This window comes from Alteromonas sp. DYW1 (genome assembly GCF_059752595.1).
The window spans coordinates 749,729-865,071 of the sequence record NZ_CM186038.1 but is presented as its reverse complement, the minus strand read 5'-3'; the positions used below and the strand labels follow the sequence as shown (position 1 = coordinate 865,071).

Genomic DNA, 115,343 nt, shown 5'->3' with positions numbered 1-115,343 from the left:
CTTCCGTCAGCCAGCTTTTTGCAGTTAAGGTTGTGCCACGTGGGGCGCGAATTTCACGGGAAGGATCAAAACGGTTCATGTTTTCTCCACGGTAGGGGTTATTTTTGTTTGAAAATCTAAATGACCACCCAGGCGATAGCGTTTACCCGGGTGATACAGCAATGCATGACTAACCACGCCTTTGGCTGAATAGGTTCGCCGCGCGATCTTTAAGCAAGGCTCGGTCTCTTGGATATGCAACGCAGCAGCAATGTCTGCGTTTGGTAACATAGCTTCTACGCTGTGATCAGCTTGAGTCAGGGGAGCGACCTGATTAAGATAATAATTTGCGGTCTGCTTGGAAAAGTCGAGGGACAAATAATCTGGCGCCCAACGCGGATTGACCCAGCGCTCTTCATATTGCACCGGTAAGCCATTCTCAAGATGCACTATCACGCTATGAAAGGCAGTATGCCCGCGTGGAATATCGAGAACATTAGCAATTACGTCGTTTACGGATACTTCGCTAAGTACCTGGATTTCATTGCTATACTGATGACCCCGTTGTTCAATTTCATCACGTATACTCCGAATTTCGAGCATTGAGCTCATTGGCCGATGGTCCGCCACAAAGGTACCAAGGCCCTGCGACCGCATCAAAATACCTTCATCTACAAGTTCGCTGAGGGCCCGACGCGCAGTCATGCGACTGACTCCATGCTGTTGAGCTAATTGATTTTCTGAGGGAACCTGCTCACCTGAGGCCATTGTGCCTCGCTCGATGGCATCCACTAAAGAAGCTTTAATTGCAATATATCGGGGCTGCATGCTAGCGCAACTTTACAGTTAATGAGGTTGCTCATACTACTTGTATATACAAGTATAGACAAGTAGACTGCAAGAATATGGAACCCGCGCTTGACTCATGTGTTATGAATTACGATGCCATTATTATAAATGCTAGGATCGCGTCTATGACCGAGAGCGGTCTGCCTTATGGCGAGCTTCAAGCGTCAACACTCGCGATAAAAGATGGCTGTATCGCTGCACTCTGTTCTGCTGATACCCCAATCTCTGCCCCTGAAATTTTTGATGCCCAAGGACAATGGCTACTGCCGGGATTAATTGACTGTCATACCCACATTGTTTTTGGCGGTGATCGCGCGCAAGAGTTTGCTCAGCGCTTGCAAGGAGTGTCATATAAAACCATTGCTGAGCAAGGCGGTGGGATCATGCGCACCGTTAACGATACTCGCGCAGCAACTCCCGAGAGCCTGCTGGAAAGTGCCAAAAAACGCGCACGTCGATTATGTGAGGAAGGGGTAACCACCCTTGAAGTTAAATCTGGATATGGACTGGATGAAACCACAGAACTTAGAATGCTTAAGGTTGCTAACGCGCTTGCTGCTGAACTACCACTGTCCATCATAGCGACTTATCTTGGCGCACACGCCTTACCGCCTGAATATAAAGACCGTGCCGACGACTACATCACCTTTGTCTGCGACCACATGATCCCCAAGGTCGCTGCTGAGAATTTGGCTGATGCTGTGGATGTATTCTGTGAATCAATCGGGTTCTCAACGGCGCAAACTGAACAAGTATTTAAAGCAGCGCAACAACATGGACTTAAGATCAAAGCCCACGTTGAACAATTAAGCGATCAGAAAGGTGCAATATTGGCCGCGCGCTACCAAGCAATGTCGGTCGATCACATCGAATACTTAGCCACAACGGATATAGCAGCGTTGGCAGCAAGCGGCACTGTTGCCGTGTTGTTACCCGGTGCTTATTATTATCTCAACGAGACACGTAAGCCGCCAATTCAAGCTCTGCGGGAGCATGATGTACCGCTGGCAGTCGCGACGGATTTTAATCCTGGCAGTTCACCCGTCGCCTCGCTTTTAACGGCTCTCAACATGGCTTGTGTCTTATTTGGCCTGACTCCGGAAGAAGCCCTACAAGGGGCCACCATCAATGCTGCCCGTGCGCTTGGTTTATCAGACCGTGGCATCATTGCTGTTGGACAACGTGCTGACTTAACCCTGTGGGAGATCAACACCCCCGCTGAATTGGCCTATAGCATTAATGGTATTCGTCCATCCAATATTTGGTTTGGAGGCAAACGTGTTTAATTGGCAAGGTCGAGTTGACAGTGAAGATGGGGATTTAGGGCTACGTTGGCATCAAAAAGTACAAAAGCCTGCATCTAAATTCGCACAAAGTGCAGCATTGGTGGGTTTCTGTTGTGACCTTGGTGTTGCTGCCAACAAGGGCCGGATGGGCGCCGCTCGGGGACCCGATAGCCTAAGAAGCGCATTAGCCAACTTACCTTGGCACTGGGCAGCCAACCTGAATGATTATGGCAATACGCTAGCAGATGAACAGCTTGAACAAGCTCAACAGCGTTATGGCCAGCAAATCAAAACCGCGCTCGAGCAGCATGATTTTGTGATCGGACTAGGCGGCGGACATGAAATCGCATGGGGTAGCTATCAAGGCCTAACCGCGTCGCTCGCCTCATCAGCACAAAGCAAGATCGGGATCATCAACTTTGATGCCCATTTCGACTTACGCCGGCCGGCGCCGGCGACTAGCTCCGGTACTCCCTTTAGACAAATTGCAGAACATCAAGCCAAGAGCAATCAAGCATTTCATTATGCCTGTATCGGGGTTTCTCGAGCAGCAAACACGCCGGCCTTATTTGACTATGCCAAAGCCTCTGGTACACACTATCTGCTAGATAAAGACTGCTCAATAGATGCGGCCAAAAACTTCCTAACGCCGTTTTTGGCAGACATTGACCAACTCTACCTCACCATTTGCTTAGATGCCTTCCCTGCGGCCGATGCCCCTGGCGTTAGCGCGCCTAGTGCTTTAGGGATCGAGCCCCAAATGGTGATTGCAATCCTGCACTGGATCGCACAACAACGCGAGCATTTAGGTTTCACTTGGAAGCTGGCAGATATAGCAGAACTGAACCCTAATTTCGACATTGACAACCGCACCGCTAAACTAGCCGCGCGGTTGGCTTTTGAAATGTTTGATGCGGTATTATCAACAAATTAAATAGCAAGGCGCACATCAGCGTGCACCACAGGACCTAACTGCTCCCCTAACCCATAACGCAGACTTTACGAGTAGGACGTTGGAGCGAAATGTGAATGGACATTACTCATAATCTTCGTGTACGCCGCAAATAACCACGTTTGGCCCATGAAAACACTAAGACCATCCCTGTCACGGTAAAAAAGAGCGCAATCACTGCACTGATAATAAGCAGTGGATTATTAAAATCATCACGGGTTTCATAATCCATGATGTGGAGCATCCAAAAGATATCGAATAAGCGCCACAAATCGCTACGTACCTTTAACACTTCGGCGGTCATTGGATGCAAATAGAAAGTCGTATTCAACCAATCATCAAAGTCAGCACGATAAATCGGGTGAGCAATACCTGAAGCCTCACTGGGAATATCGGTAAGAAGAGCAATTTGTGCTAAATCTCCGTTGCCGGCATACCGCCGCTGGGCCTCTGCCGCGACGAGGGCTTCGCTGAGCGGAGGCAGTACCTGCCACTGTTGGTCATCTTTAAGGCTTAAGTAGGTTTCATTGCCACTAAAATCAACGGCTTTTACCACCGACTGGTCAAGACGCTTGACCCAGAGTAGTGACGAATATTGCGTTATATCCAATGGCTCGATAGGCCCAGCGTTCACCACATTCTTTTCGGCGTTGCTTGTCGTAACGATTGGCCCACTGGTATCGGAGTGAAGCAACGGCTTACCATGTACCCATTCCAAAGGCACTGCACTCATATACAAGCCCCCGGCAATCCAAAGTAGTACTTGAATACCAATGATGACTCCAATCCATTGGTGAAGCGCACGCCAACGCCGCATATCTAGATTCCTTGACTGGGTAACAGTTGGAATACGCCTTCTACCAATAACAAATTAATTTGGACTGGTAGAGATAGGTGAATTGCAACTATCGGAAATTGTTCTATAAACAAAGAGTACATTAGTGACAGTAGGTTGAAAACCTGCATTACTCGGAGTTCATTATGCAATTCACAACTTTGTCCATTCGCCTACAAATGTCGCTCTATTTCATCGGTATCGTGACCGGCCTGGGGATCCTCTATAGCCTGCTCGCTATCAACAGCTTGACGACGTTTTCACAACAACAAGTACGACTGAATGAAACCAAACTTAAAAGTTCGGTTGTTGAGTCCATGCAAGATGCGGGTCGCTTAGCCTCTAATAAAATTACCGAACTGATCACGGAGAGCTTTGTACCAGCCATTAGTCTTGCCGAAACCCTAGCCCAAACCGCCCATCCAAAGACTCCCTTAGCTCGAGAAACAGTCATGACCATGACCCGGGCTAGCCTTCAGTCAAGTGAGACGATCAGCGCTATGTACACTCAGTTTGAGCCTAATGGTTATGACAACAACGATCAACAGTGGCGCAATACGCCGAGCCACTCGACCCCAATAGGCACTTTAGAAATTTATTATGTAAAAGAAGATGGCCGCACTGTGCTTTATCCCGTGGACGACCCAAATGAAAAGTATCTTGATGAGATGGATGAAAACGGCATTCGCGAAGCAGAATGGTTTCTGTGTAGCCGTGATAGTCGCGCTAACTGTGCATTAGACCCTTATTTATATGAGATTGAGGAGGGCTACGAGGAGCTCATGACAACCCTATCAGCGCCAATAATCGTTAATGGTAGTTTTCGCGGGATCGTTGGCGTTGATATCAACTTACCTATCGTCCAGCAATGGGTCCAGGAGCAAAGTGCTGCACTGTTTGATGGGGAATCCAATATTACCCTTGTTAGTCAACGTAACTTATTGATTGCCTCAACGGAATATCAGTCATCCCTTGCAAAACCTTTACGCACGGTGAATGCAACCTTGCATGAACAACTGGCCCAAAACAAAGACTTCTTTCAAATCAATGAGCAATGGTTTGTACGGGTACCGGTTAACATTCGCCAAGCCGATACGACATGGACTGTACTGGTAAGCGTGCCCGAAAAAGTTGCCTTAGCGACAGTCAATGAAATGAAACAAAACGCGAGCGATAGCCTGTACGGGACGGTTGGGCAACTATTAATTTTTTCTCTATTATCACTAGGGGCTGCTTTTGCGATTGCCTTTCTGTTAACACGTTCGATCACCAACCCAATCCGCCGTGTCGCTGACTCAGTTGCCGAATTGGCCGACAAAGAAGGCGACCTGACGCAAACCGTAGACATCAAAAAGCATCGAGAGCTCATCAATCTTGCTGATGGCTTCAATCGATTTGTCAAGAAACTCGCCGAGATGATCAGTGTATCAAAGCAGAACGCAGGTGAATTGGCCCAGCAATTTGAAGGACTACAAACAATTTCAAACTTAGTTGAGCAAGATACCCAATCACAGCAACATCAACTGGATAATGTGGCGACCGCAGTTACTCAAATGGCAGCCGCCGCGACCGAAGTTGCGTCAATCGCTAAAAGTACTGCCAATGGCAGTGCCCGGGCAACTTCGCTCTTAGCAGAAACGCAGGAAATACTGCAAGAAAGTGTTGATAGCGTTGCTGCCTTGGCTCAGGCGATCAATCAATCCTCACAACAAGTTAGCCAGGTGGCAAGCAGAAGTGCCGAAATCACCAGTATTGTGGGCACAATCCAGGCCATTGCAGAACAAACTAATCTACTGGCCTTAAATGCCGCAATCGAAGCTGCTCGTGCTGGTGAGCAAGGCCGTGGGTTTGCGGTTGTCGCGGATGAAGTTAGAAATTTAGCAGCGCGAACACAAACATCGACCCAAGAAATTTCCTCTCTCATTGAAAATCTGCAAACAGATGTCGGCGCCGCCGTTAGTTTGCTTGAGAATACGCACGGGTCAGTGTCTGGAACCGTTGAGAAAACCCAAAGCAGCTTTACCCGACTAAATGAAACCTTAAGCAGTGTCAATGAGATCAGTCAAAGCGCAGAACAAGTATCCAGCGCAGCACAAGAACAAAGTGTTGTGTCTGAGGATATCAATAAACGTTTAGTACTAGTTTCGGATAGTAGTAAGCAGTTAGCAGACTTGGGGAACCAACTAAAAGATAAAAGCATTCAGTCTAAGGCATTGATCATCGCGGTCGAAGATCAACTGAATCGATTAAAAGTCTAAACGCCGATTAGAAGGTTTTAGCGATCAACAACACGACACCGGTGTCTGCTATGGCACAGTCGAAGAAATCCCTGCTGTGTAGCGCTAACGCAAACTTACCAGCCAGCTAACATCTGATGATTGCTGCAAGCCAAGGCCCATCGGCCTTGGCCTGAACCTTAAAGGACTATTTTTTGACCGCTGCCAGTCGCTTTCTGTACCACAGCATTAGCAACAGCGCGAAAAGTCCGCTGCTGGTTGTGGTACCACCACCACTATCACTATTAACTGGTGTCGGTTGCGGTAATGCCGAACGATTCGGATCTAATGGATAAGCATCGTTTGCATCAACGACACCATCATTATCATCATCATTGTCAGCGTTATTGCCAATGCCGTCACCATCGGTATCCACGGTCTCTGTAGGGTCAAGTGGGAAGGCATCTGCGCTATCATTTACCCCGTCATTATCGTCGTCTTCGTCGGCATTGTTACCAATTCCATCGGCATCAGTGTCGAGCGATTCTGCAGGATCTAATGGGAATGCATCGTCGTTATCATTGACCCCATCGTTATCGTCATCAGGATCGGCGTTATTACCAATGCCGTCGCCATCTGTGTCCAGTGTCTCTGTGGGATCAAGCGGGAATGCGTCTGCGTCATCGTTGACACCATCATTATCGTCGTCTTCATCCGCATTGTTGCCCACGCCATCACCGTCAGTATCGGTATCTTCCGTTGGATCAAACGGGAATGCATCGACATCGTTGGTGACGCCATCATTATCATGATCATTATCCAAATCATTTTCGATCCCATCATCATCCACATCGTTACCCCCATTCGCATCGGCACCCAGTAACATGAAGCCATTAAGCTCTTGTGTGGTTGTAAATTCATCATAACCATAGGTAATGCGCAACGAAGCAACTTCTTCACCGCGGAACATGGGGAGCTTGGCCCTCACACTCTGCAAGTCTGAGGCATCAACCTCGCTCGGTAATGTTACCCAGTCTTGCTCGCCCAGCTTTAACTCAATGTGCATAGTCTCAGCTAAATAGTCAGCGAGCCGCACTTCTACATAAGGGTTAAGTTTATTGACTGCTTGATTGAATACTGGCTTGTCGTTTTGCACTAAACGGATTAGATCGACACTCGTGATGTAAAAATCTTCACTGTCTTGCAAGTTATGCCGCATTGACGAGCGAAACACCTCTCCAAACAGGCTGTTATCAAATTCGACCACCAGTTGGGTCTCTGTACAATTGAGCTCAGGAACCGTCAGTGAACCATAATATGAGGCCTTTAAGCTTTCAGGTTCAGTGCTCTCATCATCACACCAATAATGCAGCGTTGTATTGGCAGAATTATCGTAGTTATTCAGCAACGTATCGCTGACAAAAGCACGGTCAAAGCTTGTGGTGCTCGAATACAAATACAACTCCCTGCTACTGGCTGATATATCTGCCGTGAAGAACGTACTGCCACGGGCAACCTCCGTTGTGCCATCACCCACTACCACTTCATGATCGGTGAACGGAATATATTTAACCATTTCTCCCGATGGTTTTGTGGTCAAGCGGTCGGTGGAGAACCAGGCTTCAACATCATTCTCATTAACGAAGCCACTAACCCCAAGCTCAACCATTCCGCCCTTAACCGTGTCGGACGTTTTATAGTAATTAAACGCCCGCGCAGTATAGACGCCCCCAGCGCCGAGACCGCTTCCATCTGGGTCATAGGCCATGCGATTGAAGCTAATCCCCTCAGGCACTAAAGATGGTTCAATGTTAATAGTAAAATGCTCATCATTGGCTAAATCCAAGGTAACCAATTCAGATTCCGATTGTTCGGCTTCTCCAGTGATGGATATGACATAAATATCCATTGCGTCAGGACCACCCGCAGCAGTATCTTCGGCACTAAAGGTGTAATAACTGGACGTGGAGGCGGTAAGCGTATTCACCGCTAGCACGGGGTGTGAAAACCCCAGCGCCCAGGTTCCCCAACTCGAATCATTCACATAAATACCAAGACTCGCACTCGAGCCGCTGCCACTGACAGCAATGGGCTCGCCATTCGCATCAACTATTGATTGATAACCAAAGAACTGGGTTAAATCTGTGCTTGAAAAAGATAGCTCAGTATCTTCAGTTACATCTAAGGAGGTTGCGATGTAGCCATTTAATTGTGCAGTCGCTGGTAAACCTGCCGCGTCGCGCAACGCCGGATCTTCAAAAAAACCAAATCCAGCCGTTACCGCCAGAGGAATTGCCGGAACCTTTATCGATTTGCTCTGCCCAGCAGGGATATCAATAAAGCGATAAAAGCCCTCGTCATTATTTACGAAGGATGCAAAAACGGCGTTATCCGTATCGTGGGATACCACAACTTCAAATGATTTTTCCAACGCCACTGGCACGCGCAGAGTGTGCTCACTGCTCGCTAGATGTAAATTATCGAACAACACCATTGCGCCGTTTTCAGGCACAGGCAACGCTGCAACGTCTGCGATTTCAATGGTAAATTCGAGAGTCTCCGTGCTATTGGCGGCCAATGTTAATTCTAACTGCTCTGTGGATAAGGTTACGCCCTCTGGCAGATTATCCGGCAGCGAAATACTGATATCAGTCGCTGCATCAGAAAGGTTTTCTACCGTCAGAGTCGCAGTGTTGCTCCACGCGGTCGCCGCATTATCAACCTTACCAAAACTCAATAAACCTTGCGGGGCGATTAACGTAGCCGCTATTGCTGCGGGGATATCCATACGGCCCGTGCCTTGTGCAAACGGATCGAGTTGCAAATCAACGGTCCCCGCCATTAGCTTACTCTTAATATCTTGCGCCGACATTTGCGGAAATGCTTGCTTTAACAGAGCGGCGGCTCCAGCCACATGCGGTGCAGCCATACTGGTGCCACTGAGACTGCCGGTGTCACCATTCGGTAGCGCAGATAAAATATCGCTGCCCGGCGCGGTAATTTCTGGCTTTAAAACCCCAGAACTCAGCATTTCACCTTTTGAGCTAAAATAAGAAAGTTCATCACTTTTCGTGCTGGAAGCCACCGTAATTGCCTTACGGGCACTGGCCGGTGAGGTACTTTCAACATCGCCGTAGCTACCACCATTACCGGCCGCTACAACCACTATCACGCCAGCATCCACGGCGGCGTCGGTGGCCTGACTTAATGGGTCAGTTGCATTACCGCCGCCCCCTAAGCTCATATTGATCACATCGACCCGATCATCAGTTTGCGGGTCACCATCGGGATCAACCGCACGCTCTATGGCAGCGATGATATTGACGTCTGAGCCGAACCCTTGGTCTGACAACGCTTTGTAAGCATGCAGTTTGGCTTGTGGTGCCACACCCTGCATGGTATCGCTATTCGCCGCGACGATACCTGCAACGTGGGTACCATGGCCATCAACATCCATCGGATCACTGTCGCCATAATGGAAATCATAGCCATCCGTAACTTTACACTCGGCGCCAAAACATCCGCCAAGCGCCGGATGGGTATAATCAATCCCAGTATCGATAATCGCGACGGTTATCCCCTCACCTTGCAAACTTTTAGCATTTCCATCGGTCATCGCCCAAACGTCTGGCGCTCCGACTAACGGCACACTCTCAGCCAGCGATTTATAATAATAGGACTCAGCAACTACGCGTTTGACTTGCGGCAGCGATTTTACTGCTGCAATGGTGTTGTCATTGGCAACAACCACCAACGCATTCGATACGCGTTGAAATGCTTTATCCAAGGCGACTTTGGGGGCTACTTGTTGCATAACCTGCCAAACATTGTCCTGCTCGGCTTTTAACTGATAAAAATAATCATTCACAGCGCGCTTAAACGCTGGCTTATGTTGCTCAGTGCCTTGGGGCAAATCCCCATCGCGCGGGGCTGCTTGCAACAACGTTTTTTGATACGCCAGTAGCGAAGGGTCTTGCAATTCAACAATGTAACGACGTTGTTCGTGCTCACCAAGTTGCACAAGAGGATATTGCTGACGTTCATTGTGAGTAATTGCCAGCGTCTGATTATTCGCGAGGTAGGCGGTACGCATACCATCCTTAACCACGATATCACGGGCTACTGGTGGTGTGGATTGGGCGGTCACAACTGCACTGGCAAGGCCAGCTAAAACAGCTAATGCTATCTTTGACTTCATAGTACGTCCTTGTGTTGATATTTAAGCGCTTTTCAATTTGTAGCAAAGAATAAACACAGCCCAATTTTCATGCAACCGGATTTAGTCGAAGATGCTTTACTGCGCGTACAAAAAAGGAGACACCTAGGTCTCCTTTTTGATTGAAACTCAGTAGCTACTCACCATCCCCGCGATACATATCCATACTTGGGCATGAGCAGATCAAGTTGCGATCACCGTATACGTCATCAATCCGGTTGACGCTTGGCCAGAATTTATTCTTAGCCACTGCTGGCACTGGATATGCCGCGAGCATTCGGTCGTAGCTGCGGGTCCAATTCGCATCGCAAATATCCGCCAAGGTATGCGGCGCATTGTGCAATGGGTTATCGGTGGCATCCCACTCACCACTTTCCACTTTGGCAATCTCCTCACGAATGTGGATCATCGCCTCGATGAAACGATCAAGCTCTACTTTGGCTTCTGACTCAGTAGGCTCAATCATCAGCGTGCCGGCGACAGGGAAACTCATCGTCGGTGCATGGAAACCATAGTCATTCAAACGCTTGGCGATATCCATCTCCGACACACCTGATGATTCCTTCAATGGGCGCAGATCGATAATACATTCGTGCGCGACGCGGCCATTACGCCCTTTATACAGCACCGGATAATGACCTTCTAACTTCTTCGCTACATAGTTAGCATTAAGGATCGCAACCTCTGTCGCCTTTTTCAGACCCTCACCGCCCATCATCTTAATGTACATGTAACTGATAGGTAGAATAGAAGCACTCCCCCAAGGCGCTGCCGACACCGCACCATTATCACTACCCGTGTTGTCGATGTTGATCACGGTATGGTTAGGTAAAAATGGCTCTAAATGGGCCTTCACACCAATCGGGCCCATACCTGGGCCACCACCGCCATGCGGAATACAGAACGTTTTATGCAGGTTCAAATGCGACACATCAGCGCCAATAAAGCCAGGAGACGTGATCCCTACTTGCGCATTCATATTCGCACCGTCCAGATACACCTGACCACCGTGCTCATGCACAATGTCACAAATTTCACGGACCGTTTCTTCATAAACACCATGAGTCGATGGGTAGGTGATCATGGCACATGAAAGATTATCAGCCACTTCCGCTGCCTTTTTGCGTAAATCGGCGAGGTCAACGTTACCGTCTTTGTCACAGTTAACCACTACGACTTTAAGACTGACCATTTGCGCCGAAGCGGGGTTGGTACCGTGGGCAGAGCTTGGGATCAAACACACATTACGATGCCCTTCACCGCGGCTTTGGTGATAGCGTTGGATCGCCAATAAACCTGCGTACTCACCCTGTGCACCGGAGTTGGGCTGCATGGATAAAGCATCGTATCCAGTGATATTGATCAACCAGTCACTGAGTTCAGCGATCATCTCTGCGTATCCTTGCGCTTGGTCGAGCGGCGCAAACGGGTGCAACTGACCAAACTCTGGCCAGGTGATCGGGATCATCTCAGCAGTCGCATTGAGTTTCATGGTACAAGAGCCCAACGAGATCATTGAGTGATTCAACGCCAAATCTTTATTTTCCAAACTCTTAATGTAACGCAGCATCTCGGTTTCAGAGTGATACTGATTAAACACTTCATGGGTTAGGATCGCAGTATGGCGATGCAAATCTGCAGGAATAGAGGTTGATCCTTGGGTGGTCACTTCGGCATCGAGTTGCTCGATATCTAAACCGTGACCTTCACCCAGTAAGACATCAAACAAAGCTGCAATATCATCGCGTGTGGTGGTCTCATCCATGGTAATACCAACAGCATTGTCTAAGTCTGCGCGCAAATTCATGCCCCGGGCACGAGCGCGTTCAAGCACAACTTGCTGGTCTTCAACCACTACACTGATAGTGTCAAACCAAGTACTGTGCAACAAACCAACTTCTTTCTGGCTTAATCCAGTCGCCAAGATATCCGCCATCCGGTGGATGCGGTGCGCAATGGTTTTAAGCCCTTGAGGACCGTGATATACCGCGTAAAACGACGCGATATTAGCCAGTAAAACCTGAGCAGTACAAATATTCGAATTGGCTTTTTCGCGGCGAATATGTTGTTCGCGAGTTTGCAGTGCCATGCGCAATGCAGGGTTACCTCGCGAGTCTTTACTTACGCCAATAATACGACCAGGCAAAGAACGCTTATATTCATCACGGGTTGCGAAGAATGCGGCATGCGGGCCACCATAACCCATAGGGACACCGAAGCGTTGTGCACTGCCGAATACAACATCAGCGCCCATTTCACCGGGCGATTTGAGCAATACCAAGCTCATGATATCCGCCGCCACTGCTACAATCCCTTTTTTGCTCTGCACGGCAGCAATCAGGTCGCTGATGTCAGTGACTTCACCCGTTGAACTCGGGTATTGCAACAGAGCACCAAACACATCATGCTCGGTCACGCTCTCAGGTGCACCCGTCACTACGTCAAAGCCAAACATTTCAGCGCGGGTCTTAACGACATCAATGGTTTGCGGGAAAACGTTATCAGCAACGAAGAACGTATTGCATTTTTTATTTTTGCTGACACGTTTTGCTAGCGCCATGGCTTCAGCCGCAGCGGTTGCCTCGTCAAGTAATGAGGCCGAGGCTAAGGGTAAGCCGGTTAAATCGATGGTGACCTGTTGGAAATTAAGGATCGCTTCTAAGCGACCTTGCGCAATCTCCGGTTGGTACGGCGTATACGCAGTATACCAACCTGGATTTTCCAACACATTGCGCAAAATTACATTGGGTGTGTGAGTGCCGGTATAGCCCATACCAATAAAGGAACGAAACACCTTATTCTTATTGGCAACCGCTTTTAACTGGGCGAGCGCATCAACTTCATTTTCTGCCACGCCCACATCTAGCGGCTCTGGCAAGCGGATCCCTGCGGGTACGGTCTGACTGATCAGATCGTCCAAGGATTCGGCACCGATGGTTTCTAACATTTGGGCAATTTCTTGCTGGCCAGGTCCAATATGGCGTCTTACAAAATCCTGAGGTTGCTCTAGCTGAGCCAAAGTCTGATTGGTATTTGACATAATCGAGTACTAGTTGTGTTGCGCAATGAATGTAAGTGCCGCGACACCGCGCGGCACATGAATTTTTAGTAGCGTTTCAACGCAGATTTAGTCTTCGTCGATGCTGGCTTCGTAGCCGTCGGCATCTAACAAAGCGTCAACTTCGCTGGCGTCATCGGCTTTGATTTTAAACATCCAGCCGTCGCCGAACGGATCTGAGTTAACCAGTTCTGGTGAGTCCTCGAGATCTTCATTGACTGCAATGATTTCACCACTAATAGGTGCATAAACATCAGATGCAGCTTTTACTGATTCGGCAACGACAATATCATCGCCCGTGCTAACTTGGTCACCGACATCCGGTAATTCAACAAATACCATGTCACCCAGCAGATCTTGGGCGTGTTCGGTAATACCCACAGTGAAAACATCATCACCTTCTGGACGGACCCACTCGTGAGTAGCGGTATAACGAAGCTCTTTTGGAATGTTGCTCATAATTGATCCTGCGATTGAATTTTAGTTATCTGTTAAAACACTTTTGCCATTGCGAACAAAACTGGGTTTCACCACTTTTACTGTAACCCACTTTTTGCGCATTTCCACTTCAACTGTGTCACCTACGTCTGCAGGTACCCGCGCCATCGCAATCGAATGCCCTAAGGTTGGGGAAAATGTGCCAGAGGTTATGACTCCGCTTCCGGCCTCACAACGAATGGCCTGACCACCGCGCAATACACCTTTCTCGTGCATGACTAAACCGACTAACTTGTCGGTACCTGCGGCTTTTTGTTGCTCAAGTGCTGCTCGCCCGACAAAGTTACGCTCTTGTGGTTCCCAGGTAATCGTCCAGCCCATATTAGCTGCAAGGGGGGATACGGTCTCATCCATATCCTGTCCGTACAAATTCATACCCGCTTCTAAACGTAACGTGTCACGCGCACCCAAGCCGCAAGGCTTCACTCCCGCGTCGAGCAATTGTTGCCACAACGCAGTGGCATCTGCTTTGTTCACGATGATTTCATAGCCCGCTTCACCGGTATAGCCGGTCGTCGCAATGAATAGATCTTCGGCTTGGACGCCAAAAAATGGCTTCATACCCTCAACCGCTTCTTTCTGCGCCGTGGAAAACACCTGGTGCGCTTTCTGTTTGGCATTCGGGCCTTGCACCGCAATCATGGCAAACTCGTCACGCGCCTGAATGTTGACCGAAAAACCTTCGGCCTGTTGATTCAGCCAGTTCATGTCTTTTTCACGCGTCGCTGAATTAACGACTACGCGATAATTCGTATCATCAAAATGATAGACAATTAGGTCGTCAATAACGCCACCGGCTTCATTCAACATGCCAGAATACAGCGCTTTACCTTTCACGGTTAACTTGGCAACATCATTCGCCAATAAATGACGGAGATAGGCTTTCGCTTCAGCGCCTTGCACATCAACAATCGTCATGTGCGATACATCAAACATGCCGGCGTCCTGTCGAACGGCATGATGCTCTTCAATTTGCGAGCCATAATTGATGGGCATATCCCAACCAAAAAAGTCGACCATTTTGGCACCAAGGTCGCAGTGCGCTTGATATAAAGCAGTTTGCTTTTGCATAGTGGTTATCGCCAAGTTGCTACTTAAAGTAAGCATTGAGTATAGAAAGCGGCTGCTCGACAAACAAATTTGAATTACTTATCATTACATAAGTATTTTAAATGTATAAACCCAATTACATTAGATAACCTAATCATGAAACAGCTTTCAATGGACGCTTTGCGGACGTTTGTCACGATTATCAACCAAGGCGGATTTGCCAAGGCTGGTGACATTTTAGGCCGTTCCCAACCCGCGATCAGCTTACAAATCAAGAAGCTCGAATCGCAGCTCAATAGTAAACTGTTTAGCAAAGTCGGGCAGCGCTACCAGCCAACGCCGCATGGCCAGTGGCTGTATCAGAAAGCGTCGCAAATATTGGCGTTGAATGATGAAGTTTTCCATTTTAGTGAGCAAGACCCGCTGCGCGGACGCATGCGACTGGGTATCCCGAGCGAGTTTGCCTCAATACTATTACCTTCGATCATTGGAGAGTTCTCTGCACAATATCCTGACGTTGCCTTAGAGGTCACGTCATCATTAAGTCGCGATTTATTAAATGAACAACAACGCGACGCCTTTGATGTGATCCTAGCGCTCACCGATGATCAAACCGCTGCACAGGCTGATTATCAAGTTCAGGATGAACTCGTCTGGATCAGTTCACGTGGTCAAACGACCGATCCGGGGCTTATTTCCTTAGTCCTTGCGCCCGAGGGGTGCGTCTATCGCAGCCGCGTCATTGAATGTTTAAAGCAACAAACGGTGCCTTGGCGCATAGCCTATACCAACGCGGATCTCAGCGGTCTTAGCGCCGCAATGAGTCAGGGAATGGGGATTACCGCGCTGGCCAAACGCAGTGTGCCCGATAATCTAGTGATCATTAACAAGCCAAATTTGCCAGACTTAGGCAAGGTGAATATTTGTTTATTTGACTTGGCAAAGCAACGCAGCCAACAAAATCAATCCACGATCAGCCGTACTCTGATGCAATTTATTGCGCGCCGCTTGCCACGTGCTTGAAAGACTTGAGAAATTTTAAATCTGGCGTAAGCTGAGTGTGTTGGAGTTGTAACTTGGCTATGGATCAGTCCCATCACTTAACAGGAATTACTATGACGTTTAAACACACACTTTCAAAAACTGCATGTTTAGCCGCGATTGTCGGCTTGGGTTTTGTTGGCAATGCTACGGCTGATGACCATGAAGAAACATACTCAACCGAAGCGTATTGCTTATTACAAAAAGAAAATGTCGATTCGCGCTATCTGCAAGCATATGCCGACAAGCTTGGTCTTGTGCCTTCGCGCAAAACCTGTCGTTCGTTCTTAGAGTTTGCAGAATCTGTAACACCAAAAGAGTGGAGCTATCCGCAAGGTCGCCCATACCCTGGTAGCGTCATACGCTTAACCAAAGACCAAATCGAGAAGATTAAAGCCGCTAAAAATAGCGACAAGTAATCATAATTTCCCCCTGGTTAACTAGGGGGAAAACTTTATAAAAATTGAGTTATTGGCCTTTTACCGTCCGACTGGCTGTGGTGCTTATGCCTTAGTTCAGGTCTGGCCGCTTCTGTATCGTGAGTTAGTCTTTTTCAGTGGATGTCGACATCTGCCGTAAATGTCGTAAAACAACTTGCTGCTTATACAACGTATTACCATTAACATCCAGCGCACGCATTGTGATCCGGGTGTTCTCAACCGGCTTCTGCCAGTCAATGTCTAACATGCCAAAATGTGACTGGCGATGCACGCTACTCACGCGAAACGAATTGAGTTCGTCTACTGGCTTATACGCATCTGTCATCCCACTCACGGTAAAATCCCATAGTGAATACGGTGGGTTATCACCGAGCTGCCCTTGATCAACTGACACTTCAGTGAGATGGCGGTCACCAGAAATGATCACAACGCCAGATGCCTTGGTGCGTTCGATCAATTGATACAGACGTGCGCGCTCATGGGGCATATTTCCCCAAGTTTCCCAGCCATGTTCATGCGCAACAACTTGGATACTGCTTACCAATAAACGTATTTCCGCAGGCTTTTGTAGCTGTTCTTCCAGCCATTGCCACTGCGCCTCACCAAGCAATGTGGACGATTGCTCAGCTGTTGGCATATAGGGCCCACGCCCAGCCATGCTGCCCTCGGTCTTGCGCACTAATGGATCACGATGAAAGCGCGTATCTAACATGATCACTTGCACACGTTCGCCAGGTTCACCAAAGAAGCGCGCATGGTAAATACCCGCTTGTGTGCGTATCGGGTCATCGTTGGCAAAGCCAAAAAAATCAAGAAATGCCTGCTGGCTTAAAGATTTTAATGGGTACTCTTTACCTCCGTCGTTCTTCCCGTAATCATGGTCGTCCCAAGTTGCCATGATTGGCACCTGACGGCGGAACTCTGCAAATTCGGGCTTAGCAGCTAGCGTTTGATAGGCCTCAGTAAAGCGCTTTGGATCGCGCACCGGATAAGCGATAAGCTGACCACGTTCATTGCTGTGAAGGTCAGCATACTGATTATCGCCGATAAACAAAAACAAATCGGGCGATAACTTGCCAATCGTTTCCCAAATGGGTTGCGCTTCGCGCTCCTTCGCGCATGAGCCGATGGCGACACTATTAAGTTTTGTCGGCCATTGCGGATTGGCTGCTACACTCGTTGCAACCAATAAAGCACTGCCAAACAAACTGAATTTCATACCGACTCCAACACAAACAACAGCATTATTGACTGAATTCTTCGAATGCTTGCATCGCGTCCGCAGCGTACATCAGTGAAGGACCACCCCCCATATAAATCGCCATGGCTAAGGTTTCTTCCACTTCTTCTTTGCTGGCGCCTAACTCAACCAATGCCTTAACATGAAAACCGATACATCCGTCACAACGGGTCGAAACGCCAATGGCCAAGGCAATCAATTCCTTGGTTTTCTTGTCTAATACTCCATCAGCGGTCGCCGCCTTCGCCATTGCAGAAAATCCCTGCATAGTTTCACTGATATCGGTACGCAGTCCCTTCATATTTTTCGAGATGCGTTGCGTAATTTCAAGGTATGACTTACTCATAGGGGATCCTTTCTTTGTCCTTAACAGGTGATTGAAGTAGCACTATTGCCCGCTGATCAACAGCATAGCGAATAAATTAGTTTGCGCAAATGCTTAGCCTCACTTATATTAGCTATTACTAATATTAAATCAAATAATTTAAGATGCTTTCAGCGCCTAATTTTGAAACCCTGCAATACAGCGTGATGCAAGCTGAACAACTGTTGAAGTTGCTGGCAAACCAACACCGATTGCAAATACTCTGTTGCCTATTGCAAGGTGAGAAATCAGTGGGTGAAATTGAGGAAAAACTGGCCTTGTCGCAGTCCGCAATATCCCAGCACCTCGCCAAACTGCGTAACTCTGGGATTGTTTCGACTCAGCGAAGAGGTCAAAAGATTTTCTATCAGTTGACCAACATTGAGGCGCACGCCATCTTAACAACACTGTACCTGGCCTACTGCAAAAATTAGCAAATTCTAATATAGGAGAAAGTTATGCAAATCCAAAATGTTACCGCACAGCAAGTTAAACAATGGTTAGATGACGGGCAAGCGGTCTTAATTGATGTGCGTGAACCCAACGAATTTGCCCAAGCGCACATTCCTAGCGCCACATTGCTACCATTAGGTAATATCTCCGCAACAGATCTACCTAAAGTTAAAGAGAATATCGTGATTTATTGCCAAAAAGGCGGTCGCGGGAACCAGGCTTGCGTTAAGGTAGCTAGCGAGAGCGATTTAACTGTATTTAATCTTGAAGGTGGTATTGAAGCTTGGTCTGCTGCAGGTTACCCCATCAATAGTTAGCGAGCTAAGGCCACAAGCCACTTTTTCGCCAGCGCCTAGCAATCGGTAATACGTAAAGCATAATTAGAATTGCCGATTGCTCGTCGGCGACTAACACAACGCAACGTTAATTAACTACGCAAATCGTGCAGTATTGCGTTCCTATGGTATGGTTATCTACTCATAAAACTATTAAGTTGATCCGACCATGAAAATCGCCGTTATCGCTTTTCTTGCCCTCTTTTCGTTCACTACATATGCTGCACCAGGCGCACCAGCACCTGCTCGGCAGGCCACCGAAGGTGATGGCCCTTACCCACAGTTAATTCTGCGTGGTGTCACTTTAATTACCGGTGAAGGAGCGCCTCCTCGAGGACCGGTGGACATCGTGGTCGAAAACGATCGTATTGTGAATATCGTAAGTGTTGGGCATCCAGGCGTTCCAATTGTTGCCCAGCGCCCTGAACTGGCCGAAGGAGGTCAAGAAATAGACTTGCAGGGTCATTACATTCTACCTGGGTTTGTCGATATGCACGGGCACATTGGTGGTTCCGCCGACGATATTCCAGCTGAATATGTATTTAAGTTATGGTTAGGTCATGGCATCACAACTGTGCGTGAGCCCGGCAGTTTCAATGGCCTTAAATGGGTTATGGATCATGTAAACCGGAGCGCAGAAAACACCATCGTTGCGCCAAGAATAATCCCTTATTTAGGCTTTGGAATGGGCGCAGAAAGACCAATCGCAACCCCAAAACAGGCCAGAGCATGGATAAAGCAGGCAGCTAAGCAAGGGGCTAAAGGCGTAAAGTTCTTTGGTGCAAGCCCAGAAATTATGCAAGCCGCACTGGATGAAGCGCAAAAACAGGAATTGGGCACCATGATGCATCATGCACAACTGAATGTGATGAGCATGAATGCCCTCGACTCTGCACGTTTAGGGCTAACCACCATGGAACACTGGTATGGTCTGCCAGAAGCATTATTTACAGAGCAAGTCATACAAGACTACCCCAGTCATTACAATTATAATGATGAACAACATCGCTTCGCTGAAGCCGGCAAATTATGGTTACAAGCCGCAAAACCTGGCACAGCCAAGTGGGATCAGGTACGGGATGAACTGATCGCGCTTGATTTTACCATTAACCCAACATTGACCATTTATGAAGCCAGTCGCGATTTAATGCGCGAACGATTTGCTCAGTGGCACGCGGATTATACACTCCCCACCTTGTGGGATTTTTTCACCCCTAGCCGATACGCCCACGGTTCCTATTGGTTTGATTGGACAACGCAAAATGAGATTGATTGGAAACACAACTTTCAACGTTGGATGACCTTTCTCAATGACTTCAAAAACCACGGTGGCCGTGTCACCACAGGTTCTGATGCTGGCTATATCTATAAAATCTATGGTTTTGCTTACGTCCGTGAATTGGAACTGCTCCAAGAAGCCGGATTTCACCCGCTAGAAGTGATCCAAGCCGCTACTTTGAATGGGGCACAAGCACTCGGCTTAGAAAGTGAAATTGGTTCTATAACGATTGGTAAAAAAGCCGATTTTGTGGTGGTGAAAGAGAATCCATTGCATAATTTCAAAGTATTGTATGGCACCGGCCATTACCAATTGAACAACGCCAATCAACCGATCCAAACGCAAGGCATTGTGTATACGGTGAAAGATGGAATCGTTTACGATGCGCGACAATTATTAGCCGATGTGCGTGCTATGGTTGAGCAGGCCAAGAAATAAAAAGGGGCCTTTGAGCCCCTCGTAACTTACTTGCAGGATGACTGTAACACACGTTGCAATTAACGCATCCGCGCGACTACAAAAAACAGTCCAAAAAGCATTAGTAACAGAATTGTCGGAGGTTCAGGAACCGTTGGGTTCTCTGCGTCCTGATTTGCTGTATTACTGCTGGCGATAAAATCTTGCAACAAGTCAGCTTGGTTGTTCGTTTGAGTGAACATTGACTGTGATGGAGGCATCTGACTGTCCGGATCGCTAATATCGGCCCCATCATTAGCAGCAGCGTTAGTTGTTTCCGAGCCGTTCATCGCAACTTTTTCTCCATCATCTCCTGACTGCGAGTTTGTCATCATCACAATCGTTGGTTGATGCGTTGAGTCGCAAAGTACCGCATAGCTATCACAGGCATCATTACTCAGGTTATTCTGCTGCGTGTTAACCCAAACGATTTTAGCGGTCTGTAACGCGGGCTTAGCGGATTTTAATATGCCCTGACTCGGCGTTTGTAGCGGTTGTTCAAATAATTTGTCAACACCTGATTTCGCTCCAGGAGTTAGTGGCGCCGCAATAGCGGGGCCTAAGGCATAAGCAGTGCGTTGTGAACTGCCATTCATGTTCGTACCCGTTAAATTGCGTGTCGCTAGCACACCGGCAGGTCCTGCTGTAGAAGCAGTCGATGAACCTTGGGGCTGACTAAACCCTGAACTCACTGAGCGATTTGACGCGCTAAAACTCACGCTGTGCATTCCGCTTTCGGCAGCGAATAAGCCGCGTAATGGACTCAAAAGGGGTGTATCTGATTGAGCTGAGCGCTCAGCCCCCTCGTCTTCCAATGGATTGCTTGATTGTGGATCATTCGATTCGCTGGGTCTTGGGATCAACAGGTCGGCAAATTCAGACCACAACGAATAGAGGGAAAGATCGGGAAACAATGCCAACGCATCTGACTTGGGCGCAGATTCATTCTCACCGTCGCGTGCACCTTGCGCTGCCGCTGGCATCGATGAGTCAATGAAAATAGCGTGTGCTGGCGGCATCAGTAGAAGCGCTAGAACGATAGTCAAATGTTTCACGTTGATATCCATAAATAAATTCCAAACGTAAGGATATCAATGCGAGATTGGCAAACATAGGTCATTTCCCGCCATTTTGGCGTGCCTACATCATGAACAAACTCATGACGATTTACTGTTCGCTACCCTTCCATCGCCTGCTGGATCAAAAACCGTTTTGCGAATGTCAGCTCGTTGGCAGCGGTCATCCCGATCCCTCGGATGAGTTTCTTAACCGGCTGTTCTCCTGCAAATCCGCGCTTGAATCCTTCCATGGTTGCAATCATTTTAATCGTCGCTGCCTTTCTCGCCCGTTCAAAGGCTCTAAGAGGTGTAATAGTTCCCAAATCATCGAGAGGCGTCGCCAGTATCGCCTCGGCTAAAGCGATACTGTCCTGAAATCCAAGATTCACACCCTGTCCGGCTAACGGATGAATAGTATGCGCAGCATCCCCAATAAGAACCGCTCGATCAGTGACCCACTGGCGCACATAACGCATAGCCAAAGGAATACAGTGGCGTGAATTGAGTAACTCGCATTGTCCTAACTGCATATCCAAGTGAGTGGCCAAACGCTGGCAAAACTCGTACTCAGATAATCCCATTAAGTGTTCTGCCTGCTGCGTATCTTGCGACCACACGATCGAACACTGCTCTGCTGCACTTAGTGGTAAAAAAGCCAACGGCCCTGTCTTAGTAAAGGCCTGCCGCGCAATTTGTTGGTGCGATAATTCGGTTTTCACGGTAGCGACAATTGCACTCTGGTCATAGTGCCAAAATGTCATGGGCACTTGTAGTAATCGGCGCACCGCCGAATTTGCACCATCTGCACCCACCACAAGACGGGCAGAAACCAGAGTTTGAGTGGCTGACATAAGCAATGCAGAAGATGCATTATATTCAATTTTGGCGAGTTCAAAGTTGTCGATCACTGTTATGTTGGCGTGCCTGCGCAGCGTCGCATACAGAGCATTGACGATATTCTGATTTTCAACAATACAGCCTAAAGTCGCATGTGATGTATGCGCTGCAGTAAAGTGAATACGCGCAAAACTGTCCTTTTCCCAAACCTGCATTCCGGTGTAGTCACCCACCCGCTCAGCTTGCACGTTAGACCAAGCCTGTACGCGCTTTAGTAACATCTGTGAGGTGATATTTAACGCGGAAACACGGCAATCTGCGATATCAGGCAGCGGTCGAGACACCGCCCCTTGGTTGAGCACTACCACCTGCATATCACTGTCTGCTAACTGGGCAGCCAACGCTAAACCGACCATGCCGGCGCCGACAATCGCAACATCACAATTAATCAAAACGGTACCCCATAGCTCTGCGCGCAAAGTGTTGTTTGAGTAATGAGCATTTATTCATCGTTAAAAGCCCCACGTTACGGCCAAACGTTAGCGGAAAAAAGCTATTTGAGAAACCGCGAACCAGACTGTCTGTACTCAGCATAATCAGTTGGCGATCATCTTTGCGCCGCTGTGCGTAGGCTTGTAGGTTGCCAAAACTGCCCACATTTTCAGGCACAGTCTCTTGCAGTACACCGACCAAATCCATCACATCACGCAACCCCAGATTAAACCCTTGCCCCGCTATAGGGTGCAGCGTTTGGGCTGCGTTACCGATAACAACGCTACGATGTTGCATGACTTGTGAGGTAAATTTCAAACTCAGAGGATAACTCTCGCGCGCACTGGTGCGTAGGCAACGCCCGATATGAGCGCCTAACAATGGGCTTAACTCTCGCATGAAAAAGTCGTCATCTTGCAATAAACGTTGCTTGTATTCAGGTACGTCTCGCGAGATTGTCCACACTAATGAATATAAGCCACTCGATTGCGCAGTATTCGCTAGCGGTAACCGCAGTGGCAGCAAAGCGATAGGACCATGTTCAGTAAAGCGTTCATAGGCCCAGTTCTGGTGCGCAGAGGTGACCTCAAGATTGGCAATTATTGCATCTTGTTCATAGTCTTTTACGTTTTCATCGTAGCCCAATTTTTGAGCGATACCGGACCCACCACCGTCGGCAACAACCAGTAATCGAGTGTTTAACGAAGTCCCTTCAGATAAGGTTAACTGCTGGTATGAAGGTTGGCTAATCACGTCGGTAATTTGACTGGGGCATCGAAATTGAAGTTTGCTGCCCGGCTTGGCCATTTCCATTTCTAATGCCTGATATAAGCTTGTTCCCATGGCCTGTAAGGGCGCAACCACGCCTAAAAACGGTTGCTTAAGCTCACTTGCGGAAAGAAAACATTTACCCACGTAGCCCTGATCAGACACTTGGATGTCATGGATCTCACACCCATGCAGTTCACCAAAATGATCCTTAACACCTTTGATTAGCTCGGCCAAGTAATCATAGGTAGACGCGCCAAGCGCTAGACAACGGCTATCGAAAGCTGGATGAACCTGCGCTTGCATGGCTTTCGCTTCAACCAAAGCGATAGTCAATGATGTGTGGCGAGCCAATGCGAGCGCTAAAGATAAACCCACTACACCAGCCCCGACGATGGTTACGTCAGCATCAATTGCCGTTTCAATACTATGCGTATTAGTGTCCGCGACCATGTTGGATCAGTGCCTCAATCTCAGTAATGGTTTTGGGTACACCTGCAGTCAAATTGCTAAAACCCGTTTCCGTAATAACAATGTTATCTTCGATCCTTACGCCAATGCCTTGATACTGTTCTGGCACATTCGTTGTCGGCCCAAAATACAAGCCGGGTTCAACCGTAAGCACCATACCTGGCAAAAGGGGGCGATCAGCGCCATCGATTTTGTAATCACCAACATCATGCACATCTAGGCCTAAAAAGTGCCCGAGTCCATGCATAAAAAAAGGCTGATAGGCTTTCTTACTAATCAATGTGGCACAATCACCCTGCAATATATTCAGTTTGATTAAGCCACTCACTAATACTTCTAAACATGCCTGCATAGCAGCTGACAACGTACTGCCTGGATATAGTTGTTCAAGTGCAGCTGACTGCGCATCGAGTACCAACTGATAAATTTCCGCTTGCGGCGGAGAAAATTTCCCATTGACTGGAAAAGTGCGAGTAATATCCGCAGCGTAACCTTGATACTCAGCACCCGCATCAATAAGGACTAAATCCCCATCATTTAACGCATCGCTATTCTCGGTGTAATGCAGAATACAGGCGTTTTCTCCGCTACCAACAATGGTATTGTAAGCCGCATGCCGTGCACCACGAATGGCAAACTCATGCAAAATAGACGCTTCTAATTGATACTCTCGATCCAGCTGCGTCACCTCACGCATGGCGCGACAGTGCGCCGCTACACTGATTGTCGCTGCTTGTTGCATTAATGCCAATTCATCCGGCTGTTTAATCAAGCGCATTTCATGCAACAATGGACGCACGTCAACAATCGCCTGCGGTGCTTGTTTGCTTTGCTTCGGTGCACCTCGGAGTTTCTCAAGGGCGGCAAACACTAACTCGTCGGCGGACGCTGATTGACCCATCGCAAAATACAAATGCGCGTGTCCATCGAGCAAATCGTGTAACGCCCAAGGCAGCTGTTCAACTGTGCAAGTGTCATCCACTAGAAAAGCGCTTAGTGCCGCATCCGGTCCTACTCTACGACCATGCCATATTTCGGCCTGTTGGTCCTTTTCCAAACAAGCGAGCAGGCTGTATTCTCCATCGTATTGATCGCTGTTAGACAGCAGCAACCACGCATCGGGCTCGTGAAACCCGGTTAAATACCAAAAGTCACTGTCTTGACGAAAGTGATATTCGGTATCCCGACTGCGGTTTTTTAATTGTGCCGCGGGAACGACAACTACGCTATTCGGTTGAAGTTTGGCGATTAGCGCACGGCGACGTGCTAAAAAAGCGTTGCGGTCCATACTCCCAAAATTCCTAATGCACTGTTGGCGGTGCTTGGCTATCGTCTAGTGGCGAATGACCGAGTTCGCTAAAACATAACATTGTTGAAACCCTTACATATTCTTGTACTTCAAACAGGGCTTTTTCGGATTCTTCGTCGTCAGTCATTGCCTCTTCCAATTTGACGATTTCGGCAAAATCTTCAAGTGCCTCCTTAACATCATCTGAACAATTGGATAAGTCATTTTGCTGCAAACCAAACCCGGTCATGAAGCCCTGAACATAGTTAATTAAGGCGCTGCCGCGTTCATTTATTGGTGCGGAATCATCGGGTAACAGTAAAGAAAGTGCGAACTCGCCATCGACCATCTGTTGACTGGTTTGCTCAAACAAACGCAGCAGCGCTTGCTCGACTTCTGGCGCAAGTGGCTCTCCGGCATTGAAGATATCGGCGATGGCAGGCATCCAGTTGCGATCGCTTAACGATAAGCCCCCAGCCATCATGCCGCACAACATGCCCTGTAATTCGGCAGCATCTGCGGTCACTTTATTGCGCATTAATAACGCTGATAACGTCTCGTATTGTAGTTCGCTCAAAAAACACTCTCAGGCAAAGAAATCACGTAACTATGCTACCAAATTTATTCTAAGACTGCGCGCTGGAAATATGATCTGCTTTCTACTTTCCCACGTTTGCGCTACCCTTACGCCAATAATAATTCAAACAATGCCTCCTGGGGTATTAGCCAGTTCATTCATGTCCCTGGCCGATGCTTTTTACCAAGGAAGTTGATTCCACTGCTTTTGTGCAAGCTCGACTCGTATCGAGACGCCTGCGGCAGTGATGAAACTTCCGCCCTGAACTTTCGGTTCACGGGCGCACATGAACAGCGGTACTTTGGGAGGCGCCTTTCAGTTAACAGGAAGACAATGGCTGTTATTAATTTTGGCTCAATTAACATTGACCATGTATATCAGGTCGAACATTTTGTTCAACCGGGTGAAACAATTGCTTCACATCATTATCAACAGTTGCTCGGTGGCAAAGGTGCTAATCAGTCGATTGCGTTGGCCAAAGCAGGTGCTGAAGTGCGCCATGTAGGACGCATCAACAATAACGATGCGCACATTAAGCAAACCCTTATAAAGCAGGGTATTGATTGCAAACACGTACAATGTACCGACACCCCTTCTGGTCACGCGATCATTCAAGTCACGCCCAGTGGGGAAAATGCAATCGTACTATTTGGCGGCGCCAATCAAGAGCTTGATAGTAAGACCGTGTTGGCGGCACTTGATAACGTTAAATCGACTGATTGGGTGTTAACGCAAAACGAGACATCGGCAATTGCAGATGCACTCAAACAAGCCAAAGATAAAGGTCTTAAAGTTGCTTTCAATCCGGCACCTATGACTGAGTCAGTCAAATCACTTCCGTTGGACTGCATTGATCTGCTGATCGTTAATGAGGTTGAGGCCGCAGAGTTTGCCGGCACGCAGGATATGGCCGCCATTGAAGCGTATTTCACTGCAAACTGGCAACATGGAGAGGTGATTATCACCTTAGGCAAACAAGGCGTCGTTATGCTGCGCAAAGGGCAAAAAATCGAAGTTCCAGCCTTTGTGGTTGATGCCATCGACACCACCGCCGCCGGCGATACTTTTATCGGTTATTTCCTTGCTGCTTACACCGATCATGCTGATCCTAAGCAAGCATTAATGCGCGGTTGCGCCGCTTCAGCATTGGCAGTCACCGTTGAAGGTGCCGCGCAATCTATTCCAGATGTTGATAAAGTTAATCGCTTTCTAGCAAAGCACAGCTAAACCTAATTATTGGACACACACATGGCAGAAAAAATTATTTTAGATACCGACCCGGGTATCGATGATGCAATGGCAATCTTTTTCGCGTTTCAGTCACCCGACATTGACGTTTTGGGCTTAACAACTGTTTACGGTAACGTACCTGTGACAATGGCCGCGCGCAATGCAGTCACACTGTGCGAGCTGGCCGGGCAGGATATTCCCGTCACGCAGGGCGTCGGCATGCCTTGGGTGGGTCCAGAGTCGACCTATGCCCACTTTGTACACGGTGACGATGGCTTCGGTAATATTGGGTTCCCGCTGTCCGACAAGCCATTGGACCCGCGTAGTTCAGCACAATTCATTGTTGATACCGTGCGCGCAAACCCGGGCGAGGTAACGCTGGTAGCGATTGGTCCTTTGGGTAACTTGGCATTAGCATTACGCCTCGATCCAGAACTTCCAAAATTAGTTAAAGGCGTCAAAATCATGGGTGGTGCTGCCTTCGTAAAAGGCAATGTAACTCCGGTTGCCGAAGCGAACATATGGAATGATGCCTATGCTGCGGACATCGTTTTTAGTGCTGATTGGGATATCACCATGTTTGGTCTGGATGTGACCAACAATGTTCCCTTTGACCCTAGCTTCGTCGATATACTTGCGAGCAAGAATGGAAAACTGGGAGGATTTGTGCAGCAATCTGCGCAGTTTTATATCGATTTCTACTCACAAAATCGTGACGACCGCGTGTGTTTCTTTCACGATGCGTTTCCACTAGCATACTTGATTGATGAAAGCTTATTTGAGCTAACAGAGGGCCATATTCGCGTCGCTACCGACCCATTAAATCGGGGGCAAACAGCGGTGGCGCCCGTGGGCACCACAGCAAGCCCGTTATGGTTAGAAGCCAAGAAAATTAAAGTGGCTACGGGTGTTGATCACGCCAGGCTGACCCAGCTGTTCATCGATACGTACGCCAACTAATTGTTGAACAAGGTAGATAAACCAGCGTTACGCCGCCACTTCAGGGCGGCCCGTAACGCTTTAACCGAGTCCCATCAAGCGCAAGCGGGGCAACGTTTGCTGGCTCAACTCAGCAAAATTAAGGCGTTTTCAGCCGCCAGGACCATTGCAGCTTACCTTGCCAATGATGGTGAGTTAGACCTGACTCCAACCATTCATGCATGCTGGCAACAGGGTATTAACACTACATTACCCCTATTAGATCCACGCCGTTCAGGGCATCTGCTATTTCATGATTATGCTGTGAACACGCCAATGAGTATCAACCGGTATGGCATTGCTGAACCGACGTTTAACGCTGCACATTGTCGCCCGCTAGCTCAGCTAGATGTATTACTTTTGCCCCTCGTTGCATTTGATCATCAAGGCAATCGTTTGGGCATGGGGGGCGGATTTTATGACCGCACCTTAGCTGACCTAGAGAGAAATAACCGACCGACCTTGATTGGTATCGCCCACGATTGCCAGCAGGCTGAGACCTTGCCGGTTGAGCCGTGGGACATTCCACTTGATTATATCGTGACACCTTCAGTGCAGTTAACAATAGCACCGTAGAAAAGCACGAAAAATAACGCCAGCCTGCTCTGATTTAAGACCAACTTAAGCTACACTTAGGTGCTCCACAGTAGATGTATTCCAACAGGGTTCACGATGACACAAGACGATAAAAAACGTGCTGCGGCAACTGCCGCCGTCGCATATGTGCAAGAAGACAGTATTATTGGCGTCGGTACCGGCTCCACCGTGAATCATTTCATTGATGCACTGGCACCGATCAAGCATAAGCTAAAAGGGGCGGTGTCGAGCTCTGATGCATCCACAGCTCGGCTAAAGGCCTTAGGCATTGAGGTTTTTGACCTCAATGGCGTGGATGACCTAGCGATATATGTGGATGGCGCTGACGAGATTACTGAGCACAAACACATGATCAAAGGTGGTGGGGCAGCACTGACTCGCGAGAAGATCGTAGCTGCAGTGGCCAAGCAGTTTATTTGTATTATCGACGATACTAAACAGGTACCAATCCTCGGCAAGTTTCCATTGCCGGTTGAAGTGATCCCTATGGCACGTTCGTATGTTGCGCGGGAAATCGTGAAGCTTGGTGGTGATCCGGTATACCGTCAGAACGTGATCACCGACAATGGTAACGTGATCCTGGATGTCCACAATTTAACTATTTTGAATCCTAGCGAACTCGAGTACCAACTGAACAATATCGTCGGCGTCGTGACCAATGGTCTGTTTGCCCAGCGCGGCGCTGACCTAGTTTTGGTCGGCGGCGAAAATGGTGTTGAAACTCTGAAATAGCATAATTAGTGCTTTTTATTTGCCGAGACATCTGGTATTTTCCATTCTCTTTTGGACGTCTAGATGTCTTAATTAACCTTCAATCCGAGAGCCATGCATCATGAGTAAAGTTTCGCTGCCTAAAGATAAAATCAAGATCCTCTTATTGGAGGGCTTGCACCCTAGTGCAATCGAAACGCTTGAGAGTAACGGATATCACAATATCGAAAGTTTAAAAACTTCGCTTCCTGAAGAAGAATTGATTGAGAAGATTAAAGATGTGCATTTTATTGGGATCCGCTCGCGCACCCAACTCACACAGCGCGTCATTGATGCTGCCAATAAATTAGTGGCCGTTGGTTGCTTCTGTATTGGTACCAATCAAGTTGACCTTGTAGCGACTCAAGCGCGGGGTATTCCGGTATTTAATGCACCGTTTTCAAACACCCGCTCAGTGGCTGAATTGGTGCTTGGGCAAATCATATTATTGTTGCGTGGCATTCCCGAAAAGAACGCCAAAGCGCATCGTGGTGAGTGGCTGAAGAGTGCCGTCGGGTCATTTGAAGCGCGCGGCAAAACACTGGGTATCATTGGCTATGGGCATATCGGTACACAGCTAAGCATTCTTGCAGAACATCTAGGGATGCGCGTGCAGTTTTTTGATATCGAAGATAAATTGGTATTAGGTAACTCAAGCCAAGTGAAAAGTCTGAAGAAGCTATTAAATACGTCTGATGTAGTCACCTTGCATGTGCCAGAAACCGCGCAAACGATGAACATGATTGGTAAGAAAGAGTTAGCGGAAATGAAGCCTGGGGCCATTCTAATCAATGCAGCCCGCGGCACAATTATTGACATCGACGCATTAGTGGACGCTCTGCAAAGTAAACACATCAGCGGTGCCGCAATTGATGTTTTCCCAGTTGAACCTAAGTCCAATGATGAAGAGTTTGAATCCCCTCTGCGCCAATTTGATAATGTCATTCTTACTCCGCATGTCGGTGGAAGTACCCAGGAAGCACAAGAAAACATTGGTATTGAGGTCGCGGGTAAACTGGCGAAGTACAGCGACAATGGGTCCACACTCTCGGCAGTTAATTTCCCTGAAGTGTCTTTGCCAGCGCATACCGATACTTCGCGACTATTGCATATTCATATCAACCGCCCAGGAGTCCTGACCCAAATTAACCAGGCGTTTGCTGACAAAGGGATTAATATTCTTGCCCAGTATTTGCAAACCAACGATAGCATCGGTTATGTCGTTATTGATGTTGAGGCAGACCGTGCAATGGATGCCTTTGCGGAAATGGAAAAGATTGAAGGTACAATCAAAGCCCGCGTATTGCACTAGAATACCTAGACGAAGACGGGCTGTCTTGTACAACAAAAAAAGGAGAGCAAAGGCTCTCCTTTTTTATACATAGAATTATCTGCCTAGGTACCAACTGAGTATCAGTCCCTACCTTTCACTATGATCTTAAAAGAAACTGTACACCAAGGTAACCGCAGTTTCTGTATCTAAATTATCAACACCGTCTGCTACGTCACTGTTGTGGTCAAGCTTTAACGAGAGTTTCATTGACAGTGCACCACTGATGGTTGCAGTCAATGCAGATTCTGCGCGAGACTTAGTATTATCGGAACCAATCTCAGTACTGAATGTTTGCGTAAACTTAGACGTTTCTGAGATTAGCCAGGTGTAATTAAACGCACCACGTAAAATGACACTATCTAGATCTTCGCCGGTTTGGCTCTCAGCAAATGAATAACCCGGACCGACACTATAATCAAAGCTACTGGTGTCATCTTCCCACACTTTTTGGTTCCAACCGGCCGCGACAGTCGCTTGGTATTTAAAGTTGCTAAACCGGTCATCTTCATAAGAAGCAAACGCAAAGATGCGATGATCTGGATTTTCTAATTTATAGTTACCTTGTGCCGACGCGAAAAACTTTTGTGCGGAGGTCTGCTCAACTTCTTCACCTAATGCATTAGTCACTGTATCTTGCTTGTATAAGCCTTCGAGCAGATATTCGTTGCTCCATTTTTCCAACTCTTGCTTCGCATTCAGACCTGCACTGGCAGAAGTTGTTTCGGTATTACCCGTGGTGAAAATGAAGCCAAACTCTCCATCCATGGTAAACGAAGAGTCTTCAGCCGCTGTCACATTGAACGCCGCTAATACTGTCGCAGCAATAACTAACTTTTTCATGTCTTTTCCTTTCATTGAATTTGTAACTCCCTCGTTCGCAACGGCACTGCGATTAACTTGGGTATACTTACTTTAACTGATTAAAAAAATTGATAAACCAAGGCCACAGATGTCTCTGTGTCCAAGCTTTTTGTCTGTGCATCATTCAGGCCACTATTATAATTCATAATAAACGACAGCTTCATGGCCAATGAATCCATTATTTTGGCTGAAATCGAGGTCTCAGATCGAGAGCGTGTTGTCGCATCGTTAGCTTCTGTGCTCAAAAACTGTCGTAGCTTAGCAACATCTGATAATTGTTGTTTGTACTCAATTGATGCTCGAATAATAAATCCATGTTTTTCTTCATCCACCGCGCCATCATGCTGTATCGCCACACCATAACCAGGACCAATACTGTAGCGAAATTGATAGGTCTCTTCGTTAATCGCTTTTTGAGCCCAACCGGCAGCTATAGCGGCCTGGTACTTGTAAGCACTAAATCGATTATTATCATATTCACCAAACACGAATAAACGATTATCCGGATCATCAAGCTTGTAATCCATTTGTGCCGTTGCATATATACGCTGAGCCGTCACATCAGTACGACGACCATTATCAGTGTCAACTTTAGCCTCTTTATACAACAACTCTACACGGTATTGATTGCTCCAGCTTACCGTTTCATGAGTCGCATCCAATGCACCTTTTATACTTGACGTATTCGTGTTGCCTGAAGCAGTAATAAATCCTAACTCACCATCCATTTCAAATAGCGGCTCTGCATCCAGCTCGTAATTTACATCAAAATCCAGATCATAAACCGACTTCATAATATTGGCACTGGCTACCGCGGTTCCATGCAGACACAAACAGCTACCCAATAACATGAGGTGTAATTTCATTCAGCTAAACCTTCAACTCAATAACGTGCTTGCAACACGGGCGGTATCACGATTCGTCATTTCGGTTATTGCGGCAATATCTTCATCACTTAAATTTAAGGACGGTTGCGTATCATCAGCCCACAATGCAAGGGAACGATATTTTTCTTTTTGGCTCTGGGACTCAGTCAATTGTGCGGCAAAGGTCATAATAGCCACGTCCTGATCCTGTGCAACGCGGGCTGTATTGTGCATTTGCGCTATCGGGTAATAGATTGGCAAGGGCAGTTTCCAACGTTCCAAAATAGCCCCGCTGCATTGGGCAAACACAAAACCGAGCACTTTACGTTGCTTTTGCCACGGCACACCGTTCTCATTTTCATCGATAATTTGGCGGTATTGCGCGGGCGCATTTTTGGCAATTACGAGCTCCGCTAAACCTTGTAAAATCCCCATTGCAAAAAAACGATCCGTCGCCCGTTTTTTCAATACGCCGGCAGTATTTTTAGCCGCCATTCCGCAATACACTGAATTATGCCAATGGCGATCCATATCAACCAAGTCATTGTCGAAATGCTGAAACGCCAAGGATGCCGTTTCAGCCATCACAATATTGTACAAGGCTTCACCGCCAATCACGGTAATCGCCTTGGTGACAGATTCAATTTGGCTTGGAAATCTAAACAATGCGCTATTAGCTAGGCGTAACACCTTCGCACTTAAGTTTGCATCCACTGCAATCATACGCGCAATATCGTCCAAATCGTGCTTACCGTCATCCAGCATACCGCGCAGTTTTATGCAAACTTGCGGCAGTGTAAATGACTCTGATGCAGAGTCTGCAAAAGCTTCAATTGGCATGTATTACCCCAATACTTAAGATGCCTAAAGTATAGCGATAAAAGCCTTGTGAATTAAGGGTTTTTTGCGCCTTAATTGGATTATTACGGGTAGTTTTGGGTCAACATGATCCGTTATCTCTGGCAAACAGATCAGATTGCTGAGGTTCATCCTGCTGGTCAACTTGAGTTCGCTTTACGGCAGCGTTCGCTCTACGCTTACAGTTTTGCAAGATAATCCGCTTTGCTGCCTCAGAGATTTGTGTCCAATACAGTCGTTCTTCGCGACTACGAAAGCAACCTTTACAAAATCCGCGTTGATTAACCTCACAAACACCGATGCATGGACTCGGCACCGAGAACATTTCGATTTGTTGAAGCTGAGGATTGGGATTTTGTGAACTCATAAAATCAATGTTGCTGCTTCATTATAACTACTATAACGCATAACTTTTGCTGAACGTTAGTTGATTCATACCCCCTGCACTATTACTCAATGTTGCTTGAGACTCATGTCAAGTTTTGATTAATTTATGTCAAATATACTTGACTCAACACTATTGCAAAGCTAGCATTACAAAAAGTAAAGTTTATTTGACTCAACATAGTAAAGGCAAAGCATATGATAAATACAGAATCAAAACCCCTGGAAGAACGGATGCGCGAGTCGAATCGCAGTCTATTTATTTGGACCAGTGCTTGGGTATTAAGTCTCGCAGTGGTTGCGTTCGCGCCCAAATTTATCTGGGACTATGCGCCGACCTATAGTGTTATCGCTATTGGGGTCAATCTGTTTATGGGCTATCGCATGATCATTGCGAATAAGCGCCACTTTGATGGCTTAGATGAGTTACAGCGTCGTATCCACTTCAATGCGATGGCAATATCGCTCGGTGTCAGCATGGTTTTTGGGGCCATTTATGGATTGCTTGAAGCCATCCGGTTAATCTCGTTTAGTCCGAATCCATCCAATATTTTGTTCGTAATGGGGATCAGCTATATTGTTAGTGTCTTCATTGGTTTTAGGAAATACCAATGAAAAATCGACTAAAAGTCCTGCGCGCTGAGCGCGACTGGACTCAAGCAGACCTTGCCAAAGCGCTAGACGTTAGTCGTCAAACCGTAAACGCCATCGAGACAGGTAAGTTTGATCCCAGTTTACCGCTGGCATTCAAAGCGGCACGTATTTTCGAGTGCAGTATTGAGGATATCTTCCAAGATCAATGCAGCTAAGCTTGAGGCAATAAAAAAGCCAGCATGTGCTGGCTTTTTTATTGGAGTAAACGAATTAACGTTTCTTCGCTTTCGGGTTTGGCATATCAGTGATGCTACCCTCGAAGATTTCAGACGCTAAACCGATTGACTCATTCAAGGTTGGGTGAGCGTGGATAGTCAAAGCGACATCTTCGGCATCTGCGCCCATTTCAATCGCTAAACCGATTTCGCCCAACATTTCACCGGCATTAGTACCCACAATGGCACCCCCGATGACGCGACCCGATTCCTTCTCAAAAATCATCTTGGTCAAGCCATCGGTTGCTGCGGAGGCAATCGCACGACCTGAAGCCGCCCAAGGGAAAGATGCGGTCTCGTAGTTAATGCCTTGCTCTTTCGCTTCTTTTTCAGTTAGACCAACCCAAGCGACTTCTGGCTCAGTGTAAGCAACTGAAGGAATGCAACGCGGATCAAAGAAGTGCTTCTTACCAGCAATGACTTCAGCTGCCACATGACCTTCATGTACCGCCTTATGGGCTAGCATTGGCTGCCCAACAACGTCGCCAATCGCATGGATATGCGCAACGTTTGTACGCATTTGCTTATCGACATTGATAAAACCACGGTCATCAACATTGACGCCCGCTTTTTCCGCATCGATCAACTTACCATTTGGCTTACGGCCAACAGCGACTAAAACTTTGTCATAACGGACGGGGTCTGCTGGCGCTTGTTTACCTTCGAAAGTGACGTACAGACCATCATCTTTCGCTTCAACCGCTGTAACTTTGGTTTCCAACATCAAGTTGAATTTGTTTTTCAAGGTTTTGGTGTAAACCTTAACAATATCTTTGTCCGCAGCAGGGATCAGCTGATCGAGAAATTCAACTACGTCAATTTGTGTTCCCAACGCATTGTACACCGTGCCCATCTCAAGACCGATGATACCGCCGCCTAACACCAACATTTTTTCTGGAATGTCGGCCATCTCAAGCGCACCAGTAGAATCAATTACGCGAGGGTCATCCGCAGGAATGAACGGCAACGAGACCGGCTCTGAACCTGCAGCAATAATTGCGTGCTCAAAGGTGATGGTAGTTTTGCCGTCTTTGCCGTCAACTTCGAGGGTGTTTGCGCCTGTGAACTTACCGTAACCTTGCACATGCTGAACCTTGCGCATTTTGGACATACCAGCCAAACCTTTGGTTAGCTGATTCACTACGCTATCTTTCCAGGCGCGAATTTTATCAAGATCGAATTTAGGTTCGCCAAAGGTTACGCCATGGGCAGACAAGTGTTTCGCTTCCTGAATAACCTTAGCAACGTGCAAAAGTGCTTTGGACGGAATACAGCCCACATTCAAACAGACACCGCCAAGAGTTTCACGGGCATCAACGACAACCGCATCTAAACCTAAGTCTGCAGCACGGAACGCAGCCGAGTACCCACCAGGGCCTGCACCTAAGACGACTACCTGAGTTTTTATTTCGCTCATTACGACCTCAAATTTAATTCAAATCAGAATGTCACTGTGTGTGACATAAGTATGCGCAGATTCTAATGTTCTGCGCATCCGAGTGCAAAAATATTAGGTAATTTGTTCAACAAAATACCTATTTTTCCAGTTTTACAGCAGAATTTGGCGTAAATCGCCCAATACACTGCTCAAGTGCACAGCAAACCGTGCCGCGACCGCACCGTCAATAACCCGATGATCGTAGGATAATGACAAAGGTAACATTAAGCGTGGCTCAAACTCTTTACCATTCCACTTCGGTTTCATTTCACTTTTTGATACACCTAATATGGCGACATCTGGCGCATTTACAATCGGTGTAAATGCAGTACCACCAATTCCACCTAAGCTTGAAATAGTGAAACAACTGCCCTGCATGTCGGCCGCTTTTAGCTTACCTTCACGGGCCTTTACACTGATTTCAGTCAGTTCTCTGGACAATTCCAGCACGCCTTTCTTATCCACATCACGTACCACTGGGACAACCAATCCCCCTGGCGTATCAACTGCGATACCAATGTGGTAATACTTTTTCTGGATCAATGATTCACCTGACTCAGACAGTGAGGTGTTGAATACCGGATAGGCCTTCAACGCATCAGCACAGGCTTTCATCATGAACACCAAGGGAGTTATTTTAACCCCGAGTTTGCGTTTTTCCGCCAGTGCGTTTTGCTCTTTGCGGAACGCTTCTAAGTCAGTAATGTCGGCCTCTTCAAATTGCGTAACATGGGGAATGGTAACCCAGTTACGATGCAGGTTCGGTCCAGAAATTTTCTGAATACGTGTCAATGGAATTTCTTCCACCTCACCAAACTTACTAAAGTCAACTTTCGGCGGCGCCAATACTTGCAAACCACCGCCACCAGCCGCTACGTTTGCCCCCGGCGTCAGTTTCGGCCTTGACAATTCGTATTTGACATACGACTGAACATCTTCTTTTAAAATGCGGTTTTTTGCACCTGTACCACTGACTTGGGTTAGATCGACACCAAATTCGCGCGCTAATCGACGGACGGAGGGCGACGCATGTACCTTGCCTGACTTTTGCTTTTCACCTGCTGAAGGGTGATGCGGTACTGGCGGTGGTTTAGGTGCTGCACTACTCGTCTCACTGGCTTCAGCTTTGGGCTCTGATTGACGCTCCTCAGCAACATCCGCTGACGCAGATTCTGTACTGGCGCTGGCGACTTCGAGTAATAACACCAAACTACCTTTGGATACTTTGTCACCCACGCTAACCTTCAATGCTTTGACTGTGCCCGCTTTGGGTGCTGGTACATCCATAGTCGCCTTATCGGTCTCAAGTGTAATGAGGCCATCCTCTTCAGCAACGCTATCGCCTTCCTTGACCAAAACCTCAATGACATCAACGTCACTGGCATCGCCGATATCCGGGACGGTAACTTCAACAACGCTAGAGCCGCTGGCGGCTCCACACGGACTCGATGTTGGCGCTGGTTCATCGGATGCTTGTACCTCCGCGTTTGCAACGTTGCCATTCGAGCTCGAACTTGCCGATTGCGCACCTTTAGCACGCATTTCTAAGATCACGGATCCTTGCGAAACTTTGTCGCCAACACTGACCTTGAGCGTGGTAATGATCCCTGCCTGCGGCGCAGGAACATCCATAGTCGCTTTATCAGTTTCAAGCGTGATCAGGCCGTCTTCTTCCGCAACCTCATCACCCTCTTTAACCAAAATATCGATAATTTCTACATCGCTGGCGTCACCGATATCAGGTACGGTCACCGTTACTGACTCGCTGCTGTCACTTGACGATGCAGGAGTACTGTCATGCGTTGCTTCGGGCTTAGCCGATTCAGAATCACCGGCATCTTCTTGCGGCGCACTGTCGGCATCAACATCAAGCTCAGCCAGCAGGTCGCCTTGCTTAATTTTGTCACCCACTTTGACTTTTAACGATTTAAGTTTACCGGCGAATGGCGCAGGAATATCCATACTCGCCTTGTCGCTCTCAACCGTTACCAATGAACCATCTGCCTCAATGCTATCGCCTTCGGCAGCACAGAGTTCAATGACTTCTACTTCATCATCACCGATATCGGGTACTAATACTTCTTTAATCGACATACTATACTCTCCCTATCGGTTTAAGCGTAAAACGGGTTAGGTTTGTCAGCGTCAATACCAAGTGCATCAGCAGCCTTCGCTAACGCTTTCGCATCAAACGATCCACCTTTATACAACTCATAAAGTGCGGCATAAGCAATGTGTGCACTATCTACTTCGAAATGACGACGTAAATTAGCCCGACTGTCCGAACGTCCGAATCCATCAGTACCTAGAACCTTATAAGTTCCCGGCACAAAAGCACGAACCTGGTCGGCATAATTCTTAATGTAATCCGTTGCCGCAATGGTTGGCCCCGCAAAGCCCTCTTCCAGCACTTCCGTAATGTACGGCTTTTGAGCTTTAGCATCAGGCTTCAACATATTATGACGTTCAACGTCATTACCATTGCGCGCCAGCTCATTAAACGAAGTGACACTGTATACTTGGCAAGCGACCCCATAGTCATCGTGCAAAATTTTTGCCGCGGCCTGTACTTGCAATAGGATCGTACCAGAGCCGAGTAAATTCACTTGTTTCTTGGCGTTAGCGTTGCCTAATCGCTCAAGCGGGTAAATCCCTTTTATAATGCCCTCTTCACAACCTTTAGGCATCTCAGGCTGAACATAGTTTTCGTTCATTACGGTAAGGTAATAAAACACGTTTTCCTGATTCTCCAGCATCCGGCGAATACCATCTTGTACAATCACCGCGACTTCATAACCGAAGGTTGGATCGTAACTGATACAGTTTGGAATTAAGCCAGCCTGAATATGACTGTGACCATCCTGATGCTGCAAACCCTCGCCATTGAGCGTCGTGCGTCCCGCAGTTCCACCGACCAAAAATCCGCGCGTTTGTGAGTCACCAGCAGCCCAGGCCATATCACCCACACGCTGGAAACCAAACATTGAGTAATAAATGTACACTGGCAGCATAGGCAGGTCGTTTAACGAATACGAAGTACCGGCAGCAACAAAGGATGACATCGCACCCAGCTCGTTGATCCCCTCTTGCAGTACCTGCCCCTTTTTATCTTCGCGGTAATAAGCAACCTGATCTTTATCCTGTGGGATGTATTTCTGCCCAGAGTTACTGTAAATACCCACTTGACGGAATAAACCTTCCATCCCAAAAGTCCGAGCTTCATCAGGAATAATAGGCACGACACGAGGCCCTATTTGTTTGTCCTTGAGCATAACTGTCAATACACGTACAAACGCCATCGTCGTAGAAATCTCGCGGTCACCTGAGCCTTTTGTTACCGCTTCAAAAGCTTTCAATGGTGGTGCAGGCAATTCCTCCGAGCTATTGACTCGACGCACTGGCATATAGCCATTTAAGGCTTCGCGCTTTTCGCGCAGATATTTCATCTCCGGGCTATCTTCATCGAACTTGTAATAGTTCAAATTTGCGCAGTCTTCATCGCTCAAAGGAATGTTGAAACGGTCGCGGTATTTCTTAACCGACTCGGTATCCATTTTCTTGACGTTATGGGCAATGTTTTTACCCTCACCCGCTTCGCCCAAACCATAGCCTTTAACCGTTTTCGCCAGGATCACTTGTGGGCGACCAACAGTTTCGGTCGCGCGCTTGTAAGCGGCGTAGACTTTCACCGGATCGTGCCCCCCCCGATTTAGGCGCCAAATGTCTTCATCTGACATATTGGCCACCATGTCTTTCAGCTCTGGGTATTTGCCAAAGAAATTATCGCGCGTATAGGCACCGCCTTTGGCCTTGTAGTTCTGGTACTCACCATCCACGGTTTCGTTCATTACGTCGAGTAATTTACCCGCAGTGTCCCGAGCTAACAAAGGATCCCAATACCGCCCCCAAATGACCTTGAACACTTCCCAGCCAGCACCACGGAAGGTACCTTCAAGCTCTTGAATAATCTTGCCGTTACCGCGCACCGGACCATCCAAGCGCTGTAAATTACAGTTAATCACGAAAGTGAGATTGTCCAGGTTCTCACGTGAAGCCAACCCGATAGCGCCCAAGCTTTCCGGCTCGTCGACCTCACCATCCCCCATAAAACACCACACGCGTTGGTTGGAACAATCTTTCAGGCCACGATTAGTCAAGTATTTGAGGAAGCGAGCTAGATAAATCGCTTGCATTGGGCCCAGTCCCATCGATACCGTTGGGAACTGCCAAAAGTCAGGCATGAGTTTAGGGTGTGGATAGGACGAAACACCTTTTCCATCAACCTCTTGGCGGAACATGTCCAATTGTTCTGCACTTAAACGACCTTCGATGAAAGCACGTGAATAAATACCTGGCGAGACATGCCCTTGCACGAATAAAAAATCACCGCCATTGTCTTTAGTCGGAGCACGGAAAAAATGATTAAAGCCAACATCGTATAGCATTGCGGAAGAAGCAAAACTCGAGATATGCCCACCGAGCTCAAGATCTTTTTTGGAACCCCGCAATACCATCATTAGCGCATTCCAACGGATCGCATTCCTGATCTTTGTTTCAATGGTTTGATCGCCAGGCATCGTCGGCTCTTGGCCTGCTGGGATACTATTGATATAGGCAGTCGTAGCATCATAGGGTAGATGAGCCCCATTGCGACGCGCTTTTTCGATCAAAGACTCAAGTAAAAAGTGGGCACGTTCAACACCTTCATTTTCCAGAACCGATTCTAATGAATCGAGCCATTCCTGCGTTTCTTGAGGGTCTTGGTCGTGCTGCATCATTTCTGACATGGTGCCGTCCTATCGTTGACTAACTGTATTATTCACTCTGGATAAGCCTAGCGCATTCGCTCGTTTTTTGCGGCTGAATGTGCGGCTAGTCCGTCTCTATTCTTCTAAGCGCCCGCTGCATCCGCAGATCACGCTGATTAATTTTTAACAATGTGGTTTCAATAAAAGCCAAATGTGCATTACTCGCGGTACGGGCAAGGCCAGGGTCGCGCTGAATAATCGCAGTCACAATTTTCTCGCGTTGCAAGCGAATTTCTGTAGCCACATTCGGTTGTTGTGCCAACATATCCAAGTTACGTCGGATGTTTTCAATCAACATCGATTGCATTGTGCGCATTACATGCACTAAAACCATATTGTGGGATGCGCGCGCCATGGTTAAATAAAATTGCCCCAATGCTTGCGCCTGACCACTTGTGTCTGCCTCACTTGATTGGTTTACTTCCTGTAAAGCCTGTTCAAGCGCAGCATCATCCTCTTTTTGCCCGCGCAGAGCTGCATAGTAAGCAGCCATACCTTCAAGCGCATGGCGAAACTCTAATAAGTCAAATTGGGTTTCTGGTCGCTCTGCCACTAATGCCAGTAAGGGGTCTGTCATCGCAGCGTTTAATTTCCGATTGACGAACGTACCACCGCCTTGACGTCGGGTGACTAAACCTTTGGCCTGTAAATTCTGAATGGCCTCTCGTAAAGAAGGTCGCGATACTTCAAACTGGGCTGCAAGTTCACGCTCAGACGGAAGCTGCTCACCCGCTAACCAGGAGCCATCTAAAATCATGCTCTCTAGCTGTTCGGTGATCACATCTGAGATTTTTTGTCGCGCTTGCAACATAGTCCCTACCTATATGCTGAGTAATTGTTAAAATTTAAACAATTTACAGATAAATGGTAATACCATTTAACCTATTAACCGCTAAGTTTAGGTTACTCGTCCATATAGGTAAATGTTTTTTCTGCAAAAAACCAAAGGCGAGTTCAGGTGACCCGCTATACATCAGCGAAAATAGGGCTTTACAAGTGATCCGACCTGATCCAATGAGCCCCTCAATGGATTCCACATAAGCCCTATATAGCGCTTACGGTGGGTGGCACCATTAAACATAAGAACGGTCCACTACTGAAACTGGAAAATCAAACACCTAAGCTGCATGCAGTAATTTTTGCCAACGTTAAACGCAGACCATTGCCCTCAGAGTAGCAAGAGACTGAGCACGCGATGCGCCTATTCATTGTCTGGAGTTGAGCCAACCAGGATGCAGTGGCTTAAATTGAGTCAATGGCTCAGGTTTAGAGCCATCCCGCTAGAGTCAATACGGATACAACCATCACCATCAAAACCATATTGCGCTTCGCTAACTTAACTAACACTTTTGGCTCTTCACAGCAGCTGTAAATATCGGCGCCCGCTGCTATCGGCACGGCTTCGGTATCTTCCGCAGCTTTAGATACTCGGCAAAGTAGGGTTTTGGCTGATACTGCAGGGTCCAGCAACAGACCAGCCCATACCGAAAACGCCCGTGCAAAGTGACCAACCAATAGAAAGCCCAGCGAAATAATTCTTACCGGCAACCAGTCAACCCAATGGACTAACGTTGTTGTAGACTTCACCCATTCCGTCGGTTCGATAGATTCTGTATTACACGATGCGCTCTCTTGCTCCTGTTGCCGAGTGAATTGCAAGAATGCTGTGCAGGACACATAAAATACGGCGCCCGCGGCACCAAAGAAAGCAAAAAACACCAATACGGCGGCGTAATGTGTGTAGTTCAGCCATACCAGTTGCTGTCCAAAACTTTCATTCCCACTGTTGGTACTTGAACTATGACCCAACGTGCGCGCATGTAATTCACAGGCCATTAAGTCACCACGATTTGCCGCTTGTAAAAAACCTCGGTAGGCTGATCGTAAATGTGGGCAACCAAAACACAGCAATAGGATCAGGGTATTAGTGATCAAACTCAACAAGCCTGAACCCATTACATCCAGCAGTAACATTACCCCCAAAGCAGGAATAAAACACAGGATGAAAACTTGCCAAAGCGCAGCTGAAGAAGCTATCCACCCTTGTTGTTGAGCCCAATTAAAGTAGCGGTGCAGATGATACTGCGCTCGCCATCCTTCAGTTTGTGCAGTCACCCGTTCTATGACTAGTGCCAATAATAAACTGATTAATGTCATTCTTAATGTCCTAGTGCTTGTCTAAAATGAGCCCAATCAAAGGCTGAACCGGGATCACTTTTACGCCCGGGTGCGATATCGCAGTGACCGACGATACGGCCTAATGTTATCGCCGGGTATTGTCGCCGGATCAACGCTGTAACCTGCAGCAGCTGGTTGTATTGCGCAGCGGTATACGGAATATCGTCGGTTCCTTCGAGCTCGATCCCAATTGAAAAATCATTACACCGCGCCCGGCCTTGAAAACTCGATAAGCCGGCATGCCATGCGCGTCGATTGAAAGATACGAATTGGATCACTTTTCCACAGCGACGAATAAACAGATGAGCAGAGACTTTTAAATGTGCAATCTCGGCGAAAAAAGGATCGCGTTCGACGCGTAATTGCCCAGTAAATAAGTCGATAACATCATTGCTACCGAATTGTTGTGGAGGAAGAGAAATATTATGCACGACTAACAATGAAACCTCAGATCCAGGCCTCTCGTCGGCGAAGGGTGAAAGAACATGCTCGCAGTTGTCCAACCAACCGTCAGCAATTTTCATCAATTATGTCTCAAATCCCGTATAGTGTATTAAAGCATGACGTTATCAAGGTAAAGATGCAACAACAAGATACAACCACAGAAGGAGTGACCAAATGGATGGTACTGCTAGCCTGGATCGCTGGCTTAGCGCTCGTCACCTTTGTATTCGCAGACTTGCTCGAAGCACAGTTCAATCCAAACCAATCGCCTGCCTCCGCACGCAATGGTGAAAAAATTGAAGTCCGCTTGCGACAAAATAAAGCGGGCCATTATGTCGCCAGCGGCAGCATAAATAACCAACCCGTTGTATTTCTTTTAGATACCGGCGCTACCGATGTTTCGATCCCTGCGCATTTGGCTTCTGAATTAGGTCTTGTTCCGGAGCGCAAAGCCTATGCCCAAACGGCGAATGGTATTGTCACCGTTGCCGAAACCACAATTCGTTCAATTACTCTTGGCGAAATTCAGCTAACCGATGTTGCTGCAAATCTCAACCCGGGGATGCAAGGCGATAAAATTTTGTTGGGCATGAGCTTCTTAAGACAAATAGAATTCACCCAAAAGGGTAACGAATTGGTGCTACGTACACTATAATCGCGCCAGATTTATTGTTAACCAGAGTACCCAGCCAGCATGCAATTGCCTGACTATATTACTAAGCAAGATATTACTGACCTCGTTACGCGCAGTTTAGCCGAAGATTTGGGCGGTTCAGTCACAGTTTCAAATGACTTAACTGCGCAATTAATTGCCCCTAGCACTCAGGCTACCGCCAGCGTAATCACTCGCGAAGCCATGGTGCTTTGTGGACAAGCGTGGGCAGAGGAAGTCTGCAGTCAAATTGAGCCATCACTGACTCTAACTTGGCATGCCCAAGACGGCGATTCAGTTAGTGCAAATCAAGCTATCTTAACCTTGCAGGGTAATGCCCGAGCAATCCTTACTGCGGAGCGAAGCATCCTTAACCTAGTGCAAACATTAAGTGCTACGGCAACCCAAGCTAAGCATTACTCGACGCTATTGAAAAATACTAAAACTCAACTTTTAGATACGCGCAAAACGATTCCCGGATTGCGTCTGGCGCAAAAATTTGCCGTGCTTTGTGGCGGTGGCACAAATCATCGCATTGGACTTTTCGATGCATTTCTAATCAAGGAAAATCATATCGCCGCTTGTGGCAGTATCTTTGCCGCGGTAACCACAGCTCGGCAAATTGCACCTGACAAGCCCGTAGAAGTGGAAGTGGAGTCGATTGCAGAATTCACTCAAGCCATTGATGCCAAAGCCGATATCATAATGCTAGATAACTTTCCGCTGCATCTGATCCAGCAGGCAGTTGAGATAAATCAAGGACGCAGTAAGCTTGAAGTGTCTGGCAATATTACCGATGAAGACTTGCCATTGTTAGCAGCGACTGGCGTTGATTTTATATCGAGTGGTGCTCTCACCAAGCATGTTCGAGCCATTGACTTGTCGCTACGTTTAACTATGGAATCAAACGGTTAACTAATGGATGTCGCATTTGAGACACACAGGTATATGTTTACATACTTGTCAGTTGCGCAACTCCATCTATACTTTGAAACAAGTACCGAGGCGCAGAACCTGAAAACGGCTTGGGTACCCTTTAAACTTTAAATACACAAAGCGTTAGACGGCGCGCGGAGATATACCATGAAGAACTCAATGACTAGCAACAAAGGTTTTACACTAATTGAATTGATGATCGTAGTTGCGATTATCGGTATTTTGGCAGCAATCGCGTTGCCTGCGTACCAAAACTACACGAACAAAGCGAAGTTCACTGAATTAACGAATGCGAGTGCAGGCGTTAAGTCTCAGGTTGAAGTTTGTTACCAGTTAGAGGGCGATATCACAGTATGTGACGACGCGACCAACGGTATCCCTGCGGCAATTCCTGCAGCAGCAGGCGTCCCTGGCGTTTCAGTAACTGACGGTGAAATCTCTATTACTGCTCCTACTGATGCGACAGGTGCACTTTCAGGCGCTACTTATACGTTGACGCCAGACACGACTAACGCAAACGGCATCCTAACTTGGGATGAGTCTTGTACTCCAGCTGACCTTTGCTAATACTCTAAATAGACGAGCATTAAAAAGCCCAGTTCTGCTGGGCTTTTGTATTTAACCCGGGCTAAGTTACGTTCCTTATCTATCAACTCACTACATTGGGTACCTTTGTATGGCTAAAGCATTAGACACCTATACTTATACCGGCATGGATCGCCAAGGCAACGCCCGCAAAGGTGAAGTCAGTGCGGGTTCTATCAAAGATGCAAAAAATATGTTGCGTCGACAAGGTATCTCTGCAAATAGAGTTAAAAAGCTAAGCAAACCTTTATTTGGCGGTGGGAACAAGATTACTGCCGCTGATATTGCGGTTTTTTCCCGTCAAATTGCCACCATGCTGGGTGCTGGTGTGACCTTAATCCAAAGTCTAGAGATGATTGCACAAGGGCATGCCAAGCAGTCGATGCGCAAAATGCTCGGCGAAATAACCCGTGAAGTTCAAGGTGGTAAGCCACTGTCTGATAGTTTACGCAATCAACCTGAATATTTTGATGATCTCTATTGTGATTTGGTTGAAACCGGTGAGCAATCCGGTGCGTTAGAAACGATTTATGACCGGATCGCGGTCTACATGGAAAAAGCGGAAGCACTAAAATCAAAAATCAAGAAAGCCATGTTTTACCCAGTCGCAGTAATCGTCGTTGCCTTTATTGTTACGACCATTTTGTTAATTTTTGTAGTGCCACAATTTGAAGAAATTTTTAGTAGTTTTGGCGCTGAGCTTCCTGCGTTCACTCAACTTGTCCTCGGTATTTCCCGCTTTGTACAGGATAATGGGATATATATCGCCATTGCCATTGGTATATCGGGCTGGGCATTTATGCGCGCACACAAAAAATCAAAATCATTGCGCGACAATGTAGATAAAAAGATCCTTAAGATCCCGGTGATTGGCGAAATTCTTAAGAAGGCCGCTATCGCTCGCTTTACTCGCACCCTTTCGACCACGTTTGCCGCGGGTGTGCCACTGATAGGTGCACTAGATTCTGCCGCTGGTGCATCAGGCAATGCAGTCTATCGAGACGCGATCCTATTTATTAAGAAAGAAGTAGCTGGTGGTTTGCAAATGCATACTGCGATGCGTGCGACAGGGGTATTTCCGGACATGGTTAATCAAATGATCGCGATTGGTGAAGAGTCAGGTGCCGTCGATGACATGTTGAGTAAAATTGCATCCATCTATGAGGCTGAAGTGGATGACATGGTCGATGGCTTAACAAGCCTACTAGAACCTCTGATTATGGCGGTTCTTGGCGTGGTGATTGGTGGCTTGATTATCGCCATGTATTTACCAATCTTCCAGATGGGTAACGTTGTTTAAAAAACTCTGGTAGGCTTAGGCAAAATTTATCGCAAGGCGTGTGATATGTCCGCTGTTTTTGATTTGTTACACCAATCCCCGACGTTTTTCCTAGCGCTCGTATTTGTTGTGAGCTTGATGGTGGGGAGTTTCCTTAATGTCGTTATTTATCGACTGCCGGTCATGATGGAGCGCCGCTGGAAGGCAGAATTTAATGCCTACTTTCAAGCCGAATCAACCCAAGCTGCTGACGCTGCTCCCGCCGCGGCAGAGCGATTTGATTTAATTAAACCGGATTCTACCTGCCCAAAGTGTGGCCATAAGATCCGTGCCTGGGAAAATATTCCGGTTGTCAGTTGGCTATTCCTGCGCGGTAAGTGCGCCAATTGTAAAACACCAATCAGCATTCGCTACCCCAGTGTCGAGTTAATAACCGCACTACTTTCAGTGTGGATTGCTAGCGCGTTTGGTTTTAGCAGTGCCGCTCTCTTGGCCGTCTTTATCACTTGGGTGCTCGTGGCACTTACCTTTATTGATGCCGACACGATGTTGCTACCCGATGAGCTCACTTTGCCCCTCCTTTGGCTTGGCTTGATTGCCAGTATTTTCAATATTTTTGTTACTCCGCAGGAAGCCATTATCGGCGCGGCGGCGGGTTATTTGTCGCTATGGAGCGTATATTGGTTGTTTAAACTTCTGACCGGCAAAGAAGGCATGGGCTATGGGGATTTCAAATTGCTCGCGGCATTGGGAGCCTTCACCGGATGGCAAGGTTTACCCGTTATTATCATATTGTCATCTTTGGTGGGTGCGGTGGTTGGCATCGCACTCATGCTATTGAAGCGGAACGGCGTAGGTCAAGCGATTCCTTTTGGTCCCTACCTTGCCGCCGCGGGTTGGTTAACACTTATTTACGGTGAACAGATCCAACAGGCCTATCTGCAGTGGGTGCTCGGTTGAGTAACTACGTTGTTGGCTTGACTGGTGGTATTGGCGCGGGCAAAACCGCGGTTAGTGATGCCTTTGCTGCATTGGGCATAGATATTATCGATGCAGACATCTGTGCTCGTGAGGTGGTGCAAGCTGGCAGCCCGGCGCTGGACGCAATCAAAGCGCATTTTGGCGCACAAGTGATTGCTACTGATGGCACTCTAGACCGCGCTCGCTTGCGACAAATCGTGTTTACTCAACCGGCCCAAAAGGAATGGTTGAATCAATTACTGCATCCACTGATCCGCGCGCGTATGCTCGAGCTCATCGTACAAGCGCACTCGCCTTATTGCCTGCTGGTTGTTCCCTTGTTATTGGAAAACAATATGCAAGGTTTAGTGCAGCGAATAGTAGTCGTTGATGTGCCTGAGGAACTACAAATCGCCCGTGTGTTGGGGCGAGATGGCAGTGATGAAGCAACCGTTACAGGCATTATGCAGGCTCAGCTAAGCCGCCAAGAGCGCCTCTCTCACGCTGATGATATTATCGACAACTCGCAATCCTTTGACTGCCTAAATCAGCAGGTCAATAAACTGCATAGGCAGTTACTTCAATACGCCCAAGACTCATCAAACACTTGAAATTTTTTGCTTTTTCCTGTGTAGTGCCGTTTGGCAGAATGGGGAGAGGTTATGTCGATAGCGGTCTATGAATTTCCGCTCAATGAAAAGGTGCGTAATTACCTGCGAATAGAGCAACTATTGCAGCAGTGCTCAGGTAATGCCGAAATTCATCACAACACGGCAAATATCCATTTTTTCGAAGACCTTTTTACGCTACTAGAGTTGTTTGAACGACTTGACGTGCGCACCGATATACTCAAAGATTTTGATGCCCAGGAACGTAATCTGGTGCATTGGTCGCAACACCCTAAAATTAATAATGATGCGCTGCAACAGACACTACAGACCATTATTCGCATGCGCGAAGTATTGAAAAACACCAAACGTATCGGCAGCGAACTGAAGGACGACCCCTTTATTGCTTCCATTCGCCAACGTTTCGCCATCCCTGGAGGTTCCTGCAGTTTCGATTTACCAAACTTGTTTTTTTGGAGTAACCAATCGGAAAACATTCAGCGTGCAGATAAACAACAATGGTTGGCGAGCTTTCAAATCATTGCCAATGCGTTGGAATTAACCTTATCTTTCCTGCGTCAACGTGGCCAATTCCAAGCGGTAACTGCGACCAACGGTTTTTTCCCGGGTCTCAGTGATGACCGCGGCGAGTTGATCCGCATACGCTTAGATGTCGGCACTGGGTGTTATCCAACATTGAGCGGCAACAAATACCGCTATGCCCTGCGCTTTATGCATTTTGGGCAAGGCAATACCGCTAGTCGTCCGGTCGACGAGGACCTTAACTTTGAAATCGCGAGCTGTTGAAATGCAAGTTAATTGCCCTACTTGTCAAAAACCATTGGAATGGTCAACGCAAAACCCATTCCGCCCATTTTGTTGTAAAAAATGTCAACTGATCGACTTAGGTGATTGGGCCACCGAAAGCCATGTCATTTCTTCCCCGGCCAGCGATTCCGTACCAAATGGCGAATTAGACGAGGAAGCCATTGCGGAATTAATCGAGCAGCAGCAGTCTGAGTTTTTCAAATCATGAGTGCATCGGGTTCGCTAGTTAATAATATTTTGTTGGTTGGCGGCACTCATGGCAACGAGTTGACCGGCGTTAGGATGGTTGAGCAATGGTCAACTATCCAACCAATGATGCCCGCAGCCAATATTAGCATCAATACGCTGATGGCTAACCCTTTGGCGGTAGAAAAGCGCGTCCGCTTTGTCGACGATGACCTCAATCGTCAGTTTACTGATAACAATCAAGTCGCGACTGCGTCAAGCAATGAAGTTAAATTAGCGGCTGAGCTAATCCGGCAATTTGGGTCTAGCAGCACCAACCAACCCGATTTGGTTATTGATATTCACAATACTACTAGCAATATGGGTGCAACTTTGATCTGTGTATCCGATGATCCGTTCAATCAAGCCATGGCGCGCTTTGTGAAAGAACAGATCCCATCAGTCAATATTTTACTGGAAAATGAGAAGAGTTTTACCGCGCATCCGTACCTGTGTACTTTAGGTAAATTCGGCATTATGCTCGAAATAGGTGCTCAGCCTCAGGGTGTCTGTCGTGCTGATATCATGCAGCACAGCATTGATCTACTGGCCTGCATCATCAGTTTCTGTGAGCGCTGGAACGCGCAATCGTTACCTAGCTCTGTTGCTTGTGAGGCGTTTCAGTTCATCGAAAACATAGAATTCCCGCGGAATGCCGTCGGCCTAGTGGATGCCATGGTCCATCCGCAATTACAAGATGCCGACTTCACATCATTGCATCCTGGCCAGGCTATGTTTACACGCTTTGATGGTGAAGTGATACTTTGGCAAGGGCAAGATACGGTCTATCCGCATTTCATCAATGAGGCAGCGTATCAGGGGCAACATGTGGCGTTTGCCACCGCGAGGAAAATTTTTTGGTAAAAGTGCTAAGCATCAAAAAGGAAGAAGGAACACGCTGTTGAAAAGAATCACCCCTGGTTTTACGCTGATAGAACTGATTATCGTTATCGTACTTTTAGGTATCTTGGCTACGGTTGCAGCCCCCCGTTTTCTTGACCTATCCTCTGATGCAAAAATTGCGACTTTGCAAGGTATCGCCAGTGAGTTAAAAGCCACCATTGGTTTAGCGCAAGCGAAGGCCCGAGTGAATGGCTTACGCCCTGTAGCCGCAAACCCGGGCGGTAGCCAGCAAACAGAATTCGTCGTAGATTTTGGATTTGGACAAACAGAAGTTGACTGGCGCAACCTTTGCCCAGAAAGCCGAGCTGAATTAGGTAGTCGGCTAGAATTTCTTGATTTTATCAATATCTCTGGTGATGACTTTGAAAGCCGAGTGAATAACCAATATACGCTATTTGGTTACGATGTGCCGTCATCAGGCACGCCGACGAACCAGGGGTGTTATATCTTGTACAATTCGTTTGGTAATCCCGAGTGTACACTTCAAGTGATAACCGCTGATTGCTAACTGGCGCGTGGATAGTCGCCTTGTTTAAGGCGCTCTAAAATGGGCATATTGGCGGTAGGAAATGTTAGCTGCTCCAGTGCATCAAAAGAGACCCACTCCACTGGTTGCCCCTCAACACCCGATGGCTCACCAGTAAAATTATGCACTATGCTCATATGCAAATTAACGGTCTTCTCCGGATAGTCGAAAGTTAGTGAGAACCATGGTTGCTGTGCAGTGACGACAATCCCTATCTCTTCTTTTAATTCACGCTGAATCGCTTCATTAAGAGACTCACCGGGCTCTATTTTTCCGCCGGGGAATTCCCATTTATCACCTTGATGCAGGTGTTTAGGGCGTTTAGCAAGCAAGACTTGCTCGCCCTTAATAATAACACCTACGGCAACGTCTACGGCTTTAGACATTGTTTCGCAAGCCCACGCTTAACTCAATTTACCGTGGCACTGCTTATACTTCTTGCCGGAACCGCAGGGACAAGGGTCGTTACGCCCCACTTTTGGACCTTGGCGCATTTGTGTTGAGGGCTTGGCGTCTGTGTCGTTGAGTGATTCATGCTCAAACTTTTTTGACATCGCTTCGGCTTGTTGACGCCGCTGCTCTTCGACTGCCTCTACATCAGATTCTGCTTTGACTTGAACTTTACTCAGGATCGAAATAACTTCAACTTTCAGCGCTTCAAGCATGCCTGAGAATAGTTCAAAGGACTCTCGCTTGTATTCTTGTTTTGGATTTTTCTGTGCGTAACCACGCAAATGAATACCCTGGCGCAAATGATCCATCGCGGCTAAATGTTCCTTCCAGTGGCTATCCAGGTTTTGCAGCATAACGGCCTTTTCAAACTGGCGCAGTACCTGAGGGCCTACCACATCTTCTTTCGCTTTATAGGCGTCAGTAATCGCCCCTAAAATCCGCTCGCGCAGCTTTTCTTCATACAATTTATCGTCTTCATCTAGCCATTGTTGCAGCGGTAAATCGACTGCAAAGTCGCCTTTTAAGCGCACTTCCAGATCAGCGACATTCCACATTTCTTCTAACGACTGTGGTGGAATATATTCGTCAATAACCCCATTCACCACATCCTCGCGTACGGCGGTGATGGTCTCACTGATATCTCCCTCATCCAGCAACTCATTCCGCTGCTCATAAATCACTTTACGTTGATCATTAGCAACATCATCGTATTCAAGCAATTGCTTACGAATGTCGAAGTTACGCCCTTCAACTTTGCGCTGGGCATTTTCTATCGCTCGGGTTACCCATGGATGTTCAATCGCCTCACCCCGTTGCATCCCTAGACGTTTCATCATATTGCCCATTTTTTCAGAGGCGAAAATACGCATCAACGCGTCATCTAATGACAAATAAAAGCGCGAAGAACCAGGGTCGCCTTGACGACCAGAACGCCCACGTAGCTGATTATCGATGCGGCGTGATTCATGCCGCTCGGTACCAATAATATGTAAGCCCCCCGCATCCAACACCTGTTGGTGGCGTTCTTTCCAATCAGTCTTAATGCGCTCTACCGTTTGCGGCTTCGGATCATTTATTGCCTCAAGCTCAGCTTGCAAGTTCCCACCTAACACGATATCGGTACCACGACCTGCCATATTGGTTGCAATGGTCACCGCTCCAGGCTTACCCGCTTGGGCAACGATGTCAGCCTCTTGCTCATGGAATTTTGCATTCAAAACTTTGTGCGCTATCTTTTCTTTTTTCAGAATACGAGAGAGCAATTCTGAGTTTTCAATCGAAACAGTACCTACCAAGGTTGGCTGACCACGTTTAACACAATCTTTTATGTCTTCAACGATAGCTTCGTACTTTTCCTCAGCAGTTAAATAGATAAGGTCCGGCATATCTTTACGGATCATCGGTTTGTTAGTCGGAATAACAACCGTCTCTAAACCGTAAATATGTTGAAATTCAAACGCTTCAGTATCGGCAGTACCGGTCATACCGCCCAATTTGTCAAACAAGCGGAAGTAATTCTGGAAAGTAATCGACGCTAGCGTTTGGTTTTCATTTTGGATCTTAACGCCTTCTTTCGCCTCTACCGCTTGGTGCAGACCTTCAGACCAGCGACGGCCCTCCATGGTTCGCCCAGTATGCTCATCAACGATAACAATTTCACCGTCCTTAACAATGTAATCAACATCTTTGCTAAACAACTTGTGTGCACGCAGGGCGGCATTCACGTGATGCAGTAGAGAGATATTTTGTGCCGCAAATAATGATTCATCGGCGGGCAGTACGCCTTCTCGCTGGAGAATTTCTTCTACGTGGATCTGGCCACGCTCGGTTAAGTGAATTTGCTTGCCTTTTTCATCGATCGTAAAGTCACCGTCGCCTTCCTGGCCCTCTTCATCCTCTTTTTCTTGTCGAATTAACTCAGGGATAATTTTGTTTATTTTGGTATAGAGTTCAGAGCTATCTTCAGCTGCCCCAGAGATAATTAAGGGCGTGCGCGCCTCGTCAATCAGGATAGAGTCAACTTCATCGATGACCGCATAGTACAAATGACGCTGAACACGGTCTTGCGGACTAAACGCCATATTGTCACGCAGGTAATCAAAACCAAACTCATTGTTGGTGCCGTAAATCACGTCACAGGCATAGGCTTCCTTCTTTTGAGCAGGACTCATGCCAGGCACATTGCAACCAACCGTAAGACCTAGAAATTCAAATAAGGCACGGCTCCAATCCGCATCACGACGCGCCAAATAGTCGTTCACGGTAATAACATAGACACCCTTACCGGTTAGTGCATTTAAGTAGGTAGGCAAGGTAGCCGTTAAGGTTTTACCCTCACCGGTTCGCATCTCAGCAATCTTACCCTGGTGCAATACTTGGCCACCGAGCATTTGCACATCAAAATGACGCATACCGTAGACACGCTTGCTCGCTTCTCTGACCACAGCAAAGGCTTCGACCAACAAGGCATCCAACGCCTCACCTTGTTCAATGCGTTGCTTAAATTCACCAGTTTTGGCTTTTAGCTGCTCATCACTTAACTGTTCAAAGTCGGCTTCTAACCCATTAATCGTATCAACCGTCTTGCTCATTTTCTTCAATAAGCGGTCATTGCGGCTTCCAAAAATCTTCTTTGCAATACTGGCGAACATGTTTTAATCCAATTTCTTATAAAAAGTTACTTATCTGCGCGAGTCTATTCAGCGTAGGCCTTTACTTGCTCTGCGAGGGGGGCTTGACCGTATCAAACCTCAGGTGCCTTCACTGCTGCGTTTAGTAAACAAACGGCAGTGGGTCTATCTGTTGTCCTTCACGCAATACTTCATAATGTACATGGGCTCCCGTGGAACGACCGGTACTACCCATAACGGCAATCTGTTGTCCCTTCGTCACAACGTCACCCATAACGACGTTAATTTTTGCATTATGTCCATACCTCGAGACCAGCCCATTGCCATGATCTATCTCAACGAGATTGCCATATCCATAACGCTCACCAGCCCAAGTGACCAGACCAGCAGCCGTTGCGATGACTGGGTCTCCTTGATTGCCAGCAAAATCCAACCCTTTATGCATGGCAGGCTCTCCCGAAAACGGGTCCTCCCGCATGCCATAATAAGATGACAACCAACCGGATGTTACCGGTCGTCCTGCAACCTCACTAATCGTTTGGATATGGTGCCCTAACAACACACTTTCAAGTGCCTCAAGCTGTTTTAGTTGAAACTCCATATCCACATTGACCGCAGCGATGGCATCCAGCAACGTGGAAGGCTCTTCTTGCGGCCTGATTAAGTTGAGTGAATTACTATCTTCCGCCGCTAGCTCAGCTTGCTTGATATCGATACCACCGCGCTGCGCGATTACATCACTGCGCAAACTCATCTCGCGCAGCTTGGCTTGGGTTTCTGCCAACTGGCGCTTAACAACGGCAAGTTCACCTTGGGTCTGTTGATATAACTGGGCAACTCGCTGCTGCTCAACCTCAAGACCTGTTTTAACCACGTGAATGCGGGTAAGGTACTCGTTGATATTTTCGGTCGGACGACTGGAGACAAGGACAATCAAACTCAACAACACGGTTACGCTGACAAGCGTCCGTGCTTTAATATGTCGTACGAATCGAATTCGTTTGCTGCGTATTAATACCGTGAGTTTCATAGTGTTCTTTATCGCCTTTTCGCTGGCGTATTCTACCGCGTTGAATAAATCGCACAATCCCCTTTTGTAATTAGGGGTATTAAATGCCAATTAACCGAACACATGCTGCAGACAAAAAATAAAAAATGCCGCTCTTATGAGCGGCATTTTCATTTAAACTAAGGCGGGCTGGGTAAAGCTGATCGGCGCTTCATCAGCCGAATGATAGGAAACAAACTCCCAACTACTGGCATCTGCCAACATGGCATTTAGCAACTTGTTATTGAGGCCATGCCCGGTTTTATACGCACACAGTTCACCAATGATGCTATGCCCACATAAATACAAATCACCTATCGCATCCAAAATTTTATGCTTTAGGAACTCATCATCGTAGCGCAAACCTTCAGGATTAAGTACGCGGTACTCGTCAAGTGCGACAGCATTCTCCATGCTTCCGCCCAAGGCCAGGTTGTGCGCATTCATATATTCCAGATCACGCATAAAACCAAAGGTTCGAGCACGGCTGACTTCATTGACGTATGATGCAGAGTCAAAATCCATAACCATATGCTGACGGGTCTGGCTAATAACTGGATGATCAAAATCAATCTTAAAGTCGACTTTAAAGCCATTAAATGGGCGCAACTCAGCCCACTTATCGCCCTCTTCAACACGGATAGTTTTGTTGACTTTAATAAATTTCTTGGCTGCTTTCAGCTCTTCAATCCCCGCCGATTGCAACAAGAAAATAAATGGGCTGGCAGAGCCATCCATGATCGGTAACTCATGGCTATCGACTTCAACAATAATGTTGTCAATACCTAAACCGGCTAACGCCGAAGCTAAGTGCTCAACAGTATGGATGCTGACGCCATCGGCGTTACTTAAGCAGGTACATAACATGGTGTCACCAACAGCGTTCGCACGCGCGGGAATGTCAACGTGCGGATCAAGGTCAACACGCCTAAACACAATTCCTGTGTTGGCAGGCGCTGGCCGGAGAGTCATAGTGACCTTTTCTCCTTTATGAAGACCGATACCAGTCTCCTGAACAGCTTGTTTTATTGTACGTTGACTTATCATATCTACATGTACCTAAAAATCGGTCGCGAATTATAGAGCATCGTCACAAAACTGTCAAAAAACAGGTCGGACTTGCTTGCTATATTACGCTAACTTTGCTTAGTCCGCCTGCTTACGCAAAAATGCCGGAATATCAAGATATTCCAAATCATTGTTGGGTTGCGCCAGCTCATCAGTCTTCAACGCTTGGTTACCGTCAGTCGCTTGATGCGAGCTGTGCTCACGTGACTGGGTAAAGTTCTTCGCTGAACTGGTAAGTCGTGAGCCTTCGCTGCTAACCAGAGAAATATCCGGTTTACGCTCAGCACCAATACCTGTTGCAACTACAGTAACGCGTAATTCATCGGTCATTTCCATGTCGATCACTGTGCCCACAACCACTGTAGCGTTTTCAGACGCAAACGCTTTTACGGCATTCCCCACGGTTTCGAATTCATCAATCGCAAAATCAGGTCCTGCGGTTATATTGACCAGAATTCCACGTGCGCCAGACAAATCAATATCTTCCAGCAACGGACAGGCAATAGCCGCTTCCGCCGCCTCTTCAGCGCGGTCTTCACCGCTGGCTCTGCCACTGCCCATCATTGCCGTGCCCATTTCAGACATAACAGTCTTCACATCCGCGAAGTCCACGTTTATGAGTCCGGGACGGGTAATTAGTTCAGCAATACCTTGCACCGCGCCACGCAATACATCATTTGCGGCACTAAATGCTTGTAACAGTGGCGTACGCGGCCCCATGACTTTGAGTAACTTTTCGTTCGGAATCGTGATCAGTGAATCCACGTGCTTGGATAATTCTTCAATGCCTTGGTTGGCGAAATCACTACGCTTACGACCTTCAAAAGGAAACGGCTTGGTCACCACCGCAACCGTAAGAATACCCATCTCACGCGCGATTTTAGCCACTTCAGGCGCTGCACCGGTACCCGTACCACCGCCCATACCTGCAGTAATAAATACCATGTCTGCGCCGTCGAGGCTTTGACGAATGGTCTCACGGTCTTCACATGCGGCTTCACGGCCAATATTGGGATCGGCGCCAGCACCAAGCCCCTTGGTTACGCTGGTACCAATTTGCAACGTCACATCCGCAGAGGAACTGCGTAATACTTGCGCATCAGTATTAACAGCGATGAATTCTACGCCTTCGATACTTTGTGAAACCATGTGTTCGATCGCGTTGCCGCCACCGCCACCTACTCCTATCACTTTGATGACTGCGTCTTCGCCGTGACTATTCATTAATTCAAACATACTTACTCTCCGGTTTTGTACGTTCATTGTGCTTGGTAAATCAACTAAACCGTCCAAGTTTAGGCAAGTTCACCAAACGATTTAACGCTTAAAATTCACCCTTAAACCAGCTTTGGACACGACTAAAAATGCCCTCGCCAGACTTACTTTTCTTAGTTTTCTTATTATCCATGTGGAGCTTCCCGTACTGCAGCAATCCCACCACAGTCGCGAAACTCGCATCATCTACATACTCAGATAGTCCCTTGACAGCGAGGGGTTTACCCACGCGCACAGGCATCTGAAAAATTTCTTCAGCAAACTCTACGGCACCTTCCATTTTCGCCGTGCCTCCGGTCAAGACAAGACCAGCAGCAATTTGTTCCGCCAATCCACAGGCTTGGATCTCTTCATAAATGAGTTCAAACAATTCCTGATAACGCGGCTCAATGACTTCTGCCAGCGTATGCCGTGACATAGCACGTGCCGGACGGCCACCCACGCTGGGCACTTCAATCGTATCTTCCATGCTGACCATATCTTTCAGCGCGCAGGCATAATTAACCTTGATTTCTTCCGCGTTACTGATCGGTGTACGGAAAATCTTCGCAATATCGCTGGTGATCTGATTACCCGCAACCGGGATTACCGCGGTATGCCGAATCGCACCATCAGTGTAAACTACGATATCAATGGTTCCGCCGCCAATATCGACTACACAGACACCCAGTTCGCGTTCATCATCAGTCAACACTGCATAGCTCGATGCCAGTGCTGAAAAAATCAATTGATCGGCATGCAAGTCACAACGTTCAACCGACTTTACTATGTTCTTCGCCATGTCATCCGCACAGGTGATAATGTGCGCATTCGCTTCCATCCGCACCCCTGACATTCCAATCGGGTTCTTGATACCCTCTTGTACATCAATCGTGAATTCCTGTGGCAATACGTGCAACAAACGGCGCTCTGCCGCAATGGGAACTGAGCGTGCCGCATGGATCACGTTGTCCACGTCTTCTTGGGTCACTTCTTGATTGTTAATCGGCACCATGCCATTTTCATTCTGACACTGTACATGGCGTCCAGAAATAGCCAAAAACACTGAGGAAACTCGGCAATCGGCCATGAGTTCCATTTCATTGATTGCACGCTGAACTGATTGCACAACCAAATTCAAATCATTGACGCCCGCCTTATCCATGCCTTTTGACGAATGCGTACCAACCCCAACCACGCTCAGTGAGTTGTCGTCCAAAAGCTCGCCGACCACTGCTTTGATTTGGCTAGTACCAATATCTAAACCAACGATTAGATTTCTATCCACTACTTTGGACATACTTATACATTCTCACTCATGTTACTGGCATCTGACCAACCAACGGCTAGTCCGGTGTCGTAGCGTAAATCAATATACTCAACGGCTCTTTGCTGCTGTTTTATCAAAGGAAACACATCCACAAAGCGCTGTAATCGATCGATAAACTCCTGTCGACCTAAATTTAATTTGATGCGATTTTGCAGGGTTAATTGCCATGCAAATCGTTCACTTAAAAACAACTCATCAATGGGTAGTGCTGCACCAGCCAAAATGGTTTGCATTGCGTTAAAACCCTGCAATGCAGTCTTTTCGCTACCACCGGGACCATATAATCTCGGTAATCCAGCAATCGCCTTACCACCAGCAAAAGTCTCGCCATACGGGTTGAGCAACAAATCATCGTTCCAATGCGCAACCGCCTGTTGCTCGACAATATATACTGTCAAACGATTTGGCCATTGCTTGCGCACCGACGCACGGTAAACCCACGGCTGCTTTTCTAACAATGCATAGACATCGTTAACATCCAAAGCAAAAAAGCTGCCCGGCTGATGTTTGCGGATCAACGCCTCTAAACGACCCTCGTCGATATGCTTGCGCTCACCCTCAAACACGATTTGTTGCACCGGCAATGCTTGCGCGTCATTTAACCAACGATAAACACTCGCCGCCGTCAACCCGCCAACAATCAAGACTAGCGCTAAAAACACGACGCCAGCCCAAAAAGTTGTAGTGCGCTGCTCACTGCCACTCATGCCGCTGCACTCGCCAAGCTGGTGGCTAAAATCTCAACTACCAATTGTTGAAAGCCAATACCCGCGGCAGCAGCCGCTTTAGGTACCAAGCTCTTTTCCGTCATTCCGGGCACAGTATTAGCTTCCAATAGGAAGAATTCACCGTGCGTATCCTGCATTAAATCAATCCGGCCCCAACCACTGCATGACAGCGCTTCAAAGGCTTGTAACGAGAGCGCGGCAATCCGCTGCTCTCGTTCGACAGATAGACCACTGGGGCAAAAATACTCCGTGGTGTTATCCTGATATTTTGCAGAATAATCATAAAAAACATGCGGGGTAGACATACGAATGGACGGCAATACCTGACTGCCTAACACGGCAACGGTGTACTCCGGTCCATCAATGAACTGCTCTATTAATACGTGTCGATCATAGTCGAACGCTGCTTGTACGGCAGTTTCTAGTTGTTTAGCGCTTGTCACTTTTGCCATCCCGATACTCGAGCCTTCTCGAGCCGGTTTGACCATGACGATGTTCCCCAACTCATGCATTATAGCGCCGCATGATCCAACGTCAAAGCGCCTTTTATCAGCAATTTTATATTTTGCCGTAGGTAAGCCCAAACATTGCCATATTTGTTTCGTGTGAACCTTGTCCATGGCCAGTGCAGAACCCAAGACTCCGCTGCCTGTGTAAGGTATTTTAAGTTGCTCCAAAGCCCCCTGTAATGACCCATCTTCACCACCTCTACCGTGTAACATGATCATCACGCGGTCAAACTGTTCAGAGACTAAGTCCGTTAACCTGCGTTCTGCCGGATCAAAGCGATGCGCATCAATACCCTGAGCACGTAATGCGGCAAGCACTGCGGCGCCTGAATTCAGTGACACTTCACGCTCAGCCGATTGCCCGCCATACATCACTGCAACCTTGCCAAAATCTTGTGCTGAATACCTCTGTATTAGTGCACTCATTGCGCCAACCTCCGCTGCAACTCAGACAATGATAACTCTGCCGCTTGTAAATTTTTGGCCAGTGCGCCAACATTGCCGGCCCCTTGAGTAAGCAGTAGGTCACCGGGCTGCAACACATGGGTTAACAGTTCAGGTAGCTTGCTGGTATCCCCCACATAGATCGGTTCGATTTGGCCCCGCATGCGGATGGAGCGACATAATGCGCGACTGTCGGCGCCTTCAATCGGTTGCTCACTGGCCGCGTAGACGTCGAGCAGTAACAAAACATCCACCGTCGATAACACGTCGACAAAGTCCTCGTAGAGATCGCGGGTGCGCGAATACCGGTGCGGCTGAAAGATCATCACAATACGTTTTTGTGGCCAATTATCTCGCGCTGCCGCCAACGTCGCTTTAACTTCTGTCGGATGGTGACCGTAATCATCGACCAAAGTTACCGTGCCACTGCCGATGGGGAATTCACCCAACTGTTCAAAACGGCGTCCAATCCCTGCAAAGTGGCTTAATGCGGCCTGAATATGTTGCGCGGCTATACCCTCATCTTGAGCGACTGCGATTGCGGCGAGCGCATTCAGTACATTATGTTGGCCAGAGAGCTTCAATTCGATTGCGAGATCTACATAACCAGCACGCGATACATCAAACTGCATCCCGCCTGGCACAGCACGCACCTGCTTGGCCACCACATCGTTATGCTCAGATAAACCATAAGTCAATGTGTTACGACCAATTCGGGGCTGTAAAGCTCGGATCACTGGGTCGTCACCACATACCACGGCACGGCCGTAAAAAGGCAAATTATGCAGAAACTGAATAAACGTATCCTGCATCCGCTCAAAATCCCCTTCGTAAGTATCCATGTGGTCAGCTTCAATGTTGGTGACCACTGAAATCATCGGTTGCAAATGTAAGAAGGAAGCATCCGATTCATCCGCTTCGGCGATCAAAAATCGACTCGTGCCCAGTTTAGCGTTAGTTCCAGCACCGTTTAGCAAGCCGCCGATGACATAGGTAGGGTCGAGCCCGGCCTCGGCGAAAATAGTCGCAATTAAACTGGTGGTAGTGGTTTTGCCATGCGTGCCGGCGATCGCTATGCCATGTCTGAAACGCATGATCTCGGCTAACATTTCAGCCCGACGAATAATGGGTATGCGTTGTTCCTGTGCGGCTTTGATCTCGGGATTAGCCGAATTGATCGCGCTGGACACCACCACGACATTGACATTCGCTACATTGCTCGATGAGTGGCCAATGTGAACAGTAGCCCCTAAACGACTTAAGCGTTCTGTCATGGCGTTGGTTTGAATATCCGAGCCGCTGACCTGATAGCCTTCATTTAACAAAACTTCAGCGATGCCACCCATCCCAGCACCACCAATACCAACAAAAAAGATGTGTTGGATCTGGCGCATTTGTGGATTTTTAAACGGAGTCATGTCATTCATAAGACCGCCCCTCCAATGGTTTTCCTGCGCTTACTATTACTCACGTCATCACAAACCTTCGCTACCCTGTACGTTGCATCCGCAATCGAACAATCCAAAGCATTTAAGCGGATTTCCTCAAGTTCACTGGGATCCGCTTGGATGGTAGTCAACAGTTGCGGTAACTGTACTTGCATATCTTGTTGCTTAATTAAATATCCAGCGCGCCGTTCAACTAAAGACTTTGCATTCGCGGTTTGATGATCATCAACCGCATGGGGTAGCGGAATGAAAATCGCAGCAATACCTGATAGTGAAATTTCGGTGATAGTTATTGCGCCTGCGCGACAAATCACCAAGTCAGCCCACTGATAAGCTGCGGCCATATCGTCAATAAACTCGCAAACCTGAATTGAGGCTTTTGGCTGCTGCTCTGCGTACGCTTGCTCAACCGCCCGTGCGTTACCCTTTCCGGTTTGGTGCTGTATTTCAATCGAGTCCAGTGCTGATAATAGCCCTGGTAATTCTTGATTAAATGGGCGCGCACCTAGACTCCCGCCAATGACCAACAGCCGCAGTGCGCGATTCTCCAGCGCGGCATGCGCTGCTGGCGCTTGTCCAATAGTTGCCCGCACCGGGTTTCCGGTGACTTCAGTCAATACTGAATGTGGCAGTGTCCGCGCTGCACTGGCGAACCCTAACAGAACCCGCTCAGCTATTTTCGCTAGCCAGCGATTGGTCATACCGAGCACAGCATTTTGCTCATGCACTAACAGCGGGATCCCGGTTAAACGCGCTGCAATACCACCAGCTCCACTGGCGTATCCTCCCATGCCGAGCACAACATCAGGTTGTAGCCGACGGATCAGGCGCCATGCACTGCCAATCGCCCTGATTAGTTTAAACATCGCGGTAAGCTTTGCGCCCAGTCCTTTGCCGCGCAATCCACTGACCTCGATAAAATGCATAGGAATGCCGTATTTCGGCACTATTTCAGCCTCCATATGATCGGGTGTACCTAACCAATGCACCTGCCATCCATTGACGCGTAGGTATTCAGCCACTGCGATGCCGGGGAAAATATGCCCGCCAGTTCCACCCGCCATGATCAAAATGGTTTTCGCTGCACCAGAAGCCAAACTACTCATCATCGGCCTCCTTATTTTCCGCACTGCCTGGTATGCGTCTTTTCCCTCTGGGTTTGTTGTTACCTAACGCTTGCACCCCATCGACGCGCATCTCGAAGTCAATCCTTAAAAGGATCGCCGTAGCCACCATCATAGTTATTAGGCTCGAACCTCCATAGCTGACCAACGGCAGGGTTAATCCTTTGGTGGGCAGAATGCCTGCACTAGCGCCAACATTAATGGCGGTTTGGAAGCTAAACCAAATACCGATAGCATAAGCTAAAAAGCCATCAAATGGTCGATTCTGCGCAATGGCCTTATTGCCAATTGCCAATGCTTTGATCACCAAAACAAGCACCAGAGCCAGCACGCTAATAACCCCAAAAAAACCCAATTCTTCTGCGAGAATCGCAACAATAAAATCGGTATGGGCTTCCGGCAGAAACTCTAATTTTTGCAGACTATTGCCCAACCCCTGGCCAAACCAATCTCCGCGCCCATAAGCCATTAATGACTGCGTTAACTGGTAACCGCTGCCGAAAGGGTCTGCCCAAGGGTCTAAAAAAGAGGTAATACGCCGCATCCGGTATTCTTCAAATACGATCAATGCAACAACCGCTAAAAGCCCAACGAATACCAAAGCAAAAAATTGCCATAAACGAGCCCCGGCAAGAAAAAGCAAGCCTATGGTGGTAACCAACATGACGACAACAGTACCGAGATCCGGTTGCAGCAGTAGTAACAAAGCCAGTACAAAGAATACAATCAGCGGCTTAACAAACCCCTTTAGGTTTTCAGTGACTTCTTCATAGCGCCGCACCAAATAACCAGCGAGGTAGCAGAAAAAGAAAAGCTTAGCTGGTTCAGCCGCTTGAATGGTAATTGGCCCGAAAACTAACCATCGCGTACTACCATTGACATTTCGCCCAATCAGCAATACCGCCACCAACAGCCCAATTGCCGCTAACAACAAATAGGGGTTGGTCACGCGCCAAAATTGCATCGGTATCTGTAATACAACAATGGCAGCCGCGATCGCCAAACCTAAGTAAATAGTGTGGCGAATAGCAAAATGAAACGGGTTATCGAATAACCGTGCGGCAATCGGCATTGAGGCTGAAGTGACAATAACGAAGCCAATAGCCATCAATGCGATGGACGCCAAGACAATGGTTAAGTCGTAATAACGCGGAGCACTTTCACCGTGTTGAAGTGCGAATAATTGTGCTAAGGGTAGTTTCGCCGGTGAAAATGACATCATGCGGCTAACTCCTCAAACGCTTGCCGGAAGCATTCGCCACGATGTTGATAGTTTTCAAACATATCCAAACTGGCACAGGCGGGAGCCAATAAGACAATATCTCCTGGCTGGGCAATACTGTGAGCCACCGCCACGGCTTGTTGCATACTGTCGACATACACACTATTGGATTGTAGCGCCTGCAGTTTACGACCATCACGCCCCAGCGCGATAACATAACGCACCGAATTTAGTTCTGATACCAGTACTGTTAAGTCAGCGCCTTTAGCATCGCCGCCCATAATCAGAATTAAATTGTTATGGGTTTGCTTCTTGGCGGCAGCGATGGACGCTAATGCCGCACCTGGATTGGTTGCTTTTGAATCATTAATCCAAACCACATCTTGATGCACACCGATTTGTTCGTAACGATGAGCAATACCACGAAAATCTTCAATGGCGGCTACCACCACCTGCGGCGCTATGCCTGCAAGGACTGCCGTTAAATAAGCAACTTGTATGTTGAGAACATTGTGCTCTCCTGCGATGCGACAGCGCGAAAAGTCAACGACCGCTACACCATTGTGGTAAATAATTTGATTATCTGGATCCCATGCCATGCCTACCGGCGCTGGCGATAAACCAAAGCTGAGTTGAGCATCGTGTTTAAGCGCTGCTAATATTGGGTCATCACGCAAAACTAAACACTTGTTTGCACCATTGTAAATGCGCATTTTCGCATTACGATAGGCGTCCATCGTATGATGCCGATCTAGATGGTCTTCGGTAACATTTAGCACTGCCGCAATTTCACAATGCAACGAATGCGTAGACTCAAGCTGAAAACTGGAGAGTTCAAGGATAAACCAATCCACTGTCTTATGCTGCTCATCTTGTAACGCATCGAGAACAGGGGTACCAATGTTACCTATCACCGCAGCATTGACCCCAGCCTGAGTAAAAATATGGCCGAGCAAAGAAACGACGGTTGATTTTCCATTTGAACCGGTGATGCCAATGACTGGACGCGTATTAGCCAAGGCAAATAATTCGATATCTCCAACGACAGTAACACCCGCCTGCTTGGCATACTCAAGCGCTGGTAAATCAAAAGGTACGCCAGGGCTCACTATTACAGCATCAAAATTCGCCAACGCCTGCTCAGGTATATCTCCCCAGATAACCGCTTCTGTTACCTGCACTAATGGTGTCGCTCTAGTATCCAATAGCGATATTATTGCTCCCTGCTGACGCAAATACCGCGCACAGGACAACCCAGTAAGGCCTGCCCCAACGATCGCAATATGTTTACCAGCAAAAAAAGCCACTTAATCTCTACCTTTAACGCAATTTGAGCGTTGCTAAACCAACCAACACTAAAATCAATGAAACAATCCAGAAACGCACGATAACGCGTGGCTCTGGCCAACCTTTGAGTTCATAGTGATGATGAATTGGCGCCATACGAAAAATTCGTTGTCCACGCAATTTAAACGAGCCAACTTGTAAGATCACTGACAGCGTCTCAATAACGAAAACGCCCCCCATAATGATTAAGACAATCTCTTGGCGTACTAACACAGCCAAAATTCCTAGCGTGCCACCAAGTGCCAAAGAACCAACATCCCCCATAAAAACTTGTGCTGGGTATGTGTTAAACCATAAGAAACCCAGTCCGGCACCGACAATCGCCGTGCACACAATCATAAGTTCACTGGTTAACGGGATATAGGGAATATTCAGATAGGCGGAGAAGTTCACATTACCAGTCACATAAGCAAAAATGGCCAGTGCTCCTGCCACCAGAATAGTGGGTACAATGGCTAATCCGTCCAGTCCGTCAGTTAAATTGACAGCATTACTAGTACCCACTATCGCGAAGTAGGCAATCAAAAGGTAGAGAGCGCCGAGTTGCGGCATAACTTCTTTGAAAAATGGCACCAACAATGCCGTTTCTGCATCTAATGTTGCGCTGCTGTAAAGGTAATACGCAACCACTATCGCTATCACGGATTGCCAAAAATACTTCCACCGGGCAATCAAGCCTTTCGGATCTTTACGGATAACCTTGCGGTAGTCATCAACGAAACCAATGATCCCGTAACTAACCACGATGGCGAGTGTGGCTAACACGTAACGGTTGGTAAGATCCGCCCACAGTAGACTACTCACCAAAATAGCGGCTAGGATCAACAGCCCCCCCATCGTTGGAGTACCGGCCTTGGCTAGATGCGTTTGTGGACCATCGTCACGCACGGTTTGACCGATTTGCAAGCGCTGTAGCCAACGGATCATCGCCGGCCCTATCAGAATTGCGATGAGTAGAGCCGTTAACGTACTGAGAATCGCCCGCATGGTCAGGTACGAAAAAACATTAAAGCCTGGCTCAAATTGTGTGAGCCAATCAGACAGCCAAATTAACATGCGATTTTCTCCCGCCGGCGTTCACGCTTTCCCAACGGCGATTCCTCAATGGCTTGAGTCACGCGTTCCATTTTGGCACTGCGTGATCCTTTAACGAGTATTGTAATGTCGCGTTGTTCGGAGGCTAAGTCAGCATTTAGCGTCGCGACCAACGCATCCAGTTCGGTAAAGTGTTGGCCATTAGTCCCCAATACCGCGCTGGCATGCTGACTCAAGACCCCAAGTGAGTAGACCTGCTCAATACCATTGTCTAATGCGTACTGTCCAATTTCCTCATGATAAACGCGGGCTTTATTGCCTAGTTCTGCCATATCGCCTAAAACCAATATACGACGACCTGAATAACTAGAAAGTAAGTCAATCCCCGCCTTCACTGAGGCCACATTAGCATTGTACGTATCATCCAATAGGCGAATTTGATTGGATAATTGTTTTACATTTAAACGGCCGCTCACTTGCTGCATTCCGGCTAAGCCATCACGCACGTCCTCAAGTGTTGCGCCAACATTCATTGCCAGGGCCGCTGCGGCCAGTGCGTTGCCTACATTATGCACACCTGGCAAAACTAAGTTGATACCTGTCGCACCCTGCGGCGTAAGCATGTGAAACGAAGCGCATCCATCTAAACCAAGCGTGATATCTACAGCATGAAAATCACTTTCTGGATCACCGGCTTGGCTGAAGGTTTGTACGTTGTGCCGTTTTAACTTACCCTGCCAATATTCAATAAACTGGCTATCGGCATTTAATACTGCAGTCCCTGCTTGCGTAAGGCTTTTAAAAATTTCGCTTTTTGCTCTGGCCACTCCAAATAGACTACCAAACCCTTCCAAGTGAGAGGCTGCTGCATTGACGATGGTCGCTACATCCGGCTTAACCAAGTCTACAGTATAGGCAATTTCGCCGAGGTGATTGGCGCCCAGTTCTAATACGGCATAGTCATGCTGAGCTTCCAGTCTAAGCAGAGTTAAAGGTACGCCAATATCATTATTGAAGTTACCTGCGGTAGCTAACACACTGCCACGGCGCTGCAAAATAGCCGAGGTCATTTCTTTAACGGTGGTTTTACCACTACTGCCGGTTATCGCCACGGTTTTAGGGGCGACTTTTTGCTTTATCGCAGCGCCCAACAGGCCAAGTGCCAAATGCGTATCTTCAACCAATATATAAGGTAAACCTGTGCTTACTGCTTGGCTGACAATGAGTGCACTAGCCCCTCTACGCTCTGCTTCAGCAACAAAAGCATGACCATTAAAGTTTTGCCCACTCAAGGCTAAGAATACGGCGCCGTTGCTAAGAGCTCGAGTATCGGTGGTTACCGCATCCACGGTAATATCGGCTCCATGCAAAGTACCGTTGATATGCTCAGCAATCCATTGAAGTGAAACCGCAATCATAGCGAGTGCTCCTGTAAAATTTGTCTGGCAAACGCGCGTTCGTCATAAGTGAAGCGCTCACCATTGATGTCTTGATAGGTTTCGTGGCCTTTACCAGCCAGTAAAATAATGTCGTCAGGTTTGGCGGCGTCTAATGCATGAATAATCGCCGCTTTGCGATCGTCAATCACTGCAACAGGACAGTCATTAGTGATCCCAGCACGAATATCTTGACTAATTGCTGTGACGGCTTCGTTGCGCGCATTGTCGGCTGTGAGCACAATATGATCCGCCAGCTCACTGGCAATCTTACCCATCTGCGGACGCTTACCCGTGTCACGTTGACCACCACACCCAAATACGCACCATAGTTGACCTGCACAATGGCCCTTTGCGGCTATCAGTGCGTGTTCAAGCGCATCGGGAGTATGCGCATAATCGACGATTAAACTGGGCTTGCCCGCTTGCGCAAATAACTCCATCCGACCAGGAACCGGCGCCAGGCGAGGTAAACCCGCTAAGACATCAGCAAAGCGAGTGCCAAGGGCCAAAACGCTGGCTGCAGCGGCGAGCGCGTTGTATACATTAAAACGCCCAACGAGTTGTAATTGGATAGGACTGTTGCCCCAACTGCTGTAGAGTTCAAAGTGCGTGCCAGTCGCGGTACTGGTGATGTTTCTTGCACAACAATATTGCTGCTCACTAACAAACTGTTTCGGATCAACATCCACACCATACCAGGTTACTTTGACGTGTTCCGGCGTGTTCTTGACCCAATTCAGGCTTTCTGGATCATCGGCATTAAGTACAACATGACGTAGCGCGGGTTGGCCAATTAGGCGACGCTTCGCCGCAGCATAAGCCTCCATGGTGCCGTGATAGTCGAGATGGTCCCGCGTCAAATTAGTAAATATTGCCACATCGGTTTTAACTTGATTCAACCGCCCTTGTACTAATGCATGTGATGAAGCTTCAAAGGCAACTTGATGCACATCTTGTTGCGCCATTTCGGCCAAGATGTAATGCATATTCAAGGCATCTGGTGTGGTATTTCGACTCGCAACTAGCGAATCCATTCTGAATGGATGCTGATAGAGCCCATAACCCAGTGTTCCAATCAGGCCGCATTTCATGCCTAACTCAGAACGTAACTGACTTAATAACTGGGATACCGAGGTTTTTCCGTTAGTTCCCGTTACGGCAATGGTGGTCATCTTGGTTGCTGGGTAGTCATAAAATGCTGCAGCAAGGGCCGAGAGTTCTTGCGCTAGATTGTAAAATTCAACAATCACAGAGTTTTGCCGCATACTGCAACGACCGTGAGAAGCAGCGTCATCGGCTTCACAAATAATCGCAGGAGCCCCGAGACTAATCGCTTGAGGTATAAACTCTCGACCATCTAATTCATGCCCTTTAACTGCCAAGAAAGCGGTCTTAATCGACACCTCACGACTATCCAGTACTAACCGCTCTACCCGCACATCTGGCGCATGAATACCAAACTTGGCTAACAAGGGTTCGATACTTTGCACAAATTGACTAATGACCATGGCTCTGTGCCTCCAGCCATTGCACCTTAGAAACATTGCCACCCGTTGCATCGGGGGCAATATTTAACAGACGCAACGCCCCCCCCATTATTTGCGAAAACACAGGAGCAGCGGTATCACCCGAATGGTATAAATCACCACCGGGCTCATTAATCAACACTACGGTAACTAACTGTGGGTCTGATACTGGTGCTAAACCGGCAAAGATATTGACGTATTCATCGCCGTAGCCACCGGCAACCGCTTTGCGGCTAGTTCCTGTTTTGCCTGCAATTCGATAGCCATTAACACTGGCTTTAGTCCCAGAGCCACCCTCTTGAGTCACACTTTCCATCATACTAATAAGTGCTTTTGTGTTGCGCTCTGACACTACCCGCACTTCTTCTTCAAAAGCTAACGGCTTTTGCTCGCCGAGAATGATGTTGAGGTTTTTCTTGATCCCGCCATTAGCGATGGTGAGGTACATTCGTGCCAATTGTGCCGGTGTAACCGAAATACCGTAACCAAAACTCAACGTAGCCAGTTCAAATTCTGACCAACGATTACGTTCATGAAACAGACCGGAACTTTCACCCGCAAGCAGGGTACCCGTATCAGACATCAAGCCCATGTTGTAATAAGTATCAATCAAGAACTCCTTAGGTACCGCTAGGGCCAGCTTAGAAGTCCCCATATTGCTCGATTTTTGCACCACGGTGGTCAGATCAATCTTACCCAAATTACGCGGATCGGAGACCACGCTGCCACCCAACTGCATGCGACCTGGCGAAGTATCAATTGTCGAATTGGGCTCCACAATGCCAAATTCCAGCGCGGCTAAAACTGCCAATGGTTTAACTGAAGAGCCCGGCTCAACCGGATCGGTAATAACCCGATTTCTTACCCGGTGCGGCGCCACGGTTTGACGATTATTGGGATTAAATGATGGACTATTGACCATGGCTAAAATGTCACCAGTTGCAACATCAACCACGATGGCCGATGCCGACGCTGCCGCGTAAGTTTCGGTGGCCTGTTTGATGGCTTTGTACGCCATTGCCTGGATCCGTTGGTCAATGGTCAACTGTAAATCTTTTGCTTGCTCACCATTGGTTTGTTCAATAATTTCAACCTGTCGACCTTTTGCATCGCGGCGGATGGTTCGGCTCGACGGCGTTCCTGTCAAATGATCATCAAACAGACGTTCCAACCCCTCGATACCGCGATCATCCACATCTGTGAAGCCTATTAAATGCGCAGCGACTTCACCTGCAGGGTAATAACGCCGTGATTCATTTCTCAATCCCACACCAGGAATATCGAGCTGCTCAACATACTCAGCCATGGCGGGAGAAACTTGACGCTGTAGATAAACAAAGCGACGCTTGGGGTCATCCACCTTATCCAGCAACTCACTGATATCCTGGCCAAGTACTTCTGCCAAAGCTAGCCAGCGGCGTTGCTGATTAAATGCGTTCTCTTGATGAATGATTTTTGGATCAGCCCAAATCGCTCGAACTGGGACACTCACCGCAAGCTCTTCACCATTACGGTCGATAATTAATCCGCGATGTACCAGGGAGTTCCGTGTACGCAGCGTCCGATTATCACCCTGCTCGATTAAGGCATCGGGTGAAATAACTTGAATATAGGCTGCGCGCATCGCTAACACTGCAAATACAGCTAATACACTGCCGAGCACCACAAAGAAACGCCAATTAATCAGATTTGGCGCCTTATTCTGCTTTGCTCCTCGCTGTTTAGGTCGATTCCCTTTGGCATTCACTGTGCTATTGGTATTAACGATAACGGTCATTTGAGCCTCACAATCACTTCGTCAGAAGGCTCTGGGCGACGCATGTCTAAATCACGTTTAACCAAACTCTCTATGCGGTTGTGTTCTGTTAATGCACCCTGTTCTAGTAGCAGATGTCGCCATTCAACATCGAGGCGATCTTTTTCTTGCATCAGCTGTTCACTAGCGATAATCACCTGCCGATTCATGTGCGCACTTAAGATCACCGCAAGGGCACTGGCAATTACCAATAAAAACAACAAAACCCGCATCGGGTGGCGGGCTGCATCAGTCAGCATAATGGTGACTGGATTAAAGGTGGTGGGCACTTGAGTCATATCTTTTCCGCCACCCGCAGTACGGAACTCCGAGCCCGCACATTATCATTCAATTCAGTCTGATCAGGCTTTATTGCCTTACCTATCAACCTCAATACTTTATCCGCGTCTATTTCAGCCTGAGTAATTGGCATGTTCGCGGGGAAGTTTTTGCCCTTACTTTGCTCACGCATAAAGCGTTTAACCAAACGGTCTTCTAGTGAATGAAAGCTAATAACTGCAAGGCGACCTTCTTTTGCAAGTACCTCAGTAGCAGCTTTTAATCCCTGACGAAGTTGATCAAGCTCGGCATTGATATAAATTCGGATCCCCTGAAAACTTCGAGTTGCCGGGTGCTTGTGCTTATCTTTGACGGGCATAGCCTGATCAATAATTTGCGCCAATTGCGAGGTCGTGGTGATCGGCGTATGAACCCGATGCGTTACTATGGCATGCGCTATGCGTTTACCAAATCGCTCTTCACCAAATTCTTTGAGGACTTGCGTAATGTCCTGCTCCTCGGCCTCGGCTAACCACTCGGCTGCGCTAATCCCGCGCGTGGTATCCATGCGCATATCCAGTGGTCCTTCGCGCATAAAGCTAAACCCGCGCGAGGCGTCATCAAGTTGCGGAGAGGAAACGCCAAGATCCATCAAAACCCCGTCAACTTTGCCGACGATGTCTTGCGCTTCGCAAACACGATGCAGCTCTGCAAAAGGTTCATGGATGATTTGAAAACGCTCATCAGACTCAAAGCGTTGTGCGGAGGCTATCGCCATAGGATCACGGTCAAAAGCGATCAATCGTCCTTGTACCGAGAGTTTATCGAGAATCGCCTGCGAATGACCGCCACGGCCAAAAGTTGCATCAATGTAAAGTCCGTCAGGCTTGATCTTAAGACCATCGATACAAGCATCTAACAAGACCGAGCGATGCTCAAACACACTCGCCGTCACAGTGAAAAGTCCTGCAAACGCTCTGTGAGTTCGAAGCCCCCCGCTTGCTCAGCAGCCATATCGTCACTGACTTGTTCGCTCCAGATAGCAGCATCCCAAATTTCAAAGCGATTAAGCTGGCCAACGAGCATGATTTGTTTGTCAAGTTTGGCGTGCGCGCGCAACGGGGGAGGTAGCAGGAATCGACCACTCTTATCCATTTCGCCTTCGGTTGCATGACCTAAGAGCAAACGCTGCAAGCGACGCTCTTGCGGGATCATCGATGAGAGTTTGGTGAGTTTGAGTTCGATTTCTTCCCATTCAGTAAGTGGGTAAAGCAGCAAACAGCTTTGTTGTATATCAACGGTGCAAACTAGATTTCCGCCACAATCATCAAGCAGCGCTTGGCGATACTTGGTGGGTATAGCCACCCTGCCTTTACTGTCAAGATTGATTGCATTAGCGCCGCGGAACATTCCCCTAGCCTTCTTTGTTGTTTTTTTATTATTCGTATTTTGAAGCTCTAATTTGCAAACTACGGCCCGTTAAAAGTTATTATGATCCACAATTTGCCACTTTTACCCACATTTGTGAGTTTAGGTATCCAATAGCCCCACTGTCAAGCTAAATTCGGGATAAAAACCGTAAATTCGGCGCGGATAATTCGTGTGTCAAATGAGAATTAACGTGAAGTTGCTGATAAGACTAAAAAAAAAGCCACCAAGCAAAGCTTGGCGGCTTTTTAATTTAAAATGCTGGAAGTCAGCTTCGTCGAGTTAGGCGTTTGCTGACTCTGCTTCTGGTTGTGCCGCGCGGATTTGTAAACTCGCAATAGGCGCATCAGTATTATTTGATAATTCAATCAATCGGTTGAGTTGACCGAGTGAAATCATGGTGGCATATATCGCACCCAAGAAGCCGTTTTTATGCATCTCCATTACGACATCTTCATTAAGTTCACGCAGTTTCTTCTCGTTTATTGACATCATGCCAGTCACGTTACGCTTTTGGCCATTGGTATAAGTTAGACCAATTTCAATTGATTCTAATAAACCAAGATCAACCACCTGCTTAACGAACTTTTGGGTTAACAGTTCGCTATTAGCAAGTTCAGACAAAAACTGCTGACGCTGATTAAGGAATTCTGAAGGTTCGCCAGCATCATTAAATACTGCTTCACCACCTTCCTGATTTAATAAATCACTGTTTTCATCAAAGAATACGCCTAACTTGTCGCCATCTGGTCGCACGTCAAAAGGATAACGTTGAATATTCATTGGCACGTGAGGACCTTGCCATGCGCCATCCTTAACATAAAAGTTTTTGTTTTGTTCAGTCCCTAACATTGCGACAACATGGTAGTTACCTGATTGTGGATCCTGAATGAAAACGATCGGCATTGAACCGGCTAATTGCGCAAATTCGCGGATTGTAGCTGCTGCCAAGTGGCTGTTTTTTGCAAACTCAAAGTCTTTATGAGCATTAACTTTTAGATCTTTATGTTTAGTTTTGTCTAAAGGAATATAATTTACTGCCATGGATTTAATCTCAGTCTCATTAGTTTAGGGTGGACCACACCATCAATTTGACTATGCATGAAGAAGGATAATGAAGAACCACAAAGTGTTCGGTCAACGTTTTACTGCATAATAAAACCGACCGGTTAAATTTTCGCTGCGTAGTATCTAAGATCTCAACGCTGTTGTCGACAAGGATTGCGAGATTTATCTGTCTGGGCTAGGGTATGCGCTCAATTATTGATACTTAATCAAGGAAGCCCTCTCATGCTTATCAAAGCAATTACCGTTGCAACTTCAATAGCGCTTACACTGTCCGCTCAGGCTAGCAGTAGCAATCACGCCAGTACCGCAAACCGAATTGCGCAAGCAAGCATTATTGTGGATGGCCATATTGATGTACCTTATCGTGTGAAAGAAAAATGGGTAGATGTAACCAAGGCGACTGACGGCGGCGACTTCGATTATCCACGCGCCAAACAAGGCGGCTTGAACGCGCCCTTTATGTCGATTTATGTTCCTGCATCTTTAGATAATAGCCCGCGCTCGACGCAGCTTGCACATGAGCTGATTGATTCTGTAGAGGCTATTGTCGCGCGCGCGCCAGACAAGTTTGCGATTGCAACCTCGGTGGCTGATGTCTATAACCATTTCGAAAACGGGCTTATCTCTTTGCCTATGGGAATGGAAAACGGCTCTCCAATCCAGGGGGATCTAGATAACTTACGAACGTTCTATCAGCGCGGCATACGTTACATTACCCTTGCCCATTCGCAGAGCAACCACATCAGTGACTCGTCATATGATTTGCGCCGCCAATGGAAAGGGCTCAGTCCATTTGGTAAAGAGCTAGTTAAAGAAATGAACGCGCTCGGTATCATGGTCGATATATCGCATGTCTCAGACGCCGCGTTTTATCAAGCATTAGCTATCAGCCAAGTACCTGTCATCGCATCACATTCAAGTTTGCGTAAGTTCACGCCTGGTTTTGAACGCAATATGGATGATGAAATGCTCAAAGCCCTCGCACAAAACGGTGGCGTGATCATGATCAATTTTGGCTCTGGATTTATTAGTCCAATGGCGCGGCAATGGCGTGACAAATTAGGTGAGCAGCGACAGGCATTAATTGATGAGTTTGGCGAAGATAGTCCGCAAGTCGCTGACTTTAATCAACAGTATCGCGAGCAAAATCCCTACCCGTTTTCTAACTTGGATATGGTTCTCGAGCACATCGATCATGTTGTCGCAACCATTGGTATCGATTATGTCGGTATCGGTTCTGATTATGATGGCGTGGGCGATTCATTGCCAGAAGGATTAAAGGACGTATCGACATTCCCCAATTTAATCCAAGGACTACTCGTGCGTGGATACAGCGAAGCTCACATCAAACAAATCCTTGGGGGCAACTTGTTACGGGTTTGGCAGCAAGTTGAAGACTACGCTGCAGCCATCAACAAATAGCACCAATAGGCCAGGCTAAAACAACAAGCTAACCAGAATTACCGTCACCAATATCAGCATATAGGGCAAGGGAGACGCCCAAAACGATAAGGGACGCGGAGTATGCACATGGTCTGGTTCTGTTATTGCCGTAGCTGGCGCTGTTGCGGCGTCTGCGCTCTGACGTAACTGTGAGCGCTTACGCTGCCAATAGATTAAGGCCACGGCAGCAACGAATAATGCGATTGCCAACCACATGTCAAATCCTTCATAAATGTATGCGGCCCAAAAATAAAGAAACACATAGGCCGCACCACTTAACCAAAAAAATACCTTCACAACTACTCCGTAGGGTTCAACGTTAACTGTTCTTGAATGAAATGCATCAGCATCGCCAGCATATGTTTATGTAATGGATTCGCTTCTGGTTCAAAACAAAAATCGACAACCTCATCAAGAGGAGCGCTCACTGCCATTGCTTGCACTTGCGCTGCATCCAACAGTAAATCACCGTGACAAAGTTCATAACGTTCGTCAACGATAAAAGTCATGTTGGCTGCACGATTGACTGCTAGAAAGTTTTCTACACCGCGCAGCGGCGTCGTTACATCTGCTGCAGAGTGTGCAGCAAACGTTGGTATGTTAGGGTTCTCTAACGTTAACTGAGCCCTAATCTGTCGGATCACTTGCATTAATTCAAATGCCGCAAATAAGCTGACGTCGGGGTACTTATATGGGTTCACCCCGTGTGAGGCATAATCACCATCAATCCATTTAGCAACCGTTTGCATCCCAACAATACGACTCATTTGCTCTGCATTGTCGGAAAGAGCAAGTGCCGCAGAAAATAACAATAGGCCAGTCATCGTATCCGGGTTATTCAATACGTATTCGGTCGCTAATGCGCCCCCTGCAGAAAATCCACCTACAAACTGCAGGCGACCAAGGCCGCGGCTTAAACCCACAACTTCAGCCACACTGTTGCGCCAACGATCAGCGAGTTCAGGATCCTGCATATCTGCGTCAGCATCGCGCAAACCATGCCCCGGTAATAGCCCTACGACAACATTAAAGCCTTGTTGATGGAGAGCCGCGGCTACCGAACGAAAGTAAAAAGGAGAATCACTGAGGCCATGAAATAATACAATAACCGCTTCTGTGGATTTTTCATGGTGGAGTATATAGGGCGCATTGCCCTCGTTCCGCAGTGCCAACGAGCACACACGCTCTGTATTAGGCGCTTGTTTAATACAGCGTTGGGGGTGACCTAGCAATGCTTGATAATACTGCCTGAATGCATCAACACTGGCTCTGAATTCACTGGCCTGTGTCAGTTGACTTATTCCCAACAGGCTCAGCGCAGCAACGCTGAGCCAACCTCTACTGATCAATTAAAAAATGCCTCCAAATCGTCGCTACCACCAATATGTTTGCCGCCGATGAACACCTGTGGAACAGTATCACGCCCACTGATCGCCTTTAGCGTAGTAAAGCTCGCCCCTTGACCCAGTACAATTTCCTCATATTCAAACCCTTTATCCCGCAATAAGGCTTTCGCCTTAGCACAATGAGGACAGCCGGGTTTGGTAATAATTGATACCGGCTCATTGACTTTAGCATCGGGCGCCAGGTAAGTCAGCATGGTATCAGCGTCCGAGACTTCAAATGGATCACCCGGTAGATCCGGTTCGATAAACATTTTCTCAATCACACCATCGCGAACTAACATCGAATACCGCCAACTGCGCTTACCAAAGCCTAGCTCTGCTTTATCAACCAGCAGGCCCATTTTATCGGTAAACTCACCATTACCATCGGCAATCAAAGTAATGTTGTTAGCTTCTTGATCGGCTGCCCAAGCGTTCATAACGAAGGTATCATTAACCGACATGCAAATTATGTCATCGACTCCGTTTGCTTTAAATATTGGCGCCAGCTCATTGTATCGCGGTAAATGTGTTGATGAGCAGGTGGGTGTGAACGCCCCAGGTAATGAAAATACGATCACAGTTTTATTGGCGAATAAATCTTCTGTCGATTTCTTTATCCACGCATCACCCTCGCGTAGTGGAAACGTGACCTGAGGAACACGCTGCCCTTCCTTATTTTCAAAATTTGGATTACTCATATTTTCTCCTTGCTGCAATGACAAAAGTTAAGCTTAGTGGCAAGTAACAGAATTGCATAATCAATTAATTCTATCAGCGTAATCGCCCCATCATGTAATGGCCCACTTTGGGTATCAAATCGTATGCTTTTATATAGCTTCTCATGCCGTCCTACAATTGCGACCCGTAGCACTCGACGTTATCTTTACCTCAAGCAGAAGTCGTTGTTCTGGATCAGGAGCAACTTTGCACAAGAGGCAGATCCCATGATACTGGTTGTTGGTGGTGAAAAAGGTGGTACCGGAAAAAGTTGTATCGCGCAAAATTTGGCCGTTTTTTTTGCTGTGGAGCAACAAAAATCGGTGGTATTAGTGGACTGCGAAACCAACAGATCATCCAGTCATTGGTGTGATGAAAGAAGCAAAAATCCAAACCTAGTGCCAATAAAGTCTATTTCGCTGAATGGCAAGATACGCAACGAATTACTGAATTTGGCGCACCATTATGACATCGTCATCATCGATTGTAGTAGTCACGACAACTTGGCTTTACGCTCATCGATTGCAGTTGCCCAACATGTCCTAATTCCACTTAAGCCTAAGCACAGAGATATGCAAACCAACAATGTGATGGAGGATGTTGTCGCCACCTGTCGTATGGTAAACCCAAAAGTGAATGCCGCATTTGTACTAACTCAATGTGCGACCATAGCTAGCATGGCCGCTCGTATCAATGCTGCCAAGGAACATTGTCGCGGTTTTGAGATCCAAGTACTCAACTCTGTGACTTACAGCCGCAATATCTACGACGATTCGGCAGAAGCCGGAAGTTCGGTTCTTGAGAGTGATGGCAAAGGTAAGGCGGCTATCGAGATACGTGCAATTGTAGAAGAACTGATTGCTCGAGCAACCAGTAATAATGAGTGGCGGCAACGAGTTGACGAACGGGCTAGCGCATAAGGTTAGTGTGAGTATGTTCGTACGCAATGCAAAAAGTTAGTCTTTTTGCACGTAAATACCTTTATTTTGCGGCCAAAGCACTATACTTTGGACATTAATTGAACAATGTCCATGATAGGGATAATCTTTTGGTCGATAGTTCAGATGCAGTCTACAGGAGTCCGTGTACTCCCTCTTTAGTCGCCTTGTTTAGTCGAATGCAGCGATTGCTTGCAGCTACGCTATTTACACTGGCCTGCGGCTTGCCATGCTATGCGCAAAATATGGCTGAATTACAAAATGTCATGTCGAGTAAAGGCTATCTTGCCTATGCCAGTGCACTCAATTTATACCAGCAAGGGGCATTAGAAGAATCTCAAGCGATCGCTCTGACACTGCTGGAAAACACCCAACAAAATTCACTCGATGCAGCCGCAGCGAAACGTATCATCGCCTTGATTGCCATGCAACGGGCCCAATATGACTTTGCCCAGCGCACATTAACGCAAGCATTAAACGAATTTCAGCGCCGTGAAGAGTTGCAATTAGTTGCTTTGATTCAAACGGATTTAGGCAATAATCTGAGCCAACAAGCATTACATTCGAACGCGCTGCACCTTTACAACAGCGCACTCAGTACCTATGAAATGTTTGGGGATACTGAACAAATAGTAAAGCTCTACAACAGAATTGCTGCAACCTTGGAGAAGCTGGGTCAATATGAGCGGGCGTTAGCAGCATTGACCAAAGCACTCGAATTACAGCGACAAGCAGGCGAGAGGCAAGACTTAACCAATACCTTATTTAACATCGCAGAGATCCATCGCGAATTAGCACAACTTGAGCAAGCAGAAATATACTTCAACGATGCCTTGGCACTTGCGAGAGAACTCAACGATCAAACCCAAGTCGCCAAAATCCAATCCAAGCTAGGCTTTATTCATATCGACAGCGGAAACTATGTCGCGGCCGAGACCGCATTTAATCGGGCTATTGCCTTATTAGCTCCAATGGAACATTCACTAACGCTGGCGGAATCGCGAGCCGGACTGGGGCAAGCGCTCATAGGGCAAAGCAAACTTGACGTTGGGATGGTTCTATTAAATGAGGCATTAACTCATGCAGAAACTCACGACTATTCAGCGCTGCAAACTAAAGTTAGATTAATTCTCGCGCAAGTACAGGTAAAACGTGGCAACTATGCAACAGCGCTAGAACAAGCTGAGCTCGGCTTAGCTGAAGCGACTCAGCGACAAGAACTGCCGCGGCAAGCAGAATTTGAGGCGGTCCGAGTGACCATCTTTGAGAAGACCGGTGCATTCGCTGAGGCATTTGCCGCGTTAAAACGTCAGACACAGATTGAAGCTACCATTTTACAACAGCGCCGGGATAACGCTTTGACGGCGCTCCAATCAGAAGTTGAGTATGTTAGACAGGAGCAGGATATTGCGCTGTTACGCAAAAACAAAGTGACCGAATTAAATTTAGCTGAACAGCGAAACGCGCGAAACGTGCTTATGTTAGCCAGTCTTATCGTTTTCTTACTGCTCGCTTTTTTGTTTTTCAGTCGCCACGCCCAAAAACTGCGCAACGATCAATTAACCGGTATTGTAAAAAGGCGTACACAAGAATTAGAGAAGAAGAATGAAGAGTTACAGCAAGCCTATCGCACATTAGAACACATGAGTTTGCGCGACTCTTTGACGGGTTGCTATAATCGCCACTATCTCGACGCCAACCTACCCGCGGAAGTCAACCGTAGTTTGTTCAGTCACCGCTCGGCCAAAGAGAGCAATCACCCACCTGCACTGCACAATGATCTACTTTGCTTTTTACTCGATATTGATGATTTCAAGACTATCAACGACACCTATGGTCACGTCACCGGTGACCGCGTGCTCATTCAATTTGGAAAAATCATTGCCAATGTTTTTCGGCATTCGGACCTCCAAGTCCGATGGGGTGGAGAGGAGTTCTTAATTATTTGTCGCAATACACCGCGCCTAGACGCTGCAATGCTTGCCGAGCGGTTACGCGCAGCCGTTGCCGATGCGCCGTTTAGAGGCAGTAATGAGAAAAAATTTGCCGTTACCTGTTCCATCGGCTTTGCAGCGTTCCCGCTCGATCTTGAGCAACCAGAACGAATCTCATGGGAGCAATGCTTTAGCCTAGCCGATCATTGCCTATACTCAGCGAAGCGCTCCGGTAAAAATTGTTGGATCGGTATTACTCAAGCCACACAAGAAGCTAAAGAAGCCCTTGACGACCAAGAGAGTGCATTCGGTTTAGGTAAACTAGAAGTGCAAACCTCCCTCAATCATTTATCATCGATAAAGTGGCAAAATGATATGCTTACCAATGCGCAGGAATAGTTAAGCGCCTGTCTTAACGTCTTCAAGATGATATTTGTCGATCAATGAGTATAGGGTTGGACGCGTAACTCCGAGTAATTCAGCGGTTTTCGACATGTTTTTATCAGCTCTTACATAGGCTCGTCGAATCGCCTCACTCTCAGCGTTCTCACGTACCTCACGTAAATTCAAGATTTCTTTTGTACCAGACGACTCCACAGAACGTAAGCCAAGATCTTCTGCCGTAACCAATTGCCCCTCCGCCAATATCACTGCGGACTTGAGCTTATTTTGTAACTCGCGAATATTGCCCGGCCAAGGATGCGCCAACATGGCATTGATTGCGCATTCACTAAAACCTTTTACTTTGGCATTAAAATCAATGCAATACTGAGCTAAAAAGGTCTTAGCAAGCAATACGACGTCTTGTTCGCGATCTTTCAACGGCGGAATTTCAATAATGATTTCCCCTACGCGATAAAAAAGGTCTTCGCGAAACGCCTCTTCCGCAACCATTTGTTGTAAATTACGGTGCGTTGCACAAACGACGCGAATATCCACTGGAATTTCAGTGCGGCCGCCAACGCGTTCTATCACCCTTTCCTGCAGGAAACGGAGCATTTTAGCTTGCAAACCAATGGGCATATCACCGATTTCATCTAAAAATAAGGTACCGCCCTGCGCCATCTCAATTTTACCCAAGGTTGTTTTATTGGCCCCTGTAAACGCACCTTTTTCGTAACCAAACAGTTCACTTTCAAGCAAATTTTCGGGAATTGAGGCACAGTTAATAGCCACAAAGGCCTTTTCACTGCGTTGACTGTGTTCATGAATACTACGTGCAAATACCTCTTTCCCGGTACCACTTTCACCCAGCAGTAAGGCGCTGATATCGGTTTGTGCAATCTTTTCTGCGCGCCGACTTGCTGCTTGTATACTCGGGCTATTACCTATGATCTTACCCATCGAAGGGTTGGTGCGCACCAGAATGCGATTCTCATGCTCCAGTTGAGCTAGGTTCAAGGCCCGATTGATGATGATTTTCATCGTATCTGAATCAATCGGTTTTTGATAAAAATCGTAGGCGCCAAGCTCTATTGCTTTTAATGCGTTGGCCTTATCATTATTTCCGGTAACGACAATGACCTTGGTATGGGGGGCTAATGACAGAATTTCAGATAACGCCAATAGTCCTTCAGAGGCATTGGTTGGATCGGGCGGCAGGCCTAAGTCCAAAGTAACGACTGCCGGCTCATGACGACGCAATTGTGCAATTGCAGAACTTCTGTCTTCGGCGTAGACAAGTTCGAAGTCGGCTAAACTCCATTTTAATTGCTTTTGTATTCCTAAGTCGTCATCCACGACTAGCACCTTTGTCATAGCGTTTCGTTTCCCTTATTACCGGCAGATTAAGTTGTTGGAATAAACAAAGTGAAGGTTGTACCTTCTTTCACTTTGCTGATGACTTCGATACTACCACCAATTGATTCAAGGTAGCTACGGGCATCGTAAGCGCCAATGCCCATACCTGCATTTCCTTTGGTCGTATCAAAGGGTTTAAATAAGCGATTTTGGATGAAGTCTGCGGTCATGCCTTCACCGTTATCGCTGATCGTCACGACCTGCAATGCTTCCGCGTTATTATACTCTAAGGTTACAGTCACCCAGCCATTATCAGCAGTAGCCTGTTGCGCATTGCTGACAAGGTGATACATAACATTGGCAAATTTTTCGGCATCAACGACCACATCTGTTTCAGATTCAATGACCAATTTAGGACTCGGCAACAAGGTTGCACAGCGTTGCTCAATCACCGCAGAAATAATACCTGAAAGTTTAAAACTACCTTGCTTAACCTGCGGCGTGCTTTGCTTATCTGACAATTGCAGTAGCATTTTATCCATGCGCGATTTAGTGTGTTGCAACGTCTCGAAAGTATCATCTATGAATTCTGGGTTATGCTTATGCTGTTGCGCGTTACACAATATCAAGTCGATTTGTGCTAAGACATTTTTAAGATCGTGTACAACAAACGCTGACATGCGAGAGAAAGCCGCGAATTGAGCGTTTTCTGCGATTTGGTTAGCCGCCTCGTTATGGAAAACAAAATTGCTAACTTGCGCAGTAACAGCATTTAAATAATCGCGCAGCTCCCAGTTGAGACGCACTTGCGTTTCTTTATCGCCTTTTAAAACAACGATACCCCATAATTCATCATGCTCAAAAAGGGGGACAACAATAATTTTGTCCAATGCCTTTAGTTCTTCATCAGCTAGCTTTAAACCTTCGTAAACGTAGGGTTTTACTTTGTATTCCTCACTATCAAAAAGCCAGCTCGTAGAGTTAAAGAACGCAATCAACTTCTTTCCTATCGGTGCGGAAATGTCTACAAAATCATCGGTCTTGGCGACAACGCAAAGGTTTGCTTGCTGCAGTTTGAATAACGCTCCTTGTTTGTACTGCACAGCGCCCAGATAGCCCTGTAATGCATTCTCATATACATCTGATATATGGTCGCTCTGGGCGGTCAAGGCTGCGGTCAATTTTACCCACTCTTGGCGATAATCAAACTGGTTCGCAAAAAAGTTTTTGGTAATAAAGACTTTTACCTTGGTGCGAAAACTTTGCGATAAAAATACGGTTGCCAGCAAGGTTAACGACAGAGCGATAAACACAACTTGAATCGTCGCTCCCCACTGACCACCGATGTACTTTACTGCGTAACCGATGGTCGCCATGATCAGGAGATAGCCTCCCGCCACCAATAACAACGAACTATGCAGCACGACTTCTCTGGAAATGAAAATATCAACGCCCCAATGTTTAATTCGGCGAATAGCAATAATCAGCAGTGGCGCGAGGAGTAAATAAATATACCCGCGGGCGGCAATATACAGGGGCTCAACTTGTGCCACCATTGTTGCATTGGCATAGGTGACAAATTCAAATAGATTTATAACGCCAAGATAGAGAACTAATGGTTTGAATGCCCAACGTTGTTCGCCGGCTTGGCGGTATACCTGCTCCAGCAGCACTAATACTTCAAGGGCAATGATGGTTTGCAAAAGAAAGCGCCACGGTGTCGAAAGAACGCCAAACTCTGGTAACACAATAGCAGCGGTTGGAACAGCAAGAATTGCCCAGGTAACGGGCCGCGACAATACCCCCCACAGAGAGGTAAAGTCATTGCGTAAAAAAGCAGACAAGAAAAGTAACCAAACCCATTGTTTACCGCTATCAATGTAGAGCAACCGATCCAGCGTAAAGTCGCCACCGATTAGCATGAAGTGCGCCCCAGCCCAGAGCACTGTGACTAACGTCGAGAGGATTAATAAATACTTTGCCAACCCCGCCTTGCGCACAGTAAGTAACAGTAGGAGAAGTAGAAAATACCCTATCCCAGCGAGGCTGTATCCAATATCTGCTATCACAGTCGTTTAATCACCAAACTACCAATCGAATAGCCAGCGCCAAAGGAGCAAAGCACACCGACATCATCTTTAACTAAATCCTTATGATTCAACGCAAAGGCAATAACTGAACCCGCAGACGCTGTATTCGCGTAGGTATCTAATACGATCGGCGCTTCATCAGCATCTGGCAGCCGCCCCAATAGCTTCTTACTGATGAGGGTGTTCATGTTAATATTTGCCTGATGTAACCACCAACGACGGATATCTTGTATGCTGAGCCCACAAGCAGCAATGTGTTGCTCTAAATGTTCAGCCGCTAATGGGCAAACTTCTTTGAATACTTTGCGCCCCTCCTGATGAAATAACTTATCCGGGCCGTAAGGATCTGCATCTGTGGCATGGGTCATGTAACCAAAATTTGATCTGATATTATTCGAAAAGGCGGTTAACGCTTTGGTACCTAAGATCTCAAATACATGACTTCCACGCGCAGTTTCTTTGCGTTCAACTATAGTCGCGGTAGCGACATCACCAAAAATAAAGTGGCTATCGCGATCGGTATAATTGATCTGCGGAGAAACTAATTCAGGGTTGATAACCAGCACGCGCCGCGCCGTCTCTGCTTTCACCATTTCGTAGGCTCTATGCAAGCCGAAGGTGGCAGCTGAACAGGCAACTAGCATATCAAAACCAAATCCACTGATACCCAAAGCGTTCTGTACTTCAATGGCGATTGCAGGATAAGAACGCTGAGTATATGCACAACTTACAATCACAGCGTCGATATCGCTAGGCTCAAGTGCAGCAGCTTGGATTGCGGTTCTTGCCGCTGCCACAGCGATTTCGGCCTGTTGACTCAATTCATCATCGCTGCGCTCTGGTATTGCTGGTCGCATGCGATTGATATCTAACACGCCATCCTTACAGTATATGTAGCGACTTTTAATGCCCGATGCTTTCTCAATAAACTCAGCACTACTGTGTGGCTTTGCCTCGATTGTACCAGCAGCTATAGCATCTGCATTCTCGGCATTATATTTGTCAGCATAATCGTTATAGCTTGCGACTAGCTCTTCATTGCTAATGGTATGCGGAGGAGTCCAAACTCCAACTCCGCTGATAACTACCGCATCAGTCATAAGTTCTCTCTATGTATTAGGGTGACACTGCAAATGTCAATTAATACTAGAATACCCTGACAGCGCGAGATTGTCATGAAACAAAAAAGGCGCCTTAAGCGGCGCCTTGGTCATTCTGATCTCATTTAGTTTGGCGTAATTTCCCAAACGCTAACAGTACCACTAACTTCATTCCCTGATATCAGCAGAGGGTTACCCGTAGCACTGTCATCAGCTGCCACAAAGACTAAACTTTCAGGTGCCAAATCACCAATAACATCTGCTACGCCGAGCCCTTCGGTTAGGTCGCGATTGATAATGTACTCAGCAAACTTAACGTCATACGGGTTGGTAACATCATAGACCATGATCCCGCCCATGCGCTCTAAGCCAATGAATGCATATGTACGATTACCGATCATACCAACAGTGAGCGCTTCAGGTTCAGGCCCTTTGTTTTCAGAGCGTGAGTCGCTTTCGTTCACATCACTGTCGTTATTGAATTGCGCGCCATGGACCGAAGCGGTAATACGCTCAAAGTCATCGCCAGAATCAAACACCACTAAACCGTTCTGATCCCAGATGGTAAATGAGCGGGCACCATAGCTGTACGCCATGTCATACTCACCATCGCCATCGGCATCACCCAGTTCTGCGCTCACTCGTAAACCATCGATATCGCCCATCATTTTAAGACTCTCAAGTTTTGAGCCCGGTTCTGCAGCAATATCTTCAAGCTTCACTTCATCGGTGTACGACAAGCAACCATCATCAGCATCAAAACTAAGGCCACCAGCCGCGGTACAAGCAGCTTCATCTGCAACATCAAAGAAATACTCTCGCGCATCACCTTCATTAGCAGTGACTAAGAAAGTCGCTCCTTTCCATTCATAACTTGAAATGGTATCCGGCATATACACACCGTAGAGGCCATCGTATTGACCAAAGCTAACGGCACCATCTTCATTGCCATCGAAATTGAGCGCTGCCCAATCTTTAAAACCTAAGCCAATGAGCTCAACTGATAAATCTTCTAGGTCTACTACTGCTACCCCATTATTTTCTTGTAAGGTTACATAAACCCGATCATTAGTTGCTTCGATCGCTTCTGGCTCTAAATCCTGCGCTACAGAAATATCAATGAGATTACCGTTGATGGTGCGACCTGATGGATTGGGGAAGACCATACCCTGCGCTTCCAAATCAGCTTGCTGACCATTAAATTGTGTAAAGTCTACGGTTTCAGCAGTTTCTTCAGGTTCATTATTGGCAAGAATGTCAATCACCGAGATACTGCCTTCAGGGTCATTACTGTAATCACCGTTTGGCTCACCTTCATTGGCAACAATCACTTTGCCGCCATCTGGGGTGAACTTAACCATATCGGGCAAATTGCCTACCATCACACCATCAAGCAATGTAGGCGCATTGTCATTCAGACCGTTGTAAAACAGAACCATGCCATTGTCTGCTTGGGTTGCCCCTGAGACTGCAACGGCAAGCAAGTCACCTGACACGGCAATACTGTTTACACCACCTAACGCAGTACCTTCAAATTCTGTCGGCAACGTGATTGTCGTGGCCGACAAGTTGACTAGGTTAATTGGATCCGACAAGGCATTCGACGTTAAGCCACTGGCATTAATAATCGCAATCGTGCCAGTCGAGCTATTGGTCGCATAAATACGCTGAGTTTCTTTGTGGTATTGAACAATTTCTGCAGCGCCACTCGAGCCAAGACTGGCGCGGCCAATGATCGATAGCGTGATGCCTAAAGATGCGTCTGAACCATCCTGACCATCTTGGCCATCTTGCCCCGGGGCACCGTCTTGTCCCGGATCACCTTGCGGCCCTTGCAAGCCTTGTTCACCTTGTAATCCGTCGTCACCGTCTAAGCCACACCCTGCTAACGTCGCTGACACAAAAAACGCCAGAAGTCCGTATTTGAATACTTGTCGAGCCGCCATTTGCCTTCCTTTTTTTGTCGTTATTGTCACACAATAGTTGATTATTGCTTATCATGCTAAATACTGTGGACTAAGTCCACACCATTTATGTTTTTAACTGGCAGTAAGGTAGAGTGCAATTGTTACAATTGCATGAAGTTCTTAGCACAACGCTCCCCAGCAACAGGATAGCGTTCCACCGAATGTGCAATACGGGGGAATACACAATCTCCCATCAACGCATCATTCGACTCTGTGATAACGAGTACAGAATCACCATTCACCGAGGCAAGCTAATGTTGAGTTTATGTATGTTTGAAGACTCGTAACGAAAACGATTAGGGTAAATATAAAAACTAAATGCATCCTTAACACCGCTCTATTTTAACTTGCTTCTGGGTGCTTGAATGGCGCAAGATACTTCCTATAACTAAGTGAAATCGATGAACCCAAAATGCTGAAAAAAATATTTATAACGACTGCCGTCCTCACATTGCTGGGATGTGCCACTTCGCCAACAGGTAGAAATCAAGTCCTTCTCTATTCAGATAGCCAGTTGTCTGAAATGGGAGCGCAAGCCTTTAACGGTATGAAGGAATCTATCCAGATTTCCAATAAAGCAATTGAAAATGACTATGTGCAATGTGTCGCTCGCCCAATTATTGCTCAAGTAAGTCAAGAGGTATTTGCAGGCCAATGGGAAATCGTTGTGTTTGACGATCCCCAAGTCAATGCTTTTGCCTTACCTGGCGGGAAAATTGGCGTATACACTGGTCTCTTGCAGGTCGCAAAAAATCAACATCAACTAGCTGCCGTCATTGGCCATGAAGTCGGCCATGTTATTGCTCAACACGGCAATGAGCGAATGTCGCAAAGTACCATCATATCGATTGGATCGCAGGCGGTTGGACAAATAATGGCTGCAAATGAGGTTGCTAATTCTGGTCCGATCATGGCCGCGATTGGACTAGGAGTGCAAGTTGGAGTGCAGTTACCCTTCAGTCGAACCCATGAATCAGAAGCCGATGAAATCGGGCTAACCCTGATGGCGCAGGCGGGCTTTGCACCAGAGCAAGCCATCACATTGTGGGAAAATATGGAAGCTGCCAGCGGTGGCCAGCGCCAACCGGAGTTGCTATCGACCCATCCAGCGCCACAAACTCGCATTGCCGCGCTGTCCGCATTATTACCACAAGCCCAGAAAATTGCGCAGCAACAAACCCAAAAACCTAACTGTCAGGCGTAGTCTTCAATTTATTAGTAAAAAGGCCGCTGTTTAGCGGCCCTAGTTCTTAATGTAAGAAGGATTAATCCTCTTTGTGAACGTGCACATCCATTTGCGGGAATGGAATTGAAATACCTTCTTTATCAAAGCGTAGTTTTACCGCTTCGGTGAAATCAAACAGCACGCCCCAATAGTCACCACTTTTAACCCATGGACGGACCACAAAATTAACACTGCTATCGCCAAGTTCTGATACTGCCACTTGCGGCGCCGGATCAGCAAGAATACGCTCATCTTCCTTGACCATGGCCTCGAGCACCTGCTTTGCTTTTAATAAGTCGTCGCCGTAGCCAATGCCAAACACCATATCAACACGGCGGGTTTCTTTGGCCGAGAAATTGGTGATATTACCGCCATAAATGGCACCGTTTGGTACGATTATTTCTTTGTTGTCTGGGGTCGTCATAATAGTGGTAAAAATACCGATAGACTTAACCGTCCCCATAGTGCCGCCCGCTTCAACAAAGTCGCCTGACTTAAACGGTTTGAATACCAGCAGCATCACACCAGCTGCAAAGTTTTGCAGTGATCCCTGCAAGGACAAACCGATCGCTAAACCAGCTGCACCTAAAATCGCCACCAATGACGTGGTATCAACGCCCAATTTATCGAGTGCTGCAACGATCACAAATAGCATCAGCACCGCGTTGAGAATTGATGCCAAGAACGCTACGAGCATGGCATCGTATTTTGACTTCGCCATAACCTTATTAAATAGCGACATCAAAACACCAACGACAATTTTACCTACTACGTAGATAAGAATAGCGAAAACGATATTAATACCCCATGGGATTACGTAGGTATTAACCAAGTTTTCAATTTCTTCAGCAGAATACATGTGTAAATTCCTTCTAATTGGGTTAACAATTTAACCGAAGAAAAAAATAGCAACATTTAGACACATTTGGCAATTAAAAAAGCAACGTGTTGTTTTTAATTATTTTTCGAAAGACTTGAGCGCCCCTGTTATGCTTTGTTACAGCGCTGCAAACACATTGTAGAAGAAGTGTTAAAAACCTGTCACCAATCACAGACACCCGTAAATAAAGGCGTGCAGAACAATTTTTTTTTTGCAAATCCACTGGATCTTTCTGAAAAATTGACTATATTTCCACCACGCTCTAAACCTGTTCAGAAGAACAGGTGGCGTAACCCAATTAATGTTTTTAAAGGAATTGAAAATGTTATTACTATCTATTTTGTTTACCGCAGTTAGCCTACTATTTATATACGCTTTAATGAGAGATACTGGTGATAACACGCCTGATGCGCGTGGAACCGGTCATGCAATAACTTCAAATAGCGCCACAACACAGGCTCATAGAATTAGCTCCAAAGAGACCGAGGTAGTCAGCTTAAGCTAAATACACACAAGATTTTAGGCGCGCAAGCGCCTTTTTCTTTTTCATCCTGTGTTCAGCATGGGACGCATGTTATTCTTGCGCCATCTTAATTAGCAACCATGACCCCGTATGCGAGTATCACGTTTTTTCGTTGCCAGTGCCCTAGCTGTCGACACCGAAGTTATTATGCCGGCAGAAACGGCCCACTACATGGCCAATGTTCTGCGTCTCGTGCCCCAAACGCCAGTCGTTCTGTTTAACGGTGACGGCAACGAATATAGTGGTGTTGTAACCCAGATCGGCAAGCGGCAAGCGGTCGTATATCTCGACGCGAAATTGGCTATTGATCCACAATCCTCACTCTCTTTGCATCTTGGGCAAGCCGTCAGTAAAGGCGACCGAATGGATTGGGTTTTGCAAAAAGCCACCGAACTGGGAGTCACGCACATAACACCGGTAATTACAGAACGCTGCGCGGTGAAATTGAGTGCGGAGCGTTGGGATAAGAAACTCTCACAATGGGCCAAAATAATTCAAGCAGCCTGCGAACAATCCGGCCGCAACACACTGCCTGTATTGAATAGTCCAGTACTGTTGCACGACTGGTTAAAAACGTCATCCGATCAAACTCGCCTATTATTTGATCCCACGGCACATCAACGAATCCAGCAGCTTGAGAGTAATTCGCGTGGTTTTCGAATATTGATAGGACCGGAGGGAGGCTTATCACAACAAGAGGTCTATACCGCGGTACAAAATGGCTATCAAGCGCTTACGATGGGCCCGAGGGTGTTGCGTACAGAAACTGCCGCAGTTGCTGCAATTTCTATACTGCAAGCAAGCTTTGGCGATATTTAGTCAAGTAAACAATTAACTGACAAAATTTTGACACATCTTAAAATTGCGTTTACCGTGTGAACGTCATATTTGTTTGCATTGAAGCGCGATTGCAACGCAGTAGGTTGAATGTCTAAGAACCCCGAAAGAAGTATCAGCAAGGAGCAAATCACACAGTTACAAAGTAGGAGTGCTATCGAAATAGGCAGAGCGAAAGCCCTCGACCTGTTAATTAGTGGTGCCTCCTTGAAAACTGTTGCACGCACCATGGTGCAAGGTATTGAAGAAGCTCACCCGGGCGTGCGCTGTATTATCATGCTGTTAAACGATGATAAAATAACCTTATCTCCACTGGTAGCCCCCAGCTTTCCCCAGGAGTTTGTAAAAGCACTGACTAATTTCCCAGTGGGGGCTAATAACGGTTGTTGCGGCGCTGCGGTATTCCATAAAAAACCCATCTATGAGGCAAATGTTCTAACCAGTAAAGACTGGCAACCTTTGGCTGCTATGGCTAAACAAGCAGAGTTAAAGGCGTGTTGGTCGCATCCACTTATTTCTCCGGCGGGTGAGGTGTATGGCACTCTGGCAATCTACCCTGAGCAAAGCCAAGCGCCAAGTCAAGATGACATCCATGCGCTTGATTATGAAGCGAAAATATTAAGCGTGATTATTGAGCGATCGCGCATGATTTCGGCGTTAAAAAAGTCACACAATGAATTAGAACAACGAGTTGCAGAGCGAACGAAAGAGCTCAGTGAAGCCAACGTGTTATTGAGCAAAGCGCTGGATCAACGCAATGAAGTTCGGATGCAACTGCTCGAGATGGAAAATATGGCAGCGCTTGGTACCATGATGTCGAGCTTAACCCATGAGATCAATACCCCCATTGGGGTTGCCATTACTGCCGCCACTTATCTGCGCGCGATGCAGCAAAAATCCAGAACACTGTTTGAGCAAGATGCGCTAAAACGGTCTGATCTTGAATCTTTTTACCGAGAATGCGGCGAAGCATCCGACATCATCGAGCGGAATCTGGCTCGCACCAGCCAATTGATTACAACCTTCAAACAACTCTCGATTGACCAACACTCTCAAGAGCCGCGAACGATCAATGTAATTGATTATATTGATGAGATACTTTTATCTTTAAAGCCGCGCTTAAAACGTTTTGGTCATGTTTTTTGCCTGGATGTAAACCCTGATCTGAACTTCCAAACCAATCCTGGAGCGCTTGGGCAAATTTTAATCAACCTTATCATGAATTCAGCTACCCATGCGTTTGACTCCGGTCAGCGTGGGCGGATCACCATCCGCGTACGTATCGATAATAGCAATCAAGTACAATCTTACTTATCGTTGGATTATCGTGACAATGGAAAAGGTATGTCTGAGCACACGGTTGCAAACATTTATAAGCCATTTTTTACAAATGCGCGTGGTAGTGGTGGCACTGGCTTAGGCATGCACATTTGTTACAACTTGGCTGTCGATGTGTTGAAAGGAACCTTGGACTGCGAGTCCGTCCTGGGGAAAGGTACGTTGTTTCGGTTACGCATTCCGATTAATGCAAACGAAAGCGACTAATTTTCAGCACCTAACTTGAAATAATCTTTCGCACCGCCATTTCCTATAAAAGTCAGGATTCAAAGGATTCACATGAGCATCAAGTTAGCCATAGTGATGGACCCCATCAATGCCATCAATATTAAAAAAGATAGCAGTTTTGCCATGCTGCTAGAGGCCCAAGCGCGTGGCTACAACCTGTCCTACATTGAAATGACAGACCTCTATATCAACGATGGATTACCGTATGCAAGTTGTCGTGCATTACAGGTTGAAGAAAATCCCGAAGACTGGTTTACACTCAGTGAACGCCATGAGGTTGCACTGTCACACTTTGACGTCATATTAATGCGCAAAGATCCTCCTGTAGATGCGGAATTTATCTACGCAACCCACATGTTGGAACTAGCCGAGCGACAAGGGTGTTTGGTGGTCAACAAACCGCAAAGTTTGCGTGATTTCAATGAAAAGCTGTTTACCACTTGGTTTTCCGAGTACACCCCCCCAACACTGGTCACCGCACAAAAGGAAAAAATTAAAGCCTTTCACGCCGAACACGGCGATATTATTTGCAAACCACTGGACGGAATGGGTGGCGTGTCTATTTTTCGAGTCACTGAAGATGGCACCAACTTGGGGGTCATTGCAGAGACACTGACCAAAAATGGACAGCAATATGCTATGTTTCAACGCTATTTGCCGGCCATCAAAGAGGGTGACAAACGGGTATTGATTGTTGCCGGTGAAATTATTCCATACTGTTTAGCGCGCCTGCCCAGTGGTAACGAAACCCGCGGAAATCTTGCTGCAGGGGGGACTGGTAGGCCACAACCAATCAGTGATAGTGACCGGCTATTAGCGGAAGCTATTGCACCCACACTGGTTGAAAAGGGCTTGTTATTTGTCGGTTTAGATGTCATCGGTGACAAAATCACAGAAATCAATGTCACCAGCCCAACTTGCGTGCGCGAACTTGAAGCCGCCTACAATATTAATATTTGTAGTCAGTTGTTCGACGCCATTGAAGAAAGGATTAATCGTTAAGCTATGTCAGACCGAGTCACCTTTGAAAATCATTTTTTGATCGCTATGCCGAGCTTGGAAGATCGTTATTTTTCACGCTCGCTGACCTATATTTGTGAGCATAATGAACAAGGTGCGATGGGGCTGGTTATCAATCAACCAACCACCATGAATCTGAAGGCATTACTTAATCAGATCGATGACAGTGTAGCGGTGGATGATGCTTATGCGGAAAAGGTCATACTGGCAGGCGGACCGGTCTCGCAAGATCGTGGGTTTATTCTACACACGACCCAAGAGGGCTGGTCTTCCAGTCTAGCGTTAACACCAGAAATCATGGTAACGACCTCGAAAGATATTTTGCCAGCCATCGCAAGCGCACAAGGACCAGAAAAATCATTAGTGACTTTGGGTTATGCAGGCTGGACTGGCGGCCAGTTAGAGCAAGAGCTCCAAGAAAACAGCTGGTTAATAGTCGCCGCAGACACCGATATATTGTTTGACGTACCCATTCATAAAAAATGGCAAGCTGCAGTAAACAAACTAGGCGTTGATATCTGGCAACTAGCACCGAATGCAGGACATGCTTAACATGCGCGGAACACTATTAAGCTTCGACTATGGCGTAAAAAGCATTGGTGTTGCGGTCGGGCAATCTATCACCGCAACGGCATCGCCATTACATGCACTGAAAGCTCGCGATGGCGTACCCGACTGGTCTAAAGTGGAAGAAATCATTGCTGAATGGCAGCCCAGCGCTTGTATTGTTGGCCTGCCATTAAACATGGATGGCACAGAGCAACCCTTAACTGAACGCGCACGCACCTTTGCCAATCGCTTGCACGGGCGGTTTAAAGTGTCGGTGGAGTTATGGGATGAACGCTTGACCACTGTGGATGCCAAAGCTGAATTATTTGCTATGGGTGGTTTTAAGAAACTCGAAAAAGGGAAAATCGACAGTGTTTCTGCATGTTTGATCCTGCAAAGCTACTTTGAGAACCATTAATTGCTCATTACCCTGTTAACGACTGTGCTGGCATTGCCAGCAGACCGCAAAGTTTGCACTATTAACTTCCCCACAACCGCTGCAACTCCAATCATCACCATTGTCGCTATTGACATAATCGTGTCTGAATTCATCGATAAGAACGCGGGCTCTAGACGCCCACTCAGCGTCGGTCAACCAGACCTCAGGCTGTGCATCCAGTGGCGAAACCTCGCCAATTGCACCCGCGATATATTCGTTTTTCAAGAAGCACGGTATTCCGTGCTCCTCTAACAATGCCTTGACTCTAAAGACTAGGAAGCGATCGTAATCGCGATAGATCAGCAAACCTGTTAGTCCATATCAATCGATACGTTGGACAATGAACCCAGTCCAGACCCTTCATTGGTATCCAACTTAATCATTAAGCGCAAGTCATTCGGAGAATCGGCATGATGCAGCGCCTGATCCAAAGAGATCCGCCCCGCTTTATAATGATCATACAGTGCCATATCAAAGGTTTGCATGCCTGCCTCTTTGCCTTTCTGCATGGCTTCCTTGAGCGACCCGATATTGTTTTTCTGGATTAAATCAGTGATCAGAGGTGAGTTTAACAAGATCTCTATCGCTGCGACCCGCCCTTTACCATCGATCGTCGGCACCAGCTGCTGCGCCACAATTGCACGAATGTTCAAACTCAAATCAAAACGCAACTTATCGTGCAAATCTTTCGGCGCTAAGTGCATAATCCGTTCTATTGCCTGGTTGGCATTGTTTGCGTGTAGTGTTGCTACACACAAATGTCCAGTATCGGCAAATGACATGGCGTATTCCATGGTCTCCATTGAGCGGATCTCACCAATCAAAATAACATCAGGCGCTTGTCGTAAGGAAGACTTCAACGCATCATCAAAAGACAGTGTATCTATCCCTACCTCTCGTTGGGTCACCACGCATTTGTTATGCTCATGCACAAACTCAATGGGATCTTCGATAGTGAGAATATGGCCCTTTGAATTTGCATTGCGATGACCAATTAACGCCGCCAATGAGGTTGATTTACCCGTGCCGGTTCCCCCCACAAATAACACTAAGCCGCGCTTAGCCATGATGATATCTTTCAGCACTGGCGGCAGCCCTAAATCATCAGCTTGTGGAATTTGCGTAACAATCCGACGAATAACCATACCGGCCAGATCACGCTGCCAGAACGCGCTACAACGAAAGCGTCCAATGCCTTCCCGCGCTATAGCAAAATTGCATTCTTTGCTAGTTTCGAACTCCTCGCGTTGCTTATCTGACATTGCCTGATGCACCAAATCCAAGGCATCGTCGGCCGTAAGCGCATCATCGCCCAATGGGGTTAATTGCCCATTAATTTTGGCACTTACCGGATAGCCAACGGTAATAAATACGTCAGAGGCCGATTCGCCTACCATTTGCTCTAAATAATCATCAAGAGAATGCATCGCTTAGAATCCTGGTTTGGGTTGTTTATCGATAGATTTAGCCGCTGCATCTTGCGGAGAAATCACGCCCATGCCAACAAGTTTTTGCAAACACTGATCCATGGTTTGCATTCCATGGGCTTGTCCGGTTTGAATAACCGAATACATTTGCGGCACTTTGTCTTCACGGATTAGATTACGGATGGCCGGAATACCAATCATGATTTCGTGGGCCGCGATACGGCCGCCCCCTACTTTCTTAAGTAAGGTTTGTGAGATAACTGCGCGCAAAGATTCTGACAACATAGAACGCACCATGGCCTTTTCTTCAGCAGGAAACACATCAATGATCCGGTCGATAGTTTTCGGCGCGGAATTGGTGTGTAGGGTACCAAAGACTAGATGCCCCGTTTCCGCAGCTGATATTGCCAAACGAATCGTTTCGAGGTCACGTAATTCACCGACGAGAATAACATCAGGATCCTCACGCAGAGCACTGCGGAGCGCATTATTGAAACTATGAGTATCACGGTGAACTTCACGTTGGTTGATCACGCAAAGCTTATTTTCGTGCACAAACTCGATCGGGTCTTCGATAGTCAGAATGTGCTCACGTTTGTGAGTATTGATATGGTCAATCATTGCTGCCAAAGTGGTACTCTTACCACTACCGGTCGCACCGGTAACCAACACAATCCCAGTCGGCTGGTTGATGATGTCCTTAAAGATTGCCGGCGCTCCCAGATCATCTAAGGTCAACACTTTACTAGGAATGGTCCGCAGTACAGCCGCGGCACCACGATTTTGCACAAACGCGTTAACCCTAAAGCGCGACAGGTCTTTAACTTCAAAAGAAAAATCAGTCTCTAGATTTTCTTCGTATTCCTTACGCTGCATATCGTTCATGATTTCATAAACCAATGCATGGACTTGTTTGTGATCCAGGGCTGGTACATTTAGGCGGCGCATCTCACCATCAACACGAATGATCGGGGGTAGTCCTGCGCTTAAATGTAAATCCGATGCGTTGTTTTGCACACTAAAGGCTAAAAGTTCGGTAATATCCAAGGTCTGTGTCTCCGAAAAAACTAAACACGCTATGCAAACAATAGCAGATCGACTGGAAAGCGCCTACAAGATGATTGCGCACGCAACTGAAGTTGCCCATCGTCCAGCAAAATCAGTTAAATTACTAGCAGTTAGCAAAACAAAACCGGTATCAGATTTACAACAAGCGTATGCGGCGGGGCAACGTTTGTTTGGCGAAAATTACGTTCAAGAAGGCGTCGATAAAATCATCAAGATGCGTGATTACACGGATATTGAGTGGCATTTCATTGGTCCATTACAATCGAATAAAACCAAGGTTGTGGCGGAGCACTTTGCTTGGGTGCAAAGTCTCGATCGACTGAAGATTGCGCGGCGCTTGTCGAAACAGCGGCCGACGAATCTAACGCCACTGAATATCTGTATTCAGGTCAATATCGATAGTGAGAATACCAAGTCGGGTGTGTTAGCCGAAAACGTAGAAGAATTTGCCCAAGCGGTGGCAGAACTACCGAATCTGCAGTTGCGTGGCTTAATGGCTATCCCGGCTAACTCTACTGACGTCAATATGCAAAGGGCCAGTTTTGACCGCATGAATAAACTGTATTCCCTCTTGAAACAACAGCATTCAACCATAGATACTTTATCTATAGGAATGAGTAACGATGCCGAAATTGCGATCCAGTGCGGTTCCACTATGGTAAGAATAGGCACAGCAATTTTCGGGCAACGCAACTGATCACACAGACGACACAAGTATTTTGGGAGTAGCATGCAAACTAAACATGTAGGATTTATCGGTGCCGGTAATATGAGCCGCAGTATCATCGCTGGACTTATTGAGTCAGGCTATTCGCCGAACGCCATAACCGCGAGCAACCGTTCTACCGATAAATTAATGGACCTGCAAGAAGAGTTTGGTATCAACATAACCACTGATAACGATGCTGTTGTTGCTTACGCTGACGTCATTGTCATGTCGGTGAAGCCACAACTGATGGCAGAAGTTCTTGGCGCCTTGGACTCTGCGCAAGTATCTGACGATAAGGTATTTATGTCTATTGCTGCAGGAATTAAGCTAAACCGGCTCAGTGAAATGCTACCGGCAGCAACTAAGTGGGTACGAGCCATGCCTAACACGCCAAGTGCCGTGGGTGCAGGTTTAACGGGATTGATTGCTAATACAGCAGTCAATGAAACCGAGCGTCAAGTTTGTGCTGACCTAATGGCAGCGGTTGGGGAAGTTGTGTGGGTTGATGAAGAGTCACAAATTGATGGTGTAATTGCTGCGGCAGGTAGTGCCCCCGCGTACTTCTTTTTGTTTTTGGAGGCCATGCAAGCGGAGGCAGAGAAGATGGGCTTCAGTCACTCACAAGCCCGTTTAATGGTGCAGCAAGCAATGTTTGGCGCTGCCAAAATGGTGGTTAAGAATCCAGCGGTGGAACTCTCTACCTTGCGTGAAAACGTTACCTCGAAAGGCGGTACTACAGCGCAAGCACTACAAACATTTATGCAAGGGGGCCTAAGTAGCCTAGTCAGCGAAGCGATGCAGGCTGCGGTTAAACGCGCCGAAGAAATGTCTAATGAATTCTAACTAAAGAGCCTTTTATGAACGCGACTTATTTTCTTATTACGACCCTATTCAACCTGTATTTAATGGTTGTTTTATTGCGCTTATGGCTGCAATGGGTTAGAGCAGACTTTTATAATCCATTGAGTCAGGTAGTTGTAAAGACGACTCAGCCGATTGTTGGTCCAATGCGCAGGATTATCCCATCAATTGGTCCCTTTGATACTGCTACATTTGTCTTTGCACTATTGGTGTCAATTGCCAAGATCACGACAATATCTTTAGTATTTAGCGCTAATTTTGCACCGTTGGCGATCATTATATCAGCCTTTGTTGATGTACTTAGAGAAGGTCTGAGTCTGGTTTTCTGGATCTTAATCTTACGAGCGATTTTAAGCTGGGTAAGCCAAGGTAACAATCCGATTGAATATGTCACCATGCAGTTGACAGAGCCCTTTTTGGCGCCCATCCGTCGGATTATTCCGCCCATGGGTGGTTTAGATCTGTCTGTTCTGATTGCAATCATTGGGTTACAGTTTATTCGCATATTACTCGGCGATATTTTCGGCGGTTTTTAATTTTCAGAGGAGGAGTCATGCGGCATTATGCGTATGTGATAGTTGGACTGATTACATTGTGGTTCTCTGGAGTTGCAAACGCTGAACAAAAAGCCACACTCGGCGGTTGGGATGTTCATTATATGGTGGTCAATACGACTTTTTTAACGCCCGAAATAGCCAAAGCCAATGGCATTGTGCGTAGTCGCTTCAACGCTCTGGTTAACATTTCAGTCCTGGATTCAGCTTCAAAAAAAGCGCTTGAACCTGCGGTTTCAGGAAGCGCGACGAATTTAATTGGTACTCAAAAGGAACTGAAGTTCAAGCGCGTGCGCGAGGGTGACGCTGTGTATTACTTGGCTGTTTTACCCTACAGGGACATGGAGACCTATCGGTTCGCTATTCAGATCCAAGCCGGCAACGAAATCCAAACCTTAAACTTTTCACAAAAACTGTATGCTGAGTAGCAGTCACTAGTCATTGTTACCTATGCGCTCTGCTCAGGCTTGGGTAATTTCAGAGGTTAAGCTTTCCGCATTTACCCTATCTCTGAATTTTTTCAGCATGGCGAAATCAGATCCGGTCAATTCCGCAGATTTGGATCGTATGCACACAAAACGACACCGACAAATCCGTTGCTGAATCGGACATACCCTCTTTAGATTTAAACCACTGACGCTAAAATCTAGAATTGATCGAACATCACTTGATTCCCATCCGGATCAGTGAAAACGCAATGACAAGGGCCAGTATTGCCTTGCGTTGCGGTCACCGGCGTATAACCGGAATCGACCATGCTCTTTTCAATGGCACGAGCATCTGCAGGATTAAAGGTTAAAATATTGTCCTTAAACATATCTTTAAATAAACCAATCACCACATCTCCCTTTTGCAGTATTAACCAATTGTCGTCGATTGAACCGCACCCTTCACACGCAACAAATCCAAGCGCCTCGTAGAATTTTTTGGATTGCTGAATATCTTTCACTGCGAGGCTTACTGAAAATTGTCCAAGTTCCATTGCATATCTCCATCTGACTAAGAGAAAACAGTAGACGTTAGATGTCCATTCTGCAACCAATGAAACACCATTGTTCAACCACGGTTTTGCGGCTTATAGTTGAAATCAACTGTTTAAGCACTGGTTTTCTATCGCTTTGAAAATCCAGCTACTTGGGTGGCTCAAGCGCACCGGCTGGCGGTAACAGAAGCTTTTCTATTTTGTCGCGCGCAACTGTCAGTGTTATGTAATGATTATTTTCTGGCGTGCTATTGTATCCATTTGTACCTCACATATGGGCAAGTTGGCCTACTTTAGGGCTGCTAGAAAAAACTGTTCCAGATCACTTCTTATCTACTAGAGCTAACAATGTGAGTGACTGGGATTATTGCTTACGCGTAAATACCCATTCGTCGACACTGCTTAGCTTGGGCTCATACTGATAGCCTTCCGAAGCAAAATCTTTCAGCTTTTCGACATCGAGAATTTGGTTTTGCAAAATATACCGTGCCATTAATCCACGCGCTTTCTTGGCAAAAAAACTAATCACTTTGTATTGACCATTTTTAAAATCTTTAAATACCGGTGTAATTATTCTGGCCTTGAGTTGTTTTTTCTTTACGGCTTTAAAATACTCATTCGACGCCAGATTGACTAACACTTCGGAATTGGCATGCTCCAGTTGCTGGTTCAATACCTCAGTAATCTTATCACCCCAAAATTCATACAAATTTTTATAATCACCGGTGTTTAACGAGGTTCCCATTTCTAGGCGATAGGCTTGCATCAAATCTAATGGACGTAAAACGCCATACAGACCTGACAAAATGCGCAGATGCTGCTGAGCAAACGCGAGTTCATCGGTGCTAAGGGACTCCGCCTGCAAACCGGTGTATACATCTCCATTAAAAGTGAGTACTGCAGGTTTCGCGTTTGCGGCAGTAAATGGAAACTCGAAACTGTTAAACCTCTCAGCATTGAGTATGGCCAGCTTGTCACTGATTTTCATTAGCGATGAAAGCTCGGCGGGCGCAAGGGTGCGGCAGACATCCACGAGCGCTTTGGTTTCGTTCAATAATTCAGGTTGAGTGTTGCTAACATTCAACTTTACTGGATCAAGGTCAAGGTTTTTGGCGGGGGACAAAACAACTAACATAACAACAGTTTCACTTTCACTCATCTTGTGTTTACTAAGAAGATTGCGGCAATCTACAAAAAACCAAGCACTGACTAAAAATTATATTTAATTCCTGCAGATAACTAGCACTCCACAGCCGACAGTTATACCCTATGCACATTAAGAACTATGAGAATCCAATATGTCTGATCAATTAAGCGCTTTGCGCGCGATGACCACTGTCGTAGCCGATACTGGTGATATCGAAGCCATAAAAAAATATCAACCGGTTGATGCCACGACCAATCCTTCGTTATTGCTTAAGGCGGCTGAATTACCCCAATATGCAACGCTTATCGATGATGCTATCGCCTATGCCAAAGCCCAAGGCGGCTCGACTGCTGAGCAAGTGGATAATGCCAGCGATAAGTTAGCCGTCAGTATTGGTCATCAAATCCAACAAATCATCCCAGGGCGGATCTCGACAGAGGTTGATGCCCGCCTTTCTTTTGATACCCAAGCAACAATCGCCAAAGCGGAAAAGTTAATCGCACTATATGCAGACGCAGGCGTTGATAAATCGCGTATCCTGATCAAAATTGCCTCTACTTGGGAGGGGATTAAAGCTGCAGAATATTTAGAAAAGCAAGGGATTAACTGTAACCTCACTTTACTGTTTAGTTTCGCGCAAGCCCAAGCCTGTGCTGAGGCTGGAGTGTTTTTGATCTCGCCCTTTGTCGGTCGCATTTTAGATTGGTATAAACAGAGTACCGGTAAGAGTGATTATGCCGCAGCAGAAGACCCAGGGGTATTATCAGTAACGAAAATCTATAACTACTACAAGCAGCATGGCTACAGTACTGTTGTAATGGGAGCTAGCTTCCGCAATACTGGAGAAATCATCGAGCTAGCTGGGTGTGATCGACTCACCATCAGCCCCCAGCTTTTAGAAGAATTGGCAAATACCCCAGGAACCTTAACACAAAAGCTTGAACCAGCGACAACGGTTACAGCTAAACCCCCTGCACTAACAGAAAGCGAGTTCCGGTGGGCGCACAATGAAGACGCTATGGCGACAGAGAAACTCGCTGAGGGGATCCGCAACTTTGCAGCAGACCAGGAAAAGCTCGAAGCGTTACTGCAAGCGAAATTTTAGTCAATGCGATGCGCTTGCTTTCCAGCAGGGCTAAATTACACATTCAGCGCTCGCAAAGCGTTATCCCATGAAAGCTTAAAATGCATGGTTTGCTGAGTCTTGACTCAGCAAACCGGAATACTCAATAAACCCTATTCGTGTTTTCTCAAACCGCAACTAATCGACTCCCATCGAAACGAGTATAAAACACATTAATTTCCTGTACTCTTATCCAGCTGCTCTGACCATTCATTGCAATAAGAATTCCTGCACTTTTTAACTGCACAGCGTGCCAACAATCCTTTACTATAGTTACGCGTTCAATAACTCTCATATAAGGATTAAATATGCCTAACACCAATGCATCTGCTCAATGGCAAGCACTTAACCAACATGCCAAACGAATGGATGGCCAGCATATGCGAGACTTATTTGCGCAAGACCCAGCACGAGCAACGCGATATTCTGCAGAAGCTTGCGGCATTCACCTTGATTACTCAAAAAACCGTCTTGATGACGATCTGTTGGCAACGCTTTTTGAACTAGCCCGTGAATGCAAGGTGGAGCAACAGCGTGATGCCATGTTTGCTGGCGAGACAATTAATACAACCGAAAGCCGTGCGGTGCTGCATACCGCATTACGCAACTTCAGTGATAAAGCCGTGTATGTTAATGGTCAAAATGTTATGCCTGAGGTCAAGGCCACCTTAACTAAAATGCGTGCTTTCACGCAGTCGGTTCACAGTGGCGAACACAAGGGTTACACCGGAAGTGTGATCAAAGACATTGTTGCCATTGGTATTGGTGGCTCCTTTTTGGGCCCTAAAATCATGACCGAGGCATTAAAACCTCTCCAATCAGAGAAAGTTAATGTGCATTTCGTTGCGAACGTCGATGGTTGTCATATTCGGGATGTACTCGCCAAACTGGATCACCGCGAAACACTCATCGTAATGTCATCAAAGTCATTCACCACACAAGAGACATTGCAAAACACCTTATCGGCAAAAGCCTGGTTTCTATCTGCTGGCGGCAAACAACAAAACGTTGCTAAGCATTTCGTTTGTGTATCCTCAAACGTCAAAGCGGCACAAGAATTCGGCATCGCAAGTGATAATATTTTCCCTATGTGGGATTGGGTCGGCGGTCGCTATAGTTTATGGTCCGCCATTGGGTTACCGATCGCTCTTGCACTAGGGTTTGAAAATTTTGAGACCCTGCTCAAAGGCGCATTTGCCATGGATGAACATTTCCAACATGCACCAATAGAGAGCAACATGCCCTTTATTATGGCATTGCTCGGTATTTGGTACCGTAACTTTCAAGGTGCGCAAAGTCATGTTTTACTGCCCTACTATCACTATTTGCGCGGCTTCCCAGCTTATGTTCAACAACTCGATATGGAAAGTAACGGCAAACAAGTCAATCAAGCGGGCGAGCCGGTTACATGTGCCACAGGCCCAATCATTTGGGGCAGTGAAGGGACCAATGGACAACACTCGTTCCATCAGCTGATCCATCAGAGTAACACACTGATCCCTGCCGACTTTATCCTGCCACTCAGTGTTTATGACAATCAAAGTGATGCTGCGAAACAACACCATGCCATGTTGGCATCGAATTGTTTTGGTCAAACGCAAGCGTTAATGCAGGGTAAAAGTTATGCAGAATGCCTTGCCGATATGGCAAACAGCGATCTCGACGAACATGAAAAGACGCGCTTAGCGGCACATAAAACCATGCCAGGGAATAAACCAAGTAACATTTTGCGCTTTGAACGCCTTGACCCATTTACCCTTGGCGCATTAGTTGCTTTATACGAGCACAAGGTCTTTGTGCAAGGGGTTATTTGGGGCCTTAACTCATTTGATCAATGGGGTGTAGAATTAGGTAAAGTACTTGGTAATCAAGTGCTTGACGGAATTAATGGTAAGCGAGAATTAGCCCAGTTTGATGCGTCAACGGCAGCTCAAATTGCCGCTTTTCAACGCGTTCAAAGCACCAAATAAGTGCAAGTGCCCAGTAACCTAAATGTCATCAAATGTTAACCTAAAGTTAACATTTTGGTTTTATCTTGTAAGCCGTTGTGGTATTAATATCGAGTGAGTTGAGTAAGCTAAGTAGTATGCTTCGACAAGCTCTCGTAGTGTGCGCAAAAATAACTATAAGGAGATCGCCGTGAATAAAAAAGATGTATTCGCGATGGCAGATAGTGAAAATAAATCGAGCAAACAACGAAACAAAAAACGCAAATGGCGCGAAATTGAGGCGATTCAAGACCGCTTCAGATTAGAAAAAGAGCTCGCTGAATTCGATATGGATTTCGATTTGGACACCGCAATCAGATAAATTTAAACGGCCGCAAATTAGTGCGGCCGTTTTCGTTTATGTTGATAAGTTAAAGCTGCCAATCGATAGGTTGCTTGCGGTGCGCTACTAACCATTGGTTTGCGGCCGAAAAGTGACCGCAGCCAATAAACCCGCGATGCGCTGACAATGGCGATGGATGTGGTGCTGTTAGTATACAGTGTCGCTGACTATCGACTTTGCCTGCTTTACGCTGTGCATGCCCGCCCCAGAGCATGAATACTACGCCGTCTGATTGCGAGCTGATGGCTTCTATGACACGATCAGTAAACCGTTCCCAGCCTAATTTAGCGTGTGAATGCGCTTGGCCGTGTGTGACCGTTAATACCGTATTTAATAGCAGCACGCCCTGCGCTGCCCAATGCTGTAGGTCCCCATGCTCAGGGATAGCATAATCAGGATAATCTCGGGCGAGTTCTTTATAGATATTTTTTAACGACGGCGGCGGTTTTACCCCCTCCGGAACAGAAAAACACAAGCCATGCGCTTGGCCCTCACCGTGATACGGGTCCTGCCCCAAAATGACTATTTTCACCTCTGCAAATGGGGTTAATGCAAACGCATTAAAAACGAGCTCTTGCGGCGGATAAATGACCTCTCCTTGCTGGCGGCGCCGAGCAATTTCTTGCATCATCGCAACAAAGTAAGGCTGCTTTTTTTCCGCCCCAAGCACATCGCTCCAAGTTTTTACCATAACAAACTAGGTGAGCGTGGCAAACAGATAGGCTTTCAGTGCTGCGTAGTCAGCACTACTGTCCGTCGCCAGACTTTCTTTTCCAGCAACTTCAGCCAACGCTGGTGGCAGATTAATTGGACGCCCCAATACATTCTCAACTGACTCGCGAAATTTCGCGGGGTGTGCTGTACCCAAAAACAAGCCAGTTTCACCGTCTTGTAGGTGATGTTGCAGCGCTCGATACGCTACTGCGGCATGCGGTTCACTAATATAACCGAGCTTGGCGAGCTGCTTCATGGCCAATTGGGTGTAATCTTCATCCACCATTTCTCCAATGATGCACTCTGGCGCAATTTCATTCCGAGCAAGCATTGCTTCTATGCGCGGCCAATTATTTGGCTGGCTGACGTCCATTGCATTCGAGAGTGTCGCTATCGTTGGTTTAGGTTGCCATTTGCCAGTCCGTAAAAAACGCGGCACGGTGTCATTCAGATTTGTCGCGGCAACAAAGCGCTTAATTGGGAGTCCAAGGACTTTAGCGATAACACCTGCAGTTAAATTACCAAAGTTACCACTAGGAACCGACACTACCAACTGTTCGCGCTGGTCCTTGGGCAATTGCGCAACGGCCTCAAAGTAATAGCAAACCTGAGCCACTAAGCGACTAATATTGATAGAATTTGCTGAATTTAAATGCAATCCATCACGCACTTCAGGGTCGTCAAAGGCTTGCTTAACTAGCGCCTGACAAGCATCAAAATCACCGTCGATTGCAACAGTGTGAATATTGCCGCCTAAGGTGGTAAACAATTTTTCCTGTAGAGGGCTTATCTTGCCTTTAGGAAACAGGATCACCACATCAATGTTCTCGATACCATGGAACGCGTGCGCAACTGCAGCACCGGTGTCACCCGAAGTAGCCGTTAGAATTGTAATGGGTTGGCCATGGCTGATATTCGCCAAGCATTGCGCCATAAAGCGACCACCAAAATCCTTAAAGGCCAATGTCGGTCCGTGGAATAATTCCAAACAATACGTGTTGTCACTAATTGCTTCGATCGGTGCAGGGAAGTTAAAGGCAGTTGTCACGATGTCACGCAAAACATCAGGCGCTACATCATCACCAATGAGGTGCGAGAGTATTGCGATGCTGCGTTCTACCAATGGCATATCTAAAAGTTCGTCGACGTTTTCAAGTGCAACAAACTGTTCAGGGAAAAAAAGTCCCTGTTGCTTACCTAAACCTGTTTTCACGGCTTGGGAGAAATCTACGCGCTGTTCAGCGACTTTTAAATTGACTAAATCCACTCAATTTTTCTCACTATTATTCTGTTCTTGCCCCGCTCGCGGGAACCGTGCAGATATGACTAAATCCATCGTCGTTTTGCACATAATGTTGTTCTAAATATGTTTTGATGTTTTCAGCTTTACTAAGTTCATCACTGACACAAAACACCGTAGGACCAGACCCTGAGATACCGAAAGCTAACCCACCCAGTGCTAGCGTGGCTTCCCGTGCAGCATCAAATCCGGGTAACAGCTGCTTGCGCCAGGGCTCTGCAATCACATCATGAATAACACTCGCTGCGGTTACAGCATCTTGGCGATGTAAAGCATCGATAAACACACCGACCTGGCGCCCAAAGGTCAATACATCAGCACGCGGATATTGGTCAGGTAAAATTTCTCTTGCAGCGGCAGTCGACACGGATAAACCAGAGTAACAGACCACCCAGTACCATTGCGTCAGATTAGGTAAAACCCGACAAGGTGCCGTGTCCTCTCCGGTCATTAGCGTAATACCGCCCAAATATGCCGGGGCCACGTTGTCATAGTGCACACTACCACTGATCCGCCCCTCTAATTCGGCCATCATATTGAGCAATTGATCAGCTGAAAACTTCTGCTCCATAAACTCGTTTAAAGCATACAATCCCGCAACAATTGATGCCGCGCTGCTGCCTAAGCCGCTGCCGATGGGTAATCGTTTTTCTAGATGTAATGCCAACGGTGGCAGCGACTCTCCTTGTTTGGCGAGTTGCTCTGCATAATAGTGATAACATTGCATGACAATATTATCTTGCATCGCGCCAGGCAATCGATCAGCAAACTTACCTGACACCGTCAAGTGGGTTTGCGCTGCACGTTCCACCCGCACACTATCGCCCAAAGGAGTACCGTCGATAGGCTCTATTGCCGCCCCCAATATGTCAAAACCAAGGCTAATATTACCAATTGATGCGGGCGAATAGGCCGTTACCGGCACAGAATAACTACTGGACATCTTGTTTCCATGGCATGGTTCTTAAAATATCTGCAAAAACGCCTGCGGCCGTAACCGTAGCGCCTGCTCCATAACCCCTTATAACATAGGGAATCGGCTGATAATAGGCACTATGAATCGCTAACGCATTTTCACCATCTTTTACCGCCGCTAACGGGTGCTCCAACGGCACCTCTTCAATACTAACTTTGCATTTTCCATCGCTAATCGAACCCACATACCGTAATACCTTACCGGCTGATTTAGCTGCCTCAACCCGCTTAGAAAATTCAGCATCTAACGCTGGCAAATTGAGCAGAAACGTTTCTACCGAGCCTGACGCATCAAATTCTGCTGGCAATACTGACTCGATTTGTATATCCGTCAACTCTAACTTCATATTCGCTTCGCGCGCCATGATTAACAATTTACGCGCCACGTCCATACCGCTTAAATCATCTCTCGGGTCAGGCTCAGTATACCCCTTCTCACGGGCTATTTTAGTTGCTTCTGAAAGTGTTTTCCCAGCTTCCAATTCTCCAAACACGTATGATAAAGAACCGGAAAGTATTCCTTCGAACCGTACTAGGCTATCGCCTGCACTCAACAACTTTTGTAAATTATCAATAACCGGCAAGCCAGCACCGACAGTCGCTTCATACAAGTATTGGCGACTCGTCAACTGGGCCACATCGTGCAGTTGGTGATAGTACTTGAGAGATTTTGTATTGGCTTTCTTATTTGGCGTCACGACGTGAAATCCACTTTCTAAAAGACCTAAATACATATCCGCGACTGAATCACTGCTCGTACAGTCAACAATGACAGGGTTTACCAGCGCGTTATCGGACACAAAATCACTGATCGTTGCCGCTGAGAAGGCTTGCTCAGCCCCTGCTAAGCGGTCCTTCCAGCCATTGTTGAGATCAATACCTAAAGGATCAAGTAAGATTTTTCGGCTATTGGCAATGCCATAAACTGTCAAGCGTACGTTGCGCGCTAACAGCTGCGCTTGCTGCCGCTCTATTTGGGCAAGCAATGCACCGCCAACTGTGCCGCACCCAATCAGAAATACATCAATGGTGTGTGAATTAGAAAAGAAGTTTTGATGAATAACCTTCACAGCTTTTTTACCCTTGCGACCTTCAATGACGGTCGAAATAGAACGTTCGGAAGAGCCCTGAGCAATCGCAACATTGTTCACTCGAGCTTGTGCGAGTGCAGCGAAAAAGCGCGCCGCTAAGCCTTTTTGGTGACGCATTCCATCACCGACAAGTGTAACTATCGCAAGCCCCCTACGCACTTCAATCGGGTCAAGCAGTTGATTTGATAGCTCCAGTGCAAAAGCGTCTTCCAGCACATCCAAGGCTTTGGTTGCATCTTTTTCATGGATACAGAAACTAATGCTGTACTCACTTGAAGATTGAGTAATTAAACAAATCGAAATATTCGCATGGGCTAAGACCTCAAACACCCGACTGGCCATACCGACCATCCCTTTCATACCTGGCCCAGCAACATTAAACATGGCCATATCATCAAGCTGAGAAATCCCCTTCACACTGGTCCATTTAGTACTGGGCTCAGCACTGATCAAGGTGCCTAAAGCCGAAGGATTAAGGGTGTTTTTTATCCAGCAAGGAATATGAAACTGAGCAATCGGACCAATCGTCTTCGGGTGCAATACCTTGGCACCGAAGTAGGACAATTCCATCGCTTCCTGATAAGTCAATTTATCCAGCAATACCGCACCGTCCACTTGATTCGGGTCAGCATTGTATACGCCGTCAACATCGGTCCAAATTTCACAACATTGCGCATTGATGCAGGCCGCTAAGATAGCCGCGGAATAATCCGAACCATTGCGGCCAAGAGTAACCTTCTCGCCACAACTATTAGCCGCAACGAACCCCGGCATGATCAATAATTCTGAGCCATCCGTAGGCACATCTGCAAAGCGCGCCCGACTTGCCTGCAAATCAGCTACACTATCTAAATAGTCACCTTCAGCAAGCACATATTGCACAGGATCAATCACACGATTTTTAATACCAGATGCGCTGAGCAGATAGCTAAACAGAGTCACGCTGACATACTCGCCGATACTTAGGATACCGGCAGTTACTGCCGGCGGAGCCATACCTAATAATCTTACCCCTTCCAACTGCGCCGCTAGTGACGACAAACGTTCGTTGATAAAGGCAGACACTTGCTCTAAGTCAAAGTTAGGTTGGGCGGCATGTAACTCAGTGGCAATACTGTTTAAGGTCATTTCTAGCTTGGCAAATAGTTCACCAAAATCACGACTTTCAGCAGCTTCATCGCACAGTAACGATAGAGCATTAGTCACCCCTTTGGGTGCTGACAGAACTACTGCGGCTCCTTCGGTTACATGAGCTTGACGGCTAATTTCCACTACATTTAAGTAGCGTTGCGCATCCGCTAGAGATGACCCACCAAACTTCATAACCTTCATTGCCTAATCTCCTTACCTGTTCTCACCGCAAAAAAAAACCCGCTTGTTTTAAGCGGGCTTTCGTTGAATTAGCTATATGCACTAGCCAACGTCCGCCCTTAAAAAGGTGGTTGTCATCATGCCGGTAGTGCTAATAATTGTTTTCATGGGTGCAATGTGACGTATAGACGTCTAGATGTCAATACTGTTTTTCAAAATAACTACATTTGCAAACTTACGTGCCGCCACCGAGCCTTGTTACTTACTGTATCAAAGTCACCCTTAGGTTCAACACACAATGGATTGCAGACGCTGCATTCTCCGGCACGTTGGCACAATAAAGTTCCCATAAATAGATAAACCACCCGCGAAAATTCAAGGTATATCCCGCGGGTTAGCATCCCAATGTATTTTAAGTCTTATCCGATTACGGTTCCTAATGCGAGCCCCTCAGCCGAGGTTCCAACCGATGTGAAAGTTATTGGACCTACTGTTGCAAACAAAAAGTTAATGTGCTGGCGCACACCGTTTGCAATGCAACATGTCCGGTTGCGCGTCAGCCGCTTGCTAGGCAATCTCACAGCTCTACGCCTGGCTTGCGATAAAACACATTGCAAGCCCGCTCAAACTCCCCTACCTTATAAATCATATAAAACAGACAAATTAATCCAATGATTTTCATCCAATCTCAATTACAACGAATTGCGTTGTTCTGCGGAGTCGTAATCATGTCAACATCTTCGTTTGCCGCCGAGTGGCAAAACCCACAAATCGTCGCTGTCAATAAGGAGCCCGCGCGCGCAAATTTTCATGTCTTCTCTACGGAACCTGACACCTACACTGCGTTTCCTTGGGAGTATGACAACTATCTATTGTTGGATGGTGACTGGGCTTTCAAGTTACTTCCGCATCCGGAGGCTGATAATTTAGATTTTATCAGTTCCGGTTTCGATACTAGCCAATGGACAACAATGCCCGTCCCGGGGAATTGGGAAATGCACGGTGTGGGTTATCCTAATTACATCAATATGCGCATGGCCCACAGCGCGGCACCGGTCGCCGGCGAATTGCCTAGCGACAACAATCCTACCGGACTATACCGTAAACAATTTGAGCTACCCTCGGACTGGCAAGAACAACAGGTATTCATTCATTTGGGCGCAGTAAAATCGGCATTTTATCTGTGGGTCAATGGCCAATATATAGGCTACGCTGAGGATTCAAAAACCGCGGCGGAATTTAATATCACCAGCGCCTTGCAAGCCGGTCAGAACACGCTTGCATTGAAAGTGATCAAATGGTCCGATGGAACGTTTCTAGAGCTACAGGACATGTGGCGCTTAAGCGGTATTGAGCGGGAAGTTTACCTGTACGCAACCCCACAAACACGGCTGCAAGATATTCAAGTGGATGCAACCTTGACCAATAATTATCAAGACGGCCTCCTTAGCATTGCTACTACGCTGCAAGCCCACACAAAAAAGCCCGCAGCGGTTGCGGTGCAATATACCCTTACCGATAGTAGTGAAAAGGCTGTTTGGCAACATACCGCGGCAATCCAATGGTCACACCAAACGGCTGCGGTTCGCGCCCAAACCCAAATCAATAACGTTGCCCGTTGGAGTGCCGAAGCGCCGAACTTATATAACCTCAAAACGGTTTTGCTGGATGCCAATCAACAAGCGATACAACATACTTGGCAACGCATAGGCTTTCGTACTAGCGAATTACGGAACGGGAATATATTGATCAATGGCCAACCCGTGCTATTTAAGGGCGTTAACCGCCACGAACATGATCCTCAAACTGGTCACGTTATTACAGCCGAATCAATGCGCCGGGACATCGCGCTGATGAAGCAACTCAATATTAATGCAGTGCGGAACTCTCACTATCCGAATCACCCGTATTGGTATGACTTGGCTGACGAATTTGGTCTGTATGTGGTCGACGAGGCTAATATTGAGTCCCATGGAATTGGAGCCGCCAATCAAGGCCACTTTTATGATCCTGACGCCCATATGGTTAACCTGCCGAATTGGCAAGAGGCATACATTGACCGAGTACGTAGCATGTACGAGCGCAGTAAGAACCATGCGTCAGTTGTAATTTGGTCACTCGGCAATGAATCCGGTGACGGCGCAAACACTGAAATTCTTTATCACTGGTTAAAGGAACGTTCATCCTTACCCATTATGGCCGAGCAAGCACAGCTTAGGGCTCACACCGACATGTATGCACAGATGTACGCCAGCGTCGAATTAATGGAGCACTACGCGTTAATGGGCGAAACCCGACCCATGATTTTATGCGAGTATGAACATGCAATGGGAAACTCGGTGGGCAACCTTAATGATTATTGGGAACTGATCCGCAAGTATCCGTTATTACAAGGTGGTTTTATCTGGGACTGGGTCGACCAAACCATTCTCACACACGCTCAAGATGGTACCGCATTTTATGGCTACGGCGGCGATTTTGAGCCCGAAGGAGCCTACCATGACGGTAATTTTTCAGCCAATGGTTTACTCGCTGCCGACCGTTCGCTGCACCCCCATGCACATGAAGTTAAACATGTCTATCAACCCATTCAGGTCAGTGCAGCAAACCTAAATAGTGGCCACATTGAGATTTTTAATGAAAATTTTTTCCAAAATTTGGATAATATTGAAGCGACTTGGCGCTATGAACGGAATGGTCACCCCATCGTTTCAGGCACCTTAGATTTGACGGGCATTAAGCCACAAACCAACAAATCTTACACGCTTTCATTACCCGCTATTTTGACCGGTGAAAGGGATTTTCTTAGTCTCACATTTACCTTAAAAACCGCAACGCCCCTGCTTCCTGCTGGCCATATTGTCGCACAAGCACAGTTCCCTATGCCTTTCATGGCGGCGAAAACGCCGTCAAACCCAACAACTTCCGCGCAGCTAAGCCTTGTAGATGATGAAACAAACTTGAGCATTCAAGCCGCTAACGGAACCGTATATCGGCTGAACAAAACCAGCGGCTGGATTGAACAAGTGAGTGTCACTAATCACGCATTATTAAAGTCACCGATTATGCCTCACTTCTGGCGAGCTCCAACCGATAATGACTTTGGCGAAGATCTCCCAAACAAAGCAAAAGTGTGGCAATTTGCGGGCAAAAACGCTGAACTTCGCCAATTGAGCATAGATGATTCCTCGAGTGGTACACTCAAAGTGTTTACTGAACACACCCTGCCCGATGTTGAAAGTCGCTATCAGACAACCTATGTTTTTCAAACTGATGGTAGTGTGGATATTAATGTTTGGTTTTATGCGGCTCCGCACCGATTCTTTCCGGAACTACCGCGTATTGGCCATCGCTTTGAGCTTGCCTCCGAGTTTGCAACCGTAGACTGGTTTGGCCGAGGGCCACATGAAAATTACGTGGACCGCAACACTTCAGCGCTCATTGGGCGTTATCAAAGCAGCGTCGATGAGCTCAAGTATGATTATGTGCGGCCACAGGAAAATGGTCACCGCAGCGGGGTTTATTGGGTCAGTTTCACTAATTCTGATAAACAAGGGCTGCGTATCTATGGCTCTCCAACGCTAGGGTTTAATGCTGCGCATACCGATCTCTACGATTACGATCAATTCAGTAAGCAGGGCTTACATCCCCATGAGATTCCCGTTTATGAGAATATTTTTGTAAACATTGATTTTCGTCAGCGCGGTATTGGCGGCACTGACTCATGGGGTACCCCGCCGCTGTTGAAATATCGACTGCCTTGGCGTGATTATCGCTATGCAATCAAGATCGAGCCCTTTTCTGGTTCTGAGTAGCACTTAAGTTAAACAAACAATTAATTCTGAGGTCGTCCCAAGAGATAACGCAAAAAAGGCACCTGAGGTGCCTTTTTTATGCATTATTTGGTCATCAACTGAGCTAATACAAACCAAAGCGCTGTAAGGTCATGTGCAAACGCGCTGAGTCTACCGGTTTGGTAATAAAATCTAATGCTCCCAGTGATAATACGCGTTCCTGCATTTGCGGCTGGATATCACCTGACACCACAATAACAAAGACTTCAAGTGACTTTTGTTTGATCTGCTTAAGTACCTCAACACCATCCATAAAGGGCATGGTTAAATCTAAGAACAAAAGGCTAATGGGTCGCTGCTCTAAGATTTCCAGCGCTTGCTCTCCATTATCCGCAGTAAACACTTGCTCTGCCAAAGGCTCTGGTAAGCAACGTTTAACCATTTTGCGGGCGAGCGATGAATCATCACAAATGAGTACGGGAAACGCCATAACAGGTCCTCTATTATTATTCTTATGAACAGCGTTAGGGTAAGTTTTTATTGAGCCAAACTAGGCAAAATTCAACAAATTGGTCTTAAAATACCCGATATGTTGCGAAAAGAAAAGTATTCCCCTCCAGTCCCCCCTAAACTACACTAGCTGTGTTGAAATGACAAAATGCCAACGTTAATGAGAAGGCAATGCAAGCACAAAAAATAGGCGCGAGAGTCGCCTATCAAATCCTCAATGGGTTCGATAAGAATTACCGTTGGTACACCCGCATCACACGGGGCGCGCAAACACGCTTTGAGCAGGGTCAGTGGGCCGCCACGCAGCAAGCCGTGAAAGAGCGGATCAGTATTTATGAACAGAGTTTGTCTGATGTGGTCAGTGAGATCTATCAACAAATTCACGTTCATCATCAGGATCTTCTCTTTTGGCAGCAACTTAAGCAACACTTTTTACTGTTACTCGACCATCATCCACAGTACGAACTTGCAGAAACCTTTTACAACTCGGTGATAGGTCGGGTCTTCCGGCATCGTCAAATCGACGAAAGCATTATGTTTGTTTTACCCAGTCGCTGCTTTCTGCCGGGCCATGACCGGGCCCATGTGGTGAACAGTTTTGATACCACCGGTACCGTGCGGGCAATGTTCGAATCAATCTTGCACACTTACCGCTTTAACATTGATTTTGAGGATCAGGAACGCGATTTGCAGCTCATGGACAGTGCACTGCGGCGTCGTTTAAATCGAGCACAATTAGCCAGTGTTACTGCCGTAGAGTTACTAAAGCCGGTATTCTATC

At 47.0% G+C, this 115,343-nt stretch carries 105 protein-coding genes and 1 other RNA gene (2 of these 106 running past the window's edge); 44 read left to right on the top strand and 62 right to left on the bottom strand.

All coding sequences use genetic code 11. The features are described 5' to 3' along the window. Both hutU and hutC read right to left on the bottom strand, forming a co-directional pair. Nucleotides 1–79: the start of a urocanate hydratase gene (gene hutU, locus AC121Z_RS03930; protein WP_498126849.1), read on the bottom strand. It extends 1,598 nt beyond the left edge of the window; only the first 79 of its 1,677 coding nucleotides appear in the window; the start codon lies at nt 77–79; the stop codon falls past the left edge of the window. Then, nucleotides 76–807 carry a histidine utilization transcriptional repressor HutC gene (gene hutC, locus AC121Z_RS03925; protein WP_498126847.1) on the bottom strand — a complete coding sequence of 244 codons (732 nt, stop codon included), beginning with the start codon at nt 805–807 and terminating at the stop codon, nt 76–78. The genes hutU and hutC overlap by 4 nt, the downstream gene beginning before the upstream one ends. Nucleotides 808–953: 146 nt before the next feature. On the opposite strand from hutC, the gene hutI reads away from it, so the two are divergent. Together hutI and hutG are read left to right on the top strand one after the other, a co-directional pair. Continuing rightward, nucleotides 954–2,114, top strand: a complete 1,161-nt coding sequence (gene hutI, locus AC121Z_RS03920; protein ID WP_498126845.1) for an imidazolonepropionase — start codon at nt 954–956, stop codon at nt 2,112–2,114. After that, nucleotides 2,107–3,048, top strand: a complete 942-nt coding sequence (gene hutG, locus AC121Z_RS03915; protein ID WP_498126844.1) for a formimidoylglutamase — start codon at nt 2,107–2,109, stop codon at nt 3,046–3,048. The genes hutI and hutG overlap by 8 nt, the downstream gene beginning before the upstream one ends. Before the next feature lie 106 nt (nt 3,049–3,154). On the opposite strand, the gene AC121Z_RS03910 is transcribed toward hutG, so the two are convergent. Then, nucleotides 3,155–3,883: a PepSY domain-containing protein gene (locus tag AC121Z_RS03910; RefSeq protein WP_498126842.1), complete on the bottom strand. Its 729-nt coding sequence runs from the start codon at nt 3,881–3,883 to the stop codon at nt 3,155–3,157. A 164-nt stretch (nt 3,884–4,047) separates the two neighbouring features. On the opposite strand from AC121Z_RS03910, the gene AC121Z_RS03905 reads away from it, so the two are divergent. After that, complete coding sequence (locus tag AC121Z_RS03905) at nt 4,048–6,159, top strand: methyl-accepting chemotaxis protein (RefSeq protein WP_498126840.1); 2,112 nt, start codon at nt 4,048–4,050, stop codon at nt 6,157–6,159. A gap of 166 nt (nt 6,160–6,325) precedes the next feature. On the opposite strand, the gene AC121Z_RS03900 is transcribed toward AC121Z_RS03905, so the two are convergent. The 4 genes from AC121Z_RS03900 to gcvT all read right to left on the bottom strand — a co-directional run bounded on the left by AC121Z_RS03900 (nt 6,326) and on the right by gcvT (nt 14,960). Next, nucleotides 6,326–10,315: a S8 family peptidase gene (locus AC121Z_RS03900; protein WP_498126839.1), complete on the bottom strand. Its 3,990-nt coding sequence runs from the start codon at nt 10,313–10,315 to the stop codon at nt 6,326–6,328. Between the two features lie 154 nt (nt 10,316–10,469). Beyond that, nucleotides 10,470–13,373 carry an aminomethyl-transferring glycine dehydrogenase gene (gcvP, locus tag AC121Z_RS03895; RefSeq protein WP_498126837.1) on the bottom strand — a complete coding sequence of 968 codons (2,904 nt, stop codon included), beginning with the start codon at nt 13,371–13,373 and terminating at the stop codon, nt 10,470–10,472. A gap of 87 nt (nt 13,374–13,460) precedes the next feature. Further along, on the bottom strand, nt 13,461–13,850 hold the full coding sequence (gene gcvH / locus AC121Z_RS03890; protein ID WP_498126835.1) for a glycine cleavage system protein GcvH: 390 nt from the start codon (nt 13,848–13,850) through the stop codon (nt 13,461–13,463). 21 nt (nt 13,851–13,871) lie between these two features. Next, nucleotides 13,872–14,960 (bottom strand): glycine cleavage system aminomethyltransferase GcvT, encoded by a 1,089-nt coding sequence (gene gcvT / locus AC121Z_RS03885; RefSeq protein ID WP_498126834.1) that lies wholly within the window; start codon nt 14,958–14,960, stop codon nt 13,872–13,874. A gap of 135 nt (nt 14,961–15,095) precedes the next feature. Between gcvT and AC121Z_RS03880 the strand changes: the two genes are divergently transcribed. Then, the gene (locus tag AC121Z_RS03880; RefSeq protein ID WP_498126832.1) at nt 15,096–15,962 is read left to right on the top strand and encodes a LysR family transcriptional regulator; all 867 of its coding nucleotides are present in this window, start codon (nt 15,096–15,098) and stop codon (nt 15,960–15,962) included. Between the two features lie 92 nt (nt 15,963–16,054). Beyond that, complete coding sequence (locus tag AC121Z_RS03875; protein WP_498126831.1) at nt 16,055–16,399, top strand: hypothetical protein; 345 nt, start codon at nt 16,055–16,057, stop codon at nt 16,397–16,399. Between the two features lie 124 nt (nt 16,400–16,523). Here the strand turns inward: AC121Z_RS03875 and AC121Z_RS03870 are convergent, their stop codons facing one another. Both AC121Z_RS03870 and AC121Z_RS03865 read right to left on the bottom strand, forming a co-directional pair. After that, entirely contained in the window at nt 16,524–17,639 is a 1,116-nt protein-coding gene (locus tag AC121Z_RS03870) for an alkaline phosphatase D family protein (RefSeq protein WP_498126830.1), read from the bottom strand. Between the two features lie 25 nt (nt 17,640–17,664). Then, nucleotides 17,665–18,006, bottom strand: a complete 342-nt coding sequence (locus tag AC121Z_RS03865; protein ID WP_498126828.1) for a carboxymuconolactone decarboxylase family protein — start codon at nt 18,004–18,006, stop codon at nt 17,665–17,667. A gap of 143 nt (nt 18,007–18,149) precedes the next feature. Between AC121Z_RS03865 and AC121Z_RS03860 the strand changes: the two genes are divergently transcribed. The 3 genes from AC121Z_RS03860 to AC121Z_RS03850 all read left to right on the top strand — a co-directional run bounded on the left by AC121Z_RS03860 (nt 18,150) and on the right by AC121Z_RS03850 (nt 20,529). Next, nucleotides 18,150–18,458: an ArsR/SmtB family transcription factor gene (locus AC121Z_RS03860; RefSeq protein ID WP_498126826.1), complete on the top strand. Its 309-nt coding sequence runs from the start codon at nt 18,150–18,152 to the stop codon at nt 18,456–18,458. A gap of 24 nt (nt 18,459–18,482) precedes the next feature. Continuing rightward, on the top strand, nt 18,483–18,794 hold the full coding sequence (locus tag AC121Z_RS03855) for a rhodanese-like domain-containing protein (RefSeq protein ID WP_498126824.1): 312 nt from the start codon (nt 18,483–18,485) through the stop codon (nt 18,792–18,794). 187 nt (nt 18,795–18,981) lie between these two features. Next, the gene (locus AC121Z_RS03850; protein ID WP_498126822.1) at nt 18,982–20,529 is read left to right on the top strand and encodes an amidohydrolase family protein; all 1,548 of its coding nucleotides are present in this window, start codon (nt 18,982–18,984) and stop codon (nt 20,527–20,529) included. A 59-nt stretch (nt 20,530–20,588) separates the two neighbouring features. Here the strand turns inward: AC121Z_RS03850 and AC121Z_RS03845 are convergent, their stop codons facing one another. The 5 genes from AC121Z_RS03845 to AC121Z_RS03825 form a co-directional block, all read right to left on the bottom strand. Next, the gene (locus AC121Z_RS03845; RefSeq protein WP_498126821.1) at nt 20,589–21,614 is read right to left on the bottom strand and encodes a hypothetical protein; all 1,026 of its coding nucleotides are present in this window, start codon (nt 21,612–21,614) and stop codon (nt 20,589–20,591) included. A 110-nt stretch (nt 21,615–21,724) separates the two neighbouring features. Next, the gene (locus tag AC121Z_RS03840; protein WP_498126819.1) at nt 21,725–22,894 is read right to left on the bottom strand and encodes an FAD-dependent monooxygenase; all 1,170 of its coding nucleotides are present in this window, start codon (nt 22,892–22,894) and stop codon (nt 21,725–21,727) included. Then, nucleotides 22,887–24,155, bottom strand: coding sequence for an FAD-dependent monooxygenase (locus AC121Z_RS03835; protein ID WP_498126818.1), 1,269 nt, complete (start codon nt 24,153–24,155; stop codon nt 22,887–22,889). The genes AC121Z_RS03840 and AC121Z_RS03835 overlap by 8 nt, the downstream gene beginning before the upstream one ends. Further along, nucleotides 24,139–25,461 carry a Xaa-Pro aminopeptidase gene (gene pepP, locus AC121Z_RS03830; protein ID WP_498126816.1) on the bottom strand — a complete coding sequence of 441 codons (1,323 nt, stop codon included), beginning with the start codon at nt 25,459–25,461 and terminating at the stop codon, nt 24,139–24,141. The genes AC121Z_RS03835 and pepP overlap by 17 nt, the downstream gene beginning before the upstream one ends. A 13-nt stretch (nt 25,462–25,474) precedes the next feature. Then, nucleotides 25,475–25,999, bottom strand: coding sequence for a UPF0149 family protein (locus AC121Z_RS03825; protein ID WP_498128142.1), 525 nt, complete (start codon nt 25,997–25,999; stop codon nt 25,475–25,477). A 170-nt stretch (nt 26,000–26,169) separates the two neighbouring features. Between AC121Z_RS03825 and ssrS the strand changes: the two genes are divergently transcribed. From ssrS to serA, 6 genes are all read left to right on the top strand, one after another. Beyond that, nucleotides 26,170–26,350: non-coding RNA, 6S RNA (gene ssrS, locus AC121Z_RS03820), on the top strand. A gap of 21 nt (nt 26,351–26,371) precedes the next feature. Further along, entirely contained in the window at nt 26,372–27,265 is an 894-nt protein-coding gene (locus tag AC121Z_RS03815) for a ribokinase (RefSeq protein ID WP_498126815.1), read from the top strand. A 21-nt stretch (nt 27,266–27,286) separates the two neighbouring features. Beyond that, nucleotides 27,287–28,228 carry a nucleoside hydrolase gene (locus tag AC121Z_RS03810; protein WP_498126814.1) on the top strand — a complete coding sequence of 314 codons (942 nt, stop codon included), beginning with the start codon at nt 27,287–27,289 and terminating at the stop codon, nt 28,226–28,228. After that, nucleotides 28,229–28,822, top strand: coding sequence for a 5-formyltetrahydrofolate cyclo-ligase (locus AC121Z_RS03805; RefSeq protein WP_498126812.1), 594 nt, complete (start codon nt 28,229–28,231; stop codon nt 28,820–28,822). Between the two features lie 96 nt (nt 28,823–28,918). Further along, on the top strand, nt 28,919–29,575 hold the full coding sequence (gene rpiA, locus AC121Z_RS03800; protein WP_498126810.1) for a ribose-5-phosphate isomerase RpiA: 657 nt from the start codon (nt 28,919–28,921) through the stop codon (nt 29,573–29,575). 100 nt (nt 29,576–29,675) lie between these two features. Beyond that, nucleotides 29,676–30,905 carry a phosphoglycerate dehydrogenase gene (gene serA, locus AC121Z_RS03795; RefSeq protein WP_498126808.1) on the top strand — a complete coding sequence of 410 codons (1,230 nt, stop codon included), beginning with the start codon at nt 29,676–29,678 and terminating at the stop codon, nt 30,903–30,905. A 126-nt stretch (nt 30,906–31,031) separates the two neighbouring features. On the opposite strand, the gene AC121Z_RS03790 is transcribed toward serA, so the two are convergent. From AC121Z_RS03790 to AC121Z_RS03775, 4 genes are all read right to left on the bottom strand, one after another. Then, on the bottom strand, nt 31,032–31,766 hold the full coding sequence (locus AC121Z_RS03790) for a DUF481 domain-containing protein (RefSeq protein ID WP_498126806.1): 735 nt from the start codon (nt 31,764–31,766) through the stop codon (nt 31,032–31,034). Between the two features lie 80 nt (nt 31,767–31,846). Beyond that, a complete protein-coding gene (locus AC121Z_RS03785; RefSeq protein ID WP_498126804.1) occupies nt 31,847–32,653 on the bottom strand; it encodes a DUF481 domain-containing protein in 807 nt (268 codons plus the stop codon). Nucleotides 32,654–32,665: 12 nt separating this feature from the next. Continuing rightward, nucleotides 32,666–33,493, bottom strand: coding sequence for an HDOD domain-containing protein (locus AC121Z_RS03780; RefSeq protein WP_498126802.1), 828 nt, complete (start codon nt 33,491–33,493; stop codon nt 32,666–32,668). Between the two features lie 100 nt (nt 33,494–33,593). Further along, the gene (locus tag AC121Z_RS03775) at nt 33,594–33,878 is read right to left on the bottom strand and encodes a DUF1289 domain-containing protein (RefSeq protein WP_498126800.1); all 285 of its coding nucleotides are present in this window, start codon (nt 33,876–33,878) and stop codon (nt 33,594–33,596) included. A gap of 215 nt (nt 33,879–34,093) precedes the next feature. On the opposite strand from AC121Z_RS03775, the gene AC121Z_RS03770 reads away from it, so the two are divergent. Together AC121Z_RS03770 and AC121Z_RS03765 are read left to right on the top strand one after the other, a co-directional pair. After that, nucleotides 34,094–34,510, top strand: a complete 417-nt coding sequence (locus tag AC121Z_RS03770; protein ID WP_498126798.1) for a hypothetical protein — start codon at nt 34,094–34,096, stop codon at nt 34,508–34,510. Next, nucleotides 34,507–34,704: a helix-turn-helix transcriptional regulator gene (locus AC121Z_RS03765; RefSeq protein ID WP_498126796.1), complete on the top strand. Its 198-nt coding sequence runs from the start codon at nt 34,507–34,509 to the stop codon at nt 34,702–34,704. Before AC121Z_RS03770 ends, AC121Z_RS03765 begins: the two co-directional genes overlap by 4 nt. A gap of 55 nt (nt 34,705–34,759) precedes the next feature. Here AC121Z_RS03765 and lpdA read toward each other — a convergent pair whose 3' ends face one another. The 6 genes from lpdA to ampD form a co-directional block, all read right to left on the bottom strand. Then, a complete protein-coding gene (lpdA, locus tag AC121Z_RS03760) occupies nt 34,760–36,181 on the bottom strand; it encodes a dihydrolipoyl dehydrogenase (RefSeq protein WP_498126794.1) in 1,422 nt (473 codons plus the stop codon). A gap of 132 nt (nt 36,182–36,313) precedes the next feature. Continuing rightward, a complete protein-coding gene (gene aceF / locus AC121Z_RS03755; protein ID WP_498126792.1) occupies nt 36,314–38,296 on the bottom strand; it encodes a dihydrolipoyllysine-residue acetyltransferase in 1,983 nt (660 codons plus the stop codon). A gap of 20 nt (nt 38,297–38,316) precedes the next feature. Then, nucleotides 38,317–40,989, bottom strand: coding sequence for a pyruvate dehydrogenase (acetyl-transferring), homodimeric type (gene aceE / locus AC121Z_RS03750; RefSeq protein ID WP_498126790.1), 2,673 nt, complete (start codon nt 40,987–40,989; stop codon nt 38,317–38,319). 85 nt (nt 40,990–41,074) lie between these two features. Further along, the gene (locus AC121Z_RS03745; protein ID WP_498126788.1) at nt 41,075–41,821 is read right to left on the bottom strand and encodes a GntR family transcriptional regulator; all 747 of its coding nucleotides are present in this window, start codon (nt 41,819–41,821) and stop codon (nt 41,075–41,077) included. Nucleotides 41,822–42,276: 455 nt separating this feature from the next. Then, the gene (gene ampE, locus AC121Z_RS03740) at nt 42,277–43,167 is read right to left on the bottom strand and encodes a beta-lactamase regulator AmpE (protein ID WP_498126786.1); all 891 of its coding nucleotides are present in this window, start codon (nt 43,165–43,167) and stop codon (nt 42,277–42,279) included. A 2-nt stretch (nt 43,168–43,169) separates the two neighbouring features. After that, nucleotides 43,170–43,712, bottom strand: a complete 543-nt coding sequence (gene ampD, locus AC121Z_RS03735; RefSeq protein ID WP_498128141.1) for a 1,6-anhydro-N-acetylmuramyl-L-alanine amidase AmpD — start codon at nt 43,710–43,712, stop codon at nt 43,170–43,172. A gap of 56 nt (nt 43,713–43,768) precedes the next feature. Here ampD and AC121Z_RS03730 point away from each other — a divergent pair, with 56 nt between their 5' ends. The 10 genes from AC121Z_RS03730 (at nt 43,769) to AC121Z_RS03685 (ending at nt 51,116) form a co-directional block, all read left to right on the top strand. Then, complete coding sequence (locus AC121Z_RS03730) at nt 43,769–44,287, top strand: retropepsin-like aspartic protease family protein (protein WP_498126784.1); 519 nt, start codon at nt 43,769–43,771, stop codon at nt 44,285–44,287. A gap of 39 nt (nt 44,288–44,326) precedes the next feature. Then, the gene (gene nadC / locus AC121Z_RS03725) at nt 44,327–45,199 is read left to right on the top strand and encodes a carboxylating nicotinate-nucleotide diphosphorylase (protein ID WP_498126783.1); all 873 of its coding nucleotides are present in this window, start codon (nt 44,327–44,329) and stop codon (nt 45,197–45,199) included. Between the two features lie 180 nt (nt 45,200–45,379). Next, nucleotides 45,380–45,787 carry a pilin gene (locus AC121Z_RS03720; RefSeq protein ID WP_498126781.1) on the top strand — a complete coding sequence of 136 codons (408 nt, stop codon included), beginning with the start codon at nt 45,380–45,382 and terminating at the stop codon, nt 45,785–45,787. 109 nt (nt 45,788–45,896) lie between these two features. Next, on the top strand, nt 45,897–47,105 hold the full coding sequence (locus AC121Z_RS03715) for a type II secretion system F family protein (RefSeq protein WP_498126779.1): 1,209 nt from the start codon (nt 45,897–45,899) through the stop codon (nt 47,103–47,105). Between the two features lie 45 nt (nt 47,106–47,150). Next, nucleotides 47,151–48,044, top strand: coding sequence for a prepilin peptidase (locus AC121Z_RS03710; RefSeq protein WP_498126777.1), 894 nt, complete (start codon nt 47,151–47,153; stop codon nt 48,042–48,044). After that, entirely contained in the window at nt 48,041–48,655 is a 615-nt protein-coding gene (gene coaE / locus AC121Z_RS03705; protein ID WP_498126776.1) for a dephospho-CoA kinase, read from the top strand. Before AC121Z_RS03710 ends, coaE begins: the two co-directional genes overlap by 4 nt. 51 nt (nt 48,656–48,706) lie before the next feature. After that, nucleotides 48,707–49,459, top strand: a complete 753-nt coding sequence (gene zapD, locus AC121Z_RS03700) for a cell division protein ZapD (protein ID WP_498126774.1) — start codon at nt 48,707–48,709, stop codon at nt 49,457–49,459. Then, nucleotides 49,440–49,688 carry a DNA gyrase inhibitor YacG gene (gene yacG, locus AC121Z_RS03695; protein ID WP_498126772.1) on the top strand — a complete coding sequence of 83 codons (249 nt, stop codon included), beginning with the start codon at nt 49,440–49,442 and terminating at the stop codon, nt 49,686–49,688. The genes zapD and yacG overlap by 20 nt, the downstream gene beginning before the upstream one ends. Continuing rightward, complete coding sequence (locus AC121Z_RS03690) at nt 49,685–50,569, top strand: aspartoacylase (protein WP_498126770.1); 885 nt, start codon at nt 49,685–49,687, stop codon at nt 50,567–50,569. The genes yacG and AC121Z_RS03690 overlap by 4 nt, the downstream gene beginning before the upstream one ends. A gap of 37 nt (nt 50,570–50,606) precedes the next feature. Then, nucleotides 50,607–51,116 (top strand): pilus assembly FimT family protein, encoded by a 510-nt coding sequence (locus AC121Z_RS03685; RefSeq protein WP_498126769.1) that lies wholly within the window; start codon nt 50,607–50,609, stop codon nt 51,114–51,116. Here AC121Z_RS03685 and mutT read toward each other — a convergent pair. The 20 genes from mutT to AC121Z_RS03585 all read right to left on the bottom strand — a co-directional run bounded on the left by mutT (nt 51,113) and on the right by AC121Z_RS03585 (nt 74,285). Continuing rightward, entirely contained in the window at nt 51,113–51,520 is a 408-nt protein-coding gene (mutT, locus tag AC121Z_RS03680) for an 8-oxo-dGTP diphosphatase MutT (RefSeq protein WP_498126767.1), read from the bottom strand. The genes AC121Z_RS03685 and mutT overlap by 4 nt on opposite strands. Before the next feature lie 18 nt (nt 51,521–51,538). Continuing rightward, nucleotides 51,539–54,238 (bottom strand): preprotein translocase subunit SecA, encoded by a 2,700-nt coding sequence (secA, locus tag AC121Z_RS03675; RefSeq protein WP_498126765.1) that lies wholly within the window; start codon nt 54,236–54,238, stop codon nt 51,539–51,541. A gap of 121 nt (nt 54,239–54,359) precedes the next feature. Beyond that, on the bottom strand, nt 54,360–55,247 hold the full coding sequence (locus AC121Z_RS03670) for a M23 family metallopeptidase (protein ID WP_498126764.1): 888 nt from the start codon (nt 55,245–55,247) through the stop codon (nt 54,360–54,362). Between the two features lie 153 nt (nt 55,248–55,400). Further along, a complete protein-coding gene (gene lpxC / locus AC121Z_RS03665; RefSeq protein WP_498126762.1) occupies nt 55,401–56,312 on the bottom strand; it encodes a UDP-3-O-acyl-N-acetylglucosamine deacetylase in 912 nt (303 codons plus the stop codon). A gap of 99 nt (nt 56,313–56,411) precedes the next feature. Further along, nucleotides 56,412–57,569 carry a cell division protein FtsZ gene (gene ftsZ, locus AC121Z_RS03660; protein ID WP_498126760.1) on the bottom strand — a complete coding sequence of 386 codons (1,158 nt, stop codon included), beginning with the start codon at nt 57,567–57,569 and terminating at the stop codon, nt 56,412–56,414. 88 nt (nt 57,570–57,657) lie between these two features. Further along, the gene (gene ftsA, locus AC121Z_RS03655; protein ID WP_498126758.1) at nt 57,658–58,887 is read right to left on the bottom strand and encodes a cell division protein FtsA; all 1,230 of its coding nucleotides are present in this window, start codon (nt 58,885–58,887) and stop codon (nt 57,658–57,660) included. Between the two features lie 2 nt (nt 58,888–58,889). Continuing rightward, on the bottom strand, nt 58,890–59,624 hold the full coding sequence (locus AC121Z_RS03650) for a cell division protein FtsQ/DivIB (protein ID WP_498126757.1): 735 nt from the start codon (nt 59,622–59,624) through the stop codon (nt 58,890–58,892). Continuing rightward, nucleotides 59,621–60,580 (bottom strand): D-alanine--D-alanine ligase, encoded by a 960-nt coding sequence (locus AC121Z_RS03645; protein WP_498126755.1) that lies wholly within the window; start codon nt 60,578–60,580, stop codon nt 59,621–59,623. The genes AC121Z_RS03650 and AC121Z_RS03645 overlap by 4 nt, the downstream gene beginning before the upstream one ends. Then, nucleotides 60,577–62,025 (bottom strand): UDP-N-acetylmuramate--L-alanine ligase, encoded by a 1,449-nt coding sequence (murC, locus tag AC121Z_RS03640; RefSeq protein WP_498126754.1) that lies wholly within the window; start codon nt 62,023–62,025, stop codon nt 60,577–60,579. The genes AC121Z_RS03645 and murC overlap by 4 nt, the downstream gene beginning before the upstream one ends. Beyond that, on the bottom strand, nt 62,022–63,155 hold the full coding sequence (gene murG, locus AC121Z_RS03635) for an undecaprenyldiphospho-muramoylpentapeptide beta-N-acetylglucosaminyltransferase (protein WP_498126753.1): 1,134 nt from the start codon (nt 63,153–63,155) through the stop codon (nt 62,022–62,024). Before murG ends, murC begins: the two co-directional genes overlap by 4 nt. Then, a complete protein-coding gene (gene ftsW, locus AC121Z_RS03630) occupies nt 63,145–64,389 on the bottom strand; it encodes a cell division protein FtsW (RefSeq protein WP_498128139.1) in 1,245 nt (414 codons plus the stop codon). Before ftsW ends, murG begins: the two co-directional genes overlap by 11 nt. Beyond that, nucleotides 64,389–65,699 (bottom strand): UDP-N-acetylmuramoyl-L-alanine--D-glutamate ligase, encoded by a 1,311-nt coding sequence (gene murD / locus AC121Z_RS03625; protein WP_498126752.1) that lies wholly within the window; start codon nt 65,697–65,699, stop codon nt 64,389–64,391. The genes ftsW and murD overlap by 1 nt, the downstream gene beginning before the upstream one ends. A 13-nt stretch (nt 65,700–65,712) precedes the next feature. After that, nucleotides 65,713–66,795, bottom strand: coding sequence for a phospho-N-acetylmuramoyl-pentapeptide-transferase (mraY, locus tag AC121Z_RS03620; RefSeq protein ID WP_498126751.1), 1,083 nt, complete (start codon nt 66,793–66,795; stop codon nt 65,713–65,715). Further along, nucleotides 66,789–68,192, bottom strand: a complete 1,404-nt coding sequence (locus tag AC121Z_RS03615; RefSeq protein ID WP_498126749.1) for a UDP-N-acetylmuramoyl-tripeptide--D-alanyl-D-alanine ligase — start codon at nt 68,190–68,192, stop codon at nt 66,789–66,791. The genes mraY and AC121Z_RS03615 overlap by 7 nt, the downstream gene beginning before the upstream one ends. Further along, nucleotides 68,189–69,721 (bottom strand): UDP-N-acetylmuramoyl-L-alanyl-D-glutamate--2,6-diaminopimelate ligase, encoded by a 1,533-nt coding sequence (locus AC121Z_RS03610; protein ID WP_498126748.1) that lies wholly within the window; start codon nt 69,719–69,721, stop codon nt 68,189–68,191. Before AC121Z_RS03610 ends, AC121Z_RS03615 begins: the two co-directional genes overlap by 4 nt. Then, entirely contained in the window at nt 69,711–71,516 is a 1,806-nt protein-coding gene (locus AC121Z_RS03605) for a peptidoglycan D,D-transpeptidase FtsI family protein (RefSeq protein ID WP_498126746.1), read from the bottom strand. The genes AC121Z_RS03610 and AC121Z_RS03605 overlap by 11 nt, the downstream gene beginning before the upstream one ends. Beyond that, entirely contained in the window at nt 71,513–71,794 is a 282-nt protein-coding gene (ftsL, locus tag AC121Z_RS03600) for a cell division protein FtsL (protein WP_498128137.1), read from the bottom strand. The genes AC121Z_RS03605 and ftsL overlap by 4 nt, the downstream gene beginning before the upstream one ends. A 35-nt stretch (nt 71,795–71,829) precedes the next feature. Further along, nucleotides 71,830–72,768 carry a 16S rRNA (cytosine(1402)-N(4))-methyltransferase RsmH gene (rsmH, locus tag AC121Z_RS03595; RefSeq protein ID WP_498126744.1) on the bottom strand — a complete coding sequence of 313 codons (939 nt, stop codon included), beginning with the start codon at nt 72,766–72,768 and terminating at the stop codon, nt 71,830–71,832. After that, nucleotides 72,765–73,223, bottom strand: coding sequence for a division/cell wall cluster transcriptional repressor MraZ (gene mraZ / locus AC121Z_RS03590; protein WP_498126742.1), 459 nt, complete (start codon nt 73,221–73,223; stop codon nt 72,765–72,767). The genes rsmH and mraZ overlap by 4 nt, the downstream gene beginning before the upstream one ends. Nucleotides 73,224–73,523: 300 nt before the next feature. Further along, entirely contained in the window at nt 73,524–74,285 is a 762-nt protein-coding gene (locus AC121Z_RS03585; RefSeq protein WP_498126740.1) for a SapC family protein, read from the bottom strand. Nucleotides 74,286–74,531: 246 nt separating this feature from the next. Here AC121Z_RS03585 and AC121Z_RS03580 point away from each other — a divergent pair, with 246 nt between their 5' ends. Then, nucleotides 74,532–75,731: a dipeptidase gene (locus AC121Z_RS03580; protein ID WP_498126738.1), complete on the top strand. Its 1,200-nt coding sequence runs from the start codon at nt 74,532–74,534 to the stop codon at nt 75,729–75,731. A gap of 15 nt (nt 75,732–75,746) precedes the next feature. Here AC121Z_RS03580 and AC121Z_RS03575 read toward each other — a convergent pair whose 3' ends face one another. Genes AC121Z_RS03575 through AC121Z_RS03565 form a run of 3 tightly spaced genes read right to left on the bottom strand, consistent with a single transcriptional unit; the run spans nt 75,747 to nt 77,838 of the window. After that, nucleotides 75,747–76,049 (bottom strand): hypothetical protein, encoded by a 303-nt coding sequence (locus AC121Z_RS03575; protein WP_498126736.1) that lies wholly within the window; start codon nt 76,047–76,049, stop codon nt 75,747–75,749. A gap of 2 nt (nt 76,050–76,051) precedes the next feature. After that, nucleotides 76,052–77,101 (bottom strand): alpha/beta hydrolase, encoded by a 1,050-nt coding sequence (locus AC121Z_RS03570; protein WP_498126734.1) that lies wholly within the window; start codon nt 77,099–77,101, stop codon nt 76,052–76,054. Beyond that, a complete protein-coding gene (locus tag AC121Z_RS03565) occupies nt 77,098–77,838 on the bottom strand; it encodes a glutathione peroxidase (RefSeq protein ID WP_498126733.1) in 741 nt (246 codons plus the stop codon). The genes AC121Z_RS03570 and AC121Z_RS03565 overlap by 4 nt, the downstream gene beginning before the upstream one ends. A 246-nt stretch (nt 77,839–78,084) precedes the next feature. Between AC121Z_RS03565 and AC121Z_RS03560 the strand changes: the two genes are divergently transcribed. Beyond that, the gene (locus AC121Z_RS03560) at nt 78,085–78,777 is read left to right on the top strand and encodes an AAA family ATPase (protein ID WP_498126731.1); all 693 of its coding nucleotides are present in this window, start codon (nt 78,085–78,087) and stop codon (nt 78,775–78,777) included. 128 nt (nt 78,778–78,905) lie between these two features. Then, the gene (locus AC121Z_RS03555; RefSeq protein ID WP_498126729.1) at nt 78,906–81,128 is read left to right on the top strand and encodes a sensor domain-containing diguanylate cyclase; all 2,223 of its coding nucleotides are present in this window, start codon (nt 78,906–78,908) and stop codon (nt 81,126–81,128) included. On the opposite strand, the gene prsR is transcribed toward AC121Z_RS03555, so the two are convergent. The 4 genes from prsR to AC121Z_RS03535 form a co-directional block, all read right to left on the bottom strand. Next, entirely contained in the window at nt 81,129–82,487 is a 1,359-nt protein-coding gene (gene prsR, locus AC121Z_RS03550) for a PEP-CTERM-box response regulator transcription factor (RefSeq protein ID WP_498126727.1), read from the bottom strand. It lies immediately after the preceding gene. 29 nt (nt 82,488–82,516) lie between these two features. Beyond that, nucleotides 82,517–84,538 carry an XrtA/PEP-CTERM system histidine kinase PrsK gene (gene prsK, locus AC121Z_RS03545; protein WP_498126725.1) on the bottom strand — a complete coding sequence of 674 codons (2,022 nt, stop codon included), beginning with the start codon at nt 84,536–84,538 and terminating at the stop codon, nt 82,517–82,519. Next, nucleotides 84,535–85,659: a beta-ketoacyl-ACP synthase III gene (locus AC121Z_RS03540; protein ID WP_498126724.1), complete on the bottom strand. Its 1,125-nt coding sequence runs from the start codon at nt 85,657–85,659 to the stop codon at nt 84,535–84,537. Before AC121Z_RS03540 ends, prsK begins: the two co-directional genes overlap by 4 nt. 125 nt (nt 85,660–85,784) lie before the next feature. Then, nucleotides 85,785–87,605, bottom strand: coding sequence for a choice-of-anchor I family protein (locus AC121Z_RS03535; RefSeq protein ID WP_498126722.1), 1,821 nt, complete (start codon nt 87,603–87,605; stop codon nt 85,785–85,787). A 433-nt stretch (nt 87,606–88,038) separates the two neighbouring features. On the opposite strand from AC121Z_RS03535, the gene AC121Z_RS03530 reads away from it, so the two are divergent. Beyond that, on the top strand, nt 88,039–88,830 hold the full coding sequence (locus AC121Z_RS03530) for a M48 family metallopeptidase (protein ID WP_498126720.1): 792 nt from the start codon (nt 88,039–88,041) through the stop codon (nt 88,828–88,830). A gap of 61 nt (nt 88,831–88,891) precedes the next feature. On the opposite strand, the gene AC121Z_RS03525 is transcribed toward AC121Z_RS03530, so the two are convergent. Further along, the gene (locus AC121Z_RS03525; protein WP_498126719.1) at nt 88,892–89,710 is read right to left on the bottom strand and encodes a mechanosensitive ion channel family protein; all 819 of its coding nucleotides are present in this window, start codon (nt 89,708–89,710) and stop codon (nt 88,892–88,894) included. A 634-nt stretch (nt 89,711–90,344) separates the two neighbouring features. Here AC121Z_RS03525 and AC121Z_RS03520 point away from each other — a divergent pair. From AC121Z_RS03520 to ruvX, 5 genes are all read left to right on the top strand, one after another. Continuing rightward, nucleotides 90,345–91,073 (top strand): 16S rRNA (uracil(1498)-N(3))-methyltransferase, encoded by a 729-nt coding sequence (locus AC121Z_RS03520; protein ID WP_498126717.1) that lies wholly within the window; start codon nt 90,345–90,347, stop codon nt 91,071–91,073. A gap of 108 nt (nt 91,074–91,181) precedes the next feature. Then, a complete protein-coding gene (locus AC121Z_RS03515; RefSeq protein ID WP_498126715.1) occupies nt 91,182–92,636 on the top strand; it encodes a GAF domain-containing sensor histidine kinase in 1,455 nt (484 codons plus the stop codon). Nucleotides 92,637–92,708: 72 nt separating this feature from the next. Next, entirely contained in the window at nt 92,709–93,659 is a 951-nt protein-coding gene (gene gshB / locus AC121Z_RS03510; protein ID WP_498126714.1) for a glutathione synthase, read from the top strand. A 3-nt stretch (nt 93,660–93,662) separates the two neighbouring features. Beyond that, nucleotides 93,663–94,229, top strand: a complete 567-nt coding sequence (locus AC121Z_RS03505) for a YqgE/AlgH family protein (RefSeq protein WP_498126712.1) — start codon at nt 93,663–93,665, stop codon at nt 94,227–94,229. 1 nt (nt 94,230) lies between these two features. Beyond that, nucleotides 94,231–94,644 carry a Holliday junction resolvase RuvX gene (gene ruvX / locus AC121Z_RS03500; RefSeq protein WP_498126710.1) on the top strand — a complete coding sequence of 138 codons (414 nt, stop codon included), beginning with the start codon at nt 94,231–94,233 and terminating at the stop codon, nt 94,642–94,644. A 15-nt stretch (nt 94,645–94,659) separates the two neighbouring features. Here ruvX and AC121Z_RS03495 read toward each other — a convergent pair whose 3' ends face one another. The 3 genes from AC121Z_RS03495 to AC121Z_RS03485 are packed head-to-tail and all read right to left on the bottom strand — an operon-like array spanning nt 94,660 to nt 97,139. Next, complete coding sequence (locus tag AC121Z_RS03495) at nt 94,660–94,971, bottom strand: putative signal transducing protein (RefSeq protein WP_498126709.1); 312 nt, start codon at nt 94,969–94,971, stop codon at nt 94,660–94,662. Between the two features lie 5 nt (nt 94,972–94,976). Beyond that, nucleotides 94,977–96,092, bottom strand: a complete 1,116-nt coding sequence (locus tag AC121Z_RS03490; protein WP_498126708.1) for a PilT/PilU family type 4a pilus ATPase — start codon at nt 96,090–96,092, stop codon at nt 94,977–94,979. Nucleotides 96,093–96,095: 3 nt separating this feature from the next. Continuing rightward, entirely contained in the window at nt 96,096–97,139 is a 1,044-nt protein-coding gene (locus tag AC121Z_RS03485) for a type IV pilus twitching motility protein PilT (RefSeq protein WP_498126707.1), read from the bottom strand. A 31-nt stretch (nt 97,140–97,170) separates the two neighbouring features. On the opposite strand from AC121Z_RS03485, the gene AC121Z_RS03480 reads away from it, so the two are divergent. From AC121Z_RS03480 to AC121Z_RS03465, 4 genes are read left to right on the top strand one after another with little or no spacing between them, the layout of a single operon-like run. Further along, nucleotides 97,171–97,857, top strand: coding sequence for a YggS family pyridoxal phosphate-dependent enzyme (locus AC121Z_RS03480; RefSeq protein WP_498126706.1), 687 nt, complete (start codon nt 97,171–97,173; stop codon nt 97,855–97,857). A gap of 33 nt (nt 97,858–97,890) precedes the next feature. Further along, nucleotides 97,891–98,712, top strand: a complete 822-nt coding sequence (proC, locus tag AC121Z_RS03475) for a pyrroline-5-carboxylate reductase (protein ID WP_498126704.1) — start codon at nt 97,891–97,893, stop codon at nt 98,710–98,712. A 14-nt stretch (nt 98,713–98,726) separates the two neighbouring features. Further along, on the top strand, nt 98,727–99,266 hold the full coding sequence (locus AC121Z_RS03470) for a YggT family protein (RefSeq protein WP_498126703.1): 540 nt from the start codon (nt 98,727–98,729) through the stop codon (nt 99,264–99,266). A 17-nt stretch (nt 99,267–99,283) separates the two neighbouring features. Beyond that, nucleotides 99,284–99,712, top strand: coding sequence for a DUF4426 domain-containing protein (locus AC121Z_RS03465; protein WP_498126701.1), 429 nt, complete (start codon nt 99,284–99,286; stop codon nt 99,710–99,712). Between the two features lie 218 nt (nt 99,713–99,930). Here AC121Z_RS03465 and AC121Z_RS03460 read toward each other — a convergent pair whose 3' ends face one another. Both AC121Z_RS03460 and yaaA read right to left on the bottom strand, forming a co-directional pair. Then, nucleotides 99,931–100,266 (bottom strand): VOC family protein, encoded by a 336-nt coding sequence (locus AC121Z_RS03460; protein ID WP_498126699.1) that lies wholly within the window; start codon nt 100,264–100,266, stop codon nt 99,931–99,933. A gap of 364 nt (nt 100,267–100,630) precedes the next feature. Then, nucleotides 100,631–101,401, bottom strand: coding sequence for a peroxide stress protein YaaA (gene yaaA, locus AC121Z_RS03455; RefSeq protein ID WP_498128136.1), 771 nt, complete (start codon nt 101,399–101,401; stop codon nt 100,631–100,633). A gap of 163 nt (nt 101,402–101,564) precedes the next feature. Between yaaA and tal the strand changes: the two genes are divergently transcribed. From tal to AC121Z_RS03440, 3 genes are all read left to right on the top strand, one after another. Then, nucleotides 101,565–102,518, top strand: a complete 954-nt coding sequence (gene tal, locus AC121Z_RS03450) for a transaldolase (protein ID WP_498126697.1) — start codon at nt 101,565–101,567, stop codon at nt 102,516–102,518. A gap of 383 nt (nt 102,519–102,901) precedes the next feature. Further along, on the top strand, nt 102,902–104,506 hold the full coding sequence (gene pgi / locus AC121Z_RS03445; protein ID WP_498128135.1) for a glucose-6-phosphate isomerase: 1,605 nt from the start codon (nt 102,902–102,904) through the stop codon (nt 104,504–104,506). A gap of 169 nt (nt 104,507–104,675) precedes the next feature. After that, a complete protein-coding gene (locus tag AC121Z_RS03440; protein WP_498126695.1) occupies nt 104,676–104,846 on the top strand; it encodes a DUF3545 family protein in 171 nt (56 codons plus the stop codon). A 49-nt stretch (nt 104,847–104,895) separates the two neighbouring features. Here the strand turns inward: AC121Z_RS03440 and ung are convergent, their stop codons facing one another. Genes ung through thrA form a run of 4 tightly spaced genes read right to left on the bottom strand, consistent with a single transcriptional unit; the run spans nt 104,896 to nt 110,279 of the window. Continuing rightward, nucleotides 104,896–105,558: a uracil-DNA glycosylase gene (ung, locus tag AC121Z_RS03435; protein ID WP_498126693.1), complete on the bottom strand. Its 663-nt coding sequence runs from the start codon at nt 105,556–105,558 to the stop codon at nt 104,896–104,898. A 6-nt stretch (nt 105,559–105,564) separates the two neighbouring features. Continuing rightward, nucleotides 105,565–106,848, bottom strand: coding sequence for a threonine synthase (gene thrC, locus AC121Z_RS03430; RefSeq protein ID WP_498126691.1), 1,284 nt, complete (start codon nt 106,846–106,848; stop codon nt 105,565–105,567). A gap of 16 nt (nt 106,849–106,864) precedes the next feature. Further along, nucleotides 106,865–107,824, bottom strand: a complete 960-nt coding sequence (gene thrB / locus AC121Z_RS03425; protein WP_498126689.1) for a homoserine kinase — start codon at nt 107,822–107,824, stop codon at nt 106,865–106,867. Next, the gene (thrA, locus tag AC121Z_RS03420) at nt 107,814–110,279 is read right to left on the bottom strand and encodes a bifunctional aspartate kinase/homoserine dehydrogenase I (protein WP_498126687.1); all 2,466 of its coding nucleotides are present in this window, start codon (nt 110,277–110,279) and stop codon (nt 107,814–107,816) included. Before thrA ends, thrB begins: the two co-directional genes overlap by 11 nt. Before the next feature lie 707 nt (nt 110,280–110,986). Between thrA and lacZ the strand changes: the two genes are divergently transcribed. Then, nucleotides 110,987–114,073: a beta-galactosidase, LacZ type gene (gene lacZ, locus AC121Z_RS03415; protein ID WP_498126685.1), complete on the top strand. Its 3,087-nt coding sequence runs from the start codon at nt 110,987–110,989 to the stop codon at nt 114,071–114,073. Nucleotides 114,074–114,176: 103 nt separating this feature from the next. On the opposite strand, the gene AC121Z_RS03410 is transcribed toward lacZ, so the two are convergent. Continuing rightward, complete coding sequence (locus AC121Z_RS03410) at nt 114,177–114,542, bottom strand: response regulator (protein WP_100656641.1); 366 nt, start codon at nt 114,540–114,542, stop codon at nt 114,177–114,179. Between the two features lie 191 nt (nt 114,543–114,733). Here AC121Z_RS03410 and aceK point away from each other — a divergent pair, with 191 nt between their 5' ends. Further along, nucleotides 114,734–115,343, top strand: partial view of a bifunctional isocitrate dehydrogenase kinase/phosphatase gene (aceK, locus tag AC121Z_RS03405; RefSeq protein WP_498126682.1) — the 5' portion only. Its footprint extends 1,100 nt past the window's final position; the window shows 610 of its 1,710 coding nt (coding positions 1–610); the start codon lies at nt 114,734–114,736; its stop codon lies off the right edge, out of view.

Excerpts from the sequence above, each read along its gene's own strand:
- hutC (WP_498126847.1), bottom strand. The coding sequence starts at position 807 with ATGCAGCCCCGATATATTGCAATTAAAGCTTCTTTAGTGGATGCCATC.
- hutI (WP_498126845.1), top strand. The coding sequence starts at position 954 with ATGACCGAGAGCGGTCTGCCTTATGGCGAGCTTCAAGCGTCAACACTC.
- AC121Z_RS03910 (WP_498126842.1), bottom strand. The coding sequence starts at position 3,883 with ATGCGGCGTTGGCGTGCGCTTCACCAATGGATTGGAGTCATCATTGGT.
- AC121Z_RS03905 (WP_498126840.1), top strand. The coding sequence starts at position 4,048 with ATGCAATTCACAACTTTGTCCATTCGCCTACAAATGTCGCTCTATTTC.
- AC121Z_RS03900 (WP_498126839.1), bottom strand. The coding sequence starts at position 10,315 with ATGAAGTCAAAGATAGCATTAGCTGTTTTAGCTGGCCTTGCCAGTGCA.
- gcvP (WP_498126837.1), bottom strand. The coding sequence starts at position 13,373 with ATGTCAAATACCAATCAGACTTTGGCTCAGCTAGAGCAACCTCAGGAT.
- gcvH (WP_498126835.1), bottom strand. The coding sequence starts at position 13,850 with ATGAGCAACATTCCAAAAGAGCTTCGTTATACCGCTACTCACGAGTGG.
- gcvT (WP_498126834.1), bottom strand. The coding sequence starts at position 14,960 with ATGCAAAAGCAAACTGCTTTATATCAAGCGCACTGCGACCTTGGTGCC.
- AC121Z_RS03880 (WP_498126832.1), top strand. The coding sequence starts at position 15,096 with ATGAAACAGCTTTCAATGGACGCTTTGCGGACGTTTGTCACGATTATC.
- AC121Z_RS03875 (WP_498126831.1), top strand. The coding sequence starts at position 16,055 with ATGACGTTTAAACACACACTTTCAAAAACTGCATGTTTAGCCGCGATT.
- AC121Z_RS03870 (WP_498126830.1), bottom strand. The coding sequence starts at position 17,639 with ATGAAATTCAGTTTGTTTGGCAGTGCTTTATTGGTTGCAACGAGTGTA.
- AC121Z_RS03865 (WP_498126828.1), bottom strand. The coding sequence starts at position 18,006 with ATGAGTAAGTCATACCTTGAAATTACGCAACGCATCTCGAAAAATATG.
- AC121Z_RS03860 (WP_498126826.1), top strand. The coding sequence starts at position 18,150 with ATGCTTTCAGCGCCTAATTTTGAAACCCTGCAATACAGCGTGATGCAA.
- AC121Z_RS03855 (WP_498126824.1), top strand. The coding sequence starts at position 18,483 with ATGCAAATCCAAAATGTTACCGCACAGCAAGTTAAACAATGGTTAGAT.
- AC121Z_RS03850 (WP_498126822.1), top strand. The coding sequence starts at position 18,982 with ATGAAAATCGCCGTTATCGCTTTTCTTGCCCTCTTTTCGTTCACTACA.
- AC121Z_RS03845 (WP_498126821.1), bottom strand. The coding sequence starts at position 21,614 with ATGGATATCAACGTGAAACATTTGACTATCGTTCTAGCGCTTCTACTG.
- AC121Z_RS03835 (WP_498126818.1), bottom strand. The coding sequence starts at position 24,155 with ATGGTCGCGGACACTAATACGCATAGTATTGAAACGGCAATTGATGCT.
- pepP (WP_498126816.1), bottom strand. The coding sequence starts at position 25,461 with ATGGACCGCAACGCTTTTTTAGCACGTCGCCGTGCGCTAATCGCCAAA.
- AC121Z_RS03825 (WP_498128142.1), bottom strand. The coding sequence starts at position 25,999 with ATGCGCAATAAAGTGACCGCAGATGCTGCCGAATTACAGGGCATGTTG.
- AC121Z_RS03815 (WP_498126815.1), top strand. The coding sequence starts at position 26,372 with ATGGCTGTTATTAATTTTGGCTCAATTAACATTGACCATGTATATCAG.
- AC121Z_RS03810 (WP_498126814.1), top strand. The coding sequence starts at position 27,287 with ATGGCAGAAAAAATTATTTTAGATACCGACCCGGGTATCGATGATGCA.
- rpiA (WP_498126810.1), top strand. The coding sequence starts at position 28,919 with ATGACACAAGACGATAAAAAACGTGCTGCGGCAACTGCCGCCGTCGCA.
- serA (WP_498126808.1), top strand. The coding sequence starts at position 29,676 with ATGAGTAAAGTTTCGCTGCCTAAAGATAAAATCAAGATCCTCTTATTG.
- AC121Z_RS03790 (WP_498126806.1), bottom strand. The coding sequence starts at position 31,766 with ATGAAAAAGTTAGTTATTGCTGCGACAGTATTAGCGGCGTTCAATGTG.
- AC121Z_RS03785 (WP_498126804.1), bottom strand. The coding sequence starts at position 32,653 with ATGAAATTACACCTCATGTTATTGGGTAGCTGTTTGTGTCTGCATGGA.
- AC121Z_RS03780 (WP_498126802.1), bottom strand. The coding sequence starts at position 33,493 with ATGCCAATTGAAGCTTTTGCAGACTCTGCATCAGAGTCATTTACACTG.
- AC121Z_RS03775 (WP_498126800.1), bottom strand. The coding sequence starts at position 33,878 with ATGAGTTCACAAAATCCCAATCCTCAGCTTCAACAAATCGAAATGTTC.
- AC121Z_RS03770 (WP_498126798.1), top strand. The coding sequence starts at position 34,094 with ATGATAAATACAGAATCAAAACCCCTGGAAGAACGGATGCGCGAGTCG.
- AC121Z_RS03765 (WP_498126796.1), top strand. The coding sequence starts at position 34,507 with ATGAAAAATCGACTAAAAGTCCTGCGCGCTGAGCGCGACTGGACTCAA.
- lpdA (WP_498126794.1), bottom strand. The coding sequence starts at position 36,181 with ATGAGCGAAATAAAAACTCAGGTAGTCGTCTTAGGTGCAGGCCCTGGT.
- aceF (WP_498126792.1), bottom strand. The coding sequence starts at position 38,296 with ATGTCGATTAAAGAAGTATTAGTACCCGATATCGGTGATGATGAAGTA.
- aceE (WP_498126790.1), bottom strand. The coding sequence starts at position 40,989 with ATGTCAGAAATGATGCAGCACGACCAAGACCCTCAAGAAACGCAGGAA.
- AC121Z_RS03745 (WP_498126788.1), bottom strand. The coding sequence starts at position 41,821 with ATGTTGCAAGCGCGACAAAAAATCTCAGATGTGATCACCGAACAGCTA.
- ampE (WP_498126786.1), bottom strand. The coding sequence starts at position 43,167 with ATGACATTAATCAGTTTATTATTGGCACTAGTCATAGAACGGGTGACT.
- ampD (WP_498128141.1), bottom strand. The coding sequence starts at position 43,712 with ATGAAAATTGCTGACGGTTGGTTGGACAACTGCGAGCATGTTCTTTCA.
- AC121Z_RS03730 (WP_498126784.1), top strand. The coding sequence starts at position 43,769 with ATGCAACAACAAGATACAACCACAGAAGGAGTGACCAAATGGATGGTA.
- nadC (WP_498126783.1), top strand. The coding sequence starts at position 44,327 with ATGCAATTGCCTGACTATATTACTAAGCAAGATATTACTGACCTCGTT.
- AC121Z_RS03720 (WP_498126781.1), top strand. The coding sequence starts at position 45,380 with ATGACTAGCAACAAAGGTTTTACACTAATTGAATTGATGATCGTAGTT.
- AC121Z_RS03715 (WP_498126779.1), top strand. The coding sequence starts at position 45,897 with ATGGCTAAAGCATTAGACACCTATACTTATACCGGCATGGATCGCCAA.
- AC121Z_RS03710 (WP_498126777.1), top strand. The coding sequence starts at position 47,151 with ATGTCCGCTGTTTTTGATTTGTTACACCAATCCCCGACGTTTTTCCTA.
- zapD (WP_498126774.1), top strand. The coding sequence starts at position 48,707 with ATGTCGATAGCGGTCTATGAATTTCCGCTCAATGAAAAGGTGCGTAAT.
- AC121Z_RS03690 (WP_498126770.1), top strand. The coding sequence starts at position 49,685 with ATGAGTGCATCGGGTTCGCTAGTTAATAATATTTTGTTGGTTGGCGGC.
- mutT (WP_498126767.1), bottom strand. The coding sequence starts at position 51,520 with ATGTCTAAAGCCGTAGACGTTGCCGTAGGTGTTATTATTAAGGGCGAG.
- secA (WP_498126765.1), bottom strand. The coding sequence starts at position 54,238 with ATGTTCGCCAGTATTGCAAAGAAGATTTTTGGAAGCCGCAATGACCGC.
- AC121Z_RS03670 (WP_498126764.1), bottom strand. The coding sequence starts at position 55,247 with ATGAAACTCACGGTATTAATACGCAGCAAACGAATTCGATTCGTACGA.
- lpxC (WP_498126762.1), bottom strand. The coding sequence starts at position 56,312 with ATGATAAGTCAACGTACAATAAAACAAGCTGTTCAGGAGACTGGTATC.
- ftsZ (WP_498126760.1), bottom strand. The coding sequence starts at position 57,569 with ATGTTTGAATTAATGAATAGTCACGGCGAAGACGCAGTCATCAAAGTG.
- ftsA (WP_498126758.1), bottom strand. The coding sequence starts at position 58,887 with ATGTCCAAAGTAGTGGATAGAAATCTAATCGTTGGTTTAGATATTGGT.
- AC121Z_RS03650 (WP_498126757.1), bottom strand. The coding sequence starts at position 59,624 with ATGAGTGGCAGTGAGCAGCGCACTACAACTTTTTGGGCTGGCGTCGTG.
- AC121Z_RS03645 (WP_498126755.1), bottom strand. The coding sequence starts at position 60,580 with ATGAGTGCACTAATACAGAGGTATTCAGCACAAGATTTTGGCAAGGTT.
- murC (WP_498126754.1), bottom strand. The coding sequence starts at position 62,025 with ATGAATGACATGACTCCGTTTAAAAATCCACAAATGCGCCAGATCCAA.
- murG (WP_498126753.1), bottom strand. The coding sequence starts at position 63,155 with ATGATGAGTAGTTTGGCTTCTGGTGCAGCGAAAACCATTTTGATCATG.
- ftsW (WP_498128139.1), bottom strand. The coding sequence starts at position 64,389 with ATGTCATTTTCACCGGCGAAACTACCCTTAGCACAATTATTCGCACTT.
- mraY (WP_498126751.1), bottom strand. The coding sequence starts at position 66,795 with ATGTTAATTTGGCTGTCTGATTGGCTCACACAATTTGAGCCAGGCTTT.
- AC121Z_RS03615 (WP_498126749.1), bottom strand. The coding sequence starts at position 68,192 with ATGATTGCGGTTTCACTTCAATGGATTGCTGAGCATATCAACGGTACT.
- AC121Z_RS03610 (WP_498126748.1), bottom strand. The coding sequence starts at position 69,721 with ATGGTCATTAGTCAATTTGTGCAAAGTATCGAACCCTTGTTAGCCAAG.
- AC121Z_RS03605 (WP_498126746.1), bottom strand. The coding sequence starts at position 71,516 with ATGACCGTTATCGTTAATACCAATAGCACAGTGAATGCCAAAGGGAAT.
- ftsL (WP_498128137.1), bottom strand. The coding sequence starts at position 71,794 with ATGCTGACTGATGCAGCCCGCCACCCGATGCGGGTTTTGTTGTTTTTA.
- mraZ (WP_498126742.1), bottom strand. The coding sequence starts at position 73,223 with ATGTTCCGCGGCGCTAATGCAATCAATCTTGACAGTAAAGGCAGGGTG.
- AC121Z_RS03585 (WP_498126740.1), bottom strand. The coding sequence starts at position 74,285 with ATGGCAGTAAATTATATTCCTTTAGACAAAACTAAACATAAAGATCTA.
- AC121Z_RS03580 (WP_498126738.1), top strand. The coding sequence starts at position 74,532 with ATGCTTATCAAAGCAATTACCGTTGCAACTTCAATAGCGCTTACACTG.
- AC121Z_RS03565 (WP_498126733.1), bottom strand. The coding sequence starts at position 77,838 with ATGAGTAATCCAAATTTTGAAAATAAGGAAGGGCAGCGTGTTCCTCAG.
- AC121Z_RS03560 (WP_498126731.1), top strand. The coding sequence starts at position 78,085 with ATGATACTGGTTGTTGGTGGTGAAAAAGGTGGTACCGGAAAAAGTTGT.
- prsR (WP_498126727.1), bottom strand. The coding sequence starts at position 82,487 with ATGACAAAGGTGCTAGTCGTGGATGACGACTTAGGAATACAAAAGCAA.
- AC121Z_RS03540 (WP_498126724.1), bottom strand. The coding sequence starts at position 85,659 with ATGACTGATGCGGTAGTTATCAGCGGAGTTGGAGTTTGGACTCCTCCG.
- AC121Z_RS03535 (WP_498126722.1), bottom strand. The coding sequence starts at position 87,605 with ATGGCGGCTCGACAAGTATTCAAATACGGACTTCTGGCGTTTTTTGTG.
- AC121Z_RS03530 (WP_498126720.1), top strand. The coding sequence starts at position 88,039 with ATGCTGAAAAAAATATTTATAACGACTGCCGTCCTCACATTGCTGGGA.
- AC121Z_RS03525 (WP_498126719.1), bottom strand. The coding sequence starts at position 89,710 with ATGTATTCTGCTGAAGAAATTGAAAACTTGGTTAATACCTACGTAATC.
- AC121Z_RS03520 (WP_498126717.1), top strand. The coding sequence starts at position 90,345 with ATGCGAGTATCACGTTTTTTCGTTGCCAGTGCCCTAGCTGTCGACACC.
- AC121Z_RS03515 (WP_498126715.1), top strand. The coding sequence starts at position 91,182 with ATGTCTAAGAACCCCGAAAGAAGTATCAGCAAGGAGCAAATCACACAG.
- gshB (WP_498126714.1), top strand. The coding sequence starts at position 92,709 with ATGAGCATCAAGTTAGCCATAGTGATGGACCCCATCAATGCCATCAAT.
- AC121Z_RS03505 (WP_498126712.1), top strand. The coding sequence starts at position 93,663 with ATGTCAGACCGAGTCACCTTTGAAAATCATTTTTTGATCGCTATGCCG.
- ruvX (WP_498126710.1), top strand. The coding sequence starts at position 94,231 with ATGCGCGGAACACTATTAAGCTTCGACTATGGCGTAAAAAGCATTGGT.
- AC121Z_RS03490 (WP_498126708.1), bottom strand. The coding sequence starts at position 96,092 with ATGCATTCTCTTGATGATTATTTAGAGCAAATGGTAGGCGAATCGGCC.
- AC121Z_RS03480 (WP_498126706.1), top strand. The coding sequence starts at position 97,171 with ATGCAAACAATAGCAGATCGACTGGAAAGCGCCTACAAGATGATTGCG.
- proC (WP_498126704.1), top strand. The coding sequence starts at position 97,891 with ATGCAAACTAAACATGTAGGATTTATCGGTGCCGGTAATATGAGCCGC.
- AC121Z_RS03470 (WP_498126703.1), top strand. The coding sequence starts at position 98,727 with ATGAACGCGACTTATTTTCTTATTACGACCCTATTCAACCTGTATTTA.
- AC121Z_RS03465 (WP_498126701.1), top strand. The coding sequence starts at position 99,284 with ATGCGGCATTATGCGTATGTGATAGTTGGACTGATTACATTGTGGTTC.
- AC121Z_RS03460 (WP_498126699.1), bottom strand. The coding sequence starts at position 100,266 with ATGGAACTTGGACAATTTTCAGTAAGCCTCGCAGTGAAAGATATTCAG.
- yaaA (WP_498128136.1), bottom strand. The coding sequence starts at position 101,401 with ATGTTAGTTGTTTTGTCCCCCGCCAAAAACCTTGACCTTGATCCAGTA.
- tal (WP_498126697.1), top strand. The coding sequence starts at position 101,565 with ATGTCTGATCAATTAAGCGCTTTGCGCGCGATGACCACTGTCGTAGCC.
- pgi (WP_498128135.1), top strand. The coding sequence starts at position 102,902 with ATGGATGGCCAGCATATGCGAGACTTATTTGCGCAAGACCCAGCACGA.
- ung (WP_498126693.1), bottom strand. The coding sequence starts at position 105,558 with ATGGTAAAAACTTGGAGCGATGTGCTTGGGGCGGAAAAAAAGCAGCCT.
- thrB (WP_498126689.1), bottom strand. The coding sequence starts at position 107,824 with ATGTCCAGTAGTTATTCTGTGCCGGTAACGGCCTATTCGCCCGCATCA.
- thrA (WP_498126687.1), bottom strand. The coding sequence starts at position 110,279 with ATGAAGGTTATGAAGTTTGGTGGGTCATCTCTAGCGGATGCGCAACGC.
- lacZ (WP_498126685.1), top strand. The coding sequence starts at position 110,987 with ATGTCAACATCTTCGTTTGCCGCCGAGTGGCAAAACCCACAAATCGTC.
- AC121Z_RS03410 (WP_100656641.1), bottom strand. The coding sequence starts at position 114,542 with ATGGCGTTTCCCGTACTCATTTGTGATGATTCATCGCTCGCCCGCAAA.